51 protein-coding genes (1 of these 51 running past the window's edge) are annotated in these 80,832 nt (G+C 44.1%); 29 read left to right on the top strand and 22 right to left on the bottom strand.

What is annotated here, in order from left to right:
* Both X939_RS0118450 and tamL read left to right on the top strand, forming a co-directional pair.
* A protein-coding gene (locus X939_RS0118450; protein WP_025764761.1) for a translocation/assembly module TamB domain-containing protein crosses the window boundary here: on the top strand, positions 1–3,050 show its 3' portion. The gene continues 1,900 nt to the left of window position 1, outside the view; 3,050 of the gene's 4,950 nt are visible here — the last part of the coding sequence; the start codon falls outside the window, past its left edge; it ends in the stop codon at positions 3,048–3,050.
* Positions 3,040–5,469, top strand: a complete 2,430-nt coding sequence (tamL, locus tag X939_RS0118455; RefSeq protein WP_025764762.1) for a translocation and assembly module lipoprotein TamL — start codon at positions 3,040–3,042, stop codon at positions 5,467–5,469. Before X939_RS0118450 ends, tamL begins: the two co-directional genes overlap by 11 nt.
* Here tamL and mce read toward each other — a convergent pair.
* Both mce and rsgA read right to left on the bottom strand, forming a co-directional pair.
* Positions 5,434–5,880 carry a methylmalonyl-CoA epimerase gene (mce, locus tag X939_RS0118460; RefSeq protein WP_025764763.1) on the bottom strand — a complete coding sequence of 149 codons (447 nt, stop codon included), beginning with the start codon at positions 5,878–5,880 and terminating at the stop codon, positions 5,434–5,436. The genes tamL and mce overlap by 36 nt on opposite strands.
* Positions 5,881–5,901: 21 nt before the next feature.
* Positions 5,902–6,837, bottom strand: a complete 936-nt coding sequence (gene rsgA / locus X939_RS0118465) for a ribosome small subunit-dependent GTPase A (RefSeq protein ID WP_025764764.1) — start codon at positions 6,835–6,837, stop codon at positions 5,902–5,904.
* Between the two features lie 327 nt (positions 6,838–7,164).
* On the opposite strand from rsgA, the gene X939_RS0118470 reads away from it, so the two are divergent.
* Positions 7,165–8,388: an ROK family protein gene (locus X939_RS0118470; RefSeq protein WP_025764765.1), complete on the top strand. Its 1,224-nt coding sequence runs from the start codon at positions 7,165–7,167 to the stop codon at positions 8,386–8,388.
* A 20-nt stretch (positions 8,389–8,408) separates the two neighbouring features.
* On the opposite strand, the gene X939_RS0118475 is transcribed toward X939_RS0118470, so the two are convergent.
* On the bottom strand, positions 8,409–9,677 hold the full coding sequence (locus tag X939_RS0118475) for a 3-deoxy-D-manno-octulosonic acid transferase (protein WP_310588078.1): 1,269 nt from the start codon (positions 9,675–9,677) through the stop codon (positions 8,409–8,411).
* A 296-nt stretch (positions 9,678–9,973) separates the two neighbouring features.
* Between X939_RS0118475 and X939_RS0118480 the strand changes: the two genes are divergently transcribed.
* From X939_RS0118480 to X939_RS0118500, 4 genes are all read left to right on the top strand, one after another.
* Positions 9,974–10,744 carry a hypothetical protein gene (locus tag X939_RS0118480; protein WP_025764767.1) on the top strand — a complete coding sequence of 257 codons (771 nt, stop codon included), beginning with the start codon at positions 9,974–9,976 and terminating at the stop codon, positions 10,742–10,744.
* 60 nt (positions 10,745–10,804) lie between these two features.
* On the top strand, positions 10,805–11,683 hold the full coding sequence (gene lipA / locus X939_RS0118485; protein ID WP_025764768.1) for a lipoyl synthase: 879 nt from the start codon (positions 10,805–10,807) through the stop codon (positions 11,681–11,683).
* A gap of 221 nt (positions 11,684–11,904) precedes the next feature.
* Positions 11,905–13,185 carry a methionine adenosyltransferase gene (gene metK / locus X939_RS0118490; protein ID WP_025764769.1) on the top strand — a complete coding sequence of 427 codons (1,281 nt, stop codon included), beginning with the start codon at positions 11,905–11,907 and terminating at the stop codon, positions 13,183–13,185.
* A gap of 248 nt (positions 13,186–13,433) precedes the next feature.
* Positions 13,434–14,528, top strand: coding sequence for a fatty acid desaturase family protein (locus X939_RS0118500; protein WP_025764770.1), 1,095 nt, complete (start codon positions 13,434–13,436; stop codon positions 14,526–14,528).
* Positions 14,529–14,586: 58 nt separating this feature from the next.
* Here X939_RS0118500 and X939_RS0118505 read toward each other — a convergent pair whose 3' ends face one another.
* Together X939_RS0118505 and X939_RS0118510 are read right to left on the bottom strand one after the other, a co-directional pair.
* Positions 14,587–17,694 (bottom strand): efflux RND transporter permease subunit, encoded by a 3,108-nt coding sequence (locus X939_RS0118505; protein ID WP_025764771.1) that lies wholly within the window; start codon positions 17,692–17,694, stop codon positions 14,587–14,589.
* A gap of 53 nt (positions 17,695–17,747) precedes the next feature.
* On the bottom strand, positions 17,748–18,797 hold the full coding sequence (locus X939_RS0118510; protein WP_025764772.1) for an efflux RND transporter periplasmic adaptor subunit: 1,050 nt from the start codon (positions 18,795–18,797) through the stop codon (positions 17,748–17,750).
* A 377-nt stretch (positions 18,798–19,174) separates the two neighbouring features.
* Between X939_RS0118510 and X939_RS0118515 the strand changes: the two genes are divergently transcribed.
* A complete protein-coding gene (locus tag X939_RS0118515) occupies positions 19,175–25,195 on the top strand; it encodes an alpha-2-macroglobulin family protein (RefSeq protein WP_052353497.1) in 6,021 nt (2,006 codons plus the stop codon).
* 161 nt (positions 25,196–25,356) lie between these two features.
* Here the strand turns inward: X939_RS0118515 and X939_RS0118520 are convergent, their stop codons facing one another.
* The gene (locus X939_RS0118520) at positions 25,357–25,563 is read right to left on the bottom strand and encodes a hypothetical protein (RefSeq protein WP_229236103.1); all 207 of its coding nucleotides are present in this window, start codon (positions 25,561–25,563) and stop codon (positions 25,357–25,359) included.
* Positions 25,564–26,342: 779 nt separating this feature from the next.
* Here X939_RS0118520 and X939_RS0118525 point away from each other — a divergent pair.
* The 6 genes from X939_RS0118525 to X939_RS0118555 all read left to right on the top strand — a co-directional run bounded on the left by X939_RS0118525 (position 26,343) and on the right by X939_RS0118555 (position 34,095).
* Complete coding sequence (locus X939_RS0118525) at positions 26,343–26,729, top strand: hypothetical protein (protein ID WP_025764775.1); 387 nt, start codon at positions 26,343–26,345, stop codon at positions 26,727–26,729.
* A gap of 151 nt (positions 26,730–26,880) precedes the next feature.
* On the top strand, positions 26,881–27,963 hold the full coding sequence (locus tag X939_RS0118530; RefSeq protein ID WP_025764776.1) for an efflux RND transporter periplasmic adaptor subunit: 1,083 nt from the start codon (positions 26,881–26,883) through the stop codon (positions 27,961–27,963).
* A gap of 27 nt (positions 27,964–27,990) precedes the next feature.
* Positions 27,991–31,194, top strand: coding sequence for an efflux RND transporter permease subunit (locus X939_RS0118535; protein WP_025764777.1), 3,204 nt, complete (start codon positions 27,991–27,993; stop codon positions 31,192–31,194).
* A complete protein-coding gene (locus X939_RS0118540; protein WP_025764778.1) occupies positions 31,187–32,623 on the top strand; it encodes a TolC family protein in 1,437 nt (478 codons plus the stop codon). The genes X939_RS0118535 and X939_RS0118540 overlap by 8 nt, the downstream gene beginning before the upstream one ends.
* A gap of 267 nt (positions 32,624–32,890) precedes the next feature.
* On the top strand, positions 32,891–33,796 hold the full coding sequence (locus X939_RS0118550) for a DnaJ C-terminal domain-containing protein (protein WP_025764779.1): 906 nt from the start codon (positions 32,891–32,893) through the stop codon (positions 33,794–33,796).
* A complete protein-coding gene (locus X939_RS0118555; protein WP_025764780.1) occupies positions 33,793–34,095 on the top strand; it encodes a chaperone modulator CbpM in 303 nt (100 codons plus the stop codon). The genes X939_RS0118550 and X939_RS0118555 overlap by 4 nt, the downstream gene beginning before the upstream one ends.
* Before the next feature lie 192 nt (positions 34,096–34,287).
* Here the strand turns inward: X939_RS0118555 and X939_RS0118560 are convergent, their stop codons facing one another.
* Complete coding sequence (locus X939_RS0118560; RefSeq protein WP_025764781.1) at positions 34,288–36,528, bottom strand: T9SS type A sorting domain-containing protein; 2,241 nt, start codon at positions 36,526–36,528, stop codon at positions 34,288–34,290.
* A 143-nt stretch (positions 36,529–36,671) separates the two neighbouring features.
* Between X939_RS0118560 and X939_RS0118565 the strand changes: the two genes are divergently transcribed.
* The 4 genes from X939_RS0118565 (at position 36,672) to ahcY (ending at position 41,118) form a co-directional block, all read left to right on the top strand.
* Complete coding sequence (locus X939_RS0118565; protein WP_025764782.1) at positions 36,672–37,985, top strand: UDP-N-acetylmuramoyl-tripeptide--D-alanyl-D-alanine ligase; 1,314 nt, start codon at positions 36,672–36,674, stop codon at positions 37,983–37,985.
* Positions 37,986–38,217: 232 nt separating this feature from the next.
* Positions 38,218–38,769 (top strand): peroxiredoxin, encoded by a 552-nt coding sequence (locus X939_RS0118570; RefSeq protein WP_025764783.1) that lies wholly within the window; start codon positions 38,218–38,220, stop codon positions 38,767–38,769.
* A gap of 117 nt (positions 38,770–38,886) precedes the next feature.
* Positions 38,887–39,477, top strand: a complete 591-nt coding sequence (locus X939_RS0118575; RefSeq protein WP_025764784.1) for a carboxymuconolactone decarboxylase family protein — start codon at positions 38,887–38,889, stop codon at positions 39,475–39,477.
* A 324-nt stretch (positions 39,478–39,801) separates the two neighbouring features.
* Positions 39,802–41,118, top strand: a complete 1,317-nt coding sequence (gene ahcY, locus X939_RS0118580) for an adenosylhomocysteinase (RefSeq protein ID WP_025764785.1) — start codon at positions 39,802–39,804, stop codon at positions 41,116–41,118.
* Positions 41,119–41,233: 115 nt separating this feature from the next.
* Here the strand turns inward: ahcY and X939_RS0118585 are convergent, their stop codons facing one another.
* Positions 41,234–42,106 (bottom strand): mechanosensitive ion channel family protein, encoded by an 873-nt coding sequence (locus X939_RS0118585; protein ID WP_025764786.1) that lies wholly within the window; start codon positions 42,104–42,106, stop codon positions 41,234–41,236.
* Positions 42,107–42,362: 256 nt separating this feature from the next.
* Between X939_RS0118585 and purQ the strand changes: the two genes are divergently transcribed.
* A complete protein-coding gene (gene purQ / locus X939_RS0118590; RefSeq protein ID WP_025764787.1) occupies positions 42,363–43,052 on the top strand; it encodes a phosphoribosylformylglycinamidine synthase subunit PurQ in 690 nt (229 codons plus the stop codon).
* Between the two features lie 90 nt (positions 43,053–43,142).
* On the opposite strand, the gene X939_RS0118595 is transcribed toward purQ, so the two are convergent.
* The 13 genes from X939_RS0118595 to X939_RS0118655 all read right to left on the bottom strand — a co-directional run bounded on the left by X939_RS0118595 (position 43,143) and on the right by X939_RS0118655 (position 61,045).
* Complete coding sequence (locus X939_RS0118595) at positions 43,143–43,958, bottom strand: anti-sigma factor (protein WP_025764788.1); 816 nt, start codon at positions 43,956–43,958, stop codon at positions 43,143–43,145.
* Complete coding sequence (locus X939_RS22635) at positions 43,955–44,635, bottom strand: RNA polymerase sigma factor (protein WP_025764789.1); 681 nt, start codon at positions 44,633–44,635, stop codon at positions 43,955–43,957. Before X939_RS22635 ends, X939_RS0118595 begins: the two co-directional genes overlap by 4 nt.
* Before the next feature lie 217 nt (positions 44,636–44,852).
* On the bottom strand, positions 44,853–45,581 hold the full coding sequence (locus X939_RS0118605; RefSeq protein ID WP_044200005.1) for an ABC transporter permease: 729 nt from the start codon (positions 45,579–45,581) through the stop codon (positions 44,853–44,855).
* 17 nt (positions 45,582–45,598) lie between these two features.
* Entirely contained in the window at positions 45,599–46,114 is a 516-nt protein-coding gene (locus X939_RS0118610) for a DUF4199 domain-containing protein (RefSeq protein ID WP_025764791.1), read from the bottom strand.
* 65 nt (positions 46,115–46,179) lie between these two features.
* Positions 46,180–46,740 (bottom strand): DUF4199 domain-containing protein, encoded by a 561-nt coding sequence (locus tag X939_RS0118615; protein WP_025764792.1) that lies wholly within the window; start codon positions 46,738–46,740, stop codon positions 46,180–46,182.
* Between the two features lie 60 nt (positions 46,741–46,800).
* On the bottom strand, positions 46,801–48,087 hold the full coding sequence (locus X939_RS0118620; RefSeq protein WP_025764793.1) for a dihydroorotase: 1,287 nt from the start codon (positions 48,085–48,087) through the stop codon (positions 46,801–46,803).
* Between the two features lie 345 nt (positions 48,088–48,432).
* The gene (gcvH, locus tag X939_RS0118625) at positions 48,433–48,813 is read right to left on the bottom strand and encodes a glycine cleavage system protein GcvH (protein WP_025764794.1); all 381 of its coding nucleotides are present in this window, start codon (positions 48,811–48,813) and stop codon (positions 48,433–48,435) included.
* A 78-nt stretch (positions 48,814–48,891) separates the two neighbouring features.
* Positions 48,892–56,055, bottom strand: coding sequence for a T9SS outer membrane translocon Sov/SprA (gene sov / locus X939_RS0118630; protein WP_025764795.1), 7,164 nt, complete (start codon positions 56,053–56,055; stop codon positions 48,892–48,894).
* A gap of 110 nt (positions 56,056–56,165) precedes the next feature.
* A complete protein-coding gene (gene ruvA, locus X939_RS0118635; protein ID WP_025764796.1) occupies positions 56,166–56,756 on the bottom strand; it encodes a Holliday junction branch migration protein RuvA in 591 nt (196 codons plus the stop codon).
* 40 nt (positions 56,757–56,796) lie between these two features.
* Complete coding sequence (locus X939_RS0118640; RefSeq protein WP_025764797.1) at positions 56,797–58,578, bottom strand: LysM peptidoglycan-binding domain-containing protein; 1,782 nt, start codon at positions 58,576–58,578, stop codon at positions 56,797–56,799.
* Between the two features lie 237 nt (positions 58,579–58,815).
* Positions 58,816–60,246 (bottom strand): Asp-tRNA(Asn)/Glu-tRNA(Gln) amidotransferase subunit GatA, encoded by a 1,431-nt coding sequence (gatA, locus tag X939_RS0118645; RefSeq protein WP_025764798.1) that lies wholly within the window; start codon positions 60,244–60,246, stop codon positions 58,816–58,818.
* Positions 60,247–60,342: 96 nt separating this feature from the next.
* Positions 60,343–60,543, bottom strand: coding sequence for a Sec-independent protein translocase subunit TatA/TatB (locus X939_RS0118650; protein WP_025764799.1), 201 nt, complete (start codon positions 60,541–60,543; stop codon positions 60,343–60,345).
* Between the two features lie 73 nt (positions 60,544–60,616).
* A complete protein-coding gene (locus X939_RS0118655) occupies positions 60,617–61,045 on the bottom strand; it encodes a YkvA family protein (protein WP_025764800.1) in 429 nt (142 codons plus the stop codon).
* 187 nt (positions 61,046–61,232) lie between these two features.
* Between X939_RS0118655 and mdh the strand changes: the two genes are divergently transcribed.
* Both mdh and X939_RS0118665 read left to right on the top strand, forming a co-directional pair.
* On the top strand, positions 61,233–62,162 hold the full coding sequence (gene mdh / locus X939_RS0118660; protein WP_025764801.1) for a malate dehydrogenase: 930 nt from the start codon (positions 61,233–61,235) through the stop codon (positions 62,160–62,162).
* Positions 62,163–62,406: 244 nt separating this feature from the next.
* The gene (locus X939_RS0118665; RefSeq protein WP_025764802.1) at positions 62,407–65,433 is read left to right on the top strand and encodes a TonB-dependent receptor; all 3,027 of its coding nucleotides are present in this window, start codon (positions 62,407–62,409) and stop codon (positions 65,431–65,433) included.
* A gap of 89 nt (positions 65,434–65,522) precedes the next feature.
* Here X939_RS0118665 and X939_RS0118670 read toward each other — a convergent pair whose 3' ends face one another.
* Positions 65,523–66,878: a hypothetical protein gene (locus X939_RS0118670; protein WP_025764803.1), complete on the bottom strand. Its 1,356-nt coding sequence runs from the start codon at positions 66,876–66,878 to the stop codon at positions 65,523–65,525.
* Positions 66,879–67,061: 183 nt separating this feature from the next.
* Here X939_RS0118670 and X939_RS0118675 point away from each other — a divergent pair, with 183 nt between their 5' ends.
* The 8 genes from X939_RS0118675 to X939_RS22645 all read left to right on the top strand — a co-directional run.
* Positions 67,062–69,851 (top strand): triple tyrosine motif-containing protein, encoded by a 2,790-nt coding sequence (locus X939_RS0118675; protein ID WP_198034453.1) that lies wholly within the window; start codon positions 67,062–67,064, stop codon positions 69,849–69,851.
* A 166-nt stretch (positions 69,852–70,017) separates the two neighbouring features.
* A complete protein-coding gene (locus tag X939_RS0118680) occupies positions 70,018–73,023 on the top strand; it encodes a SusC/RagA family TonB-linked outer membrane protein (protein WP_025764805.1) in 3,006 nt (1,001 codons plus the stop codon).
* Positions 73,024–73,044: 21 nt separating this feature from the next.
* Positions 73,045–74,556, top strand: coding sequence for a RagB/SusD family nutrient uptake outer membrane protein (locus tag X939_RS0118685; RefSeq protein ID WP_025764806.1), 1,512 nt, complete (start codon positions 73,045–73,047; stop codon positions 74,554–74,556).
* 37 nt (positions 74,557–74,593) lie between these two features.
* Entirely contained in the window at positions 74,594–75,421 is an 828-nt protein-coding gene (locus X939_RS22640) for a LamG domain-containing protein (RefSeq protein ID WP_025764807.1), read from the top strand.
* Positions 75,422–75,512: 91 nt separating this feature from the next.
* Positions 75,513–77,165, top strand: coding sequence for a glucoamylase family protein (locus X939_RS0118695; protein WP_044200008.1), 1,653 nt, complete (start codon positions 75,513–75,515; stop codon positions 77,163–77,165).
* Positions 77,166–77,202: 37 nt separating this feature from the next.
* Complete coding sequence (locus X939_RS0118700; RefSeq protein ID WP_044200011.1) at positions 77,203–78,558, top strand: glucoamylase family protein; 1,356 nt, start codon at positions 77,203–77,205, stop codon at positions 78,556–78,558.
* Positions 78,559–78,831: 273 nt separating this feature from the next.
* Complete coding sequence (locus X939_RS0118705) at positions 78,832–79,785, top strand: hypothetical protein (RefSeq protein WP_025764810.1); 954 nt, start codon at positions 78,832–78,834, stop codon at positions 79,783–79,785.
* A gap of 37 nt (positions 79,786–79,822) precedes the next feature.
* On the top strand, positions 79,823–80,832 hold a 1,010-nt coding region (locus tag X939_RS22645; protein ID WP_044200014.1), incomplete at its 3' end, for a lipase family protein.

Raw genomic sequence — 80,832 nt, forward strand, 5'->3', positions numbered from 1 at the left:
GCACTATGCAAGCCAATATAACGGGAAATATCGCCAGTGCCTCGGTGAAGGGTTATACGTATAATAACCTAACCCTTGATGGGGGAATAGACCACGGCAAGGCCAATGTCAAAGCAAACATAGAAGACGGTAATATTAATTTACGTTTAAATGGACAGGCCGACATTAGCCAGGAGTTCCCCACTGCTTCGGGTACCATGGAAATCGATCAACTGGATCTGACAGCCCTTAACCTTTATGCCGATTCGCTGGCAGTGAAAGGGAAGGTGAAATTTGATTTTCCCTCTACCAATCCCGAAAATCCGATAGGAACAGTAGACATCGCAGACCTTATGCTCACCCACCACGGCCGCCCGATTGGTGTAGACAGTGTTCACATGGCTCTGAGCGATAGTGCCGGAACAAAAATGGCCGAAGTAGCGTCTCCCATGCTCAAGTTGAATATGAGCGGAAATTATAATTATAATATCCTTGCTGATGCCGTTTTGACAGAGGTAGGACAGCATCTGAAGTCTCCAGACTTGACCTATACCGAAGTGAGTGAACCCGTGAATATTTCCATTTCGGCGACCTTAAACAACCACCCGGCTATCGGAATTTTCGTTCCGCAGCTACAAGAAATGCGCGGCGTCCGTTTCGATGCCCGACTGGACAATCGGGCAGACTCCTCTTTAGTTGCTATGTTGCAGCTGCCTCTAATGAGTTACGACAGCATCCGAACGGAAGGAGTTAAGATCGACTTTTTCAACCATACTAGTCAAGCTGGCATGAATGCCACGCTGAACCAGCTGAGTACCGGAGGCTTCCGCATGCAGAATGCTTCCCTGCAAACAGATATCGCCGATAATAATATTCGCTACGATTTTATTGTACGCGATTCAGTTCAAACGGAACGTCATGCACTGAATGGCAATATTGCTGTAGATGGCTCCCATTACAGCTTAAGTTTTCGGGATGGCCTTCTTATCGATTACAACCCATGGCAAACTCCATCCGAAGGCTTTATAGAATATGCCCCCGACAGCGTCTGGGTTAATAATATCGCATTTCTTCGGGAAGGGCAATCCCTCAGAATCAATAGTAAGGATGAGGCAGCCAACAGTCCACTCGATATTACCATGCAAAATATTGATCTTGGACCACTCGTAGCCGCCTTTACTCAGGATACAACCCTGTTGAACGGAATTCTCAATGGAGACATGGAAGTACAAAATTTCATGACTACGCCCTCATTTACCGGCAGTTTCGACATCAGAGATCTTGCCTTAATGCAGATTCCTCTAGGAGAATTAAAGGTGGAGACCGACAATAAAAAGGAAAAAGACATTGCCATCGATTTATCACTTATCGGCCAAGGTAACGACGTAAAAATGACGGGTCATTACTTTCTCGAGAAGAAAGACAATATCGATTTCAATCTCGATTTGAAGTCTTTCAGTGGAAAAACGGTTGAAGCTTTTAGTTTTGGAGAGATTCAGAAAGCCACAGGCAATCTGTCGGGGAAGGCTGTTATTACCGGTAGCACCGATAGTCCCAAATTAAACGGAGCACTTCTATTCAATGATTTCGCATTTAATGTAACGCAGCTAGGTTCCCGCTACCGTTTAGATCAGCAAAAGATCGACCTGAAAGGTCAGCAGATCGTATTTAATAACTTCATACTAAAGGATTCCCTCGACCAAAGTCTAAGGGTGAATGGAAACGTAAACATTGCCAATCTGCCTGATGTAGCCTACGACTTAAAGATTGACACGAAGAACTTCGTGGCCCTTAATTCCACCCAAAAACAAAATGAGATGTTTTATGGTAAGGCCATGATTAATGCCGACTTAACTGTGAAAGGAAAGGGAGCCAACTCAATTGTCGATGGTAAGGTAAAAGTGAACCCCGGAAGCAATATCACTTTCGTGATGCTGGACGAAGTCAGTGAAGCAGGAGATGCCGCTCAGGGTGTTATACAATTTGTCGACATGAGCGATTCTACTCCAACAGCAGAGGTTCCGGAAATGGAGGCAAGTAAAAAAGTGACCAATGACTTTGTGACCCAAATAACGGTAGATCTTGATGTGGACGACAAATCGCAATTCACTGTCGTTCTCGACGAGCTCAACGGCGACAATATCAAGCTGAAAGGGAATGCTCAGATGACGGCAGGGGTAGCACCGAACGGAGAAATGTTTTTGCTGGGTGCCTACGATGTAACGCAAGGATCCTACGACATCACTTTAGAAATTTTAAAAAGAAAATTTGATATTCAAAAAGGAAGCAATTTGATATGGTCAGGAGATCCCATGAAGGCGGATCTGAATATCACTGCCAGTTATTCGGTAATGGTCGATCCGGGATCCATATCTACCAATTTGACAGGAGGACGAAAGGTACCCATCGATGTTCAGATCATTATTACCGGTAACCTGAGCAATCCTAACATAACATTCAATGTGACCCCCTCAAGCGACGTAAGTCAAGACCTTGCCAAGGAGATCCAGGGTCAACCGTTCTGGATTAACATGAATGATAATCCTTCCGAGGTAAACAAACAAGCGTTTGCATTGCTACTTACCAACCGGTTTATCACCGATCAGAGCAGCAAAGGTGTCGATATTAACTCCAGTGCTGAAGCAATAGCCCGTCAGAGTGTTAGCCAGCTTCTAAGCGACCAGCTTAATAATTTAGCAGGGGATTTGGTTAAAGGAGTGGATGTGGATCTGGATCTCAATTCGACTACTGATCAAACAGCAGGAGCCCGTACTGACCTGAACGTAGGAGTAAGCAAAGCTTTCCTTAACGATCGATTAAAAATATCGGTTGGGAAAAATTTCGAACTAGAAAATAGTGGGGGCGCCAATGGTTCCACAGAAGTTTTCGACAATATCGCCCTGGACTACTCCCTATCCCGCGATGGTCGATACCTTTTCCGTGCCTACCGTAAAAATCAATATCAATCTATTCTGGAAGGATTTATAATCGAAACAGGTGTAAGTTTTATCGTTACGGCTGATTACGATCTATTAAAAGAATTTTTCAAAAAGCAACAAGATGAGAATTAAGATAATAGCCTTTTTACTGGTCAGTATATGGATGAGTGCGTGCTCTATCAAAAGATTCGTTCCCGAAGGTCAGAACTTGTATGTAGGCAATTCAATTAAGGTTATCCCTGATTCCCTCACCAAGCCCAGTGTTTCGGGCCTAGAGTCGAGCCTATCGGAGATTACAAAGCCCACGCCTAATAAAACTATTTTCGGATTCCCCTGGAAAGTTTGGTGGTACTATTTTATAGGAGAACCAAAAGATGAGGGCGGACTCAGGAGCTGGTTCCGAGGCAAACTGGGGGAACCGCCCGTGATCGCGACCCAGCGAATTGCAGAAATTAACGCAGGGAACATTGAGGGCTTTCTCGACAATGAAGGCTACTACCGCTCTACTGCGACAGGAAAACTCAATCCCACCAAAAAGCGCACGGCTACTATAGATTATCAGGCCTATATAATGCCGCGTTATGTCATCAACCAGGTGCAATATGTCGTAGAAGATAGCAGTACGTTTAATAAAGACTTGGTGAAAAGTAAGAAGGAGACTTATCTGACCAAGGGCTCTCCCGTTCGTCTTGAGGTCATCAGTGCGGAAAGAAGCCGCATAGATAATGAGCTGAAAGGAAAAGGTTACTATTATTTCAACCCAGACTACCTTATCGTCAAAGTCGATTCGACCATTGGTCGGGCGGATTCTACTTTGGGACCACAACAAGTAAATCTCTATCTGGAGCTTAAAAAAGAGACTGTACAAACCGCTTTAAAACAGTATTATATTCAACACATCCATGTAAACACGGGTACCCGGGAAAATACCTTGGCCGACTCCCTACTATTGGAAGGAAAAACCAGAAGAGTAGGAATACGGATCCAGGATCCAGGTAAGAGATACAAGCGGAGAATTTTCTACGATGCCATTAGCTTCAGGCCAGGTAGTATGTATACCAATACGAAGCAAAACGTTTCCCTGACCCGGTTGGTAAACCTGCAGAATTTTAAGTTCGTAAAAAATCGCTTTGAACTCGTTCCTCGATCCGATTCCGCCCTACTGGATTTGCATTATGATTTGTCGCCAATGAAGAAGAAATCCCTGCAGACCATTCTTAGTGCCAGCACCAAATCGAATGGTTTAGGTGGTTCTCAATTGGATATTAACTGGAAAAACCGAAACCTGTTCAAAGGAGCTGAAATGCTCACCATCAATGGCTATTTTGGATTTGACGTGCAGCTAGGTGGCAACAAAATCGAAAATCCTAATCGCATAGGCAATGAATACTACCGCTATGGAGGAAAGGCTGATTTATCCTTCCCACGATTTGTAATACCTTTTTTCAAAATCCGACCTGAGCAGAATGAACTTCTGCCCAAGACCATCCTTTCATTAAATTATGAAAACCGGGTACAAAAAGGCTTCTTCACCACTACATCTATTCGTGGAGATTGGTCATACGTATGGAGCAAAAGTTCTCAGCTGGAACATACCCTTACCCCTATCTCCCTTAACTTTATTGAACCCCGAAATATTAATACCAACCGATTGGATGATATTATTTTCAACCCGAACACCAATCCCTTAGATGTCGACCGCTATTTGAAAATATTGGAGTCTAAGTATTTCATTGCTGGTTCGGCTTACAAAATCAGCTACAGGCCTACTCCTAAGCCATTTAGCAAAGACCAATTCATAATAAATGGCGCCCTGGAATACGGAGGCAATATCCTGAGTGCATTGGCACCAGCCAATAGCACAGAAGGAGATCCCAAGGAGTTTTTAGGGGTACCAATTTTTCAGTATGGGAAGGCGGAAGGGGAAGTACGGTACTACCGAACACTTTCTTCAAAGATCAAATGGGCCAACCGGCTGCTGGCCGGGGCCGTTCTTCCTTATGGAAACTCGAAGGACAGCTTCACCCCTCAGTTTTTACAATACTTTGCTGGGGGTAGCACAGGGCTAAGGGCTTTCCGTGCACGTTCCCTGGGCCCAGGTGCCTACCGTCCCGACTCCGTATCTATCGCCCAGCTGGGGTATCAGTCTCTGGGAGATATTCGTCTGGAATTCAACACCGAATTCAGAATTAAGCTGAGCAGCCTGTTTAATCTTGCCGTATTTGCCGATGCAGGAAATATCTGGTCCTTCCCCGATGCGGACCGGGCCGGTTACGGAGAGTCAGCCATTATCAGTAGTGACTTTCTAAATCAGGTGGCTGTGGGCGGAGGCTTGGGACTCAGGCTCGACTTCTCATTCCTTGTATTCCGCCTCGATTTGGCCACTCCATTTAGAAAGCCTTGGTATACGGCCGAACGAATTAACCTGGATGACCCCGAAGCACCTGCGGAATATAAAAACCCCTGGGTATTTAACGAGATAAGATTTGGAAGTAAGGATTGGAGAAAAGAAAACCTAGTTCTCAATATTGCCGTAGGGCTCCCCTTCTGATGACGGGGAACTCCGGCGCTCCTGGCAGATTTCGATCAGTACCCCCTGGCTATCCTTGGGGTGTACGAAACAAACCAACTTATTGTCTGCACCTTTTTTGGGCGAATCGCTTAGGAGCCGAAAACCCTCCTTTTTAAGTCTTGCCATTTCCGTTGTAATATCCTCTACTTCAAAAGCGATATGATGTATGCCTTGCCCTTTTTTTTCTATAAAACGAGCAATGGTCCCGTCAGCAGTAGTCGATTGAAGTAATTCTATTTTGGTAGCATTCACCTTAAAAAATGCCGTTGAAACCGATTCGGATTCCACTGTCTCGTGTTTATAGGCCGGGGTGTTGAGCAAACGGGTATATAGTTTTTCTGCTTCAGTGAGATCGGCCACTGCGATCCCAATATGTTCCACATTGATCATCTTCAAAATAAATTCGTTCCCTTATTTTCTATTATCCGATCCTCCCACCATGCTCAAATAGCTTTCGTAACGGGATAGGGCGATGCCTCCTTCCATTACTTGCTCCTTTACGGCGCAACCCGGTTCATTAATATGCCGACAATTATTGAATCTACATTCGTTAAGTAAAGCCCTCATTTCCGGAAATGAATGAGCTATTTCTTCGGGACTCATGTCCGCTAATCCCAATTCTTTGATCCCTGGAGAGTCGATGATAAAGGTCCCTTTATGCAGTTCGAACATCTCAGCGAAAGTTGTGGTATGCACCCCTTTATTGGCAAAGGTCGATACCTCCTGAGTTCTTAAATCCAAATCTGGCGCAATGGCATTCACCAAGGTTGATTTGCCCACCCCTGAGTGCCCCGAAAGCAGGGAAGTTTTTCCGGACAGAAGTTTTTCAAAGGCCTGAAGCCCCATAGATTCTGTCGCACTTGTAGCCAGACATTGATAGCCCAACCCTTCGTATAAGTCCATTAACTCCAATAATATGGGCTGAATATCTTCGGAGAGCAGATCCAATTTATTAAATATAATAATCCCTGGGATTCTAAAAGTCTCAATGGCAACCAAAAAGCGATCTATAAAACCTAAAGAAGTTTTTGGGAAAACCAGAGTAGCAATCAGTATCGCCTGATCTACATTGGCAGCAATTAGATGGCCATGGCCCGTTTTATGTACCGAACTCCGAATTACGTAATTATCGCGAGGTAGAATTTCTGATATAATACCAAAATTTTCGTGTTCGTCCTCGATTTCGAACTTGACATAATCTCCAACCGCTATCGGGTTGGTAACTTTGAGGCCTAATACTTTAAATTTCCCCTTTAAACGGCATTGCCATACATGCTCATCAGCGATATCTCTGACATCATACCATGAACCCGTGGACCGCGTAACCAAGCCTTTTCTTAACACAATATTGTAAAGTCTAATAAAATCAGTAAGAAACGAAGATAAGAGATTCTTTGGCCATTCGGCAATATTTTCTTGTATAACTCCTGATACTCCTGGAGAATACAATGCCCGGACCTCCAATTAATATACCCAAATTAATAAGTAAAAAAGTATAAAATAGTGCTCTAGTACTTTTGCTTTCAATTGCACAACCAAACATAAATTGGCTTTAATAATAAGAATTTTTAAAAAATCGCACTATCTTGTACTGCACTTACCAGCTAATGTCATTTTTTTATAAAAATATTACAAAAGTCGGGCAGTTAATTAAATACATCCTATACAATAATCATGGAACTAGAAGCAGAATCCAGCTCGGTAATAGATATTCGTAAGAACAAAATTAGAAGTAATCTTTTGTCTCATTTATATAAAAACGGAGATACTTCAATCAATAAAATGGCCCGTTTATTTCATGCCAGCATCCCCTCAGCGACGGGTATCGTCAATGAACTGATGCGGGAAGGATGGATAGTTGAAACCGGAACGGGACCGGCTCGCGCAGGCAGGCCTCCGGTATTATACGGATTAAACTCAAAAAAGTACCTCACCCTGATCATGGACATCAACCGCCATGGTACCCAATTTGTAATTTTCGACCTGTATAATCAGCTCATAATTAAGAAGAAAGTTGATATAAAACTAGAAGACACCCCAGATTTCCTAGAAAATTTATATGCAGAAACAGATTCTTTTCTGGCCACTCATAATATCTCAGTCTCTAAATTATGGGGAATAGGCGTATCGATGCCAGGATTGATCAATGCATCGCATGGTAGCAATCTCACTTATCAGAATCTTACCAAAGACAACCAACCCCTGGTGTCGGCTTTAAAAGCACATTTTGGAATTCCCGTATGCCTGTTCAACGACACCAAGGCTACTACTATAGGTGAGCACCGCTTTGGTTTCGCCGTTAACAAGTCGCAGGTTCTGACGGTGAATATCGATTGGGGAGTAGGACTTGGCGTGATTATCAATGGAGAATTATTCAACGGAGCTTCGGGATTTGCCGGCGAGCTTGGCCATATTCAGGTCAAACCCGATGGAGCCCTCTGTCACTGTGGAAAAATTGGTTGCCTGGATACCATAACATCGGCAGAGGCCCTTATTGAGCAGGCCAAAGAAGGAATTGCTCAGGGAAAAGCTACCACCTTAACTAAAATAGTAAATCATCGTATTGCAGAACTGGATACGGTACATATCATAGAAGCCGCACATGCCGGAGACGAATTCTCCATCGACCTTCTTAGCAACCTGGGTTTTGAACTAGGCAAAGGCCTAGCCACAGCCGTGCACCTATTCAATCCGGAGGTGGTAATCATTGGAGGTTTATTGGCTGAAGCCGGACCTTTCATTTCGAATCCCATCGCCCAAGCCATTAATAAATATTGTCTGTCCGATTTCAAAAACACTCTGGCTATACATATCTCCAAACTAGGGGCTAAGTCGCGACTCTTAGGAACCCAAGCCTATTTATTTGAACATCTGATCTCCAAGGAATTCTCTAATTAGGGCACTTCCCGATATGGCCCTTACTTTGGGCCATATCGGGATAACAAAAAGGAATCTACCCGATTCATAATGGTCTCAGTGGCTCCTAGATTATCAAGTATATACGCTGAATTCGTCCTACTCGCACCTTGCCTGGCCGCTTCATTGGCCAGCCAATTTTCAATCACCCCATCTAGCTCTTTGCTATTCGATACCGTTTGGGCTCCCCCTAAGCCAATCAGGTCTATAGCCTCCTTAAACCGGTGATAAGCCCTATTTCCAAAAACAAGCGGCAAACCAAAAGTGGCCGCCTCTAAGGTATTATGCAAACCAGCCCCAAATGAGCCCCCTATATAGGCCATCTGACCATATTGGTATAAGGAAGAAAGCATCCCGATATTGTCTATGAATAAAAAGTCCGATTGCGCAAGACTGCCTTCAGGCAATTGAGAATAGCGTATGGATTTACCATCCAATGCTTCGCACCATTTCTGAATCTGATCCGGTTTTATTTCATGCGGAGCAATGATGGCTTTCATCCTTCCTTTCTTTTGGTTAAGGACGGTAATCAACACTTCCATATCCTGGGACCATACTGAACCCGCTATCAGGATGGGCAGATCGGTAACGAAGGGTTCAATTGAAGCGATGGGTTGCGCCTGTAGGGCAATACTATATACCCTATCAAAACGTGTGTCTCCCGCGAGTCCATAACTTGGGTGCTCAATGGATGCCAAAAGGGACATAGACTCCTCGTTCTGTACAAAAATAAAATCAAATTTGTTCAGCATCTCCCTATAGAAGCTGGCATAGGATTTAAAAAATAATTGATGAGGGCGGAAAATAGTTGAAAATGAAAGGATAAGCGTTCCATTTTGCTCCAGATTCTGTAATATATTATACCAAAATTCGTATTTAATAAAGAAGGCGATTCTAGGCTTAAGAATCTCGACGAACCACCTACTGTTGGCAGGAGTATCCAGGGGAAGATAGCAGATAAAATCGGCACCAGAATAATTTTTTCGAATTTCGTAACCTGAGGGCGAAAAAAAGGTAAGAACAATACTGTATCCCGGATACTGCGCTTTAAATGCCTCTATCACCGGCCGACCCTGCTCGAACTCTCCCAGAGAGGCAGCGTGGAACAGGGCAATAGGTTTATGGGCGGGCAATCCATCTTTAAAATGCTGTAATCGTGCTTTAAGCCCTTTTCGACCTTCTACTCCCAGGCGTATTTTGGGACTAAAATAAGCGGCTACTGACATCAGCCAGGCCATTAATTGTATTCCAAGATTATAAATAAGGGTCACCAAATACTTTGAATTAGATAGTTGACTATTTTTGTTATATGAATAAGAAAATCCTAAGCCTCCAAAGCAAATGCTCAACAGCACCCAGGCAATGGATCCAGGATTAGTGCTGCCAGAATTCCGTCTATTAAATTTTAGTAGGCGAATCCGGTTACTTTATCCATCATTAAGAACATAAAAGTAGTAAAAACCGTTATGGAGTAGGGCAGTTCAGAAGGCAATATGCCAAATACTTCCTATATTGATATCAAATTTAGAGAAACTATAGACCATCCAGAAATTTGTTGAGTACCTATATGCGCTATATACCTACCATTTTCAGCACCTGTTTATTAGTGTTTCTTTCACTAAATCTGCAGGCCCAACGACGAAGCAAGATCACGGATAGTGAGGAGACCTACAAAACATTTACCTCTGTCGGTCTTACCACCAACACCAATTCGGGGATTCTGGGAGGGGCTGTCTTCCGGCAGTCATCCGCCCTGAACAGCAATTTCATGGGTAAGAACCAGTATCGTTATCTGGCCGTGGAACTGGTAAATGTGAAACATCCGAAGGAGCTTTCTGAGCAGGATTTCGTTACGGGCAAACGTCTGGTTTTTGGCAAGCAAAACTATTTATTCGTACTCCGTCCTGAATATGGAAGAGAGATTACCCTCTTCAACCGACACGAAGATGAAGGAATATCGATCAGTGCTATTTTGGCTGCAGGTCCTTCATTGGGAATAGAAAAGCCTTATATGATCCAGTATAAAGATACCGATGGCCGAATTATAACTGCAGCATTCGATCCGGTTAAACATACCAGTAGTTCTCAGTCGGCAGGTATTGTTGGAGCTGGGAGTTTTTTTCAAGGCTTTGGTCAGAGTAAAATCATACCAGGTCTTCATGTAAAGACTGCCTTAAGCTTTGAGTTAAGTGCTTTCCGAGAAAATGTTACTGGATTGGAAATCGGGTTTCTGGCAGAAGCCTTTACCCGTAAGGCGCAGATTATGGCCTGGGCTGACAACCGAAGTTTTTACACTTCAGGTTATATTACCCTGTACTTCGGAACCAAAAAACGGTAACTTTACATCCAAATCTCTTTGGTAAATGCCTGGGCTTTGTGCCTGAATGAACATAAAAATATGATTGAATTACCCGTAATACCATCTGAGCGCAAGAAACGTCCAGATTGGCTAAGAGTTAAATTACCCGCTGGCCCCGAATTTCGGAAAGTCAGGCAGCTCGTTGACAATTATAAACTTCATACCATTTGTGAGAGTGGAAGCTGTCCTAATATGGGAGAGTGCTGGGGTGCTGGTACGGCTACCTTTATGATTCTTGGAAATGTATGCACCCGAAGCTGTAGCTTTTGTGCGGTAGCTACCGGCCGTCCAAACGAATACGACGTAGATGAACCCCGCCGTGTGGCCGAAGCCATACAACTAATGCAGGTAAAGCATGCGGTGATCACATCGGTAAATAGGGATGAGCTAAAAGACAGAGGAGCCGAAATCTGGTACCAAACTGTCATACAAATTAAGGCCAACACGCCAGAGACTACCATTGAAACGCTGATCCCCGATGTTAAAAATAACTGGGATGCGCTTGCACGTATGTACGAAGGAGGCCAGGAGGTTGTTTCCCATAATATGGAGACGGTGGAAAGACTCTATCGAGCCGTCCGTCCTCAGGCTAAATATGCCCGCAGTTTGGAGCAAATCAGACGCACTAAAGAAGCTGGTCAACGCACAAAATCGGGTATTATGCTTGGTTTAGGCGAAACCGTTGAAGAGGTGTATAAAGCGATGGATGACTTGGCCGCTAACGGACTCGATATTCTAACGCTTGGCCAATACCTTCAGCCTACCAAAATGCACCATGAGGTCATTGAATGGATAACTCCCGAAATGTTTGAAAAATACAAAGAGGAAGGACTCAAAAGAGGACTTAAATACGTAGAATCTGGTCCCTTGGTGCGATCTAGCTACCATGCTGAACGACATGTAAATGTGCCGATATAAACTATTGGAAGCGGACTCCCCCCCGGTTATTTTCAGAACACAGCCCTCTATCCCTTTCCTAGGAAAAACAAGAGGGTTGTATACCCTAGAATTTATACCAGGAGAAACGAAAACTTTTCCCTAAGGATTCTTGGAAAAGATATTAAAAGAATTCAATTTTGCCATATTAACCGCCCTATCACACATTCATTCCGGCGGTGTTTCTCAATAAAAAATATTTTATGCCATATCTATTCACTTCGGAATCCGTCTCGGAAGGACATCCAGACAAAGTAGCAGACCAAATCTCAGACGCATTAATCGATAATTTCCTTGCCTGGGATACTAATAGTAAAGTAGCTTGCGAAACACTAGTAACAACCGGCCAGGTTGTATTGGCTGGTGAGGTAAAGACCAATACTTATTTGGACGTACAAAAAATTACTCGGGAAGTAATCCGTAAGATTGGATATACTAAGAGTGAATACATGTTTGAAGCAGAGTCTTGCGGAATACTATCGGCCATCCATGATCAGAGCGCCGATATCAACCAGGGAATAGACAGAGCTGCAGACACGGAGAACTTTGAAGACAAGGCCAACGCACAGGGTGCTGGCGACCAGGGAATGATGTTTGGCTATGCCACCCGGGAAACGGACAACTTCATGCCTCTAGGTCTGGACCTTGCCCATAAGATCCTGCAGGAAATGTCTAGCATCCGTAATAACGAAATAGACCTAATTCCTTACCTACGTCCCGATGTAAAGTCACAGGTTACTATCGAATATAGTGATGATAATGTACCCATGCGTATCGACAGCATCGTGGTATCGACCCAACATGACGACTTCGACGAAGAAGCGAAAATGTTGGCAAAAATCAAATCGGATATTATTGAAATTGTAATTCCTCGTGTGAAAGCCAAATTGGCCCCAGGCCTCCAGCACCTTTTCACGGACGATATTACTTACCATATTAACCCAACTGGTAAATTTGTTATCGGTGGACCTCATGGCGACACAGGGCTAACAGGTCGTAAGATTATTGTAGATACCTACGGTGGAAAAGGTGCTCATGGTGGTGGTGCATTTTCCGGAAAAGACCCGTCTAAAGTAGACCGCTCGGCAGCCTATGCCACTCGCCATATCGCTAAGAATATGGTGGCTGCAGGCCTTTGTGATGAGGTATTGGTGCAGGTATCCTACGCTATCGGGGTAGCGAAGCCCTGTGGCTTATATGTAAATACCTACGGAACTTCCAAGGTAGCCGATAATGACGGCGTGATTGCTGAAAAACTAGGCAAAATTTTTGATATGCGTCCATATGCTATTGAGCAACGCTTGAAATTGCGTAATCCAATGTACTCTGAGACTGCTGCTTACGGACACATGGGCCGTAAGAATGAAGTCGTTACCAAAACCTTTAAAGGGGCTAATGGTGAAGTTAAAGAAATGGAAGTAGAACTTTTCACCTGGGAGAAACTCGATTTCGTCGACCAGATTAAGGAAGCTTTTGCCCTTTGATAAACTTAGAAATTAGAGAAAAAGGGATGGCCTAGGCTATCCCTTTTTTTTGCGCCACACATTGATTTCGACTGCCCGCCATCCAAATATCATTTTGAAAACCTCCCCATGAAACATAGATATTTTCTATTTTCATCATATAGGCATAACAAATGGTGTGAAAATTACCCTTACCTTTAATATATTTCTATGGGTACTATTGTCGTTAAGATAATACAATCCCTCCATTCATCAACGGCTTATAACCCATGACCACTCATAAGATAAAATTCACCAACGCAGAAAAATCTGCCTTTTTCCCTGTTCTTCGACAGCGAGTGGACCAGTATTTTGCCAGCAATCAACTCAGTAAATCCGGGGGAAATACCATTCTTTATAAATCTGCTTTCATGCTGGCCCTGTATTTAATTCCTTATGGTTTTATCCTTTTTGGCAGCCTGAGCAACTGGGCCATGGCCGGGCTGGCCATTTTGATGGGTCTGGGAGTGGCAGGCGTTGGGATGTCGGTAATGCATGATGCCATACATGGCTCACTGGCACCTCAAAAATGGCTTAATAAGATTTTAGGTGCCAGCATCTATCTGCTGGGCGGGAACGCCTATAACTGGGAAGTACAACATAATCGGCTACATCATACCTATACCAATGTCCATGAAGTAGACGAAGATATTACAGGCAAGTTTTTACTAAGACTCTCCTTTCAGGAAAAACAAAAGTATATTCATCGTTTTCAACATATCTATGCTTTCTTCCTTTACAGCCTGATGACCATTTCATTTTTGTGGAAGGATTTTAAGGAAATATCTCTTTTCAATAAAATGTCGGAAAGCGGAATGACCAAGCCATTTCCTAAAAAAGAATTAGTGACATTGGTAATCAGTAAACTGGCCTATATCATTTTTATTCTGGGAATACCCTTACTCTTTACCTCTCTTACTTTCGGGCAGTGGGCTATAGGTTTTTTTATAATGCATGGTACGGCAGGAATGATACTAAGTACCGTATTTCAAATGGCTCATGTTGTGGAGGGCACCGACCAGCCTATCCCCGACCACCAGGGATGTATAGAAAATGCATGGGCCGTGCATCAGCTGCAAACTACCTCTAATTTCGCAGGCAAAAACAGAATTCTGTCCTGGTATATAGGGGGACTGGATTACCAGATTGAGCACCATTTATTCCCATCTATTTCTCACGTTCACTACCGGGCACTATCACCCATTGTAAAGCAGACTGCCCTGGAGTTTGGCTATTTGTATAACGCTAAGGGCGACTTCGTAAGTGCCCTTGGCTCACATGTACGCATGCTTAAAGAAATGGGAAAAACAAAGCTTTCTGCCTGATTATAATACGACATACACAGCCGGATGGAGTGCTTAGGATGCCCTCCATCCGGCTGTTTTACGAAATACCTTCCAGCTCACTCTCCCTGGCTATTCGTTCAATCATACGCATTTTATCGTAGTTCTTATTACGAGATAAATAGGTATACATTGCGGGAATTACATATAAGGTCAAAACCAACGAGAAGATCAAACCACCCATAATAACAATACCCATAGACATCCTACTTTTACCAGCCGAACCTAATGCCATGGCAATGGGCAAAGCCCCCAGCGTGGTAGCCAAACTGGTCATCAGGATAGGTCGGAAGCGCAAAGTAGCAGCCTCAGCCGCCGCTTCATGGACGTTCCTTCCCTGCTCACGGAGCTGATTGGCAAACTCGACAATCAATATCCCATTTTTGGTCACCAAGCCTATAAGCATGATCATTCCGATCTGGCTGAAGATATTCAGGGTTTGATTGAAATACCATAAGGAAAATACGGCCCCTCCAATTGCTAAGGGTACTGTAATCATAATAATGAAGGGATCTATAAAGCTTTCGAACTGTGCAGCCAGAATAAAATAGACCAGTATGAGTGCTAGAACGAACGAGAATAAGGTATTAGAAGCACTCTCCGCATAATCGCGAGAAGCCCCACTTAGTGCAGTTTGCACGGTCTCGTCATTCAGTTTATCCCGGATACGATCCATTGCTTCAATGCCATCGCCTATCGTCTTTCCCGGAGCGAGAGCCGCCTGAACTGTGGCACTCATATAGCGATTATAATGAAATAGCTGAGGAGGACTACTCTCTTCTTCTGTGCGTATGATGTTGTCAAGCTGAATCAACTGCCCTGATGACGATTTGACAAACATACTCTTTAAGTCCAGAGGTTCATCCCTATTCTCCCGATCGAACTGCCCAATCACCTGATACTGCCGCCCGTTCATGGTAAAATATCCAAAACGCTGGCCGGCAAATGCAAGTTGCATCGTCTGTGCTACATCTTGAACCGATACCCCCAGAGATTTGGCCTTCTCTCTGTCTATACTAATCTGAATTTCTGGCTTACTGAATTTTAAGTTGGCATCGGAAATCTCAAAAGTTGGATCCTTGGCCACCTCTTCCATAAATTTGGGAAGGTATGCCCTGAGTTTTTCAAAATCAGGAGTCTGAATTACATACTGGATCGGTAGTCCCCCTCGGGAATCGACTGCAATGGTTTGCTGCTGTACTACAAACGACTTGGCATCAGGCATACTCTTCAGTCTCTTATTGATATAGTCCGCAATTTCCTGTTGGCTTTCCTCGCGCTGTGACTTATCCACTAAAGCAATACGACCACTCCCTACGTTGGTAGCACCTAAGCCCGAGTTGCCCGGAGAAGTAATGAGCATAAGGCCCTTTCTTCCAGGCATAGAGTCCATCAGCATCTGGCTTACCCCTTGTACGTATGCATCGGTATACTCGAATGAAGATCCTTCAGGGGTAGTCATCGAAATTCTAAACCAATTCCGGTCGTCCAGCGGGGCTAATTCACTTTGCAGGTCCTTTCCAAAAAACCAGATCATTACCAGAGTAAGCCCAACCAGGGGCAATGATACCCAGCGCACTTTCAAAAATGACCTTAATGCAGCACCATAGTCCTGGGTCAGCTTCTCATAGAAGGGTTCCGTCTTTTCGTAGAACCAGCTTTTCTTCTGGTTTTTCCGAACCAGATAAGCATTGAGCATGGGGGTGAGCGTGAGCGATACAAAGGCGGAAATCAAAACGGCCGCGGATATAACTATACCAAACTCTCTGAAAAGCTTACCCACAAAGCCCTCCATAAAGATCACTGGTAAAAATACAGCTGCTAGGGTAATCGAAGTGGAGAGCACCGCAAAAAGTATCTCATTAGCCCCCTTGATGGCGGCTTCTATAGGACTCAAACCTTCCTCTATTTTTTTAAATATATTTTCCGTCACTACAATACCATCGTCCACGACTAGTCCTGTCGCCAAAACAATAGCCAACAGGGTTAATACATTAATGGAATACCCCATCATATACATGACAAAGAAGGTACCTATCAATGATACCGGAATATCGATGAGGGGTCTGAATGCGATGAGCCAATCTCTAAAAAACAAATAGATAATGAGAACGACCAAAATAATCGCAATTAATAAAGTCTCTCCTACCTCTTCAATAGAGTGCTTAACGAAAACCGTGTTATCGATCAGCGTTTCCAACTGATAGTCAGCCGGAAGTTCTTTTTTAATTTCCCCCATTCTTTCATTTACCTCATCGGCAATATCGATGAAGTTGGCTCCCGGCATAGGCGAAATGGCTAAGCCAATCATCGGAACATTATCGAGGCGAAGAACCGTTTCTTCGTTTTCGGGACCTAGCTGCGCCATTCCTATATCCGCCAGATGCACCACCTGGGTGGCCGTATTCTTCACTATTAACTGGTTAAAATCCTCTTCGGTCCTAAAGCGACCAATAGTCTTTACCGTAAGTTCGGTGTTATTACCGGTTAGCTTCCCACTCGGAAGTTCCACGTTCTCCTTGTCGAGTGCATTTTTGACATCCTGCGTGGTGATTCCCAATGCCGCCATTCGTACGGGGTCCATCCAAATACGCATGGCATATCGTTTTTGACCAAAGATGCGGATCTCACTTACCCCTTCAATCGTCTGTAGACGTTGAACGATATTATTCTCTGCATAATCGCTTACTTCTAAATGAGATCTGCTATTACTGGTAAAAGTTAATACTATAATAGGCTCTGAATTGGCATCGGCCTTGCTTACAATGGGAGGCCCGTCCAGGTCCTGGGGAAGGGATCGGGAGACCGACCCTACCTTGTCTCGAACATCATTGGCAGCTCGTTCCATGTCCACCCCCAGGTCAAACTCCACCGTTATCTGACTTGCTCCCTGGCTACTCGTCGAACTGATAGATTTTATTCCACCAATGCTGTTAAGCTGTTTTTCAATCGGTTCGGTAATCTGCGACTCTATGATGTCGGCATTCGCTCCGGTATAGCTTGTTCTAATAGACACTACAGGAGGATCAATAGAAGGAAACTCCCTCATTCCTAAATAGGTATACCCTAAAAAGCCAAATAAAATGATGAGTAAATTCATCACGATGGCCAGTACAGGACGTTTAATCGATAAGGTTGAAATACTCATGACTGAGATCGGTAGGAAATAATAAAATGAATATTGAAATCAGCGCACATCGATCAACGTACCCGAACAGGCATATTGGCTTTTAACGCTATAATTCCAGAGGTGATCAACGAATCTCCCTCGGCCAATCCTTCCAGAACCTCCACCTGAGAATCCGTCCGCAAGCCGGTTTTAACCAGCACCTCCTGGGCTTCCCCCGATTTTATGACATAGACTTTTTTACCCTTCAACACAGGTACAATTGCCTCCGTTGGAATCATTAAAGCATTGGAATTCGAGGCCAGGCCTGCCTGCACTTTTACAAACATACCCGGAACAATTCGTTCCCCTGGGTTTGGTGCCAGAGCTCTTACTTTCAAGGTCCTAAGTGACTCATCAATTTTAGGGTCTAATGCTATTATCCTCGCATTGACAGGAGCCCCCTCTCCTTCTAAACTTAACTTTACCATGCTTCCCACGGGGATGCTCCGGGCGTATTTTTCCGGAACGGAAAATTCCACCTTCACCGGATTACGTTGAACAATGGTCGCAATGGATGTTCCGGGTGCCAGATATGCTCCCTCACTAATGTTTTTCAATCCTATTCGACCCGAAAAGGGGGCCCGGATCTCTGTCTTTTCTAGCTGTGCCTCCAAAACCTCCTTTTCCGCTCCCAACACATTGATGTCGTTAACGGTCAGATCGTAGTCCTGTAAATTTATAGCTTCCAGTTTGAGTAACTTTTTCTGGCGCTCCTCATTTCTTCGTGCCAAATCTTGATTATAAGCTACTTTCTGCAGCTGGGCACGGATATCCCGATCATTTATTTTTGCAATTAGCTGCCCTTTTTTAACAATCGCTCCCTCATCAATCTTCAGCTGAACCAGTCGACCAGAAAGCTCCGACTTCAAATCAACCTCTTCGTTGGGAAGAACGGTCCCCGAAGCAAAAATCTCATTAGAAATGGTCTCCCTTTGCATCACCTTAACCTGCACCAGCATGGCAGAAGTAGCTGCCTCCGGCTTTCCCTTGTTAGAATCCTTTTTAGCAGGTTGAGCAAAGAAAAATAACTTCCCAAGCACAAGCAGTAGTACTACTCCCCCGATCACTACTATAGTACGCATAAATTAAAAAAATGAGTTTGTCTCAATTATTTGATTAAAAAATCATATTTTACTCTTTTGACTTAGAAAAGATACGATATATGGTTTAAAGTTCAATATGACAATTTATACCCCTATCATTTATTTAATCTCCAAATTTTCTTTTAACGTTAAAGTAATAGCTATAGGTTCTCCGCCGTCTGACAGTAAAATTAAGGGAGGATTATAGTTTTACCAGCCCTTACCCTTCAAATAAATAATAGGAAAGGAATCTTGAAGCTAAAATAAAGATCATAACACAGACAACCCTTTTTGTAGTTTATGAATCATTTATTTATATACTTCATCAAAATTTCGTATCAGTTCGTTACATTGACGAACACCTGAGCCACCACCCTATGAAAGTACACGCATTACGACTAATTGGCACACTGCTTTTTTTCATCTATACACCTTTCTCCATGACCTATGCCCAAAAACTGGATCCATATAACACGGAATGGCAGTTAGTACGAAAACATCTGGACGCTGGTCTGCCTCAATCCGCACTGGAGGTTGTCACTAAAATCTACACCAGAGCCAAAAAAGAAGGTCAAAAGGATCAGCAGATTAAAGCGCTGATATACCGGATAGACCTGCAAAATGAAAACACCGAAAATAACGACGCTAAGGCCTTCTTTGCTTTGGAAGCTGAGCTAAGTAACAGTCAACAGCCTGAACGATCGATATTGACCAGCTTGCTGGCAAAGAAATATTGGAATTATTATCAACAGATTCGCTGGCAGCTATACGACCGCTCAGAGACTATATCGTTTGACAAAAAGGATGTAGCTACCTGGTCAATAGATGACTTTCACAGGAAAATAGGAGGCCTATATCTGGAATCCATTGCCGATGATGATCTGTTAAAAGTAACATCTTTGAACGGTTACGAGGCTATTATTCAACGAGGCAATACCAGAACATTGCGGCCCACACTTTATGACCTTCTTACACATGAGGCCCTACAATATTTCAAGAGCGGGGAGCGGGACCTGCGCAAACCTGCCTATGCTTTCGAAATTAGCTCGGCCTCCGCAATGGATCCAGCAGCAGATTTTGCCTTCCGCAAATTTGAAACAAAAGATAGCAGCTCCCTTCAATTCTATGCTCTACAGCTATATCAGCGCCTAATAGCCTTTCACTTGACGGATAATCAGCCAGAAGCATTATTGGATGTAGACCTGGAAAGGCTTCAATTTGTACGTGAGCATTCCGTTCACCCTGACAAAGAGAATCAGTATTTTCTCGCTATAAACCATATTGCGCATCAATATTTGAGCACTCCTGCGGCAGCTCAGGCTTGGTACCTGCTAGCCGAATGGCACCTCCAACGTGGAAGTCAATATCGTGCCGGTAAGGACAGCACCTATCGTCTGGAGATAAATCGGGCAGAGAAAATTGCCATGCAAGTTGTTGAGGACAATCCTAAGACTGAAGGGGGGATCAACGCCTGGAACTTACTACAGAATATCCAAAAGAAAACATTTGGGTTTAGTACAGAGAATGTCAATGTCCCTTTACAGCCATTCCGGATGCTAGTAGAGTATAAAAATATATCGGAGCTACATCTTCGTATTTATACGCAAACTCCAGATTTCGACTTAGAAAACGCATATCGGGCCGACTCGGAATTCTGGAAACAGGTAAAAAAACAAAAACCACTTAAGTCCTGGAAACAGGCACTAACCGACACCAAAGACCATCAGCAACACCGGGTCGAGGTGAAAGTTGATGGGTTGCCCATTGGTGCATATATAATCGTCGCCAGCACAAATGCCGAGTTCGATGGCGCTCATTCGGCAATGGCAGCCCGAAAAACCCATATCTCCAATATCAGTTTCATCCAACAGAATAATGATCTCTTCGTGCTTCATCGGGAGAGCGGGCAACCGCTGACCCAGGCGAAAGTAAGGGTTTGGCAAATGGCTTATAACAACGGAACCGGCAAACCTTCTCCTAAGGAGGCTGCGATTTACTTCAGCGACTCTAACGGAAAGTTGACCATGCGGCCCCTGGAAGGTCGATTTCAGAATAATACCAGCATCGAAATCGGCCATCAGAAAGACCATCTTCACCTGGAGTCACCTATCAGAACATATATCCATCAAGACTCCGATCTGCATACTGCTCAAAGAACTACATGGCTCTTTATGGACCGGAGTCTCTACCGCCCAGGGCAGACGGTCTACTACAAAGGGATCGTGGCTCAGGGACAGCGTTTGTTCACAGACTCTGAGATGGAGTTGCCCCTAATAATGAAAGGGGCCAATGGCGAAGAGATTGAAAGACAGCAAGTTCGGGTCAATCAATATGGAAGTTTCTCGGGAAAACTTCAGCTCCCTATGGGATCCCTTAATGGTACTTTCAGTGTAGTGGTGGACGGAAACAGCTATTTCAGCATTGAAGTAGAAGAATACAAACGGCCAAAGTTTGAAGTGACTATAGATACCCTACAAGGAACCTATAAGGTCGACGAAACGGTGGTGGTAACAGGGAAAGCCTTGGCTTATGCCGGCCATCCGATCGACGCAGGAAAGGTCGTCTATAGGGTAGTACGGACTGAGCGATATCTTTATCCATGGATGCTCTCCCGGTGGTATCCTCAACAAGCACCCATGGAAATCAGCCATGGAGAAATCAGTACCGATCAGGAAGGTCGATTTAAAATTAATTTTGAGGCAATTCCCGATCGAAATCTCTCTATTAATTCGGATCCCATATTCAATTATACACTTTATGTAGATGTCACTGACGGCAGTGGAGAAACCCGCAGTGCAACACAACAGGTATCGATAGGTTATAAATCTTTACTGCTAGACGATGGATTAAAAAAAGAAATGGAGCTTGAGGCCCTCTCAAAGGTAAAGATAAGAACGGAGAATCTGAATGGAGCCTTCGTTCCGGCAACCGTTCAGGTTAAATTCAGTAAGTTAGTTCCAGAACCTCGATTGATACGACCTAGACTTTGGGAGGCCCCTGACCTCTTCGTCATGAGCAAGGAGGAATATGTAAAATTATTTCCTCATGATGAATACGATCAAGAATCGGACCCCGAAAACTGGAAAGTGGAGTCCCCCCTTTTCGAAAAACAATTGAATACGGCAGAAAATGAATTAAATGACTTAACCGATCCTAGTCTTAAGAGTGGGTATTATAAAGTGGAATTGCATGCTAGGGATGGTGCAAATCAGGAAACCAAAGTCATACGGTACATACATGTAACAGATAAAAGCCAACCTGACGTTACGCCTCAACAGTATTTGCTGGCCTCTGGTAGTGAGCCCATAGAACCGGGCGAGCGTACAGATATTAAAATTGCAACCGCGGCTGACCTTCTGTATGTAATCAGGCAACAAAACCAAGGGTTGGTCAAAGGCGCTAACTATGACTACCCTCGTTTCAAAAAAGGCCTAAATTTATTTGAATATACCGCTACGGAAGCCGATCGGGGAGGATATTCTGTATCTTTTTCCTTTGTAAAACACAACCGGCTGTTCCAGTTTTCTGAAACGATCAAAGTGCCATGGACCAATAAAGATCTGACAATTGAGTACCAGACATTCCGGGACAAAACCTTACCGGGCAGCACCGAGCAATGGAAATTAAAAATATCGGGTTATAAAAAAGAATTGGTTGCGGCAGAAATGCTTACCAGTATGTACGACGCTTCCCTGGATCAGTTTCACCCACATGCATGGGCCAAACCATCCATCTGGCCCAATGCCAGACCTTTCGCTGCCTGGGACAGTGGGGCCAATTTTGGTATGCAGCAAGCTGCAAAAAGTAATCCTAATCATTATCAATACAAGACCATTTCCAAGGCTTATGATGACCTGATCGATTTCCAGACAGAGCCAATACGACTCTACAGGGGAAGGATGCGTAAAAACATGTCGGTTGAGATGACATCAGGGTATGGCACGGTAGCCGAAATGTCCTTGGCGAATAGTCCCGAGGTGGACGCTAATGAAATGATGGTTCTGGACACCATCCCGGACAGCTCAGAGGGGCAACCTGCCCCACCTTCAAACCTAGTAAGGACCAACTTCAATGAAACCGCTTTCTTTCTTCCCGATTTGCATACCAATGAAAAAGGAGAAATCACTTTCTCCTTTACCTTACCCGATGCTTTAACCCGATGGAAATTTCAGGCATTGGCTCATTCCAAAGATTTGTCTTTGGGGTATAGCAGCAAGGAAATTGTAACACAGAAAGAGTTGATGGTTCAGCCTAATGCACCCAGGTTTGTTCGTCAGGGCGATCGGCTAGTATTTTCTACCAAGGTAGTCAATATGAGTAACCGAACTTTAGAAGGAACCGTACTCCTTTCTTTACGGCAGACGGATAATGAAGAAAAGCTAGATATGGCCTTTAAGAATAACCAGCCAAAACAGACTTTTTCTATTGAACAAGGGCAGAGTACTACCCTGTTTTTCCCTATTGAAATTCCTGCTCATTTTAGTGAACTGTTAACTTGGAATGTTACGGCTACTGCAGGCAATTACTCCGATGCGGAGGAGCAAACCCTGCCCGTATTATCCACTCGTATGCTGGTAACCGAAAGTATGCCCCTGAACATGACAGGCGCTGGCACCAAACAAATAAGGTTCGACAAACTTATCAATTCAGCAAGTTCCCGAACCCTTACCCATGAGGCCATAAGCGTAGAGTACACGAGTAACCCCGCATGGTATGCCATTCAAGCCCTTCCATATCTTATGGAAAACCGATACGATTGTTCCGAACAAACCTGGAATCGATATTACGCTAATACATTGGCAACATCTATTTTGCAGCGTTCACCCAGAATTATTGCAGTGTTTCAGAGTTGGCAGAAAGGCGATACAGCCACGTTGATGAGCAATTTGCTCAAAAACCAGGAATTAAAATCCATTATATTGGAAGAGACCCCCTGGTTAATGGAAGCTAAAACGGAGGCTCGCCAAAAGCAAAATCTGGCTTTATTATTCGACCTGGTAAAAATGCGCAATGAACTTAGCAATGCACTGGATAAGCTTCGGCAAAAGCAAAAAGAATCAGGTGGATTTTCCTGGTTTGAAGGAGGCATGGAAGATAGGTATATGACCCAGTATATTCTTACCGGAATAGGGCATTTGCAAAAAGCAAAAGCGGTACAGTCTAACCAATCAGAAGGATTAGATGCTATCGTTAGCAAGGCTCTTCCCTATCTGGATCGGCTTCTGCAAAGGGACTATGAAGCACTTATAAAGGATAAAATGGATTTAAGAAAATTGTCCCCTGGTGCGTCGATATTACATTATTTATACATGCGAAGCTTTTTCACTCATATACCCATCCCTCGGGAGACAGAAAAGGCCTATAACTTCTTCCTGGATAAAGCAAAATCTACCTGGGTCGATCAGTCTAAATATTTTCAAGGACTTACTGCCTTAGCCATGTACAGAAAAGGAGATAGTGCGACTGCAGAATCTATCCTGAAGTCGCTTCGTCAGACTGCTGTAAGGAACGAGGAGCTAGGTATGTACTGGAAAAACCAACAGCGAGGCTGGTGGTGGTACGAGGCCCCTATTGAACGTCAGTCTCTGCTGATCGAAGCATTTCAGGAAATCGAAGGTGACAGTAAAACGGTAAATGCCCTTAAGACCTGGTTGCTAAAAAACAAACAAACCAACCATTGGGAAAGCTCCAAGGCTACCGCCGAAGCCTGTTACGCGCTTCTTAGCCAGGGTAGCAGCTGGCTGGACTCCGATGCCAGCGTACAAATACGACTGGGGGATATTAAATTAGCACCCTCCTCCACCGAATCGGGTACAGGATACTTCAAAGAAAAAATTCAAGGATCTGCTGTAAAACCTGAAATGGGTCAGATAAACCTCCAGGTAAAACACGCTAACACTGAAGCCAGCGCGCCGAGTTGGGGGGCCGTGTACTGGCAATACTTTCAGGATATGGATCAGATCACCTTCGCGCATACCCCCCTTCAGCTCAGCAAACAAATGTTCATTGAGCGATATACGGATCGCGGTCCAGTTTTGACCCCGATAACAGAAAATCAGGAAATTAAGGTAGGGGATAAAATTAAGGTTCGTATTGTATTACAAGTCGATCGTGACATGGAATATGTTCATATGAAAGACCTTCGGGCTTCGGCTTTGGAGCCTATCAATGTTCTCAGCAGCTATAAGTATCAGGGCGGTTTGGGGTATTACGAGTCAACCAAGGATGCTAGTACGAACTTCTTCTTTTCAACCCTTCGAAAAGGGACCTATGTATTCGAATACCCCGTGCAGGTAACGCATTCCGGCGAATTCAACAATGGTATCACCAGTATTCAGTGTATGTATGCCCCGGAGTTTACCGCCCATAGCGAAGGAATCATGCTAAAGATAAAATAATTTTGGGCGACTATATCAAGCATCCCCATGGCCTGAATCCTTAAGCCATGGGGTTTGTTGTAGCCTGACACCTACTGACGGGCTTACACCTTTACGATCGACAGATATGTTCTTCTTGTCAGGGTGCAGAAAAACGGCATATTCATATAATTCTCATAATGCTATCCTACTGCAATTTCAGATTTATTCGTCCTGCCTTTTGGGACATAGTCTCCTTTTACCCAACGAACAAAATTGATAGATTGGGTCATATACATATTTGCTGATAAATGCCGAAGATCTGATGCTTCGATTACCTGAATGTAATCCGCCAATAAGCGCTCCAGCTCTTCGACGGTTTTTTGATTGGTCTTCATGCTACTTTCCATAAAATTAGATAGGTTATTGGTTGGCATTTTAGAGTTTAAGATTATCAATAGGTTATGCGCGCCTTCTTTTCATTTATTCACCCTCTTAGCATCCACCATCCCGCATACCTATTCTTTAGCTATGTTGGTGCGACCGGCCAGGTGCGGCCGGCTAGGTGCGGCCGGCCAGGTGCGGTCGGCCAGGTGTGGCCGGCTAGGTGCGGCCGGCTAGGTGTGTACTTTAAAGTAATATTGCCACCGATATATGCCCAACCGCAATGCCGAAGTGCAATCCAATTATTTTCGATTTAGTCACGTACTTATTCAAGGAAACCCCTAAATATCCTGTATGATTAAGCAAGTATAAATAGATATATTTAACGCTATAATTTAGTAGTATCTGTATAGGTAAGACCTGATTTTTTAGGAATGTCACAGGTCATCCATAAAAAAATCATAGGGATGCCTAAGATTTTCATTTACGGGTCAGCGATTCGGGCATGATACCGGAAAAGCGGAACGTCTTAAATCGGGCCGAACGGAGAGACCATGAGAAAAGAGCATACAAAAATACTTTACTTTTAAAATTGAACAATATCAATACACCCTATCACTATAAGCCACCCAAAGCACATCTCTCTGCATTTTAACCTGTTTTTAATTTTACTTTAATGAGATGCTAATGGTAAGAGGCGCTATTTGTATCCGTAGGGACGAGAATCGGCGAGCGACTCTATGAAATTCCTAAAGGAATTCTGCAATACAGATTTACAATTGCCTTTAGACTGATGTTTAGGTTCATGAGATTTATTCTATTCCTAGGGATAATATTCCTGATTGGGTGCATATATAAGGGAAGGGTTATTCAGCCTACCAGCAGACTGACCTACGAACTGCATAAGACCATTGCCACAGATCTACATCTAAAATCTAGTGCAAATGCGGGCTCAATAGAACCGGTGAAGCCACCTACCCTGAATATGGAGGAATGGCTTCTTGAAGAACTAGAAGAGAAGAAAGAGAGGTTAGCTATAAAACTTTCTTTATTAACAAATCGAATACATTTTAGAAATACTGCCCGATATTTTTGCAATTATCTCAAAGACCGAATACTTCAGTTTTCTCATTTTGAACAGATTATCAGGGGACAAAACCGATATCTGTTTCTAAAGGTATTCCGTATCTGAGCCTCTCCCATGCAAATCCGGATTAGAATTCTGGAATAATACCGCTACGCAGTCCAGTAAACGCAGAAAAAATATTGGACGCATACATAGAAACCTTAGAAGGTTCCTAAAGATCACTCAGCACTCAATTGTACTTAATTTTATAAACATTATGAAGCGAATACTCATGCTTATGAGTTTAGGGGCATTACTGTTCCAAACAAGCTGTGAAAAGCACGAAGAAGAGAAGGAAGAAGAGACTAAATTCCTGGTCACCAGCCCCATCCTTACCGATACCACCATTACCAAGGAATATGTGAGCCAGATTAGTGCTATAAGCCATATCGAGCTGAGAGCCTTGGAAAAGGGCTATTTACAAAAAATATTTGTCGATGAAGGGCAGCATATCAAGAAAGGTCAGGCGATGTTTCAGATTATGCCCATGCTCTATGAGGCAGACCTTCAGAAGGCAGAGGCAGAGGCCAATTTTGCAAAAATAGAGTACCAGAACACCAAATCGCTGGCCGACAGCAATATCGTATCGAAAAATGAGCTGGCTCTCGCTAAAGCCAAATGGGATAAAGCCAAAGCCGAGAAGACCCTGGCAGAAGTTCATCTCGGATTTACTACCATTAAAGCCCCTTTCGATGGCATTATGGATCATTTTCAAGTGAGACTGGGGAGCTTGGTATCTGAGGGGGATCTATTAACAACCCTTTCTGATAATAGTAAGATGTGGGTCTATTTCAATGTACCCGAAGCAGAGTATCTTGATTTTATGACCAATAATAAATCGGAGAACCAGATGCATGTTAGGCTCATGATGGCCAATAATCGGTTTTTCGATTATCCGGGACAGGTAAAGACTATAGAGGCCGATTTTAATAATGAAACGGGAAATATTGCTTTCCGAGCGACTTTCCCCAATCCCAAAGGCCTACTCCGACACGGAGAGACGGGTAATATCCACATGGAAGTACCTATGAATAATGTCCTGATCATCCCGCAGAAGGCCACCTTCGAAATCCTGGAAAAGAGATATGTTTTCGTAGTTGGAAAAGACAATGTGGTAAAGACTCGGGAAATCAATATAGCGGCGGAAATGCCTGACTTGTACATCATAAAAGAAGGGTTAACCAAGGACGATAAGATTATTTTGGAAGGCATTAGAAGGGTGAGTGAGAATGACAAAATCAGTTTCGACTATGTCGATCCCAAAGAGGTTTTGCCCAAGTTAAATGTATACGTGGAATAAGGTAAGTACCCATTAAATAAGCATAAGATGTTTAATAAATTCATAAAAAGGCCGGTTTTGGCGATCATCCTATCCCTAGTGATTATATTCATGGGGATTCTGGCGATCAAGACCTTGCCAACGTCACAATTTCCCTCCATTGCCCCTCCTATGGTTATGGTAAGTGCGTCCTACCCGGGAGCGAGTGCCAAATCGCTGACGGAGTCGGTAATTATTCCGTTGGAACAGGCTATCAACGGGGCATGGGGCATGAAATATATGACCTCCGATGCTACCAGTGCAGGAGAGGCCAATATACAGGTAGTATTCGAATTAGGAACCGACCCAAATCAGGCGCTGGTTCAGATCTCTAACCGGGTAGAACAGGTTAGGAACCGACTACCCGATCTGGTGCAACGGGAGGGGGTTATTATAACACCTATTATGCCCAGTATGTTGATGTACGTGAACCTTTTCAGTAAGGATCCCAAGGCCAACATGAAGTTTCTGTTTAATTATGCCGGAGTTAACATGGTCCCTGAGATTCAGCGGATCAATGGGATAGGGCAAGCTAAAATCCTGGGAAGTCGCCAATATGCGATGCGGGTATGGCTCAATCCCGACCGGATGCGTGCCTATAACATCTCCCCTGACGATGTGATGGAAGCGTTAAACGATCAGAGTATCATTGGAAAACCCGGGCGAATTGGTCGTGGGGATGGAAGTCGGGCCGAGGCTCTGGAATATGTCCTCGCCTACTCCGACCGGTTTAGCGATGCCAAGCAGTATGAAAATGTAATCATAAGAGCCAATCCTAATGGAGAAATGCTCCGTTTAAAAGATGTGGCCACAGTAGATCTGGGGAGTGAATATTATGATATTTACTCCAATCTGAATGGCCATCCATCGGCGGCGATCGTGCTTAAACAAACTTACGGTAGCAATGCAAGTGAGGTAATCGACGATGTAAAAACCAAGCTGAACGAGCTCAAAAAAACCTTCCCACCAGGAATGGACTACGAAATCAGCTACGATGTGTCCAATTTCTTGAACGCCTCTACTGAAAACGTGCTTCATACGCTTCGGGATGCATTTATCCTCGTAGCCTTGGTGGTATTTCTCTTCCTGGGCGACTGGCGATCTACCTTAATTCCAACTTTGGCCGTACCCGTTTCGCTGATTGGTGCTTTTATGTTTATGCAGTTGTTTGGCTTGACCATCAATATGATTACTCTATTCGCTCTGGTGCTTGCCATCGGGATCGTCGTCGACGATGCCATTGTCGTCGTCGAGGCCGTACATGCGAAAATGGAGGAAGAAAACCTCTCGCCGTATCATGCGGTTAGAAAGGTAATTGGAGAGATTAGCGGGGCCGTAATTGCCATCACACTTCTGATGACGGCCGTATTTGTACCTGTAGCCTTTATGACCGGACCAGTCGGAATTTTCTATCGACAGTTTGCTATCACCATGGCTACATCTATTGTTATTTCCGGATTTGTAGCCCTTACCCTTACGCCGGTACTCTGCGCCATGATCCTGAAGAACAATCATGGTAAACCTAAAAAGAAATCTCCGATCGACCGTTTCCTGGATGCCTTTAATCGTGGTTTCGAAAGGTTGACGGGACGCTATGTGAATCTGTTGAAGTATATTGTCAATAGAAAAGTGATCACCTTCGGTATTTTAATAGCCTTTGGTGTCGGGATTTTTGGAGTAAGCACGACCCTTCCTACCGGTTTTATTCCCAGCGAAGATCAGGGCATGATTTATGCAATCGTGCAAACCCCTCCCGGATCTACTTTAGAGCGCACCAATGATATATCCCGACAGCTACAGGAAATCGTCAGCAAGGTTGATGGTATACAATCTGTATCTTCTATTGCAGGTTATGAAGTACTAACCGAAGGTAGGGGTTCCAATGCCGGAACCTGTCTGATCAACTTAAAACCCTGGTCGGAGCGCCATCATACTGTGAACGAAATCATGTATGAACTGGAAGAAAAGGCCAAGGTAATACCCGGAGCAACCATCGAATTTTTCGATCCTCCCGCGGTGCCAGGCTATGGTGCTGCCGGTGGCTTTGCTTTGCAGCTCCTTGACAAAACAAATTCAGGGGATTATAACCAGTTAGAAAAGGTTAAAAATGACTTCATGAAAGAGCTCGAAAAAAGAAAAGAGCTTTCAGGTCTTTTTACCTTTTTCAGTGCCAATTACCCACAATACGAAATCGAAATTGACAATGAGCTAGCCATGCAAAAAGGTGTGTCGATAGGCAATGCGATGAACACCCTGTCGATCTTCGTGGGAAGCACCTATGAGCTGGGCTTCATTAAGTACCAGCGCTTCTTTAAGGTATTCGTACAGGCGGCTCCAGAATTCAGAAAGCTCCCCAAGGATATCATGAAGTTATATGTAAAAAATGACCGGGATGAAATGGTACCATTCTCTGCCTTCATGAAAATAGTCAAAAAGCAGGGAGCCAATGAAATCAACCATTATAATATGTATAATACGGCCGCCATCAGGGGAGCCCCTTCCAAGGGGTATAGTAGTGGAGAAGCCATTAAGGCGGTACAGGAAGTGGCTGCCAAAACCCTCCCTCACGGCTTCGATATAGATTGGGCTGCACTTTCCTATGATGAAGTGAGAAGAGGAAATGAGGCCATCTATATTTTCCTGGTCGTATTGGTATTCGTTTACTTCGTGTTGGCGGCACAGTACGAAAGCTTTATCATACCCTTGTCGGTAATATTCTCTTTACCTGCCGGGATATTCGGTTCCTTTATGATGCTTAAGATGATGGGATTGGCCAACGACATCTATGCGCAGGTCGGGCTGGTAATGCTGGTAGGTTTGCTAGGAAAGAATGCCGTGTTGATTGTGGAATTCGCCATGCAAAAACACAGGGAAGGTGCCACAGTTTTGGCTGCGGCTATCGAGGGAGCCCGGGTTCGGTTCCGACCAATTCTAATGACCTCCTTCGCTTTTATAGCAGGACTGATCCCTTTGATTATGGCACATGGAGCAGGAGCCATTGGAAACCGCACCATTGGGGCTTCAGCCCTGGGCGGAATGCTCTTTGGAACCATCTTTGGAGTCATAATCGTGCCTGGACTTTATTATATTTTCGGCAGCTTAGCAGAAGGACGGAGCCTGATAAGAAATGAAGATGACAGCTCTCTAACAGAAGATTTTGTCCATACCATAGACGATTTTCCAACAACAGATGACACGGACGACCATGCTTAAAAACAAATTGATAAACCAATGCTTCGGAGTGCTCTGCATCGGGATGGCCGTTACTGCCTGTAAGACCCCCACGTTGGTACAGAAGGATACGAAAACGATGGTCACTGCGAGCTATAATGGCTCGCAGGACTCAACCAATAGCGGCAAAATAAGCTGGAGAACCTATTTCAGTGACCCCTATCTGGTAGCCCTGATCGATACGGCTCTGAATAATAATCAGGAAATGAACATTACCCTTCAGGAAATAGAAATATCCCGGAATGAGATTCAGGCACGAAAAGGGGAATACCTCCCTTTCCTTGGTCTACGCGGAGGGGCCGGAGTAGAACGTACCGCCCGATATACCCAACGTGGCGCCAGTGAAGCTACTACCGAAATAAAGCCAGGGAAGGAGATGCCCGACCCCCTCGGCGATTTTCAGCTCCAAGCTTTTGCACATTGGGAAGTCGATATCTGGCATAAATTGCGTAATGCAAAAAAAGCCGCTGTCACCCGATACCTAGCCTCTGTAGCAGGGAGGAATTTTATGACCACTAACCTGATCTCGGAAATAGCTACGTCCTATTACGAATTACTCGCCCTGGACCGTCAGCTGGCCATCATTCAGCAGAATATCGAAATCCAAAGTAACGCGCTGCGTATTGTCAAAATGCAAAAAGAGGCTACTCGGGTTACTGAACTGGCTGTGCGTCGATTCGAGGCTCAGGTACTCAATACTCAAAGCCTGCAGTATGCTATCAAGCAGCGCATCACCGTCACAGAAAATAAAATCAATTTCCTCTTGGGACGAACCCCACAACCAGTGCTCCGAAGCACAGGTGATTTCGACAGCCTGACCCCCAGGGTTATTGCAGCCGGCCTCCCTACGCAGCTTCTGGAAAACCGCCCAGATGTAAAACAGGCTGAGCTCCAGTTAGAAGCCGCTAAAATTGATGTGGCCGTAGCGAAGGCAAATTTCTACCCATCTTTAGGATTGTCGGCCAGCTTCGGAATACAGGCTTTCAATCCCACCTATCTGGCCAAACTACCAGAGTCTTTACTGGCTTCTTTGGTTGGCGACATGGTGGGGCCACTAATCAATAAAAACGCCATAAGAGCCACTTATAAAAATGCGAATGCCAAACAGATCCAGGCAGTTTTTCAGTATGAAAAAACGCTTTTAAACGCTTTTATTGAAGTCTCGAATCAATTGTCTAATATTGACAATTTGGAACAAAGCTATAGCCTTAAAGAAAAAGAGGTACTGGCCTTAACGCAATCTATCACCATCTCTAACGGTCTGTTTCAATCAGCTCGTGCCGACTATATGGAGGTACTGATGACCCAAAGGGACGCTTTGGAATCAAGATTTGATTTGGTGGAAACAAAAATGCAACAACTCAATGCCACTGTTAATATCTACCGAGCTTTAGGTGGAGGATGGAATTAATATAAGAATCTAGATCGATTTTTTCATCCTGTTTTATTTGATTTCCCTCAAGTAAAACAGGATGAAATGTTTCAACCTTCTGTAATAAAACTTACAGTGTTTCTGCTTATACAAAAAGAAGGAAAATCCGGCCACAATAACCCTATTAAGATGTATAAAGAGGGGATGCAGGTATGATTGTTTTTAATTATATTTGAAGTACCTCTCTCGCGCCTTTCCGGCACTTGAGCAAGCAAATTAAACCAGAATCTTTTGACCCCACGTCCAATGGCTTTTATAGACTATTACCAAGTTTTAGGTATTAACAAAAACGCCACAGAGGCCGAGATAAAGAAGGCCTATCGGAAATTAGCCCGAAAATACCATCCAGACGTCAATCCCAACGATAAAATTGCAGAAGCAAAATTTAAGGAGGTTAATGAGGCCAATGAAGTACTAAGTAATTCGGAGAACCGCAAAAAATACGATACATACGGAAAGGATTGGAAGCATGCTGAGGAGTTTGAAAAGGCCAAACAGCAAAGACAACATTACCGAGGTAGCCAGCAGGCCAACTCGGGCGGGTTTTCTTCGGAGGGGTTTTCTGGGAGTGAATATTCCGATTTTTTTGAATCGATGTTTGGTGGAGGCTATAGTTCTCAACGGGGCAAAAGTCGCTTTAAGGGTCCGGATTATAACGCAGAACTCCATTTGAACCTGCGAGACGTCTATACCACCCAGGCTAGGGTACTTACCGTCAATGGTAAAAATATAAGGCTAACGATTCCTGCTGGCGTAAAAGATGGGCAAATTATTAAAATTAGTGGTCATGGAGGTGAAGGAGCCCAGGGAGGGCCTAAAGGTGATTTGTATTTGACCTTCTCCATCAAAAATGATACTGCCTTTAAGCTCGATCAGGATAATCTTTATACGACTGTTAATCTGGACCTCTACAAGGCTCTTTTGGGAGGTGAGCTACTGGTGGACACTTTCGATGGAAAGGTGAAGCTTCAGATCAAACCTCTTACCCAGAATGGAACGAAGGTTAAGCTTAAAGGAAAAGGCTTTCCCATTTATAAAAAGGAAGGCCAGTTCGGAGATTTGTATATTACCTTCCAAATTAAACTTCCGGAAACATTATCGAAAAAGGAAATTGAATTAATTGAGGAACTTAGCAAAATCAATCAGTCATGAATACCGAACCACTCATTTCACTAGACCAGCTATGTAGCCATTATCATATTGAAATGACCTTCGTCAGCGAACTTTCGGAGCTCGGATTACTGGAAATTGAGACCGTCCAACGCGCTGCCTACATTCATTCCGATCAGATTACTCATTTTGAACGGTTGATAAGGCTACATCGGGAGTTAGATTTAAATATTGAAGGAATAGACATTACCCTGCAACTCCTAAAACGTATTGAATTCCTTCAGAAGGAGCTTAGCGCAGTAAAAAACAGACTGAGTCTTTATGAGGATTTGGAAGGTTGATACGTTGATTTCTGGCCAATACCTATAGCCTTTGCGCCTTAGCAGTGGATATATCTTCAGCAGATCTGTGTCTATTTGTAGAGGGTAACATGACAATTTCTACAGAGCTAGCCCCAGAAATCACGAAAAAAATTACGGGGGTAACGACCAAAAGTTAGGTTCAAAATCAAATGGCAATTTTTTAACGGACTCTTAGCGAACAACTAACTTTTTCGTCCAGCTTTTATCAGCACGTCGAGCCTCAATAAGGTATATTCCCGTGGTAAGATTCTGAACTGAGATGCTCTTTTCTTGACCAGGCTGAAGCTTCCCACCTTCTACAACTGTAACCCCATTTAAATTCTTAATTTGCACTGTAGCTTCCTGTCCTAGCTTCACCCGAACCACCTGAGTAGCTGGATTAGGAAACACCTGTAAATCATCTTCTGGCCTTGGCTCAACTCCTGTTACCGTCAGAGGTAGAATATTTTCCAATAACACCAGCCCCCCAGCATTGGTACCCAGACATACATCAGGTTTGCCATCTCCATTATAGTCTCCTACGCTGGCGAATAAGCCTATACCAAAAACATGTGGCGCAGGCTGCCCTCCTATGTCAATGGTATTAGCAACTCTGGTGGACCAATCACCCCAATTTCCATCGTACAACACACTCAGCGTTCCCGATTGATCCGTAATCAACAAATCCGGACGACCATCTAAATCCATATCCTGAACGCTTACCTGTACATTTCTCCTTTCGAAATTGACCCCTAACCCAGCGAAAGATTCTGTTTCTAACTGGAACTGATAGGTATTCGCCCCACCCGTATTCTTGAAATAATGAACATTCCCTTGTGGTTTCCCAACAAGCAAATCCAAGTCCCCATCCCTGTCAGCATCGTAAAAATGTAGGGCATCGAGCAGTTGGGATCCAGGTGGGAGGGCGATACTTACGGCCTGAGCTGGATCCAATAAGGCCCCACCATTATTAGAGCGGTTAGGTATATAACGATATTCTATCTTCAGACTCTGACTGGAGATTCCTGAGAAGCCCAGGTCCATGATCCCATCCCCATTAAAATCTGCCCATTGAGGACGGATACGATACAGTCCAAACCTCCCTTTTAAATCCAAGTAATTCTCTGATTCAAGTTGGTATTCAGGATTCGTTTTGTTGCCCGTGTTCCGAAGCAGCCATAAACCACCCCGAAATCCAGTGCTCAATGCCTCCCCTCCAGTCCCCACCAGTAAATCCAGATCGCCATCTCCATCGATGTCTACCCATAATGGAGCGGCATACTCCCCCACGTCCAGCATCTGATCTTGCAGAAAATTGGTCTGAACTAATGTAAAATTTGGAACTTCGGCAGTCCCCTGATTGCGGTAAAACCAGTTCGATGCCTTCAAATCCATAAGGTTGTCCTGATTAGACTCAACATTAGGAGAAACCACCAAGTCTTTGATTCCATCGAAATCGAGGTCCTCAGAAAAGGCAGCCGGAAATACCTTTAATTTTATTGGTTCTTTCTCAGGAAATACCGTTGTATAACGATTGAAATTAGCAATCAAACCCGGCTCTGAATTGTATAATACCGAAATATAATCATTACTGACATGCCCTGTAAGAAGTTCCCTGGCCCCATCACCATTCAGATCGGTCAGCAAGATCGTATTACCCGCATGCTCTACCCGGGTTGGAGAGGGGCTTTCCACTACATTGCAATCCAGTCCAAACTCAAAACCTTCTATAGCCCCTTTAAAAAAATTCCCCCAGCAGTCCCCGTTTCTGACAAATACAGGAGCATCGGCTCTACCTAAACTATCGGTAACCCCATATTTTTCCATACTTAGATTTTGATGAAGTTCTATAAATGTGCCATCAAAATCATAGGTAAGAATATCCAGGTCTCCGTCGTTATCAATATCGACAATACCGGGAATATCCGTACCCGACACCTGTAAATTGAGTACACTGCGATAGCCTTGTGTATACAATAAGTCCCGCTCTTGCACGAAGTGCCAGGTCACCCCCACTCTTTGCTGCCTATATACGCTAATTCCCAAGGATGTACTCGTAAAAATATCCTTTAGGCCATCGCCATCATAATCGGCCAAAATCATCCAGTTACTCAGTTTAGGGAGTTTCGCTTCCCAAGAAGGAGCATATACATACTCCCTGCCTACGGTTGACCCCTGCTTCGACCTGGAAAGGAATGTCGAAGCCTTGCCGTTGGTTCTATCAAAAACTACCAGGTCGGGCTCGGCATCTCCATCCAAGTCCATCGTCCCGTATTGAAGAGCATTGAGCCCTCCTGCCCACGGGTTAAGCATACCCTGATTGCCTACCACTAGGGAGGTAGTGCTGTCCATTTTAAACCAGGCCTGCTGGGCTATTGTAAAATTGGTAGCAGATAGCTGCAGTATGAGAATTAGACTTAGGAAATATTTCATAGGTTAGGTTGAGGAATTATCCATTATTTTTGTACTCCAATCTGGACATGGCCTTCATTCGGCTGTAAACCTAACGAAAGAACTGCGGTTTGATTGAGCCGAATACTAATCTTTGTTAAACTAGAAAACACAATAAAGCATATATGTTCACCAGTACGGAATCGCTCTACGAAATTTTTAAAAAACACCCCCATGTTTTCACTGACACCCGCCAGCTTGTAAAGGATGGAATATTCTTCGCTTTAAATGGAGAAAATTTTAATGGAAACCTCTATGCTGCCGAAGCACTAAATTCTGGAGCAGCCTATGCCGTGGTCGACCAGGCCGACGTCGTAACGGATCAACGCTTTTTATTGGTTGAAAATGTACTGTCCACCCTGCAGGAGCTGGCTACACTTCATCGTAAAAGCTTTAACTTTCCGGTATTAGCACTGACCGGAAGTAACGGGAAAACGACCACCAAAGAACTCCTGTATAAGGTGTTGTCTATGCGCTATCATGTATATGCTACACAAGGAAATTTAAATAATCATATTGGCGTACCTCTTAGTTTGCTCCGTATACAACCCCAGCGCCACGAAATGGCCATTATAGAAATGGGAGCTAATCACCAAGGCGAAATAGCATTACTCAGTAACATAGCCAGACCTACCCATGGCCTCATCACTAATATAGGCAAAGCGCATCTGGAGGGTTTTGGGGGGATTCCTGGAATTATGAAAGGAAAGGGAGAGCTCTACGACTACTTGTCTAAGAAAAAAGGTACAATTTTTGTCAATACAAGCCATGAACTTATTATGGAAATGGTAAGTAAGAGACGTGCCTTTGGAGAAATCGTGTTTTATGGCTCCGAAAACAGCGCCTCAAAGCCCGTTTTATTAGAGACTCACCCCACTGTAACTTTCTTAGGCAATAATGGTAAAAAGATTAGCACTCATCTCCCTGGTGCATACAATTTTGATAATATCGCAGCGGCATTGGCAATAGGTAAGTACTTTGATGTGTCCGATGACGACGCCAATGAAGCAATAAGCCTGTACCAACCCGACAATAATCGCTCGCAAATTATAGTCAAAGGAAGCAATACCATACTGATGGACGCCTATAATGCCAATCCAACCTCCATGCTTGCGGCTCTGGAAGGGTTCGATAAATTGCCTGCCTCACATAAAATTGTCATATTGGGCGATATGTATGAGCTGGGGGAAGCTACCGAGGCTGAGCACCAAGCCCTGGGGGAGGCCATCGCCCGCCTTCATTTCGATCAGGTCATCCTCACAGGAAAACATATACAACATGCCTTGGCCGCACTTCCTAAAGCCTATTATTTTCCCGATAAATTTTCGCTCCATAATTGGATCATGGACAACCCACAACATCATACCCACTTCCTAATCAAAGGGTCGAGAGGAATGGCCTTGGAGTCTGTGCTCAACCTGCTTCCAGAAGGTAAATAATCTTTTCCCAATAACCATTTTATACAAATTGATACCGAGTAGATCCTATTGTGGTTATCAATAAGACTATAGACGGTATCAATAACTATTAATATTATATAAATAAAACTAAATTCGTTCTTTTAACACAACTCTTTCCAGCCTAAGTACCATGACAGATATTGCCTTCAAAGGTTGACCTTATTAACTTTGTAAAAATTAAAAAAGTACAAAACAAGAATTCTGAGCAATCATGGCTAATAGACTATTATCGGTAGGATCGACATTCCCCGAATTCAAGAAGACAGCAGTAGTTTCTCTGGAAAAAGGAAACGAGTTTTACGACATCACTTCTGAAGACCACAAAAACGCAGAGAAATGGATGGTTATGTTCTGGTGGCCAAAGGATTTCACTTTTGTATGTCCTACAGAAATCGCCGAATTTAATAAGCATGTTGAAGATTTTTCGGACCGCGACACCATCTTGATTGGCGCTTCAACAGACAGTGAGTTTGTACACCTTGCATGGCGTCAGAATCACGACGATTTACGTGGTCTCCAGTTCCCTATGTTGGCGGATACTTCAAAGTCACTGGCCGAAGAATTGGGTATTTTGGAAGCCAATGAGAAAATTGCTTACCGTGCTACATATATCGTAGATCCACAGGGAATCGTACGTTGGGTAAGCGTTAATGACCTTTCGGTTGGCCGTAATGTAAGCGAAGTAATCCGCGTTTTGGACGCTTTGCAGACCGACGAACTTTGTCCTTGCAACTGGCAAAAAGGAGAAGCCACTCTGGCATAATCTCCTGATAGCGCAAGAATTGACAGTTCACAACGAGTGCTTTGTTCCTCCAGCTCGTTGTGAACTGTTTTAGCATACTCCCATCACAATATCACATTCTTACAAAATAACAGTATCATGTATCCATTTGCTACTACAGGCAGCACCAAAGACTCCCTGTATAAAGAAATCAATATATCTCAGGATTTTGAAAGTGTGTTAATAGACAAGCTTGCAGCCTTAGATCACCGTTACCTTAAGGATCTTAAGATCAACCTTACAAATGTACTGAAGGCTCAAAACCTGAATAAAAAAGAAGCATTACTTCTGGGTCTTTCCGTCGCCATCAATGAGAAAAACACTACGCTTATTGCGGCACTAGAGGAGCTGGCTATCCAGGAAGGCGCTGAAGCCAAAGAAATTGCTGAAGTTGCGGCCTGCGTATCTTTGATGAACGCTAATAACGTGTTCTATCGTTTCCGCCATTTTATGGACAAAGAATATTATAATAATGCTCCAGCCGGAATAAAAATGAGCATTATGATGAATCCCGTGCTGGGTAAGGAGTTTTTCGAATTAATGAGCCTGGTCGTTTCTGCATTAAATGGTTGTGAAATGTGTGTTACCTCCCATGAACAATCTGTAATTAATCATGGAGGCACTCAAGCCCGTATCTTCGATGGGGTAAGAGTAGGAGCCATTTTTAAAAGCTTTAGTGTATTACTTTAAACAGTTGTTTCTTTCCTTTGAAGGGCTCCTAATCTGATATATGTATCTGATTAAGAGCCCCTTTTTTATTCATAACCATATTCGGTTTACTCCTTAATAAGACAAGTTGAGAGCCATCCATTATTTCTATACCCGACAATTTATCTATACTGACCTTCCTGAGTCGGTGGAATATCTAAGTTGATTGCCTCATCTGCCTCATTTTAGACAAATCATCTAAATGTGGATCAATTAAGTCAATTTATATCTACATTTCTTCCCATCCGTGGTTTTTCTTAGTAATTTTGGGGCATTCAATTTGAACATAATAAACGTAAATACATAATGGCAACTACCACTGAAAAGTATCTTCCTTATAAGGTAAAAGACATCACTTTGGCCGATTGGGGTCGGAAAGAGATTACCCTAGCAGAAGCAGAAATGCCAGGTCTTATGGCCATCCGCGAAGAATACGGTCCTTCTCAACCTTTGAAAGGTGCACGTATTGCTGGCTGTCTACACATGACCATCCAAACGGCTGTATTGATCGAAACCTTGACTGCTCTGGGTGCTCAGGTTACCTGGTCTTCATGTAATATATTCTCGACTCAGGATCATGCAGCAGCTGCAATAGCCGCTGCCGGGATTCCGGTTTACGCCTGGAAAGGAATGACTGAAGAGGAATTTAACTGGTGTATAGAACAAACACTTTTCTTCGGAGAAGAACGTACCCCTCTTAATTTGATTCTAGACGATGGTGGCGATCTTACCAATATGGTATTTGATGTTTATCCTGAGTTGATCGAAGGAATTAAAGGTCTTTCGGAAGAAACTACTACTGGTGTTCACCGTCTATACGACCGTTACAAAAACGGTACCCTTCATTTACCTGCTATCAACGTAAACGATTCGGTAACCAAGTCTAAGTTTGATAATAAATATGGCTGCCGCGAATCGCTTGTAGATGCGATCCGCCGTGCTACCGACCTTATGCTGGCCGGAAAGGTAGCCGTAGTAGCCGGATATGGCGACGTGGGTAAGGGCTCTGCCGAATCACTTCGTGGTGCTGGCTGCCGGGTATTGGTAACTGAAATCGATCCTATTTGTGCGCTACAAGCTGCAATGGACGGATTTGAAGTAGTAACCATGGATGAAGCAACTTCACGTGCCAACATTTTTGTTACCGCTACCGGTAACTACAAAATCATTACAGACCGTCACTTCCTGAACATGCGTGACAAAGCTATCGTTTGTAATATCGGGCACTTCGACAATGAAATCGATATGGCTTGGTTGAACAAAAACTATGGTTCTACAAAATCGCAGATCAAGCCACAGGTGGATATGTATACCATCGAAGGAAAGGATATTATCGTATTGGCTGAAGGCCGCTTGGTAAACCTTGGTTGTGCTATGGGCCACCCTTCTTTCGTAATGTCATGCTCGTTCTCTAACCAAACTTTGGCTCAAATCGAATTGTGGACCAATACAGCAGCATACGAAAAGCAAGTGTACGTTCTTCCTAAATTATTAGATGAGAAAGTCGCTGCATTCCACCTAGCACACGTAGGAGCTACGCTTGATGCTCTATCTGAAGAGCAAGCTGCCTACATTGGCGTATCTACGGAAGGTCCTTTCAAAGCAGAAACCTACCGCTACTAGTATCGATTCATATTCGATATGGTAACTAAAATAAAAACTGCCGGCAAGAGTAATCTTGCCGGCAGTTTTTATAGCATGATGCTGGGCTAAACTGGAGAATTCTTAACCAGATGTTTCAGACACCCTTATCTTCTTTTTTAGGGACATATTCAAGGGTACGTACGGGGAATGGAATGGTGATTCCTTCCTTCTCAAATGCTAATTTTAAGGCCTTGATTGCTATACTTTTAGCAGGCCCCGGCCCGGTCTTGGAGGGATCTATCCAGAACAGAAGCTGGAAGTCAATACTGCTGTCTCCAAATTGGGTAAACTGCAATTCCACAGGACGAAGAACACTTAGAAACTCCAAAGAATTGATGGTTTCAAGGGCAAGCCGCTCAACCCGTTCCAAATCAGAATCATAAGCCACTCCGCAAAGCAACTGAACCCGACGTTCTCCGGAATTGGAGTAATTCACTATGGGTTTCTGAAATATATCCTTGCTAGGTAGTTCAACGAACTGACCCGCAAAATTATCGAGTATTACCGAACGCAAGTTGATGGAAAGTACCTTCCCTGTAAAGCCATTGGTTTCAATAACATCACCCACCCTTATGGGCCGCTGAATAGCTATAAAAGCACCGGAAATAAAGTTGGCCGTCAGATCCTGAAAGGCGAAACCTATGGCCAGGGCTAAAACGCCAGCTCCAGCGACTAAGGAGGCCACCGTTTTTTCCAGCCCCATGACACCCAAAGCAAAAAATAACCCTACGGTAAACACAGCAATCTTAGCCAAGGCCGCTAGTAGACCAACCAGAGCTTCATTATTAGAGATCCGGTTGAGAATTCTTTTCAGAAACTTACTGCTGTATCCCGCCAAGTATCTAAATACGATGAGCAACAACACTGCCAGGATAAGATTAGGAATTAGCTTAGCTCCCTCTACTCCCCAACGATCCAGCTTTAGTTTGACAGGATCGATAACGTTTGAAAATTCAAATAATAACATACTCCCAATATTTACTTTTCCTGCACCGAATATAGACTTATACCAGCTATATAAGACTTTTAAACAATAATTTCATTAATTTAATTGTGCCAATCCACGGATTTTGATAAAATTAATCCAATCTCATAGGTCACAATCACCTTTACCATTATCTTTGTGGCTTCAAATCCTGCTAGGTCTGAAACCTACAGGTAATGCAATTTTTACACCATGTGCCCTTCTATAAAAGAATAGGCTAATATAAAACGAAATACAGATGAAATTTGGCGTAGTTGTTTTCCCGGGTTCAAACTGTGACGACGATACGGTTTATGCCCTACAGCATAACCTTGGTCAGGAAGTTGTAAAGCTTTGGCACAAAGATCACGACCTGCAGGGCTGTGATTTTATCATACTCCCCGGAGGATTTTCCTATGGAGACTACCTTCGCTCAGGAGCCATCGCCCGGTTTTCTCCCGTGATGAATGAAGTAATTGCTCACGCCAATCGAGGAGGCTATGTTATGGGTATATGCAACGGTTTCCAGGTGCTTTGTGAAGCGCAATTAACTCCTGGTGTGTTGCTTCCCAATATTAACCAGAAGTTTATTTGTAAAAATACCTATCTAAAGGCCGCTACGAATAATAGTTTGCTGACCTCTGGACTGGATATGGCTCGGCCTTATAAAATACCTGTGGCACATGCCGATGGGCGCTACTTTGCTGAAAAGAGTATACTTCAAGAAATTCAGGATAATGATCAGATTTTGTTTCAATACTGCGACGATAAAGGTCAGATAACTCCTGAATCCAATCTTAACGGAAGTCTGGAAAATATTGCAGGGATTTGCAATAAAAATAGAAATGTCTTTGGTATGATGCCCCATCCAGAAAGGGCAGCTGATCCGGCACTAGGCAATACTGATGGAAAAATAATATTAGAACAAGTATTGTCCGTTCTAGCGTAACGGGCATATAGATATAATCATTAAAGAGGAGGCAAATACAAGACTTGCCTCCTCTTTAATTTTATTCAGATTGCTTTACGAAAGAATCCTTTAAACTTTGCCCATCACATACATCTGATCCATGGTTGGGGTAGGACTGCCTCCCTCTCGTTCCAGTGTGATGGCAAAAGCTGCCGCTCCAGTTTTGGTAGGCTTCATTTTCAGAACCTTTCCATCAAAATGGCTATCTACCACACCTATATCTACCGGGACGCCATCTACAATGCTCCATAATTGGTATTGTTTACCCTCGGGAACAGCGGGAAGTCTTTGCACGTCCAGCATCACCTCATTAGTTTTAGGGTTCCAGAAAGCTGCAGCCGCACTTTCAGGAGAACGCTCCACACCCGAAAGTCGGATAACCTTGTAAGTCGGATCGCGGTAAAGCTGGGCCAGATTGCTGTTATAATCCAGATCAGCATCTATCTGATGCATACGCTCGGCCATATCCCCATTCGCTTCTTTGAGTTCGGCCAACTGATAGGCCATCCATCCCGTTAAAACCGCCAATATTAATGCGGCAGCAGTCATAAATTTGGGCCATACCGGAAGGGATTTCTTCCTTTTTACCTCTTCCTGCCCCGAGACATGTCCTTTGTCCAAGGGGATCACTTTGCCTTCCGAATCTTCTGTCGTTTTCTCATCAAATTCCATCTGTGCAAAGATAGCATCCTTTAGGGCCGGCGGAGGCGCCATCTGATACTTCATAGCATAGGCTTCCATGGCCTTCTCTACTCGAAGTAACTCCGTTTTTATTTCTGGATAGATATGCGACATGCATTCGACCTCCTGTTTTTCCTGAACAGAAACAGTGCCTAATACATATTCTTCTATAATACCAGATGCTATATAGGCTTCGATATTCATACTGTAAAATATTGTTTTAGCTCTTGCAGAGCCGTTCTAATTCTTGATTTGACCGTTCCAAGTGGTATATTAAGTCTTTCGGATATTTCTTCGTGCGTGTAGCCCTGGAAATATGCCATATCTACGAGCAATTTACGTTCTGGACGGAGCATATTGACAATCGCTCTGAGCTCCGCACTATCTGATTCGGGACTGTCGACAACATCCTTCTCATTATGCGCAACCCGATCGTCCACGTCGATCATGTCTGGTTTGCGATTTTCTACCCTAACTGCATCAATTGCACTATTTCGGGCTATATTCATGATCCAGGTAAAGAGTCGTCCCTTCTCGGGATTATAAGTAGCGATGCTTTTCCAAATTTTCAGAAAAGATTCCTGCAGCACATCCCCAGCTCTCTCTTCATCCCGCACGGTCTTGCAGATGATATTGAAAAGTGCTCCAGAATAATGATCATACAAGAATTCAAAGGCGGTCCGGTCATTGGCTTTAAGCCGAACTACCAGTTCTTCTTCCGTGTATTTTAACGTATTAGTCGCCAAAAGATGCTTAATATTTAATTGGTTGTATATTGAAGACAAGCTTTCAAAACCCCAGGTGTCACGAGGAGCACCTTTGATTTTGATAAATCTGCACAATTTCAACCCTCCGTTGAGTCGGGCAATACCCGCAGGCATTGTAAGACTCCATACATTTGCTCCAATCGTAGGTGTATGTCTTATATATCATATACGCCTATACAGTCGGAATGGATCGAAGGATCTATCAAAAATTATATAAGGGAGTGCATAAAACAATGGTGCCAGTTACATCAGTTGGCCATAGGGGAGGTAAGGCCATTATTTCTAAGGTCTAAGAAGCTTTTAAACGTGCGTATAATAATTCAGAATTTCCTTAGCTACGCAGGGTTTGCACTCTTTGAACCGTGCCCCATACAAATACCAAAATAAGGCTTATTTGGTAAACCACACTTCCGAGATCAATGAGACCTTTTCCTAAGGAAAGATATTGAGCATCGAGGGCGAGATAGTGGAAGAACTGTGCTCCCAGACCACTACCTAGAAGAATGGACAAGGATCCCCAGCCCACATACCATACAAATGCCAGCAGTGCAGCCAGAACGAACCCTACTATTTGATTATCATTGAGAGCGGAAGCGAAAATGCCCATTGCGGCCATACAGCCGCTTAACAAAAATAAACCCACATATGCACCTCCAACAGCAGCTAAGTCGAGATTACCAACGGGATTTCCCAGCTGCCAGATGCTATATACATAGATGGTGGTGGGCAATAATGTAATCAATACGAGAAACCAATTGGCCAAAAACTTCCCTACAACCAATTCCCAAACCGGGAGAGGCTTGGTCAATAACAGCTCCAAGGTGCCCGTTCTAATCTCTTCGGAGAAGGTGCGCATGGTGATGGCAGGGATCAGAAAAAGAAGCACATAGGGTGTCAGGTAGAAAAAAGAATCGAGATCGGCATATCCATAGTCAAGCAGATTTGAGTCTGGAAACACCCACACAATCAAACCTAATACGATTAAAAATACGGCCATGACCACATAGGCGATCAGGGAATTAAAGAAACTACTAATCTCTTTTTGAAATATAGGGAACACGGATGCCAAATTAAGCTTTACTCAAAAACCGGTTTTTCCTTTCGGATGACAAGGGAGACAATTAAGGAAATTATAAATCCAATAAGGATAAAACCTACTACGCTCATCAGGAACATGACTCCCGGCGACATGAACTTTTGCGAAAGCTCCACGGCCTGGTCGATCTGGGCGTCATCCATGCCTTTGGCCTCCATGTCTGCCCGTACCTTATCCATAGCCTGCGTCAGCATAGAATTGTCGATAAATTGCATATAAAACATATTAAACAATGAAGCCAGCAATCCACAAATTGCAGAGACCAAGGAACCCAGGCCCAGGCCCTGTCCAAAGCTCATAAAACCTCCATTTTGCTCTTTATAATTCTTCATAGCCATCACCAACCCTACCACTAATATCCCAAAGGAAATGGCACCTACCAGTTGATTGCCCGATAGGCCAGCAATATTGATAATAGTGCTGTATACCATTATCACTACAGCTGTAATGATACCATATTTTAATGCTACTCTAGCTGAGCTCACTTGATCCTCCATAGTTATAATATTTAGCGTAAAATTGTCATGGATAAAAATAAACAAAATTTTTATACTTAAAAATATTAAGTTCTATCTCTCAAAAATGCATGATCTTGTCTACGCAAAAGAAGAGAAATGATCAGGATAGGGATAATGGCCATTACGGTCTTTTTGCTAATTTCGTCCGTAATAATTTCTGATTTATCCATTTCTTGAATACTGGCATACATTTTGGCATATTCGGCCTCCCCTATATTCTTCACCAGTTCTACCTTTCCAGCCTCTAATAGGGTTGCCATCTCTGCCAGATAGCGGGTAAAAATCGTGGGGTCTACATAGGTAATAAATAGGTACATGAGCCAACCCGCAATGAATGAGGCTACAGTATTGACGATATAGCAAATGGTAAGTGCTTCCCATAAATGCAAAAAGCCTTTGCCTATTACTTTTCTATAGTACCAACAAGCACCAGCCATCATAATGACGTGAATTCCAAAATCAAGAATTTTATTATTCCCTAAAGGAACAATATTCATAAAATAAAGACCCAGGAAAAAGCCAAAAACCAATAGACCCGTTGCAAGACCAAACACCAGAGGCATTTTCAACATGGGCTTATTAAAATATTGTAAAATGGAGTTCATAGTAAAATTTACACAAATAGGAAGTGGCGAAAGCCCAACCCTGTAATGAAAAACGGAATTCTATTTTTCGAACCACTCTATCTGGCCACGATTGAGAACCCCTAACACGCGTCCCTGCAACTGCTTTCCGAGGAAGGGAGAGTTCTTAGATTTGGACAGGGTGCGGTCATAGATCCATGCACTCTGATCGTCGAAAAAGGTAAGGTTAGCTTCCATGCCCTCACCAATACCAGCAACAGGCATTCGTAGAATCTGACGGGGCCGACGGCTTAACTTGTCCACGAGATCCTCTAGGGCAAGCCCTCCATATTTTAATGCCGTGGAAAACGTGGTTTCCAGGCCTATCATCCCAAATTCTGCATGGTCAAACTCTAAGTTTTTACTTTCTTCATCCTGTGGGGAGTGGTCAGAAACAATCGCATCGATTGTACCGTCCAGTAATCCCTGCCGTAGCGCCTCCCTATCGCGGGAAGAACGGAAAGGAGGACTAACTTTCAGATTGGTGTCGAAACCTACCATATCCTCATCAAGAAAAGCTAATTGATGAGCGGCTATATCGCAGGAGACAGGAAGTCCCTTGCTTTTAGCATCCCGTATCAACTCAACACTCTCTGCTGTACTGATTAGCGAAAAGTGCAGGAGTGGTCCACTCGGGTGTTCATTGCGATTTTCTAATGCATAGGCCAGGAGCTTCAAATCCCTGATCACCATCATTTCCTCCGCCAAGGATGGAATGCCTTTCAGTCCGATAGAGGTACTGGTAATACCCTCATGCATCTGCCCATAGAGTGCTAAGGAGCCATCTTCAGGACGATTAATCAAAAGGGTATCTAAAGGCATTAAATAGAGTAATGTCTTCAGGAGTAAATCAGGATTCTGAATAGCCTGAACGCCGTCCGTAAAGGCAACTGCCCCTGCTTGGTGTAAATCCATCATTTCTGTAAAATCGATCCCCTCTGCCTTACGTGTCACTGCGCCTGCAACATGAAGCGCTACCACTCCCTGTTCCCCGGCCGATTTAAGATAGCGAATCGTATCCTTGCTATGCACCACAGGTTCTGAGTTAGGAAGCAACAACAGAGCCGTAAATCCTCCTCTAGCGGCAACGCGCTTCACCGATGGCAAGTCTTCTTTATGCTCGAAACCCGGATCTCGAGAAGCAACGCGAAGGTCGAACCATCCGGGGGATACATTCATCCCCTCATATTGGTATACGACGGCCTCATCGCAAGAGAGATGATCCCCTATTGCGGCAATAACCCCGTCTTTTACTAAAATATCCTTCGTCTGACCGTTATACTCGGATTCCCGATCATAAATTTTTGCCGCCCGAAATAATAATTGCATCGATATTTACTTTTTATACTTATTTTATAATAAGCGATACTGCTTCTTTAATTGAAACCATACTGCTCCATCGTAATATTTATGTTGACCTTTCCAAACTCAGATGCTTCTATCAAAAACTTCCGCTGGCCCGCCCCATTTCACTCCGGCTTACACAGGCTACGCACTTTGTCAACCGTTTATATATGCAGGGCAATGTTTCGGAAAAGGAGGCAAACCCCAGACCTTCTACCACTGTAACAGTTATAGCGCCCAAATTTATAATCAGATGAAAAGAAAATTTTAAAAAGATTACTAAAAAGGAGTGTTCAAAAAAAAAGCTCCCTTAGGAGCTTAATATTTCTGTTAGGCACCGACAAACTCTTTGTATTCATCAGCTGTGAGTAGACCTTCGGATAAATCTGCACCGTCAAGGCTAATTTTTATCATCCAACCTTCTACATAAGGATCAGAGTTAACCAGTTCTGGAGAACCGTCCAGGGCTTCATTCACCTCCAGTACTTTTCCTGCTACAGGAATAAATAAATCTGAGACCGTTTTAACGGCTTCCACCGATCCAAAAATCTCACCTTTTTCCAATTGATCACCGACCGTATTGATATCAACATAGACGATATCACCTAATTCCTTTTGAGCATGATCCGTGATGCCAATATAAGCATGGTCACCTTCTATGCGGATCCACTCGTGGTCTTCAGTGTATTTTAATTCTTCTGGAAAATTCATGATAGGTCTCGAATAAGGTTACTGTAATATTACCACCGCAATTTACAGGATGTGTGGGGTAATTTCCAAATACAAATACTATTCCGCCAAATTGAATTTCAATTGAATCCCCCCGGCAGTACTGGATCGATAAAACGAATTGGAAACAAGGGGATCGTTGAAAGTACGGTTGAAATACAAAGTAAAACTTAACCTGTTGTTAACCATATAGTTGATGGTAGGATTGAGCTGAAAATTGATATTTCCAGCAATAGGAATGTTTTCTCCATCAAATTTACGTTGGACATGACGACTATCTCGGAAAGTAAGCCCGACCTGCATCGTCAGATCGTTCTTTAAAGTCTTCTTAACTCCATTCACCTTAAAGGGTAAGGGAACATTATTTTTTGTAAAACCTACATTAACGGTGATATCCTGATTGAATAACTCCGCGACTTGAGAGTTCGACAAGTTTAAGGCAATGGTTCTATCCCGGTTATATTCCAAGCGAGCCGTTACCCGACTCTGCGTACGTACTTCCATGCCTATCAGAGGTTGAAACTTTTCGGAAAGTGTGATGGTGCTCATAGAAAAGACCGGTACAAACTGTCCTAACTCATTTAGCCTTGACGACAAAGGATACCCCATTACAGCCAGATTAACATATAAGGCCTCATAGTCCAGGGATGAAGTGAAATTCCCTACGCTATAGTTGGACATATATTTATGGCGCAGGACGAAGGAGCTAAAGAGTCTTTTGAAAATATCTAGTCTGGACAAACCACTATAATTAACATCCCAATTGGGCATTGGAAATTTCAAGAATGGATTGGTCCGTACTGTGAGGGGATCCTTTCCCCGGTAAGCTGCAAAAAAAGCGGCGATCAACACATCTTGTGAATTTTCATTATACTCACCGGCCGCCTCGTTTTCTGCATTAAGTCGATCCCGAAGAATCGCTCTGTAGGCTCTGAACTTATCAAAAACCTCTGACGTATTATCCCTATTGGCCTTCTCAAAAGCCGTACGGAAAGAAAGGAAAGACATGCTAAATTGTCCGTTCCGCAAGGCACTTTGCGAAACAAACTCCCCTCCTACTACCTCAGGGCGATAAAATTCCTGATAAGCATCCTGACGAGTCAGCTGAGCACTGATATTCATTTTAAAGTCGCGGAAAGGCTCCAGACTAGTATTGGCCGTAAACCGTTTGGCAATGGTCTGCTGAAAAGGCTGATTCTGTTCTGTACTGCGGGTGATCCAGCCATTTTCTGCGGCTCGTACCTGGAAGTCACGATACTGCTGACCCAGTACAAAGCCCAATCCAGGGGCATTGGCATTGTCGAGCCCAAAGTATTTAGGGTCGCGCAAATAACCTGGCAAGGCGGTAGTTTCCTGAATAGTATAGCTAAAATTGATCCCTCGAACCGTCATCAGTAGTCGGGTAAGACTCTTGGCTATATCGGTAGTACGCATATCTACGTCTTCCATATCCCCGGGGCTCCTAGCAAAGTTTTTCTGACCTGCCGAAGGAGTGTTGGCGAATTTTAAATATTTCAGTTTATTATAAAGTGCCACAAAATCTACCTTTCCGGTCACACCCCTTTCCCGATTGTTCCGAATGACATTTCCGAACAGATCGCCATTACTATCCCTAAGCCCATAGGCATTCGCCTGGAATTGGTAACCCAACGTATGCCGATAGTCGGCGCTCATCCAGTCAAATAACGGAATCTTGTCCAAGGGCAAACGGTAGGTAAGATCAATTTTTTGATCAAAATTCTTGATCCTTCCTAAATTTTTGAAATTAGTCCAGAGCGAATCCTTCTTCTGCTCCGTGTCGAGTTCGCCTTCTGGTTCATCAATAATGGCATTGGCAGAGGCCGAATAGGTAAGGGTCATATTCCTGGTCAAGTTCCAGCCTACATCATAATAGCGGTTGAACCAAAAATATTTTTCAAACATAGGTTGAATACCATCGATGGTTAAATCAGAATTCCTCAACTGTGTTTTCAGATATCTTCTGTCTACATCGGTCCTGATAGCCACCATATTGGGTAACAGGGTTATATTAAAATCTTTAATCCATGCTCCCCAGCGGTCCTGTGTTTCCCATTTTTTGAAGGGTTCGAAAGCTTTGGGCTGACTGCTGTACGTATAGCTTATTCCTCCCTTATACATTCGCTGGGTATATTCCTGTGTGAGGATATTTCGTCGCTTATCGTCGCTAAAAGCATAGGTAAAGGCAAAGTTCTCAAAATCATAAAAATGATTTTTGGCTCCAGGCTTGGTTTTCACCTTCCTCACATTAGAGAAGTTTATACCTCTTTTAACGGCATTTTCTTCGACCATGCGCCTGTAACCATCTCTTTGTTCCTGGGTAAACAGATTATCCAAAGAAGTACTCAAAGGGGTATCTGGATCTAAGGGGTCAAAATGAGGCCGGACATTTCTGCGATCATAGCTCACAAACATGGGAATGCTAAAGCCCCAAGTTTGAGGTAATAACTTGTCCAGAGCCACGTTTGACGAAACGCCAAACTCAGTGGTGAGGTTCCGGGAGCGCTCTCCTATACGTTGCTGGACGCTTCCAAAGCCTACCGTTTCTATTCGCCCTGATGCAGAAATGGTGGCAAAATCGGCCAGTTTGGCATTCAGCTGAGCAATAGCGGCTACGCCACCTTTATCGTCGAAACCCTCCACGTGCATTTCATTTACCCAAATACAGAAGGTCTTAGCAGCTTGATCTGAAGATTTTGGATTACGTACCCCAATCATCAACACCTTAACAGCACTCAAATCGGGATTCCCAACTACCGATACCTTATAGCGCCCATCTTCCGTGTCTATTGTAAAAGGCACACTCTGGTTGACATCCAGCTGCCGGTTTCGCAGGGATTTTACACGTATCAAATCGGCAAGGGCCAGGTTAATTTCGTTCCGCTCAGGCCAGATTTCCTCAGGAGAACTTGCGGAAGGTAAGGTAGCCTGCAAACTGGAAAGGTCCACTTCATAGTAATTCTGGCTAAGGTCGGTACCTATGCGCATAAAGGTACCTACCATATTACTTTCATCTCGGTCGTTCTGCATGTGTACATACATTCGCAGCCGCTTGCGGAAAAGTAAATCCAGATTTACATTTTTATAAACCGCTCTGGAGTCCCCATCCCTAAGATCGGTAACACAGAGGCTCATCGATTGCTCATTAAGCTGTAGGGGCGGTCTTTGGGTATTGTCCTGATCACGGATCCAGCCCGGAGGTAGGGTATATTGATATTTTCGATCCGAATTATTATTCGCCTGAGCATTCTCTTCTATGCTCACCGTTCCAATTGTCAGCTTTGCATCATAGGGCTCGGGCACCTCTCCCAAGCCGTTATCGTCCAGGCTAGACGTATATTTACGATACTGCTGTCCCACCATTTGCAATTGGGCAAAACGAAGCACAACGGGTTGTTCAAACTCCGATAGATACATACGCATAAATCGAATAGACTTAAAGCCATTCATGGATCCCACCTGTCCGGTAAATTCCTTAATAGGCACTCTGAACAAATACCAATTTTGTCCATCGGTTGTGGCTTTATCTACCACATAGCCACTTCCAACTTGTAGTCCGTCGGGTTTCAGAGGTATTTCGTACTCATAGTATGACTCGTTATCATTGATGGTATTGTCTACGTTCATATCCTCACCATCGGGCAAATTGGTAGCCGCAGGGGTAACTCCTGCCCCACCCGAGCTTTCGGGAGAATTGTTTTCCATACCGATATACTGCTTGTATCGCTGTAGAACTTTGGCATTGCTCTGATCCAGTTCGTCTCCCAGAAAGAATTGGAAATCATCACCCGAAGGGTCGGCAAGTATTTTTGCTTTGGCTTCCGCTGTGAGATTAGCGGGTAAACGGTCTATAAAGGATTTAAAAAAGAGTCGTTCTTCCTCATTATTTAGCCCGTCCAGACCAACGTCCTGCTTCTCCCGCGCACCAGGCTCATTGCTAAAAGCGCTAATCAGATATTGTGACTTGGTAACATATCCCCAGGCAGTAGAATCCACATTTACACCCACCACCTTTTCACCAAGGGGGAGGCCATTTTCAAAGTTATAACGTTCATCTGGTATAACATCTTCGGAGATATCTCCCAGATTGAATACCAGCTTCCCGCCTGTAGTATTGGGTTTATTTTCAAAACCGTCCCGCACAGCCCCTTTCACGTCATCTTTGATAAAGGGATCTAACATCCAGAATTCAATATTCTCGATATTGGCATTGTCAAAATCGTTATCCGATGTTATTGCACGGGTCAATGCTCCAAAATTTCGTTTGGGGTTTTTCAACCTACCGTCTGAAGTCAGATCGCTGTTATAATTGTACATGCCCCTCTCGCTAGGATAAAAGGCTATATCCAGAATATTCTGAGGATAGGTTACCAGCCCCGCAATAGAGCGATTAGGGAATATATCGGTGGGTAGATATAACCGTTCGTAAAAATTTTCCCGATCCGTAGCATTTATATTCTGAGGAGGGTTATAGCCCCCTCCAAGCCCCTGATCACCCGCAAATATATTGTCCACGGTATAGGCTGATATCTTCGCCCGATTATAAGCATATTCCAGCGTTTTTCCAGAACCAGCTCCAGCCCTAAATTTCTCAGGAACGGATCCTAACCTCCATTTCTGGGGCTGGCGAGCCAGATCATATACGGTTCTAGCCGACTCGAAATCGTCTATCAAAGAGCGGTTATTAACATCCTTAGTGACCCCCGGAAATAGCTTGGCTACTTCAGCTTTAAACTGAATAGAAGACATCTCCTTGGTTTGAATCAAGGGCAATTTGTCAAGCCAGCGCGTCAGGAAAGGGACATCCTTACGGAAATTCACATCGAAGCCAAGCATAGAATTATTTACAGGCTCGTTGCCAATTGAAACCCTGGTAAGGAAGCCAGCAGTACGCTCCTTATACTTCATGGCAGTCATACCGATGCTCAGATCCCGATTAACCACATAATCCAAACGAGTCCCCAATAGAGTTCTGATCTGGTTTTGAAACATATCAGGCCGTTCATATTCAATCACAATTTCCCTACCCGAATTGAGTACACTAGGATTTACGATCTTAACTTGCCCAATTTGCGCCTCCACAATATAATCACTGCCCGCAGAAAGTGGAACTCCACCCGAGGTAACAGTAACTGAAGATTCCAATACATTAAAAGGCAATTGCACCGTTGTCCCTGAACTTGACTGATAAGTACCTTTCAGGAAGTACTTATTTCGCTCGGTGACCTGCTGCGCATCGATCATAGTGCCATCATAGAGCTCATTGAACACATATTTGCTACGGAACTGATCTTCTCCGGCTCCAAACTTGCTAGCCAATGTACTTCCAAAGGGTTCCAATACCGGAAAAATAATACGCCCGGTGCGGGTGTCTACGGTGATCCCCTCTATGAAATCAAAATTCCCATCAGGCTGCGGATCATTTACCGGGTTCAGTCGATCCAATCCCATTAACCTGATTAAAGGTATATTCGCTATGCTACTTTCCTGAAGATTGGGGTTATCGATACCCGTGAGATCATCCTTGTAAATTACTCTCAGCTGAAACCCCTGCTTATCCATCTGGCTCGTTCCCAACGAGTAGATATTCTTCATCATCAGGTCCCAAAGTGGCAGATCGGTATGATTCCGGATGGTAGAAGATTTCAAAAGTTTAAGGGCAATTACTTCACTGTCCTGCCGGTTTTGATATTCTTCTGTCAGCTCACCAACCTTATAAGACCGTCCGTTAAGGGTATATTCATAGGCAACAGCCAAAATTTCATCGTTCCGAAGGGCAGTGGTAAGGGAGAGGTAGCCCAGCTGAGGGTGAAAGGTATAGTCCCGATCAGCTACCAGTTTTTTGGCACCTCTTAGCAATTCGTAATCCACGGTCTTTTCGAATCCCAACCCTGTTATGGCAGTATTGGTATTGTCCACCTGTCTAAAAGCATCGTTTTGCAATAGGGTGTTGTAGAGTCCATTGGTCTTATTGTCAACGGGCAAATTGGCCTGTATAGGTGCAAGATTTGGATTGCCCTTACGATAAGGATCGGGTTCTCCCAGGTCCGCAAAGGCAACAATATTTCGGAGCGACTCAGTGGTGGTGGTACGATTGGTCACATAGACTTCCATTCGGGTTATGGCCAGGCCGGAGGTAATATTGGGGGTGCTACGAAGGGACTTCTCATAATTATCCCGGAAATACTGAGATAAAAAGAAATTCCTATTTTCATCATAACTGTCGGCTTTTATTTCAAAATCGCGACTTTGAGCACCTCCCCGAAGCACCATTCTTTCTTTACTCGATCGTTGATTAGAGGCCACTACACTGGCACTCAATCGGCCAAATTGAAAGTCGGTGCGAAGACCAAATAGGTTTTGAACGCCAGGAATAAGCTGGCTGTTAATAGCCCAATTGATATTTCCGGCCTCTATCTTACGTATAAAACTCTCCTCTGGATTCTTATAATTCAGTCGGATAGCATTTTCAAAGTTAAAGTTAGCTTTGGTATCGAAATTGGTTTGGAATCCCAACTGATCACCCAGCTTGGCGTCAAAGTTGATATTGATTTGTTCGTTAAAAATAAATTGCGTGTTACGTCTTTGCCGGATAGGTATGGCAGGATTGTCCAGAAACTGGTGCATTACCCCCAGATCCAGAGAGACAAATCCGGTGGGTTTGAAATTGATAAAATCGTTACCCAATAATTTTGACAAGGCAGGCGGTACATCCAGCTTGGGCAGCAGCCCCCGATCACCCAGTGCGCTTTTCCCATCCTGCCGTGCAGCATAGTCCCGAAGCAGACTCTTAAAAGCTCTTTTTTCTTGTAAGGCATCGTAGCGCTCTAGATCCATCATAACAGGATTTCCATAATCCAACGCACCCGAAGGCGTGATTATCCGTTCGCTAATGCCTACTTTCCCTGCGCTATCCAGTAAAATAGAAGTAGATATATTGGCGGGATCTTTGAGATATAGGGAAGACTTAGGACGGGGTTGTACCATCTTATTGGCATAGTAGTCCTGCCAGCGTGTTACCATCTGAGTAGTGGTCCGGCTTAAGCCCCTTCCCGAACTATCAGGTATAGTATCCTCGACCATAATTAAATTATGGGCCGGTTCGGTTCCGGCATCATCAATTCCGGCGGCAGCCGATGCGAGGAGTACTGCACTAGCCGAAAAAGTAAGAACCTTAAAGAGTATAGAGTAAACTGTTGACGACAAAGCTAAATTTCGATTTTGGAAGGGAAATGCTAAAACAAAAACTCCTTAATTTTAAATATTTAATCTAGTAATTTAATTCTACAGTATTGTAAAAAATCCAAGATAAATACCTAACGCAGGGCCAGCTTAATCAGCTGTTCCACGGTAATAGCGCTGCCTTCCTTTTTTATGATTGAGTCAATACTCTTTTCTGCAGTCGCCTTGGGTATACCCAGGGTAACCAGAGCCGCCAAAGCCTCACCCCTAACGCTCATGCCTGGTCCCGAGCCCGGATCAGCAGTGGCCCCTACCAGTGTATCTTTTCGCATTTTATCCTTGAGTTCCAATATAACCCGCTGTGCAGTCTTTAAACCTATCCCTTTTATGGATTGGATCAACCTCAGATCTTCTTCCGCAATTCCCCGGGTAATTTCTTCATGGGATAATGAAGATAACATCACCAGCGCCGTGGCGGGACCAATCCCGGAAACCCCTACCAGGTCTAGGAATAGATATTTTTCCCGCTCAGCTGAAAAGCCAAAAAGCACATGAGCATCTTCCCGTATGTTCAAATAGGTCACTAGCTTACAGCGCCCGCCAATTTCCGGCAGCGCCGCATAGGTTTGTAATGAAATACGTAATTCGTAGCCAACACCATTGACATCAATTATGGCATAGGCAGGGTCTTTATAGGCTAATGTTCCGTTAACGTAAGCAATCATAAATATTCTTTAGCATGTGTAGTTTGTTGGTGCCCAAAGCTTAACCTGATATCACCAATTTCTGGCCAGGCTTAATAGAACTGCCCTGGATATTATTCGTTTTTTTCAAAATCTCTATCTGTAAGCCATAACGTTGTGAAATGGTCCATAGCGTATCTCCTCTCTGAACGGTATGATATTTCACATTGGACTTCCCAGCATGTTCTCTGGCAACAGATTCTGAACTCGGCTTAGCCAGCGCAACTTGCTCCATCACTTCCGTGTATATCACAAGTCGTTGTCCCTTTCTGATCAGGCTTTTATGCAGGTTATTCCATTTTTTAAGCTCGCTAAGACCAACGTTGTACTTTTCAGAAATAGCCCCCAGCGTCTCTCCACTGCGCACGATATGCGTTGACTGTTTGCGGACAAGCCGAGTAGTAGCTTCAGGGGTGGTCTCAGTGGCCTCTTCTTTATTGGAAACCAAAGCTATTTTAGCCTGGTTTTCTACTGATTCTTCCGTTTTCCCGGTCGAAGGTAGTTTTACTTTAACGACCTCCTTAACTTCCTTATGATATACCAGTCGCTGACCACGACGAATCACCGTTCCTCTTATTCCATTCCAGCGCTTCAGATCGGATATATCCACCCCATATTTACGGGATATAAGTGCCAAAGACTCTCCACTGCGAACCGTATGCGTAGCTCTTTGTGTTGACAATTTGGTTACGGCCTTAATGGTATTACCCTGTGCGTCGGTATATTGCCGGGTACTGAGTACCTGATCATCGTCAAGACTGGCCAGTAGCGTTTTGGCTGCGGCATATCGTCCGGTACAGGAGTCCATAATGGCCGCACGATTATTTTTCAGATAGGTAAAACGCATACTGGGTACGCGTAATACGAAATTGCGCGTATGCTCGGGCAACGAAGTTTTTACTATTTGTGGGTTCAACTTATTCAAAACTTCAAAGTCGATTCCACTTTGCTGGCAAAAAGCCATCAGATCCACATGGCCATTAATGTGTATGGTATCGCTAGGAACTACAAATTCCAGGTTCTCAGGAAATATTCCGTGATCATTCCCAAAATTCATCATGTAATTCATCGCAACATATTGAGGAACGTATGACCGTGTTTCCCGAGGTAAGGCATTATAAATAGTCCAGAAAGTAGTCCCTCCAGATCGGCGCATTGCACGCTTCACATTGCCTGGTCCGGTATTGTAGGAGGCTAATGCCATTTCCCAATCACCAAAAATTCGATACAATTGCTTCAAGTATTTACAGGCAGCTTCCGTAGACTTAATAGGATCGAATCGCTCATCTATATACCCATCTTGTATGAGCCCAAACTCCCTGCCGGTGGCTGGCATAAACTGCCACAAGCCTCCTGCACGGGCTCGGGACAATACCTGTGGATTCAGTCCAGACTCGATCATAGAAAGGTACTTCAGTTCCTGAGGTAGATTATGCTGCTGCAAGGCCTTCTCAAAAATCGGAAAATAAAGCGGCATCCGCTCCATCATAGTCTGAGTGAACCTGGCTTTCTTGTAAATAAAGTATTCTACAAATTCATGAGAAGATTCGTGATAGCGTAAAGGAATTGTTTTTTCCAGTTTCGAAAATCGCTCCTTTAACAATGCTGACGAGATGGAAGGGTGTTGCCCAATTTCTTCAATTTCCGGCATGGCATCCATAGCCATTTCATCGGCCGCTGCAGCTATTCCAAGGGTATCCTGATCTTCTATCCCTATTTGTTGAGGAATCTCAGCCACAATCGTTCCACACATACTTCCTGCAAATAGGGCAGTCAACCAAAATACTTTCTTCGAAATCTTCATGGGTATTAATCTTTTTGGAGGTTAAGCTTAGCGTAAGAACAATCAAATCCTTGTCCATCAATCTGATTATCAAACAGCTAACAACATCTATAAATTTAATTTTCCTGTTGAGTATTCTACTACTTGTTTCTCCTCTGTCCTGTTAGAATAGGTTTGGCACAGAGTTTTTATCATGATTGGCATACACATACTATCGCATACACACACTTAATTTTTTTTGCTTTTATTACTTTCAGTCTAGGCATTCATAAGCGCTTGCAACTCATCAGAGAATGCCAGTAGCTCAGCCTCTTTAAGATAGGGTGCCATCACTTGCACACCAATAGGCATACCTTGGGCGTCTGCACCTGCCGGTACTGAAATAGCCGGAAAGCCTACTACATTGGCATGAACCGTAAAAACATCGGCCAGATACATCTGCATCGGATCGTTCGTCTTTTCTCCCAACTTAAATGCCGTGGTGGGAGTTACGGGTGACAAAAAGAAATCATAGTCTTCAAAAAGAGCCTCTGTCTCTGTTCTCACCATCCTTCTAACGCTTTGTGCTTTGGTATAGTATGCATCATAATAATTTGCACTTAAAACGAAGGTGCCCAACAATATACGTCTACGAACCTCTTCTCCAAAACCCTCCGTTCTCGACTTCTTATATAAACTTTCCAGATCAGTAGCCAACTTGCTTCGATGCCCATAGCGTACCCCATCGAAACGTGCCAGATTGGAACTGGCTTCGGCAGTTGTCAAAATGTAGTAAGTAGGTAAAAGATGGCTTATACTCGGTAGTGTAACGGGCTCTACAATATGGCCCCGACCTTTCAACTGTTCGATGGCTGCCATGGTAGAGGCACGAATAGCGGGATCAAGAGCAGGATTATCAATCATCTCCTGTATATAACCAATTTTTTGATTTGGCTTAGGCTCCAAAAGCTGTGAATAACTAGGAACAGCTTCTGAAGAGGCGGTACTATCATATTCGTCGGCCCCCGCCATTACCTCCAGTATAACGGCTGCATCAGCAACGGATTTGGTAAGAGGGCCAATACAATCGAAGGAAGAGGCGTAAGCAATTAGTCCCCAGCGAGACACCCGGCCATAGGAAGGTTTTAGGCCTACCACTCCGCAAAAGGCAGCTGGTTGGCGCACCGAACCGCCGGTGTCCGTACCTAATGAAGCATGGCACATACCTGCCTGGACAGCAACAGCCGAGCCCCCAGACGAGCCTCCCGGTACCTTTTGCGTATCTTTCGCATTTAATACTGCTCCAAAGGATGAATTTTCATTAGAAGACCCCATGGCAAATTCATCACAATTTTGACGGCCAATTATTATGGCATCTTCATCGATCAGCCTCTGTACCGCAGTAGCCGTGAATGGAGCTATATAAGAATTTAATATCTGGCTCCCAGCCTGTACAGCATGATCTTTCCAGGATAAGACATCTTTTATCCCCAGTACTAACCCTGCGAGCTTTCCCGCGGTTCCGCTCCGAATTTTGGCATCGATACGTTCCGCACTGGCTTTAGCTTCCTGATCGTAGACTTCAACAAATGCATTGAGATGCTTTTGAGATTCTATTTGGTGGAGGTAATGACCAACTAATTCAACACACGAAATGACTCCTTCACTTAAATCCTCTTGAATTTCAGCTAGCCTCAGATACTCTTTCAACGTAAAATAAAATTGAGGGGTTACAAATAAAGAATCAGAGCCATTTAAATTGGGTTAAACGGCTCTGTTATATGGTTACTAAATCGGAATGAAGGATTATTTTGGATCCTCCATGCTTTTCTCGATATTCTCTTTGACGTCTTTGGTAGCATTTTTGAACTCGTTGATACCCTGACCCAAACCACGCATTAATTCTGGGATTTTTTTCGCTCCAAAAAATAAAAGAACAAAAAGGGCTACAAAGAATATTTCCTGACCTCCCAAACCCATAAATGCAAAAACGGTTGCTAATTCCATAACTGTATTTTAATTTTTATGTTTACAAATTTAATTATTCTTTTTCAACAATTTAAACGAATACCTGACTTTATCAGATTTTAATCGTTTTTTCATTTTTCTCCCATTCATTAAACTTCATCAATTCACCACTCATATTACGTACCAGCCAAAGCACCAGGGCAACATCATCGGTAAGGCCCAACACCGGCAGAAAGTCCGGGATGACATCGATGGGAGAAACGAAGTATATCAGAACAGCCACGATAGAGGCCATGCTGGTCCATGAGACCGCCCTATACTCTCCTTTTGCGTAGGCTTTTACCATTCTGGTCAGCAATTGCAGATGCACCATAACCTCTGAGAGATTGGTTCTTAGCCCACCCGAGCCAATCTTCCTGGCCACATTCGCAACTAACTCCAACAAGCGGGAAGAGTTTCCTGCATAGGACTTAGCCTTCCTTTCTGCACTCTTGAAAAATATTGATTTAAGGATTCTGCTTAGTAATGAATCGTTTGCCATTGAAAATTATAAAGTCTTAGTTATTGTCAATATAACTAATAAGGTACGCAAATAATTGCAATTTAGACGTCTGGCTTTCACTTTTTCCATAAAAAATTAGCTGCTATATGGTTTTAACAAATTATGTATTCTAAATTTAAGGCTAATTCTGAATTACAATATTCTAAATCATTTAAACCGTTATCATATGAAGATCACCGTTGTAGGTGCGGGTGCCGTAGGTGCCACCACCGCCGATAATATTATTCGTCGCGAACTAGCAGAAGAGGTTGTTTTATTAGATATCAAAGAGGGGGTTAGCGAAGGCAAATCTTTGGACATGTACCAGACCGCAGCCCTTCTGGGCTTTAATACCAAACCCATAGGCTCAACCAATGACTACGAAAAAACAAAGGGCTCGGATGTAGTGGTAATCACCTCAGGCTTGCCACGTAAACCAGGTATGACACGCGAAGAACTGATCGGCATCAATGCTGGGATCGTGAAGTCCGTTACGGAAAATTTACTTAAATACTCGCCTAAAGCGATCGTTATTGTCGTTTCCAACCCTATGGACACAATGACTTATCTCGCCTTAAAGGAATCAGGTATTCCTAAAAAACGATTAATTGGTATGGGGGGCGCTCTGGACAGTGCCCGCTTCAAAACGTATCTGGCCTTAGCCATGGATGTCTCTCCCTTGGATATCCATGGAATGGTAATTGGTGGCCATGGTGATACCACTATGATCCCGCTGACCCGGTTGGCAACCTATAACGGAATGCCGGTAAGTCGCTTTCTTTCCTCTGAAAAATTAGAAAAAGTTGCAGCCGACACCATGGTAGGAGGCGCCACTCTCACCAAGCTTATAGGTACCTCTGCCTGGTATGCCCCTGGGGCTGCCGTGATGATGCTGGTAGAGAGCATCGTCCGTAATCAGAAAAGAGTGGTTCCCTGCAGCGTATACCTGAACGGAGAGTATGGGCAAAAAGACATATGCATGGGTGTTCCGGTGGTTTTAGGTAAAAATGGCTGGGAAAAAATCATCAGCCTTAGACTTAGTGATGCAGAAAAAGCCGCATTCGAAAAATCTGCAGAGGCAGTACGATCTATGAACGCCGCGTTAAATCTCGGCTAATCCAGCTTTCTTACCCCTCACACTGAGCCAGCTTCCTTTGTCGGAAGCTGGCTTTATTTTTGTCCTCCCGGCCCAGAGTCCATTTTCTTAACAAGTCACCTCATTGATATTTAATACAATTTTTTCTAAGAATCATACATAATCTATTGATTTCTAGAAAATATTTGTGCAAATTACCAAAGGGACCAGTTAGTCAAACAACTGTTCCTTTCCTACATTTCCATCAAACTATAAACATCTTATTATGAAGAAATTATTAGCTCTTCTACTTGTCTCACTCATGGGCACAGCCATATGCGCGCAAGGGATCCGAGGCAAGGTTACGGACACTGCCGACGGGACCCCACTTCCAGGTGTTTCCGTTGTGGTCAACGGCTCCACCACGGGTACCATTACCGATGGTGAGGGCAATTACTCCTTGAATTTATCCTCCGGAAATTACCAGCTTACGATCAGCTTTGTAGGCTATGCCAATCAGACGGTCAATTTAAGGATCCCAGACCAGGAAGTTCTCAATATCAAACTCACCCAGAGCTCAGCGATTCTAGACGAAATTGTGGTAACAGGTTCAAGAGCCGGGGGCAGGGTGAAAACGGAAAGCCCAGTACCCGTCGATGTTATCGGGATCGGGCAAATGACAACTCAAGTTCCGCAGAATAATCTTAACCAGATCATGAATGTGGTAGCTCCATCATTTACCTCCAACACCTCCACTGTAGCCGATGGCACCGATCATATCGATCCAGCTCAACTTCGGGGGCTGGGACCCGACCAGGTACTGGTACTTCTCAATGGCAAAAGACGACATACCTCTTCACTGGTCAACGTAAATGGAACTCCAGGGCGTGGCTCGGTAGGAACAGATCTAAATGCCATACCAGCCTACGCCATTGACCGCATAGAAGTGTTACGCGATGGAGCCTCAGCACAATATGGCTCAGACGCCATAGCGGGTATCATCAATGTCAAAATGAAAGAATCTACAGGTAAACTTAACCTTTCTCTTTATGGAGGAGGCAATGCTTCTCAAGGATCTAACAACCACAGTGGTGGGATGGATGGAGAAAATTTCCAGATAGATGCCAATTATGGGGTTCGTGTAGGTAAAAAGGGTTTTATAAATTTCACGGGTACAGCCCTCACCAGAAAACCCACATACCGGGCCGATTTCGCTACAGGAAATATTTTCAATGCCTATAATGCTATAGAATATCGCACCCTGCAAACAGGAGGAGACGTGGGAGGCCTCGTCAATAATATAGCCGGAATCAAGGCCGGGGCACAACAAGTCTCTTATTTCGACCCTAGCCTTAAAGCGGCCATAGCCGCTGCCGGAAGTATTTCTGACTTGCAAAAAATCCTGGGAGCCGATGTTACCGACAACGAGTTAGCCTTCCGCGGACTCGAAAGGAAAGATTTTAATATGCGCATTGGACAGTCGGAATTAAAAAGCTTTCAGCTATTTGCCAATTCGGCCTTTCCTATCAATAATGACCATGAAATTTATGCTTTTGGGGGCTATGGACTACGAAAGGGAAATGCTGCGGGTTTCTATCGTCGACCTAATCAGTCCCGCACGTATACAGGAATTTTCATCAATGGATTCCTTCCTGAAATTCATTCCGATGTCATCGATGCTTCCTTAGCTGCCGGAATCCGTGGCCAGTGGGGGGAATTCAGTTATGATCTGAGCAATACATTTGGCTCCAATACCTTCAATTATGGTGTCGAAAATACCATTAATGCTACCCTACTACAAAACTCTCCTACTGTTTTTGATGCCGGTGGCCTGAATTTCAAGCAAAATACAATCAATTTAGATCTAAATCGAAAATTTGATTTTATGCATGGTTTCAACTTAGCCTTCGGTGCGGAAGGGCGCTTCGAAACGTATAAAATCAAGGCCGGGGACCTTAACTCTTATACGCGCTACGACATCAATGGGGTACCCATCGATGCCAATAATCAAGGCGGCACCGTCCCTACCGACTTCTTTGGCAATGCTCGTCCGGGCGGGGCCCAGGTATTTCCCGGCTTTAGTGTCAAAAACGAAACCGATACCAAAGATGCCAACCGTCAGAGTGTTGCGGGATACCTGGATACCGAACTGGATGTAACAGAAAAATGGCTTTTAGGTGTCGCTCTGCGCTTTGAAAATTATTCCGATTTTGGCAACACCACCAATTTTAAAGTCGCTACCCGTTATAAAGTGACTAGAAACCTGAATATTCGGGGGGCCATCTCAACTGGATTTAGAGCCCCCTCCTTGGCACAGAAGTATTTTAATTCGACCAGTACCCAATTTGTGGGTGGAGTACCCTTCGAAGTGGGCACCTTTACCAATGCTTCCAACGCGGCAAAACTATTGGGAATTCCTGAATTGAAACAGGAGGAGTCAACAAGCTTCAGTGCCGGATTCACTGCTAAGATTCCTAATTCCAATCTGACGATTACGGCGGATGGGTACTTTATAAAAATTAATGATCGGGTAGTCCTAACCGATCAGTTTTCACGCCCTTCGGGAACGGTAACCGGATCCGCCTTGCAATTACAACGACTATTTGATCAGGCCAATGCAACGGCAGCTACCTTCTTCTCCAATGCCATCGATACGGAATCGAAAGGAATTGATCTGGTAATTTCTCACCAAGCCAGTTTCGAAAATGGCGCTACCCTTAAAACGGATATCGCAGGTACTGTTAGCCAGACCAAACAGGTTGGCAATATTAAGGCCTCTGCAATTCTGGCGGAAAACAAACAAGTAAATCGCTATTACTCAGAAGCATCCCGGGTATATTTGCAGGAAGCAGTGCCCAGAGTGAAGTTTAACTGGAGCCATACCCTTACCGCCGACAAATTCGACATTTTCCTTCGAAATGCATATTTTGGTAAAGTAACCGATCCGAATACGGTCGATGTAAACGGAGATGGCATCATAGGTGCTATTATCGTAGATGGCCAAGCCGTAGAAAATGAACACCCCGTTTGGGGTGGAAGACTCATCACCGATATTTCGTTCGGTTATAAGGTCAATTCCATGCTCAAAGTGGTGGTAGGAGCTAATAATCTGTTCGACATTTATCCAGAACGCAATTACAATCCCATTTCCGCCAAGCGGCCTAGTGGTGTAGAAAATGGTAAAGTAGTCTATAATAACGCCGCTAGCACTGTGGATTTGTCCAATGCCAACCAATTTGTATACTCTCGCAATACTTCACAATTTGGAATGAATGGACGACTGCTATTTGCGCGATTAAATTTCACTTTTTAAAATCATTCATAAAAAACAAAAAGGAGGCTATGGCATTGTGGTCATGGCCTCCTTTTTACCATATCAGGATATATTGCTATTACCCAAGACTAAATTGAGATCTGGTATTGTAAGACAAAAGATCCCTTACGGCCTGTTTTAGAAAGAAAATTCGGGTCGCGGTCATTCACATAAACAGGACGGCTTTCATAATTGAGTGACAACTTACTACCATGCCCTTGTAGCAGCCAATTGACTCCTAAGTTTAATATATCCATACTCCCATTGATACGATCATAATCCGCGTGCTGTAAGGAGGCATAAGGCATGAGTGTGCCCTGTTCCCCGAGCAGATCGTCCCTGAATTTGTAGCCTGCCTGTGCATACAGAACACTGCCTGTTCCAAACATAGGAAAAGCATTTCCGTGACTTCCGCTCACTCCTCCTATGGCTGACTGCGTACCGCTCGCCGGATTCATGATGCCATTATAGCGCAGGTAGCCCTTTCCGTAGTCCGTGTTAAAATAACCCAGATAACCCGAAATTGAAGTCCCTTTTGATGCATTTAAAGGCAAATCAGCAAAAACAGATACCGACCAAAGATTCATATGATTGTATACCGTATCATTGTCCACGCTGCGCCATGTGGCATTCTTTTGGCTGATAAATCCAGCTTCGATATTAAGCACTTTCTTCTTGCCCAAATAAGTACCAGTCATATAGCCTGGGGTCACCAATGATTCAGTATCGAAAAAATTATATATAAAAAGTCCCTGGAATTGTTTTTTATGTTTCTTGAGGGCATAGGATGATTGAGACGTTATAGCAGCTGGGGACTTTCCGTTAGACTCTACGGGAAAAGGGTCAGACACTGCAATGCGATAGTTCAAAGGCCCTAATTGCCCCCGGCTATAAACACTAAGTTTGCGAGCAAACTGATCGGATTCCTCGACAGTAGCTTGGGCAAATACGGGAACATCCATGGTCATAATCGTGCCGATGCTGGGCTGGCTGAATCGGGATAAGCCATTTACAATGGTCAGACCTCCCCCAAAACGTATGAAACTATCTCCCTTCCGATGTACTTCATATTCAGCCAAAGCATCATGAAAAAATGGTTGTACCTTTCGGTTTCCATTAGGATAACCACTTATTTTGTTGAAATTGTTCATACCAAACTGGGTATAAAAAAATACCCGATCTGTCAATTGGCCAAATAATTGCAGTCGCGTACGACGCAGTCCAATGTCAAAGGTTTGGCTCTGGGGATCACCAAGCACCGTTGTCCCCGGATTATTTTCATTGAAGCGGAGCCAGGTCTGATTCAAGAAGGAAGCCTTTATATAATGAGACCCTGAGGTATTCAAATTATACTGTAAAGCATTTCGGGTATTATTATCCGTTTGAGGTGCCTGGCCAAAGGCTGCAGTGGCGGCAAGCAGAATTGTCAGAAGTATTTTTTTCATAAACGCAGAAAGATTCAGAGTCCCAAGCAGGTCGCTTCACTTGGGTTGAAATAGGGATTAAAGTGAATTAAATTGCAGTTAAAAGTAACAAACGCCAAAAGGAAACGACGTCTATTGAAAGACCCGAAATTAGATATGCCCAGCAATTTGACCAAAATAATAAAGCATCTTTTTCTTATTATATTGTCTATAAGCACAATACAAGCACAAGAAACGCCTCCGGTAACCAATTTTACTCCTCAAAGTTACAAGGCACATAACCAGAATTGGGCCTTAGGCCAGGCCGACGATCGTCAAATGTATACGGCCAACTCCGACGGTCTCTTACAATACGATGGCGCATTCTGGCGCACCCACCCCTTTCCAGATGGGCAAATTGTGCGTACCCTGTTATGCGAGTCTACGTCGTCCGTATACCAGAATCCCCTGCTAGCCCAAAGTATACCTGAAGCCAGAATATATGTAGGAGGATTTGGAGAATTTGGTTATTGGAAAAAACAAGATAATGGAAGACTACAATACCATTCTCTAAGCCGTAAGCTAGGACTGCCCAGCCTAAAAACTGAAGAAATCTGGCATATAGAACGAACACCCGACTTCATCTATTTTCAGTCTTTCTCCCGGATTTATCGTTACGATGGTGCAAATGTGAAAGAGATAAGGGCTGATGGGACCATAATGTATGCCCGGTATGTAAATGGAAAAATGGTGGTCCCTGGAATAGGTAAAGGACTGTTTGAATTAGTAGACTCCAGTTTCATACCCTTGGCAGGCACATCTGCCCTTTCCCATATGGGCGTATCAGCTATATTACCATTCGACGAACGCACCCTCCTGATCTGTACCAACAAAAACGGATTATTTCTATACCGGAACGGACAACTCAGTCCATGGAGTATTCCAGCCAACCCAACCTTCCAACAGGAGTTAATTAATAAAGCGTTGGTTTTGCCCCATGGGGAGGGGTTTGTTATCGGTACGATCCAGAAGGGAGTCTATATTCTGACCCCCAATGGAGAGGTTCGCTTTCATATCCATAAGGCCTTGGGGCTGCAGAATAACACTGTTTTGGCTATGACTCTGGATCGTAGCGGAGACCTCTGGCTCGGTTTAGATCAAGGTATTGACTTGGTACGGTTAAGCTCTCCACTGCTTACTTATGTGGCCAAAGGCAACCCTTTGGGAACGGCCTATACTGCGGCTCTATGGGAGGGTGACCTTTATGTAGGCACCAATAATGGCGTGTTTGCCAAGAAATGGCCCTCTAACGATTCCTTCCGCTCCGTGAAGGGCCTGGAAGGACAGACCTGGAAGCTGACAGTAGTAAATGGAGAACTGCTCTGTGGCCATAATGATGCTACCTACAAGATTAAAAAGAGTGGGATTATAAAGCTATCCAATGTAACCGGCGGATGGAATTTTCTTCCCATTCAAAACGGCGCCGAGTCCTTGCTGCTTCAAAGCTCTTACATTGGACTACACGTTTACCGATTTGACCCAAAAATGGGTTGGCAGTATGCCTTTCCTATCAAAGGAGTACCACCCATCCCTATTAAATATATGGCCAAAAACCAGCACGGCGGCTTATGGTTGAGTCATGCTTACAAGGGCTTATATTTTGCCGAACTCAACACAAGTATGGACTCTGCACAAACTTGGAAGGAAATTGTAAGTACCGACGGCCTGCATACTTTATTTAACTTAGACCTTCAACGTCTCCAGGATAGCATATATATTAAAGCGGGGAAACAATACTTCATGCCTACTCCAAATCAGAAGCTTGTTAATAGCCATCGGTTTACCCTAGGCGAAGAGCATTTCAAAATCAGAGCTGGTAGAGGAATGGATTGGTTTAAGGTATATCAAAATAGAGTATTGCTCTACCAGCCCAGCCAGCAGCCACTTTTATTCGACATATCATTGGTTCGGGATTATGAAACCATTATCCCCATTGAGGATGAGAAGTACCTTTTTTGCCTGAACGATGGTTTCGCCCTTTATGAGGAACAGAGAACGGGCACCTCGCCCCCAACGGCAAGTAAAACGCATATTACCCGGCTTACCGATCTGGAAAACCTAGACAAAGATTATCCTCTTCTTCCAGGTTATGAGCTGCCGAAAGCCATCCGCTCCCTGCGGGTAGTTTTCTCCCTGCCCGTGTATGGGCGTGACATTCAGTATCAGTACCGACTCAAGGGGCTTACTAACCGCTGGTCGGAATGGACCAGCCAGAATGCAGTGGATTACACCAATTTGTCGGCAGGAAAGTATAGTTTCGAGGTACGCGATAACGTTACTGAGCAAATCAGCCAATTGGATTTTGAGATCGCTGCTTTTTGGTATGAAACCTTCTTGGCAAAGACCCTTTTCGCCGGTTTGGGTGCTCTCTTTATTTTTGGATTACTGTTATTTCAGGAAAAAAGATTGGCCAGACATCGCCAGAAGTTACTCCGTAAACAACAGGAAGAACTCGAGCGTCAGCGCAAAGAAAATGAAAGAGAGATCATCGAATTAAAAAATGAAAACCTTCAAAAAGAGATAAAAAACAAAAGTCAGAAACTGAGTAATATTGCCATCAATGTAGTCCGTAAAAATGAAATCTTAGAAGAAATCAGGGATGAATTACAACAGGTGAAGAAGGAACTGGGTCAGCAACTCCCCACCCTGCACTACCAGAAGCTGCTTAACAGTATTGAACGAAATGTGGCAGGCAAAGAAGACTGGAATTTATTCGAAGAAAATTTCAATGAGGTACATGATGAATTCTTCCAACGTTTAAGGGCGCTATACCCAAGCATCTCTCCCTCCGAATTGCGGCTAGCCGCCTGTCTGCGCATGAATCTGTCCACCAAAGAGATGGCTCCTGCTCTTGGAATATCCATACGAGGCGTAGAGATTAAGCGCTACCGGCTCCGAAAAAAACTAAATCTAGACCCGGAAATCAATCTGGCTGAATATATGATGGACATTTAGTCCCCTACGACTAATCCAAGAATACATCATTATAAATGGCACATTTATTGTATTATTTATATTGATGTAGTGGTGATGTAGTGCCAAATTTGCCATTGGCTGATGCAAACCCCTACATTTGGTAACAATTTAATCTTAAAAAAATTCTATCATAAACTAATCATCCATGAGAACGATTATACGACTGCTGTTTTTGATGCTGCTGGTCTGCCAAGGAAGTATGACCTGGGCACAGGGCATCACCGTAACAGGAAAGGTGACCGCCTCCGACGGGGTAGGCCTACCAGGAGTAAGCATTTTGGTCAAGGGAACCTCCACAGGAGTACCTACTGATATTGATGGAAATTATAGCATCGAAGCCCCATCCAAGAATTCGGTATTGGTATTTTCTATGATCGGTATGACATCCCAAGAAATCACTGTGGGCAATCAAACGACGCTTAACGTGGTATTGAAAGATGACAGCCGGGCATTAAATGAAGTAGTCGTGATCGGCTACGGTACTGCCAGCAAGCGGGACCTGACAGGATCTATCGTTACGATCAAAGGATCGGAAATCGCCGATAAGCCTTCGGCCAACCCTATCAACTCCTTACAGGGAAAGGTTGCTGGTCTATCCGTAGTCAATTCAGGACGTGCGGGCTCCGAACCCGATATTCGTATCCGAGGCACTAACTCCATCAATGGTGTAAAGCCGGTCTATATCGTAGATGGTATTCTAAACGACAATATTAACTTTTTAAACCCGGCGGATATTGAGTCTATTGAAGTCTTAAAGGATCCATCTTCCCTGGCAATTTTCGGTGTTCGTGGCGCCAACGGAGCCATTGCCGTTACCACCAAAAAAGCAAAAGCAGGTCAACTGACTGTAAATTTCAATTCGACTGTCGGTATTAAGCAGGTTGCCGATCGTATCAGCATGACCAACGGGGATCAGTTCAGGGAATTATATAATGAGCAGCTTCAGAATCAAGGAAACGCTGCTTACGACTATAGCAACTGGCAGGCTAATACCGACTGGCAGGATCAGATCTTTCAAAATGCTGTCTTAAACTATAATAACATCAGTGTATCAGGTGCTACTGAAAAAAATCGCTTCTACATGGGTATTGGTACTGTTACGGAAGAAGGATTGATCAAGCATGAAAAATACAGCAAGCTCACACTGAACGTAAACAAGGAATTGCAGGTAACCAAAAAACTAAAATTTGGATTTACCTTCAATGGGTACCGTGCCGTACCACCTGTCAATAAAGGTGTAAGTGCCGCTATTCTGGCAGCGCCTATCGCCCCGGTGACAGACCCTACCACTGGACTGTACCACACGCTTCCCGATTTTCAGCGCGCTCAGGTGTACAATCCGCTTGTAGATGTTGACCTGCAGAAAGGAACCAGTATTGGAAGACAATACCGTGGAGTAGGTAGCATTTTTGGGGAATGGAATTTCCTGACCGACCTTACCTTTAAGGCTTCTCTATATGCCGATTATGGATTTAATACTTCTCGTTCCTATCAACCCCTGATTACGGTATACAACCCTGATATCGTTGGCACTGATAAAAGAGATCAACTCGTACGTCAGACCAGCGTTTCTCAAAGTCAGAATGTCTTTCCAAAACTGCAGCAGGATTACCTGCTGACTTATAAAAAGAAATTTGGCGATCATGACCTTACCGCTTTGGCAGGTATTACCACGTACTACCGGGGTTCGGAGTCTACGGGTGCAACCATTCGGCAGGGAAGCAGCTTCCCTATTCCCAATGATCCCCGTTTCTGGTATACCGACAACGTCGGTGACGCTTCCACCCGTACAGGAACAGGGTCTGCCTGGGAGTCGGCTACCTTTTCCTATTTAGGCCGGATTTTATATAATTTTAAAGGCAAATATCTGGTGAACGCTTCGTATCGTAAAGATGGTAGCTCAGCTTTCCTAGGTAGCGGTCGCTGGCAGGATTTCGGTGCTGTGGGTCTGGGATGGGTAGCTAGTGAAGAAGACTTCTTTAAGAATCAGTCTTTCTTCGACTACTTCAAAGTAAAAGGTTCATTTGGTTTGCTCGGAAATCAAAATATTGACGACCGTTACCGTTATCCAGCCTATCCGACCCTTACTGCTGCCAACTCGGGTGTCTTTGGTGAGAACATTGTTTCGGCCCTGCAACCTGAATATATTGCAGATCCGAATCTACACTGGGAAAAAGTACTGGCCTCCGAGGCAGGTATCGAATTCAACGCGTTCAAGAATCGCCTGACCGTTGATGCCAACTACTATAGCAAACTGACTAAGGATATCCTGGTAATTGTGCCGGGTATTGCTGGCACAATCCCTGGCCTAAGCAACCTGGGTGAGGTAAGCAACAAAGGTTTTGAATTGTCTGCAACCTGGAATGAAAGCATCGGCGAAGATTTCTCATACTCGATCAGTGGAAACTTAACAACCATCGACAACAAGGTAAAAAAACTTTCGAGCAAGGGTTACGACATAATTAACGGAGCTTCCCGAACCACAGAAGGCTATCCTATTGGCTACTTCTGGGGCTATGTTTCAGACGGTATTTACCAAAACGAAGTGGAATTCGTAAAATCGCCCTTGAGTACCATCGGAAATGTTTCTCCTGGTGATATCAAATACAAAGATGTAAACGGAGACGGCATCATTTCAGAGGCCGATCGGACGATGATAGGAAACCCTACCCCAGATCTTACTTACGGTGCCTCTTTTTCTGCTAAATATAAAGGGTTCGATGCCGGAGTTGACTTTGCGGGAGTCTACGGAAACGAAATTTTCCGTCAGTGGAACCGCAGCAGTTTTGCCCAATTCAATTACCAAACAGAGCGGCTCGATCGCTGGAATGGAGAAGGCACTTCTAACTGGGAACCGATTCTGAGCAGCGCACGCCCGAATAATTACCTTCCTTCCAATTATTGGATTGAAGATGGTAGTTTCTTCAGAATCCGAAATGTTCAATTGGGGTATAACTTCACCCCTGAACAACTTAAAGGCATCGGTTTAAAATCGTTACGGATGTATGTGAACGCTCAAAATTTGAAAACCTTTAGCAATAGCACGGGCTACACACCAGAGATTGGAGGTAGCGCTACAGCCTTCGGCGTAGACAACGGAACATATCCCGTTCCCCGTATTTTCACGTTTGGTTTGAATCTGAATTTCTAAAAAATATAATCTCTTTTTGATATGAAAAGTGTATTGATCAAAAAAACTATAAAAGTCAGCATGGCCGCAGCATTTTCTCTGCTGGTAATGGCCGGTTGCAGCGACTTTCTAGATCGCGAACCCTTGGGGCGCTATACGGAGCAGGATATTCCTGCCGGCTCATTCGATAGCCAGGTGTTTGGCGTTTATGCTAAAATGAGGGCCTTTGGCGTCGCTGCAATGCCCTACATAGCCATTCATAACTTTCGTTCCGACGATGCCGACAAAGGAAGCTCCACTACGGATGGAATTGGCCAGGAAAATTTTTACGATAACTTTCAGTATACCAAAGACGAATGGCTGTTAAATAGCTATTGGTCGGGGCACTATGCCTTAATCATCGCAGCCAATGCCGTAATAGCCGATATAGATTCAGTAGGTGCCACCGACGTAGCGACCCTGATCAACAAAGCTGAGGCCAAAACGATGCGGGCGCATGCCTATTTCAATCTGGCACGCACCTATGGAGATGTTCCAAAAATTGACTTCAAAGTGATAGAGTCGTCTCAGGCTAATATAGCGAAGTCGCCCGTTTCAGAAATTTTTGCCCTCATCGATGCCGACCTCACCGAGGCCGCAGCCATCCTTCCCGTTAGCTGGGAGTCTAATTATATCGGTCGGCTAACCAAAGGAGCCGCTCAGGCTTTGCATGCCAAGACCTATCTATGGCGTAAGAACTGGCCCGCTGCACTTGCCTCAGCGAAGCAGGTGATCAATTCGGGCACTTATAGATTGGCAACCGATTACGGGAGTACTTTCAGAGAATCTGGAGAGAATAACAGTGAATCTATCTTTGAAATACAGGCTTATTATACCGTTACTCAAACCAATCTCGGCGTGGAATATGCAATGCACCAGGGAGTAAGAGGTTCAGGAGCCTGGGATTTAGGATGGGGCTGGAACACGCCCACCCAATCGTTAGCCGATGCTTTCGAAGAGGGCGATCCCCGCAAAGATGCAACTTTGCTTTATGCTGGTAAAGTGAATACTCCCTATAACGAAATGGTGCCTGCACCTACTACAAGTATTCCTCGGGCTTATTGGAACAAAAAGGTATATACCAATCCTGCCTTAAGGGAATCGACCGGGAGCCGCTTCGGCCGATGGATGAATGTTCGTATAATACGCTATGCAGACGTATTGCTTATGGCTGCAGAAGCTGCCAATGAAATAGGAGGAGAGCAGAATACTGCCGATGCCCTTGCTTGGCTGGAACAGGTTCGGGGGCGTGCTCGTGGTAATAATATGGCTATATTGCCAAAAATAACAACTACCGATCAGGTCAAATTGAGAACGGCAATTCGCCAGGAGCGTCGTGTAGAACTCGGCATGGAAAACGAGCGTTTCTTCGACCTAGTACGCTGGGACATCGCCCAGGAAGTGTTGCACGCAGCTGGTAAAACCGGATATCAGAACAAGCACCGTTACCTACCTATTCCGCAGCCAGAAATTGACAAATCAGGGGGAAAGCTGGTGCAAAACCCAGAATATTAATCCGATTGGTTTTAACGCTTTTAAATGATATTGATAAATGAAAAAGTTATTTTCAACAGTAAGCCTCCTGGCCTTCGCAGCCTTGATATGGTCTTGCCAAAAATTTGATCGGCCCGAACTGATGTTGGTTTCTACTGACGACCCGGCTTTCAATGGTCCATTGCAACGGTATTGGGCGTTCGAAGGAGTCGCTACTGATAGTATATGGGGCAGCCGCGCCATATCCCAAGGGGTGTCCTTTGTGACCGGAATCCAGGGCAAGGCTTTGAAAGGATCTAAAACGGGTCAACTTGAATTTGCCTCCGCTGGAAAAATGGCAACCATGGAGAGTTTCACTTTCGCCTTCTGGATGAATACTGCCAAGCACGATGGTGGAGCACAGAGTGTGTTTATGCTTCCTAATACGGAAGATTTCTGGGGTAATGCCTTCATGCTTATCGAAGGAAACACTGCCAAACACGACTCAATGTTGGTAAAATTCAATTTTGCAGGCAACTGGGTAACCTTCGACGGAACCAATAATGCCAACGGACTCAATAAATGGCCGGACGCTTATGGCAAATGGAAACATGTTGCCTTTACCTATGATGCAGAAACATCTAAATTCGCCACCTATGTCGATGGTAAAAAGTTGAACCTGGCCGCTTCAGTGACCGATCGTACTAAAGACGGGAAGCCGCTGGGGGCCCTCAAATTCAGCAATGCATCTAAATTTGTCATCGGTGCATTCCAGCAACATATCAACATTAAGGCGCCTGCCGACAGTTGGATGCTGCACTACACGGGTATGCTCGATCAGTTCAGGGTATATACTTCGGCCCTGACCGATGCTCAGGTGAAAGAGCTTTTCGATAATAAAAAGTAATTATAATATCCATTTATATCGTGTTGGCGATGGCCAACACGATATAAATTACTTCGGAAGAAATCCGTCTGCCATTTCGAATCCTTTAGCCATGAAAATTTACCCCATTTTTATCCCCCTCCTTCTCCTTATTTTCGGTTGTGCCAAAAATGAAGTGAATCAGGAAGATAAACCAGGCCCCTTTACACTCAACCAAACCTTGGTGGATGGTAAAAATAGTGGGTTCGAATATTCCAACTTAGGAAAACGGCCGATCGTTACCCTTCGTTTCTCTACCAAGCTAGATCCGTCTGCCCTGGATGCCAGCGTTAGCTTGCTAGATGCTCGAGGGGTCAGCGTACCGGTAGCCAGCAGCTTGGCCGGAGGAGATAGTACCCTGCGCATTGAGCCTATTGCCCCCCTTCCTCAGCTGTCGGGATATACCCTCACCGTTGCCAATACACTCAAATCCAGAGCAGGTGGCACCTTGCAGATTCCGGTAAAGCTCACTCTAAAAACCGCTCTGGACCCTTCCGATAAGTTCCCCAGGATCTCCGACGATGCTTTGCTAGACCTAGTTCAACAGCAGACCTTCAAATATTTTTGGGACTTTGGTCATCCCGTAAGCGGGTTGACCCGAGAGCGCAATAGCTCCGGCGACTTAGTAACGTCTGGCGGAAGCGGCTTTGGCATCATGACGATCCCCGTGGCCGTTGAGCGTAAATTTATAAGTCGTCCCCAGGCACTGGAACGTATGCAACAAATCGTTACCTTCCTAGAGAAAGCCGAAACCTTCCATGGAGCTTTCCCGCATTGGCTCAATGGAAATACGGGTAAGGCCATCGCTTTTAGCACCAAAGACAATGGTGCCGACCTGGTAGAAACCTCATTCCTGATCCAAGGACTCCTCACTGCCCGCCAGTATTTTTCACAAAATACGCCAGCAGAAACCAAGCTTAGGGAGGACATTAATAAAATTTGGCATGCCGTAGAGTGGAATTGGTTTCAAAAAGGCGGAGAAAATGTGCTTTACTGGCACTGGAGCCCGCAATATAATTGGGATATGAACCATCCGATTACAGGCTGGAACGAAAGTCTGATCACCTACGTGCTAGCTGCATCCTCTCCTACCCATCCGATTACTGCAGAAGCATACCAGCAAGGATGGACAAGAAATGGCGCCATGGCCAACGGTAAGTATTTTTATGATATCAAATTACCACTGGGCGAAAATAATGGAGGACCACTTTTCTTCACCCATTATTCCTTTTTAGGCCTCAATCCCAGGGGTCTCAAAGACCGTTACGCCGACTATTTTGAGCAAAACAAGAGCCATTCCCTGATCAACAGAGCCTATTGCATCGCCAACCCCAAGGGGTATGGCGGCTATAGTGCCGACAGTTGGGGACTAACGGCCAGCGATATTCCCAATGGATATACGGCCAGCTCGCCGAGTAATGACCGTGGCGTAATAGCCCCTACTGCGGCACTTTCGTCTATGCCCTACACGCCAGAGGCCTCTATGCAGGCCCTGCGTCATTATTACTATCAACTTGGTGATAAGATCTGGGGCAATTATGGCTTCCACGATGCCTTCAGTATTCAGGACCTTTGGTTTGCTAATTCATATCTGGCCATAGATCAGGGACCGATCATCATTATGATCGAAAATCACCGGTCAGGCCTTCTTTGGAAGCTCTTTATGAGCAGTCCTGAGATTAAAACAGGACTAAAAAAGCTGGATTTCACCAGCCCCCAAATTTAAATAATTAACCTCGTTATAATACCTTATCCATTACGCTATGAAACGTCTGATATTTTTATTAATGTTAGCTCTTCTTGGGCCTCTGCCCAGCCATGCACAGAGAAAAAAGAGCAGCTCCCCTAAAGCTCAAACCTTCAACCCTACCGAAAGACCTAAAAATTTGTCCGACGATGAATTACTGGAATTGGTTCAAAAGCAAACCTTTCGTTATTTCTGGGACCTGGGGCATCCGGTAAGTGGACTCGCCCTCGAAAGAAGCAATGTAGCCTTTGACTATGGCGGAGAAGTTACCACCATAGGGGGCACCGGATTTGGCATTATGGCCATGGTGGTAGCCGCCGAGCGGCAGTGGCATCCTCGCGACAGTGTTGCCAACCGTCTCTTGAAAATGGTCCGGTTCCTTTCAAAAGCCGACCACTACCATGGCATTTTCCCCCACTGGCTCAACGGAGCTACGGGAAAAACAATAGCCTTTAGCCGTAAAGACGACGGTGGCGACTTGGTAGAATCGTCCTTCCTATTCCAAGGATTGTTGACCGCACAACAGTATTTTGATGGAAAAAACCCGGTGGAGTCTGAACTTAGAAACCGCATTTCTGGCCTGTGGAACGATGCTGAATGGGACTGGTATACCCAGGGCTCTAAAAACCAACTTTATTGGCATTGGAGTCCCAACCATGGCTGGGCTATGAACTTCGAACTCCGCGGCTATAACGAAGCCCTAATCACCCATGTACTGGCCGCCTCAGCCCCTCGCTATCCTGTTTCTGCCGAGGTATACCACAAATGCTGGGCGCAGAGCAACCATTTTAGCAATGGAAAGGAGTATTATGGAATAGAGCTACCCCTGGGCTACCCTGCTGGAGGTCCCTTGTTCTTTGCCCACTACTCCTATTTGGGTCTGGACCCACGTGGCCTCACCGACCGCTATGCAGACTATTGGAAGCAAAATGTAAACCATACCCGCATCAACCATGCCCATTGTGTCGCCAATCCGGGTAAGTTCAAGGGCTATGGGGAGAAGAGCTGGGGGCTTACCGCCAGCGATACCTATAATGGCTATAATGCCCACTCCCCAACCAATGACTTTGGCACCATCACCCCAACAGCGGCCCTGTCGTCATTCCCATATACACCCGTCGAATCCATGAAAGCCTTACGCTATTTCTATGAGGAAAAAGGAGATCAGCTCTGGAGCGAATATGGCTTCGTAGACGCCTTCAACGAAACCCAAAACTGGTATGCCAATTCACATCTGGCCATCGACCAAGGACCTATCATCGTCATGATCGAAAACCATAGAACAGGTTTGCTATGGGATCTTTTTATGAAAAACCCCGACGTACAGAAAGGACTCAAGAAACTAGGATTCGAAAGAAGTCCTAAAAAATAAACTTCACTTCAATTCAAACGACTGAGGCTGTCTCCTACGGAGGCAGTCTCTTTTTTTTGCAGTGATGAATAGGCCCTCTGCTGTTCTATACTACCGTTCAACTGGGATGTATCCCAACCAGTGCATCGCTGTGAATCTTATTATTTATCACGATGTAGAAACGCCTTTAATCACTATGAAAATTAACGATATTTTTTATAGGATTTTATAGTTATTATTTATAACTTTTGTATAATCATTACAAGATAAGTGTATAGCTAAATTTTTTGTACCATGAAAACACAAAAACTTGGGCGTTTCAGTTCTTATCGATTGTCGCTCGTGCATTTTCTATTCAGTTTGGCCTGGCTGATGCTTTTATCATCCTGCGAAAAAAACCTGGATAAGGTAGATATTACGGAGCAAGGCGGAAATTCTTCCGCTCGATTAAATAAGGAAGCATTAATCAGTATTTCATATGAAGTAGAATCATTTTCTGTTAATCAACCAACCTACGAAGCTAGAAACCTTAAAGAAAATGGCTTATCAGATTTTGAAAAAATAGGTGCTCAACCACATTTGGACAGATCATCCATTGAATTACAAATTTATAATGATGGTAGTTATCACATGACTACCATGCGGCTAGAACCAACGAGAAAGGACTTGTTGCCAGAATCACTCAACAAGAAATATGCCAGGTATCAGCCTGGCCCCTTCAAAACCGTTTCCACGAATGGGGCTCTTATATTTTACGATGAAGAAGGAAAGGAGATTGGACGACATCAGTTAAAGCCAAACCCGTTTCAGGACTTGGTTAAGCAGATAAAAGCAGCAAAACCAAAAGAAGTGAATAAAATCGCTGCGGGTGTAATGGGAAATCCTTTAATCAATGAGTCCGAAATCATGCAGTTAGCCATAGGAAAAGGAGCAAAGATCAAAAAGCAAGGAAATACCACTCATATTGAATTTGAGCAAAATGATGAAACCGACAAAAAGAAACCTAAGAAAATAATCACTCAATTATATGATTTCAAAGCAAATCGTCTCTTAGAAACAAAAATGTTTGCCCAAGATTCAAAAAGGTTAATGATGCGCTCAGTATTATTTTATGACGATGTGGATAAAGGGAATAGGATAAACCGCACTTTGAACGAAAGTTTCAACACTGACGTGACTTCTGGATTGGAAGTCAGGAATTATCGAGAAGATTTTTATTCCAATATGAAAGTAGTTGTAAATAGGTGATTAATGATCCTTTTCAAATACTAAATAAAATAAGACTATGAAAAATTTAAATAATATTTGGATATTATTCATGATTGTGAATACTTCCGTTTCACTAGCACAGCAACGTGGCGTAGATTGGGTACACGGAATGGGAGGCAATGCCACTTCTCTAGCAGATGTGGCGCACTACTACCAAAATGTACAAAATCGCCCAATACTATCTCCGACAAGAAATTCCTACGATACCAATAATGGTGTTATAGCGATGGCTAACGGTGTTCGAGGGATGACCGGTGGAGCTAATCGCTTGGCCATTAGCCATAGTATGGGTGGTGTAGCTGTAAGGCAGGTTGATATATGGAATCAAGGGCAATGGAGTGGAATCGTCACGATGGGTTCCCCGTTAAGAGGCGCTAGGATTGCTAATTCCGCCCAAAACGGAACATCAGCTAATTTCATAAATAACGCGATTCATCAAATGATGAGAGGGCCTAATTCCGGCACTTCATTAGCGCTCCTCGTACCAGGTGCTGGCATCCTTTTGGCTGAGGGCACAACACTGATTAATCAGATATTGTATTCGGTAAATGTGGGTCAGTTAGCGTCTCAAACCATAATGAATAGTGTTGGATTGGTCGGTCAAACCGCGACCGATTTAGCGCAAGGTTCTGGCTACCTGACCAGCATTTCCAATAATTATACCAATACGCCTAAAATTTTAATTTGGGGTAACGAAACCGATCCAATTTTTTGGCGCACCATGGGCAGTATGGCAGAGCATGATGATGAGTGGGGACGCGTTTTATCGAGAAAGATTTACGGAGTTTATAAATTCATTTCAGATGCAGAATATACCCATCAGATATTAAATCCGCTGTCTCTTTTACTACATGGTAATCGGGGAAATTCCTGGAAAGCAGGTTACCAATGGGTAGATACCGAAGCAAATGATGGATGGCGAAACGTAATAGGCGCTAAATATACCGAAACAGGTTCCTACATTAACAGGGTCATCACCTGTGACTCTTACGGATGGCAGCAGTGCTATGCCTCCAATCCCCCTCC

This window comes from Dyadobacter tibetensis Y620-1, from assembly GCF_000566685.1.
In the GTDB taxonomy this organism is placed as follows: Bacteria; Bacteroidota; Bacteroidia; order Cytophagales; family Spirosomataceae; genus Dyadobacter; species Dyadobacter tibetensis.

Excerpts from the sequence above, each read along its gene's own strand:
- tamL (WP_025764762.1), top strand. The coding sequence starts at position 3,040 with ATGAGAATTAAGATAATAGCCTTTTTACTGGTCAGTATATGGATGAGT.
- mce (WP_025764763.1), bottom strand. The coding sequence starts at position 5,880 with ATGATCAATGTGGAACATATTGGGATCGCAGTGGCCGATCTCACTGAA.
- X939_RS0118470 (WP_025764765.1), top strand. The coding sequence starts at position 7,165 with ATGGAACTAGAAGCAGAATCCAGCTCGGTAATAGATATTCGTAAGAAC.
- X939_RS0118480 (WP_025764767.1), top strand. The coding sequence starts at position 9,974 with ATGCGCTATATACCTACCATTTTCAGCACCTGTTTATTAGTGTTTCTT.
- lipA (WP_025764768.1), top strand. The coding sequence starts at position 10,805 with ATGATTGAATTACCCGTAATACCATCTGAGCGCAAGAAACGTCCAGAT.
- metK (WP_025764769.1), top strand. The coding sequence starts at position 11,905 with ATGCCATATCTATTCACTTCGGAATCCGTCTCGGAAGGACATCCAGAC.
- X939_RS0118500 (WP_025764770.1), top strand. The coding sequence starts at position 13,434 with ATGACCACTCATAAGATAAAATTCACCAACGCAGAAAAATCTGCCTTT.
- X939_RS0118505 (WP_025764771.1), bottom strand. The coding sequence starts at position 17,694 with ATGAGTATTTCAACCTTATCGATTAAACGTCCTGTACTGGCCATCGTG.
- X939_RS0118510 (WP_025764772.1), bottom strand. The coding sequence starts at position 18,797 with ATGCGTACTATAGTAGTGATCGGGGGAGTAGTACTACTGCTTGTGCTT.
- X939_RS0118515 (WP_052353497.1), top strand. The coding sequence starts at position 19,175 with ATGAAAGTACACGCATTACGACTAATTGGCACACTGCTTTTTTTCATC.
- X939_RS0118520 (WP_229236103.1), bottom strand. The coding sequence starts at position 25,563 with ATGGAAAGTAGCATGAAGACCAATCAAAAAACCGTCGAAGAGCTGGAG.
- X939_RS0118525 (WP_025764775.1), top strand. The coding sequence starts at position 26,343 with ATGAGATTTATTCTATTCCTAGGGATAATATTCCTGATTGGGTGCATA.
- X939_RS0118530 (WP_025764776.1), top strand. The coding sequence starts at position 26,881 with ATGAAGCGAATACTCATGCTTATGAGTTTAGGGGCATTACTGTTCCAA.
- X939_RS0118535 (WP_025764777.1), top strand. The coding sequence starts at position 27,991 with ATGTTTAATAAATTCATAAAAAGGCCGGTTTTGGCGATCATCCTATCC.
- X939_RS0118540 (WP_025764778.1), top strand. The coding sequence starts at position 31,187 with ATGCTTAAAAACAAATTGATAAACCAATGCTTCGGAGTGCTCTGCATC.
- X939_RS0118550 (WP_025764779.1), top strand. The coding sequence starts at position 32,891 with ATGGCTTTTATAGACTATTACCAAGTTTTAGGTATTAACAAAAACGCC.
- X939_RS0118555 (WP_025764780.1), top strand. The coding sequence starts at position 33,793 with ATGAATACCGAACCACTCATTTCACTAGACCAGCTATGTAGCCATTAT.
- X939_RS0118560 (WP_025764781.1), bottom strand. The coding sequence starts at position 36,528 with ATGAAATATTTCCTAAGTCTAATTCTCATACTGCAGCTATCTGCTACC.
- X939_RS0118565 (WP_025764782.1), top strand. The coding sequence starts at position 36,672 with ATGTTCACCAGTACGGAATCGCTCTACGAAATTTTTAAAAAACACCCC.
- X939_RS0118570 (WP_025764783.1), top strand. The coding sequence starts at position 38,218 with ATGGCTAATAGACTATTATCGGTAGGATCGACATTCCCCGAATTCAAG.
- X939_RS0118575 (WP_025764784.1), top strand. The coding sequence starts at position 38,887 with ATGTATCCATTTGCTACTACAGGCAGCACCAAAGACTCCCTGTATAAA.
- ahcY (WP_025764785.1), top strand. The coding sequence starts at position 39,802 with ATGGCAACTACCACTGAAAAGTATCTTCCTTATAAGGTAAAAGACATC.
- X939_RS0118585 (WP_025764786.1), bottom strand. The coding sequence starts at position 42,106 with ATGTTATTATTTGAATTTTCAAACGTTATCGATCCTGTCAAACTAAAG.
- purQ (WP_025764787.1), top strand. The coding sequence starts at position 42,363 with ATGAAATTTGGCGTAGTTGTTTTCCCGGGTTCAAACTGTGACGACGAT.
- X939_RS0118595 (WP_025764788.1), bottom strand. The coding sequence starts at position 43,958 with ATGAATATCGAAGCCTATATAGCATCTGGTATTATAGAAGAATATGTA.
- X939_RS22635 (WP_025764789.1), bottom strand. The coding sequence starts at position 44,635 with ATGCCTGCGGGTATTGCCCGACTCAACGGAGGGTTGAAATTGTGCAGA.
- X939_RS0118610 (WP_025764791.1), bottom strand. The coding sequence starts at position 46,114 with ATGGAGGATCAAGTGAGCTCAGCTAGAGTAGCATTAAAATATGGTATC.
- X939_RS0118615 (WP_025764792.1), bottom strand. The coding sequence starts at position 46,740 with ATGAACTCCATTTTACAATATTTTAATAAGCCCATGTTGAAAATGCCT.
- X939_RS0118620 (WP_025764793.1), bottom strand. The coding sequence starts at position 48,087 with ATGCAATTATTATTTCGGGCGGCAAAAATTTATGATCGGGAATCCGAG.
- gcvH (WP_025764794.1), bottom strand. The coding sequence starts at position 48,813 with ATGAATTTTCCAGAAGAATTAAAATACACTGAAGACCACGAGTGGATC.
- ruvA (WP_025764796.1), bottom strand. The coding sequence starts at position 56,756 with ATGATTGCTTACGTTAACGGAACATTAGCCTATAAAGACCCTGCCTAT.
- X939_RS0118640 (WP_025764797.1), bottom strand. The coding sequence starts at position 58,578 with ATGAAGATTTCGAAGAAAGTATTTTGGTTGACTGCCCTATTTGCAGGA.
- X939_RS0118650 (WP_025764799.1), bottom strand. The coding sequence starts at position 60,543 with ATGGAATTAGCAACCGTTTTTGCATTTATGGGTTTGGGAGGTCAGGAA.
- X939_RS0118655 (WP_025764800.1), bottom strand. The coding sequence starts at position 61,045 with ATGGCAAACGATTCATTACTAAGCAGAATCCTTAAATCAATATTTTTC.
- mdh (WP_025764801.1), top strand. The coding sequence starts at position 61,233 with ATGAAGATCACCGTTGTAGGTGCGGGTGCCGTAGGTGCCACCACCGCC.
- X939_RS0118665 (WP_025764802.1), top strand. The coding sequence starts at position 62,407 with ATGAAGAAATTATTAGCTCTTCTACTTGTCTCACTCATGGGCACAGCC.
- X939_RS0118670 (WP_025764803.1), bottom strand. The coding sequence starts at position 66,878 with ATGAAAAAAATACTTCTGACAATTCTGCTTGCCGCCACTGCAGCCTTT.
- X939_RS0118680 (WP_025764805.1), top strand. The coding sequence starts at position 70,018 with ATGAGAACGATTATACGACTGCTGTTTTTGATGCTGCTGGTCTGCCAA.
- X939_RS0118685 (WP_025764806.1), top strand. The coding sequence starts at position 73,045 with ATGAAAAGTGTATTGATCAAAAAAACTATAAAAGTCAGCATGGCCGCA.
- X939_RS22640 (WP_025764807.1), top strand. The coding sequence starts at position 74,594 with ATGAAAAAGTTATTTTCAACAGTAAGCCTCCTGGCCTTCGCAGCCTTG.
- X939_RS0118695 (WP_044200008.1), top strand. The coding sequence starts at position 75,513 with ATGAAAATTTACCCCATTTTTATCCCCCTCCTTCTCCTTATTTTCGGT.
- X939_RS0118700 (WP_044200011.1), top strand. The coding sequence starts at position 77,203 with ATGAAACGTCTGATATTTTTATTAATGTTAGCTCTTCTTGGGCCTCTG.
- X939_RS0118705 (WP_025764810.1), top strand. The coding sequence starts at position 78,832 with ATGAAAACACAAAAACTTGGGCGTTTCAGTTCTTATCGATTGTCGCTC.